Origin of the sequence: Herbiconiux sp. 11R-BC, from assembly GCF_049472555.1 — a bacterium.
In the GTDB taxonomy this organism is placed as follows: Bacteria; Actinomycetota; Actinomycetes; order Actinomycetales; family Microbacteriaceae; genus Herbiconiux.
Genome location: NZ_JBCEBO010000007.1, coordinates 1 through 113214, shown reverse-complemented (window position 1 = coordinate 113214; position 113214 = coordinate 1). Strand labels below are relative to the sequence as shown.

Annotated in this window: 110 protein-coding genes and 4 tRNA genes (1 of these 114 only partly in view); 84 read left to right on the top strand and 30 right to left on the bottom strand. The window is 69.6% G+C overall.

Going from position 1 to position 113214, the window contains the following annotated elements:
• The 4 genes in view from VD659_RS15920 to VD659_RS15905 are tightly spaced (at most 35 nt apart) and all read left to right on the top strand, a layout consistent with a single transcriptional unit that may run on beyond the window.
• Positions 1 to 355: the 3' portion of an ECF transporter S component gene (locus VD659_RS15920; RefSeq protein WP_423262028.1), read on the top strand. 278 nt of this gene lie to the left of the window's left edge; 355 of the gene's 633 nt are visible here — the last part of the coding sequence; its start codon lies off the left edge, out of view; the stop codon is at positions 353 to 355.
• 35 nt (positions 356 to 390) lie between these two features.
• Entirely contained in the window at positions 391 to 2067 is a 1677-nt protein-coding gene (locus tag VD659_RS15915; RefSeq protein ID WP_423262134.1) for an ABC transporter ATP-binding protein, read from the top strand.
• Entirely contained in the window at positions 2064 to 2864 is an 801-nt protein-coding gene (locus tag VD659_RS15910) for an energy-coupling factor transporter transmembrane component T family protein (RefSeq protein WP_423262027.1), read from the top strand. Before VD659_RS15915 ends, VD659_RS15910 begins: the two co-directional genes overlap by 4 nt.
• Before the next feature lie 14 nt (positions 2865 to 2878).
• Positions 2879 to 3367 carry an ATP-binding protein gene (locus tag VD659_RS15905; protein WP_423262026.1) on the top strand — a complete coding sequence of 163 codons (489 nt, stop codon included), beginning with the start codon at positions 2879 to 2881 and terminating at the stop codon, positions 3365 to 3367.
• A gap of 95 nt (positions 3368 to 3462) precedes the next feature.
• On the opposite strand, the gene VD659_RS15900 is transcribed toward VD659_RS15905, so the two are convergent.
• The 4 genes from VD659_RS15900 to orn form a co-directional block, all read right to left on the bottom strand.
• Positions 3463 to 4710 carry a D-alanyl-D-alanine carboxypeptidase family protein gene (locus VD659_RS15900; RefSeq protein WP_423262025.1) on the bottom strand — a complete coding sequence of 416 codons (1248 nt, stop codon included), beginning with the start codon at positions 4708 to 4710 and terminating at the stop codon, positions 3463 to 3465.
• 109 nt (positions 4711 to 4819) lie between these two features.
• Positions 4820 to 5170, bottom strand: a complete 351-nt coding sequence (locus tag VD659_RS15895) for a metallopeptidase family protein (protein ID WP_137836194.1) — start codon at positions 5168 to 5170, stop codon at positions 4820 to 4822.
• A gap of 69 nt (positions 5171 to 5239) precedes the next feature.
• Positions 5240 to 5315: transfer RNA gene (locus VD659_RS15890), tRNA-His, on the bottom strand.
• 49 nt (positions 5316 to 5364) lie between these two features.
• Positions 5365 to 5985 carry an oligoribonuclease gene (gene orn / locus VD659_RS15885; protein ID WP_423262024.1) on the bottom strand — a complete coding sequence of 207 codons (621 nt, stop codon included), beginning with the start codon at positions 5983 to 5985 and terminating at the stop codon, positions 5365 to 5367.
• A gap of 103 nt (positions 5986 to 6088) precedes the next feature.
• Between orn and VD659_RS15880 the strand changes: the two genes are divergently transcribed.
• Positions 6089 to 6307 (top strand): SCO4848 family membrane protein, encoded by a 219-nt coding sequence (locus VD659_RS15880; RefSeq protein ID WP_423262023.1) that lies wholly within the window; start codon positions 6089 to 6091, stop codon positions 6305 to 6307.
• Positions 6308 to 6330: 23 nt separating this feature from the next.
• Here VD659_RS15880 and VD659_RS15875 read toward each other — a convergent pair.
• The 3 genes from VD659_RS15875 to VD659_RS15865 all read right to left on the bottom strand — a co-directional run bounded on the left by VD659_RS15875 (position 6331) and on the right by VD659_RS15865 (position 7646).
• Positions 6331 to 6403: transfer RNA gene (locus VD659_RS15875), tRNA-Arg, on the bottom strand.
• A gap of 58 nt (positions 6404 to 6461) precedes the next feature.
• Positions 6462 to 7301, bottom strand: a complete 840-nt coding sequence (locus VD659_RS15870) for a hypothetical protein (protein WP_423262022.1) — start codon at positions 7299 to 7301, stop codon at positions 6462 to 6464.
• A 96-nt stretch (positions 7302 to 7397) separates the two neighbouring features.
• The gene (locus VD659_RS15865; RefSeq protein WP_423262021.1) at positions 7398 to 7646 is read right to left on the bottom strand and encodes a hypothetical protein; all 249 of its coding nucleotides are present in this window, start codon (positions 7644 to 7646) and stop codon (positions 7398 to 7400) included.
• 59 nt (positions 7647 to 7705) lie between these two features.
• Here VD659_RS15865 and msrA point away from each other — a divergent pair, with 59 nt between their 5' ends.
• The 5 genes from msrA (at position 7706) to VD659_RS15840 (ending at position 11669) form a co-directional block, all read left to right on the top strand.
• On the top strand, positions 7706 to 8233 hold the full coding sequence (msrA, locus tag VD659_RS15860; RefSeq protein ID WP_423262020.1) for a peptide-methionine (S)-S-oxide reductase MsrA: 528 nt from the start codon (positions 7706 to 7708) through the stop codon (positions 8231 to 8233).
• Between the two features lie 127 nt (positions 8234 to 8360).
• Positions 8361 to 8855, top strand: a complete 495-nt coding sequence (locus VD659_RS15855) for a single-stranded DNA-binding protein (protein WP_423262019.1) — start codon at positions 8361 to 8363, stop codon at positions 8853 to 8855.
• A gap of 104 nt (positions 8856 to 8959) precedes the next feature.
• A complete protein-coding gene (locus VD659_RS15850) occupies positions 8960 to 9484 on the top strand; it encodes a DUF6993 domain-containing protein (RefSeq protein WP_423262018.1) in 525 nt (174 codons plus the stop codon).
• Positions 9485 to 9486: 2 nt separating this feature from the next.
• Positions 9487 to 11169, top strand: coding sequence for an energy-dependent translational throttle protein EttA (ettA, locus tag VD659_RS15845; RefSeq protein ID WP_137836186.1), 1683 nt, complete (start codon positions 9487 to 9489; stop codon positions 11167 to 11169).
• Positions 11170 to 11186: 17 nt separating this feature from the next.
• On the top strand, positions 11187 to 11669 hold the full coding sequence (locus VD659_RS15840; RefSeq protein ID WP_423262017.1) for an acyl-CoA thioesterase: 483 nt from the start codon (positions 11187 to 11189) through the stop codon (positions 11667 to 11669).
• Positions 11670 to 11777: 108 nt separating this feature from the next.
• Here the strand turns inward: VD659_RS15840 and VD659_RS15835 are convergent, their stop codons facing one another.
• Positions 11778 to 12650 carry an acyl-CoA thioesterase gene (locus VD659_RS15835; RefSeq protein WP_423262016.1) on the bottom strand — a complete coding sequence of 291 codons (873 nt, stop codon included), beginning with the start codon at positions 12648 to 12650 and terminating at the stop codon, positions 11778 to 11780.
• Positions 12651 to 12733: 83 nt separating this feature from the next.
• On the opposite strand from VD659_RS15835, the gene VD659_RS15830 reads away from it, so the two are divergent.
• Entirely contained in the window at positions 12734 to 13402 is a 669-nt protein-coding gene (locus VD659_RS15830) for a hypothetical protein (RefSeq protein WP_423262015.1), read from the top strand.
• Positions 13403 to 13477: 75 nt separating this feature from the next.
• Here VD659_RS15830 and VD659_RS15825 read toward each other — a convergent pair whose 3' ends face one another.
• The 4 genes from VD659_RS15825 to pepN all read right to left on the bottom strand — a co-directional run bounded on the left by VD659_RS15825 (position 13478) and on the right by pepN (position 19320).
• Positions 13478 to 15142 (bottom strand): FAD-binding dehydrogenase, encoded by a 1665-nt coding sequence (locus VD659_RS15825; RefSeq protein ID WP_423262014.1) that lies wholly within the window; start codon positions 15140 to 15142, stop codon positions 13478 to 13480.
• Between the two features lie 49 nt (positions 15143 to 15191).
• Positions 15192 to 15593: a globin gene (locus tag VD659_RS15820; protein ID WP_423262013.1), complete on the bottom strand. Its 402-nt coding sequence runs from the start codon at positions 15591 to 15593 to the stop codon at positions 15192 to 15194.
• A complete protein-coding gene (locus tag VD659_RS15815) occupies positions 15594 to 16577 on the bottom strand; it encodes a mechanosensitive ion channel family protein (RefSeq protein WP_423262012.1) in 984 nt (327 codons plus the stop codon).
• A gap of 190 nt (positions 16578 to 16767) precedes the next feature.
• Positions 16768 to 19320 (bottom strand): aminopeptidase N, encoded by a 2553-nt coding sequence (pepN, locus tag VD659_RS15810; protein ID WP_423262011.1) that lies wholly within the window; start codon positions 19318 to 19320, stop codon positions 16768 to 16770.
• Positions 19321 to 19390: 70 nt separating this feature from the next.
• Here pepN and VD659_RS15805 point away from each other — a divergent pair, with 70 nt between their 5' ends.
• The 5 genes from VD659_RS15805 to VD659_RS15785 are packed head-to-tail and all read left to right on the top strand — an operon-like array spanning position 19391 to position 23974.
• Positions 19391 to 20005, top strand: a complete 615-nt coding sequence (locus tag VD659_RS15805; RefSeq protein ID WP_423262010.1) for a DsbA family protein — start codon at positions 19391 to 19393, stop codon at positions 20003 to 20005.
• 26 nt (positions 20006 to 20031) lie between these two features.
• Positions 20032 to 20520 carry a ribose-5-phosphate isomerase gene (locus tag VD659_RS15800; protein WP_423262009.1) on the top strand — a complete coding sequence of 163 codons (489 nt, stop codon included), beginning with the start codon at positions 20032 to 20034 and terminating at the stop codon, positions 20518 to 20520.
• A gap of 18 nt (positions 20521 to 20538) precedes the next feature.
• A complete protein-coding gene (locus tag VD659_RS15795; protein WP_423262008.1) occupies positions 20539 to 21600 on the top strand; it encodes an Fpg/Nei family DNA glycosylase in 1062 nt (353 codons plus the stop codon).
• Between the two features lie 12 nt (positions 21601 to 21612).
• Positions 21613 to 22260 carry an FMN-binding negative transcriptional regulator gene (locus tag VD659_RS15790; RefSeq protein ID WP_423262007.1) on the top strand — a complete coding sequence of 216 codons (648 nt, stop codon included), beginning with the start codon at positions 21613 to 21615 and terminating at the stop codon, positions 22258 to 22260.
• Position 22261: 1 nt separating this feature from the next.
• Positions 22262 to 23974 (top strand): amidohydrolase, encoded by a 1713-nt coding sequence (locus VD659_RS15785; protein ID WP_423262006.1) that lies wholly within the window; start codon positions 22262 to 22264, stop codon positions 23972 to 23974.
• 95 nt (positions 23975 to 24069) lie between these two features.
• Here the strand turns inward: VD659_RS15785 and VD659_RS15780 are convergent, their stop codons facing one another.
• The 3 genes from VD659_RS15780 to VD659_RS15770 form a co-directional block, all read right to left on the bottom strand.
• Positions 24070 to 24555, bottom strand: a complete 486-nt coding sequence (locus VD659_RS15780; protein WP_137836173.1) for a Dps family protein — start codon at positions 24553 to 24555, stop codon at positions 24070 to 24072.
• Between the two features lie 94 nt (positions 24556 to 24649).
• Positions 24650 to 25468, bottom strand: a complete 819-nt coding sequence (locus VD659_RS15775; RefSeq protein ID WP_423262005.1) for a nitroreductase family protein — start codon at positions 25466 to 25468, stop codon at positions 24650 to 24652.
• Between the two features lie 2 nt (positions 25469 to 25470).
• Positions 25471 to 25812 (bottom strand): hypothetical protein, encoded by a 342-nt coding sequence (locus VD659_RS15770; RefSeq protein ID WP_423262004.1) that lies wholly within the window; start codon positions 25810 to 25812, stop codon positions 25471 to 25473.
• 125 nt (positions 25813 to 25937) lie between these two features.
• On the opposite strand from VD659_RS15770, the gene VD659_RS15765 reads away from it, so the two are divergent.
• Positions 25938 to 27338 (top strand): hypothetical protein, encoded by a 1401-nt coding sequence (locus VD659_RS15765; protein WP_423262003.1) that lies wholly within the window; start codon positions 25938 to 25940, stop codon positions 27336 to 27338.
• On the opposite strand, the gene VD659_RS15760 is transcribed toward VD659_RS15765, so the two are convergent.
• The 3 genes from VD659_RS15760 to VD659_RS15750 form a co-directional block, all read right to left on the bottom strand.
• Positions 27335 to 28213: an LLM class F420-dependent oxidoreductase gene (locus VD659_RS15760; RefSeq protein WP_423262002.1), complete on the bottom strand. Its 879-nt coding sequence runs from the start codon at positions 28211 to 28213 to the stop codon at positions 27335 to 27337. The two genes, VD659_RS15765 and VD659_RS15760, sit on opposite strands and share 4 nt — an antisense overlap.
• A 57-nt stretch (positions 28214 to 28270) precedes the next feature.
• Entirely contained in the window at positions 28271 to 28600 is a 330-nt protein-coding gene (locus VD659_RS15755) for a hypothetical protein (protein WP_423262001.1), read from the bottom strand.
• A gap of 34 nt (positions 28601 to 28634) precedes the next feature.
• Positions 28635 to 28705 (bottom strand) — tRNA-Gly (locus VD659_RS15750).
• Between the two features lie 106 nt (positions 28706 to 28811).
• Between VD659_RS15750 and VD659_RS15745 the strand changes: the two genes are divergently transcribed.
• The 7 genes from VD659_RS15745 (at position 28812) to VD659_RS15715 (ending at position 35099) form a co-directional block, all read left to right on the top strand.
• Positions 28812 to 28886 (top strand) — tRNA-Pro (locus VD659_RS15745).
• A gap of 57 nt (positions 28887 to 28943) precedes the next feature.
• On the top strand, positions 28944 to 30302 hold the full coding sequence (tig, locus tag VD659_RS15740; RefSeq protein WP_423262000.1) for a trigger factor: 1359 nt from the start codon (positions 28944 to 28946) through the stop codon (positions 30300 to 30302).
• Between the two features lie 160 nt (positions 30303 to 30462).
• Positions 30463 to 31056: an ATP-dependent Clp protease proteolytic subunit gene (locus VD659_RS15735; RefSeq protein ID WP_137836167.1), complete on the top strand. Its 594-nt coding sequence runs from the start codon at positions 30463 to 30465 to the stop codon at positions 31054 to 31056.
• A gap of 33 nt (positions 31057 to 31089) precedes the next feature.
• A complete protein-coding gene (locus tag VD659_RS15730) occupies positions 31090 to 31755 on the top strand; it encodes an ATP-dependent Clp protease proteolytic subunit (RefSeq protein WP_423261999.1) in 666 nt (221 codons plus the stop codon).
• Between the two features lie 30 nt (positions 31756 to 31785).
• The gene (locus tag VD659_RS15725; RefSeq protein ID WP_423261998.1) at positions 31786 to 32520 is read left to right on the top strand and encodes an AAA family ATPase; all 735 of its coding nucleotides are present in this window, start codon (positions 31786 to 31788) and stop codon (positions 32518 to 32520) included.
• Positions 32521 to 32610: 90 nt separating this feature from the next.
• Positions 32611 to 33888, top strand: a complete 1278-nt coding sequence (gene clpX / locus VD659_RS15720; RefSeq protein WP_137836164.1) for an ATP-dependent Clp protease ATP-binding subunit ClpX — start codon at positions 32611 to 32613, stop codon at positions 33886 to 33888.
• Complete coding sequence (locus tag VD659_RS15715) at positions 33885 to 35099, top strand: benzoate/H(+) symporter BenE family transporter (protein WP_423262133.1); 1215 nt, start codon at positions 33885 to 33887, stop codon at positions 35097 to 35099. The genes clpX and VD659_RS15715 overlap by 4 nt, the downstream gene beginning before the upstream one ends.
• A 152-nt stretch (positions 35100 to 35251) precedes the next feature.
• Here the strand turns inward: VD659_RS15715 and VD659_RS15710 are convergent, their stop codons facing one another.
• The 4 genes from VD659_RS15710 to VD659_RS15695 form a co-directional block, all read right to left on the bottom strand.
• Positions 35252 to 35494: a hypothetical protein gene (locus VD659_RS15710; protein WP_423261997.1), complete on the bottom strand. Its 243-nt coding sequence runs from the start codon at positions 35492 to 35494 to the stop codon at positions 35252 to 35254.
• On the bottom strand, positions 35494 to 35940 hold the full coding sequence (locus VD659_RS15705; RefSeq protein ID WP_423261996.1) for a GNAT family N-acetyltransferase: 447 nt from the start codon (positions 35938 to 35940) through the stop codon (positions 35494 to 35496). Before VD659_RS15705 ends, VD659_RS15710 begins: the two co-directional genes overlap by 1 nt.
• Before the next feature lie 23 nt (positions 35941 to 35963).
• Complete coding sequence (valS, locus tag VD659_RS15700; RefSeq protein WP_423262132.1) at positions 35964 to 38567, bottom strand: valine--tRNA ligase; 2604 nt, start codon at positions 38565 to 38567, stop codon at positions 35964 to 35966.
• 154 nt (positions 38568 to 38721) lie between these two features.
• The gene (locus tag VD659_RS15695; RefSeq protein WP_423261995.1) at positions 38722 to 40557 is read right to left on the bottom strand and encodes a phosphoenolpyruvate carboxykinase (GTP); all 1836 of its coding nucleotides are present in this window, start codon (positions 40555 to 40557) and stop codon (positions 38722 to 38724) included.
• 164 nt (positions 40558 to 40721) lie between these two features.
• On the opposite strand from VD659_RS15695, the gene VD659_RS15690 reads away from it, so the two are divergent.
• Complete coding sequence (locus VD659_RS15690) at positions 40722 to 42164, top strand: helix-turn-helix transcriptional regulator (protein ID WP_137836160.1); 1443 nt, start codon at positions 40722 to 40724, stop codon at positions 42162 to 42164.
• Here the strand turns inward: VD659_RS15690 and VD659_RS15685 are convergent.
• Positions 42161 to 43201: an App1 family protein gene (locus VD659_RS15685; RefSeq protein ID WP_423261994.1), complete on the bottom strand. Its 1041-nt coding sequence runs from the start codon at positions 43199 to 43201 to the stop codon at positions 42161 to 42163. The two genes, VD659_RS15690 and VD659_RS15685, sit on opposite strands and share 4 nt — an antisense overlap.
• 154 nt (positions 43202 to 43355) lie before the next feature.
• Between VD659_RS15685 and VD659_RS15680 the strand changes: the two genes are divergently transcribed.
• From VD659_RS15680 to cydC, 9 genes are all read left to right on the top strand, one after another.
• Complete coding sequence (locus VD659_RS15680; RefSeq protein WP_423261993.1) at positions 43356 to 43958, top strand: TetR/AcrR family transcriptional regulator; 603 nt, start codon at positions 43356 to 43358, stop codon at positions 43956 to 43958.
• A 145-nt stretch (positions 43959 to 44103) separates the two neighbouring features.
• Positions 44104 to 44916 (top strand): ABC transporter ATP-binding protein, encoded by an 813-nt coding sequence (locus VD659_RS15675; protein ID WP_423261992.1) that lies wholly within the window; start codon positions 44104 to 44106, stop codon positions 44914 to 44916.
• Positions 44913 to 45608 (top strand): ABC transporter permease, encoded by a 696-nt coding sequence (locus tag VD659_RS15670; protein WP_423261991.1) that lies wholly within the window; start codon positions 44913 to 44915, stop codon positions 45606 to 45608. Before VD659_RS15675 ends, VD659_RS15670 begins: the two co-directional genes overlap by 4 nt.
• Complete coding sequence (locus tag VD659_RS15665) at positions 45608 to 46345, top strand: ABC transporter permease (RefSeq protein WP_423261990.1); 738 nt, start codon at positions 45608 to 45610, stop codon at positions 46343 to 46345. The genes VD659_RS15670 and VD659_RS15665 overlap by 1 nt, the downstream gene beginning before the upstream one ends.
• Positions 46346 to 46349: 4 nt before the next feature.
• Positions 46350 to 47285, top strand: coding sequence for an ABC transporter substrate-binding protein (locus VD659_RS15660; RefSeq protein ID WP_423261989.1), 936 nt, complete (start codon positions 46350 to 46352; stop codon positions 47283 to 47285).
• Between the two features lie 219 nt (positions 47286 to 47504).
• A complete protein-coding gene (locus tag VD659_RS15655) occupies positions 47505 to 48917 on the top strand; it encodes a cytochrome ubiquinol oxidase subunit I (protein ID WP_423262131.1) in 1413 nt (470 codons plus the stop codon).
• Between the two features lie 9 nt (positions 48918 to 48926).
• A complete protein-coding gene (gene cydB, locus VD659_RS15650; RefSeq protein ID WP_423262130.1) occupies positions 48927 to 49934 on the top strand; it encodes a cytochrome d ubiquinol oxidase subunit II in 1008 nt (335 codons plus the stop codon).
• A 4-nt stretch (positions 49935 to 49938) separates the two neighbouring features.
• Positions 49939 to 51684, top strand: a complete 1746-nt coding sequence (cydD, locus tag VD659_RS15645) for a thiol reductant ABC exporter subunit CydD (protein ID WP_423261988.1) — start codon at positions 49939 to 49941, stop codon at positions 51682 to 51684.
• Positions 51681 to 53324 (top strand): thiol reductant ABC exporter subunit CydC, encoded by a 1644-nt coding sequence (gene cydC / locus VD659_RS15640; protein WP_423261987.1) that lies wholly within the window; start codon positions 51681 to 51683, stop codon positions 53322 to 53324. The genes cydD and cydC overlap by 4 nt, the downstream gene beginning before the upstream one ends.
• Positions 53325 to 53438: 114 nt before the next feature.
• On the opposite strand, the gene VD659_RS15635 is transcribed toward cydC, so the two are convergent.
• Complete coding sequence (locus tag VD659_RS15635; protein WP_423261986.1) at positions 53439 to 54233, bottom strand: aminotransferase class IV; 795 nt, start codon at positions 54231 to 54233, stop codon at positions 53439 to 53441.
• 59 nt (positions 54234 to 54292) lie between these two features.
• On the opposite strand from VD659_RS15635, the gene leuS reads away from it, so the two are divergent.
• The 4 genes from leuS to holA all read left to right on the top strand — a co-directional run bounded on the left by leuS (position 54293) and on the right by holA (position 61911).
• The gene (gene leuS, locus VD659_RS15630; RefSeq protein ID WP_423262129.1) at positions 54293 to 57043 is read left to right on the top strand and encodes a leucine--tRNA ligase; all 2751 of its coding nucleotides are present in this window, start codon (positions 54293 to 54295) and stop codon (positions 57041 to 57043) included.
• Positions 57044 to 57106: 63 nt separating this feature from the next.
• The gene (locus VD659_RS15625) at positions 57107 to 57901 is read left to right on the top strand and encodes a helix-hairpin-helix domain-containing protein (RefSeq protein ID WP_423261985.1); all 795 of its coding nucleotides are present in this window, start codon (positions 57107 to 57109) and stop codon (positions 57899 to 57901) included.
• A gap of 392 nt (positions 57902 to 58293) precedes the next feature.
• The gene (locus VD659_RS15620; protein WP_423261984.1) at positions 58294 to 60768 is read left to right on the top strand and encodes a ComEC/Rec2 family competence protein; all 2475 of its coding nucleotides are present in this window, start codon (positions 58294 to 58296) and stop codon (positions 60766 to 60768) included.
• A 117-nt stretch (positions 60769 to 60885) separates the two neighbouring features.
• Positions 60886 to 61911, top strand: coding sequence for a DNA polymerase III subunit delta (gene holA, locus VD659_RS15615; protein ID WP_423262128.1), 1026 nt, complete (start codon positions 60886 to 60888; stop codon positions 61909 to 61911).
• Positions 61912 to 62026: 115 nt separating this feature from the next.
• Here the strand turns inward: holA and rpsT are convergent, their stop codons facing one another.
• Positions 62027 to 62287, bottom strand: coding sequence for a 30S ribosomal protein S20 (rpsT, locus tag VD659_RS15610; RefSeq protein ID WP_137836149.1), 261 nt, complete (start codon positions 62285 to 62287; stop codon positions 62027 to 62029).
• A 200-nt stretch (positions 62288 to 62487) separates the two neighbouring features.
• Here rpsT and VD659_RS15605 point away from each other — a divergent pair, with 200 nt between their 5' ends.
• On the top strand, positions 62488 to 64350 hold the full coding sequence (locus VD659_RS15605; RefSeq protein WP_423261983.1) for an aminotransferase class I/II-fold pyridoxal phosphate-dependent enzyme: 1863 nt from the start codon (positions 62488 to 62490) through the stop codon (positions 64348 to 64350).
• Positions 64347 to 65345 carry a ketopantoate reductase family protein gene (locus VD659_RS15600; protein ID WP_423261982.1) on the top strand — a complete coding sequence of 333 codons (999 nt, stop codon included), beginning with the start codon at positions 64347 to 64349 and terminating at the stop codon, positions 65343 to 65345. Before VD659_RS15605 ends, VD659_RS15600 begins: the two co-directional genes overlap by 4 nt.
• Before the next feature lie 87 nt (positions 65346 to 65432).
• Here the strand turns inward: VD659_RS15600 and VD659_RS15595 are convergent, their stop codons facing one another.
• A complete protein-coding gene (locus VD659_RS15595) occupies positions 65433 to 66320 on the bottom strand; it encodes an NAD-dependent epimerase/dehydratase family protein (protein WP_423261981.1) in 888 nt (295 codons plus the stop codon).
• Positions 66321 to 66448: 128 nt separating this feature from the next.
• On the opposite strand from VD659_RS15595, the gene lepA reads away from it, so the two are divergent.
• The 3 genes from lepA to hemW are packed head-to-tail and all read left to right on the top strand — an operon-like array spanning position 66449 to position 70257.
• Positions 66449 to 68299 carry a translation elongation factor 4 gene (lepA, locus tag VD659_RS15590; RefSeq protein WP_137836145.1) on the top strand — a complete coding sequence of 617 codons (1851 nt, stop codon included), beginning with the start codon at positions 66449 to 66451 and terminating at the stop codon, positions 68297 to 68299.
• On the top strand, positions 68299 to 69015 hold the full coding sequence (locus VD659_RS15585) for a DUF1990 family protein (RefSeq protein ID WP_423261980.1): 717 nt from the start codon (positions 68299 to 68301) through the stop codon (positions 69013 to 69015). Before lepA ends, VD659_RS15585 begins: the two co-directional genes overlap by 1 nt.
• Positions 69016 to 69033: 18 nt before the next feature.
• Positions 69034 to 70257 (top strand): radical SAM family heme chaperone HemW, encoded by a 1224-nt coding sequence (hemW, locus tag VD659_RS15580; protein WP_423261979.1) that lies wholly within the window; start codon positions 69034 to 69036, stop codon positions 70255 to 70257.
• A 58-nt stretch (positions 70258 to 70315) separates the two neighbouring features.
• Here the strand turns inward: hemW and VD659_RS15575 are convergent, their stop codons facing one another.
• Positions 70316 to 70813, bottom strand: coding sequence for a DUF4870 domain-containing protein (locus VD659_RS15575; protein WP_423261978.1), 498 nt, complete (start codon positions 70811 to 70813; stop codon positions 70316 to 70318).
• A gap of 202 nt (positions 70814 to 71015) precedes the next feature.
• On the opposite strand from VD659_RS15575, the gene hrcA reads away from it, so the two are divergent.
• The 20 genes from hrcA to dapF all read left to right on the top strand — a co-directional run bounded on the left by hrcA (position 71016) and on the right by dapF (position 91232).
• Complete coding sequence (hrcA, locus tag VD659_RS15570; protein WP_423261977.1) at positions 71016 to 72050, top strand: heat-inducible transcriptional repressor HrcA; 1035 nt, start codon at positions 71016 to 71018, stop codon at positions 72048 to 72050.
• Between the two features lie 71 nt (positions 72051 to 72121).
• On the top strand, positions 72122 to 73228 hold the full coding sequence (gene dnaJ / locus VD659_RS15565) for a molecular chaperone DnaJ (RefSeq protein WP_423261976.1): 1107 nt from the start codon (positions 72122 to 72124) through the stop codon (positions 73226 to 73228).
• An 11-nt stretch (positions 73229 to 73239) separates the two neighbouring features.
• Positions 73240 to 73983: a 16S rRNA (uracil(1498)-N(3))-methyltransferase gene (locus VD659_RS15560; protein ID WP_423261975.1), complete on the top strand. Its 744-nt coding sequence runs from the start codon at positions 73240 to 73242 to the stop codon at positions 73981 to 73983.
• Positions 73984 to 74125: 142 nt separating this feature from the next.
• A complete protein-coding gene (locus VD659_RS15555; protein ID WP_423261974.1) occupies positions 74126 to 74488 on the top strand; it encodes an HIT domain-containing protein in 363 nt (120 codons plus the stop codon).
• Between the two features lie 64 nt (positions 74489 to 74552).
• The gene (locus VD659_RS15550; RefSeq protein ID WP_423262127.1) at positions 74553 to 75530 is read left to right on the top strand and encodes a PhoH family protein; all 978 of its coding nucleotides are present in this window, start codon (positions 74553 to 74555) and stop codon (positions 75528 to 75530) included.
• 3 nt (positions 75531 to 75533) lie between these two features.
• On the top strand, positions 75534 to 76001 hold the full coding sequence (gene ybeY, locus VD659_RS15545) for an rRNA maturation RNase YbeY (RefSeq protein WP_137836137.1): 468 nt from the start codon (positions 75534 to 75536) through the stop codon (positions 75999 to 76001).
• Positions 75998 to 77305, top strand: coding sequence for a hemolysin family protein (locus VD659_RS15540; protein ID WP_137836136.1), 1308 nt, complete (start codon positions 75998 to 76000; stop codon positions 77303 to 77305). Before ybeY ends, VD659_RS15540 begins: the two co-directional genes overlap by 4 nt.
• Complete coding sequence (gene era, locus VD659_RS15535; protein WP_137836135.1) at positions 77302 to 78216, top strand: GTPase Era; 915 nt, start codon at positions 77302 to 77304, stop codon at positions 78214 to 78216. The genes VD659_RS15540 and era overlap by 4 nt, the downstream gene beginning before the upstream one ends.
• 45 nt (positions 78217 to 78261) lie before the next feature.
• Positions 78262 to 79242, top strand: coding sequence for a 4-hydroxy-tetrahydrodipicolinate synthase (gene dapA / locus VD659_RS15530; RefSeq protein WP_137836134.1), 981 nt, complete (start codon positions 78262 to 78264; stop codon positions 79240 to 79242).
• Between the two features lie 70 nt (positions 79243 to 79312).
• On the top strand, positions 79313 to 80989 hold the full coding sequence (locus VD659_RS15525) for a ribonuclease J (protein ID WP_423261973.1): 1677 nt from the start codon (positions 79313 to 79315) through the stop codon (positions 80987 to 80989).
• Between the two features lie 59 nt (positions 80990 to 81048).
• On the top strand, positions 81049 to 83841 hold the full coding sequence (locus tag VD659_RS15520) for a DNA translocase FtsK 4TM domain-containing protein (protein WP_423261972.1): 2793 nt from the start codon (positions 81049 to 81051) through the stop codon (positions 83839 to 83841).
• Positions 83842 to 83844: 3 nt separating this feature from the next.
• Entirely contained in the window at positions 83845 to 84450 is a 606-nt protein-coding gene (gene pgsA / locus VD659_RS15515) for a CDP-diacylglycerol--glycerol-3-phosphate 3-phosphatidyltransferase (RefSeq protein WP_423261971.1), read from the top strand.
• Positions 84447 to 84959 carry a CinA family protein gene (locus VD659_RS15510; RefSeq protein WP_423261970.1) on the top strand — a complete coding sequence of 171 codons (513 nt, stop codon included), beginning with the start codon at positions 84447 to 84449 and terminating at the stop codon, positions 84957 to 84959. Before pgsA ends, VD659_RS15510 begins: the two co-directional genes overlap by 4 nt.
• Before the next feature lie 160 nt (positions 84960 to 85119).
• Complete coding sequence (locus VD659_RS15505) at positions 85120 to 85428, top strand: helix-turn-helix domain-containing protein (protein WP_137836129.1); 309 nt, start codon at positions 85120 to 85122, stop codon at positions 85426 to 85428.
• Positions 85428 to 85655: a DUF3046 domain-containing protein gene (locus VD659_RS15500; protein WP_137836128.1), complete on the top strand. Its 228-nt coding sequence runs from the start codon at positions 85428 to 85430 to the stop codon at positions 85653 to 85655. Before VD659_RS15505 ends, VD659_RS15500 begins: the two co-directional genes overlap by 1 nt.
• Positions 85656 to 85959: 304 nt before the next feature.
• Complete coding sequence (gene recA, locus VD659_RS15495) at positions 85960 to 87042, top strand: recombinase RecA (RefSeq protein WP_423261969.1); 1083 nt, start codon at positions 85960 to 85962, stop codon at positions 87040 to 87042.
• A 5-nt stretch (positions 87043 to 87047) separates the two neighbouring features.
• Complete coding sequence (locus VD659_RS15490; protein WP_423261968.1) at positions 87048 to 87695, top strand: regulatory protein RecX; 648 nt, start codon at positions 87048 to 87050, stop codon at positions 87693 to 87695.
• A 26-nt stretch (positions 87696 to 87721) separates the two neighbouring features.
• Positions 87722 to 89350, top strand: a complete 1629-nt coding sequence (gene miaB / locus VD659_RS15485; RefSeq protein ID WP_423261967.1) for a tRNA (N6-isopentenyl adenosine(37)-C2)-methylthiotransferase MiaB — start codon at positions 87722 to 87724, stop codon at positions 89348 to 89350.
• A gap of 87 nt (positions 89351 to 89437) precedes the next feature.
• The gene (gene miaA, locus VD659_RS15480; protein WP_423262126.1) at positions 89438 to 90346 is read left to right on the top strand and encodes a tRNA (adenosine(37)-N6)-dimethylallyltransferase MiaA; all 909 of its coding nucleotides are present in this window, start codon (positions 89438 to 89440) and stop codon (positions 90344 to 90346) included.
• Between the two features lie 4 nt (positions 90347 to 90350).
• Positions 90351 to 91232 carry a diaminopimelate epimerase gene (gene dapF / locus VD659_RS15475; RefSeq protein ID WP_423261966.1) on the top strand — a complete coding sequence of 294 codons (882 nt, stop codon included), beginning with the start codon at positions 90351 to 90353 and terminating at the stop codon, positions 91230 to 91232.
• 6 nt (positions 91233 to 91238) lie between these two features.
• On the opposite strand, the gene VD659_RS15470 is transcribed toward dapF, so the two are convergent.
• Positions 91239 to 91847 (bottom strand): class I SAM-dependent methyltransferase, encoded by a 609-nt coding sequence (locus tag VD659_RS15470; protein WP_423261965.1) that lies wholly within the window; start codon positions 91845 to 91847, stop codon positions 91239 to 91241.
• Positions 91848 to 91887: 40 nt separating this feature from the next.
• On the opposite strand from VD659_RS15470, the gene hflX reads away from it, so the two are divergent.
• Complete coding sequence (gene hflX / locus VD659_RS15465) at positions 91888 to 93423, top strand: GTPase HflX (RefSeq protein ID WP_423261964.1); 1536 nt, start codon at positions 91888 to 91890, stop codon at positions 93421 to 93423.
• A 95-nt stretch (positions 93424 to 93518) separates the two neighbouring features.
• On the opposite strand, the gene lexA is transcribed toward hflX, so the two are convergent.
• The gene (gene lexA, locus VD659_RS15460) at positions 93519 to 94193 is read right to left on the bottom strand and encodes a transcriptional repressor LexA (RefSeq protein ID WP_423261963.1); all 675 of its coding nucleotides are present in this window, start codon (positions 94191 to 94193) and stop codon (positions 93519 to 93521) included.
• Between the two features lie 235 nt (positions 94194 to 94428).
• On the opposite strand from lexA, the gene VD659_RS15455 reads away from it, so the two are divergent.
• From VD659_RS15455 to VD659_RS15430, 6 genes are all read left to right on the top strand, one after another.
• Positions 94429 to 94797, top strand: coding sequence for a LysM peptidoglycan-binding domain-containing protein (locus tag VD659_RS15455; protein WP_423261962.1), 369 nt, complete (start codon positions 94429 to 94431; stop codon positions 94795 to 94797).
• 62 nt (positions 94798 to 94859) lie between these two features.
• Complete coding sequence (locus VD659_RS15450; RefSeq protein ID WP_423261961.1) at positions 94860 to 95951, top strand: histidinol-phosphate transaminase; 1092 nt, start codon at positions 94860 to 94862, stop codon at positions 95949 to 95951.
• Positions 95948 to 96553 (top strand): imidazoleglycerol-phosphate dehydratase HisB, encoded by a 606-nt coding sequence (hisB, locus tag VD659_RS15445; protein ID WP_423261960.1) that lies wholly within the window; start codon positions 95948 to 95950, stop codon positions 96551 to 96553. The genes VD659_RS15450 and hisB overlap by 4 nt, the downstream gene beginning before the upstream one ends.
• A gap of 13 nt (positions 96554 to 96566) precedes the next feature.
• On the top strand, positions 96567 to 97202 hold the full coding sequence (gene hisH, locus VD659_RS15440) for an imidazole glycerol phosphate synthase subunit HisH (RefSeq protein ID WP_423261959.1): 636 nt from the start codon (positions 96567 to 96569) through the stop codon (positions 97200 to 97202).
• Positions 97203 to 97299: 97 nt separating this feature from the next.
• The gene (gene priA / locus VD659_RS15435; RefSeq protein WP_423261958.1) at positions 97300 to 98046 is read left to right on the top strand and encodes a bifunctional 1-(5-phosphoribosyl)-5-((5-phosphoribosylamino)methylideneamino)imidazole-4-carboxamide isomerase/phosphoribosylanthranilate isomerase PriA; all 747 of its coding nucleotides are present in this window, start codon (positions 97300 to 97302) and stop codon (positions 98044 to 98046) included.
• A complete protein-coding gene (locus VD659_RS15430; protein ID WP_423262125.1) occupies positions 98039 to 98806 on the top strand; it encodes an SseB family protein in 768 nt (255 codons plus the stop codon). Before priA ends, VD659_RS15430 begins: the two co-directional genes overlap by 8 nt.
• 6 nt (positions 98807 to 98812) lie before the next feature.
• Here VD659_RS15430 and VD659_RS15425 read toward each other — a convergent pair whose 3' ends face one another.
• Positions 98813 to 99151: a DUF1844 domain-containing protein gene (locus VD659_RS15425; RefSeq protein ID WP_423261957.1), complete on the bottom strand. Its 339-nt coding sequence runs from the start codon at positions 99149 to 99151 to the stop codon at positions 98813 to 98815.
• Positions 99152 to 99480: 329 nt separating this feature from the next.
• On the opposite strand from VD659_RS15425, the gene infC reads away from it, so the two are divergent.
• From infC to VD659_RS15355, 14 genes are all read left to right on the top strand, one after another.
• Positions 99481 to 100065 (top strand): translation initiation factor IF-3, encoded by a 585-nt coding sequence (gene infC / locus VD659_RS15420; RefSeq protein WP_423261956.1) that lies wholly within the window; start codon positions 99481 to 99483, stop codon positions 100063 to 100065.
• Positions 100066 to 100121: 56 nt separating this feature from the next.
• On the top strand, positions 100122 to 100316 hold the full coding sequence (gene rpmI / locus VD659_RS15415) for a 50S ribosomal protein L35 (RefSeq protein WP_137836112.1): 195 nt from the start codon (positions 100122 to 100124) through the stop codon (positions 100314 to 100316).
• Positions 100317 to 100361: 45 nt separating this feature from the next.
• Positions 100362 to 100748 carry a 50S ribosomal protein L20 gene (gene rplT, locus VD659_RS15410; protein ID WP_137836111.1) on the top strand — a complete coding sequence of 129 codons (387 nt, stop codon included), beginning with the start codon at positions 100362 to 100364 and terminating at the stop codon, positions 100746 to 100748.
• 30 nt (positions 100749 to 100778) lie between these two features.
• Positions 100779 to 101579, top strand: a complete 801-nt coding sequence (locus VD659_RS15405; protein ID WP_137836110.1) for a TrmH family RNA methyltransferase — start codon at positions 100779 to 100781, stop codon at positions 101577 to 101579.
• 18 nt (positions 101580 to 101597) lie between these two features.
• Entirely contained in the window at positions 101598 to 102638 is a 1041-nt protein-coding gene (gene pheS / locus VD659_RS15400) for a phenylalanine--tRNA ligase subunit alpha (protein ID WP_423261955.1), read from the top strand.
• A gap of 2 nt (positions 102639 to 102640) precedes the next feature.
• Positions 102641 to 105172: a phenylalanine--tRNA ligase subunit beta gene (gene pheT / locus VD659_RS15395; RefSeq protein WP_423261954.1), complete on the top strand. Its 2532-nt coding sequence runs from the start codon at positions 102641 to 102643 to the stop codon at positions 105170 to 105172.
• Between the two features lie 98 nt (positions 105173 to 105270).
• A complete protein-coding gene (gene argC / locus VD659_RS15390) occupies positions 105271 to 106317 on the top strand; it encodes an N-acetyl-gamma-glutamyl-phosphate reductase (protein ID WP_423261953.1) in 1047 nt (348 codons plus the stop codon).
• On the top strand, positions 106314 to 107474 hold the full coding sequence (argJ, locus tag VD659_RS15385) for a bifunctional glutamate N-acetyltransferase/amino-acid acetyltransferase ArgJ (protein ID WP_423261952.1): 1161 nt from the start codon (positions 106314 to 106316) through the stop codon (positions 107472 to 107474). The genes argC and argJ overlap by 4 nt, the downstream gene beginning before the upstream one ends.
• Complete coding sequence (argB, locus tag VD659_RS15380; RefSeq protein WP_423261951.1) at positions 107474 to 108424, top strand: acetylglutamate kinase; 951 nt, start codon at positions 107474 to 107476, stop codon at positions 108422 to 108424. Before argJ ends, argB begins: the two co-directional genes overlap by 1 nt.
• The gene (locus VD659_RS15375) at positions 108421 to 109617 is read left to right on the top strand and encodes an acetylornithine transaminase (RefSeq protein ID WP_423261950.1); all 1197 of its coding nucleotides are present in this window, start codon (positions 108421 to 108423) and stop codon (positions 109615 to 109617) included. The genes argB and VD659_RS15375 overlap by 4 nt, the downstream gene beginning before the upstream one ends.
• Positions 109618 to 109658: 41 nt before the next feature.
• A complete protein-coding gene (gene argF, locus VD659_RS15370; RefSeq protein ID WP_423261949.1) occupies positions 109659 to 110615 on the top strand; it encodes an ornithine carbamoyltransferase in 957 nt (318 codons plus the stop codon).
• Positions 110615 to 112066 carry an argininosuccinate lyase gene (argH, locus tag VD659_RS15365; protein WP_423261948.1) on the top strand — a complete coding sequence of 484 codons (1452 nt, stop codon included), beginning with the start codon at positions 110615 to 110617 and terminating at the stop codon, positions 112064 to 112066. Before argF ends, argH begins: the two co-directional genes overlap by 1 nt.
• On the top strand, positions 112063 to 112230 hold the full coding sequence (locus tag VD659_RS15360) for a hypothetical protein (RefSeq protein WP_171010674.1): 168 nt from the start codon (positions 112063 to 112065) through the stop codon (positions 112228 to 112230). The genes argH and VD659_RS15360 overlap by 4 nt, the downstream gene beginning before the upstream one ends.
• A gap of 16 nt (positions 112231 to 112246) precedes the next feature.
• Positions 112247 to 112846, top strand: a complete 600-nt coding sequence (locus VD659_RS15355; protein WP_423261947.1) for a DNA-3-methyladenine glycosylase — start codon at positions 112247 to 112249, stop codon at positions 112844 to 112846.
• The last annotated feature ends 368 nt before the right edge of the window (positions 112847 to 113214 follow it).

Genomic DNA, 113214 nt, shown 5'->3' with positions numbered 1-113214 from the left:
GGCGATCGTCTCCGCCCTTGTCGGCACGCAGTGGGGTGGTGCGCTCACCATCCTCTCCGGCCTCGCACAGGGCCTCGGCGCCGAGATCGTGTTCGCTCTCTTCCTCTACGGCAACTACCGGGTCTACGTGGCCGTTCTGGCCGGCGCCGGCGCGGGCATCGGCATGGCGGTCAACGACCTGATCACCTGGTACCCGGCGATGGACTTCGGCTTCAAAGCGGTCTACTTCGTGTCGGCGATCGTGGGAGGCGCGGTGGTCGCCGGCGTGCTGTCGTGGTTGCTCGTGAGGGCGCTCGCGCGAACGGGAGCGTTGAGCCGATTCGCCGCGGGTCGCGAGGCCACGGCGAAGGCCTGAGCGTGACCCGAGTGCCCGGCGAGCCCGGAGAAGGCATGGCATCGGCCGGGGGACCTCGACCCCGGGCCGGCGCCGGCCTCCGCGCCGAGGGCTGGGGCTGGCGCCACGCCGGGCGCGAGGCCTGGGCGGTGCGCGGGCTCGACCTCGTGATCGAGCCGGGCGAGCGCGTGCTGCTGCTCGGCGCATCCGGTGCGGGCAAGTCCACGCTCATGCAGGCCTTCGCCGGTGTGCTCGGGGGCGTCGACGAGGGCGACGAGGAAGGCTCGTTGCTCGTCGACGGCCAGCCGCCCGAGGCCGTGCGCGGGCGCGTGGGGCTGCTGATGCAGGACTTCGATTCGCAGGTGGTGCTCGCCCGGGTGGGCGACGACGTGGCGTTCGGATGCGAGAACCTCGGCGTTCCGCGCGACGAGATCTGGCGCCGGGTCGGCCTGGGCCTCGCGGCCGTCGGCCTCGACCTGCCGCTGGAGCACCCCACCTCGGCGCTCTCGGGCGGGCAGAAGCAGCGCGTGGCACTCGCCGGCGTGCTCGCGATGCGGCCGGGCGTCATCCTCCTCGACGAGCCGACCGCCAACCTCGACCCGGCGGGTGTGACGGAGGTGCGGGATGCCGTGGCCGCAGTCGTGCGCGACTCCGACGCGACCTTCGTGGTGATCGAGCACCGGGTCGACATCTGGCTCGACGTCGTGGACCGTGTGGTGGTGCTCGCCCCCGGCGGGGGAGTGCTCGCCGACGGCGACCCCGCCACCGTGCTGCGTGAGCGCGGCGCGGAACTCGCGCGCGACGGCGTGTGGGTGCCCGGGATCGACCCTCTCGGCGGTCGTCCCGTGCGCTCGGACGCGGCGACTCCGAGCACCGAGCCGGGGAGCAGCGCGACCGCCGTGCCCGCGCGCCGAGGGGAGCTCCTGCTCTCCGGACGCGGACTGGCGGTTGCCCGCGTGCCCGGCCGGGTCGTGGCCGACGGCATCGGGCTCGAGCTGCGGGCCGGCGAGGCCACGGCCATCACCGGGCCGAACGGAGCCGGCAAGACCACGCTCGCGCTCACCCTCGCCGGGCTGCTCCCGGCGTCCGGCGGTGACGTCATCGCCGCGCCGGTGCTCGTCCGAGGCGTGAGCGGCAGCCCGCGCGCTCGTCGCGCGGCCCGGCGGCGGGATGCGCGACCCCGGCCGACGATGAGCGCGACGGATGGGCCGGCACCCGCCCCGCGCATCCGCTCGTCTTCCGAGCTGCTCGCCGACCCGATCGTGTGGCGTTCGCGCGAGCTGCTCACCCGTGTCGGCACCGTCTTCCAAGATCCGGAGCACCAGTTCGTCACGGGCACGGTGCGCGGTGAGCTCGAGGTGTCGCTGCTGGCGCTGAAGCTGCCCGCCGAGGAGATCTCGGCGCGCGTCGACGAGGTCGCCGGCCGGTTGAGGCTCGACGCCCTGCTGCGCGCGAACCCCTACACGCTCTCCGGGGGTGAGAAGCGGCGGCTCTCGGTGGCCTCGGCGCTCGTGACGCGCCCGCGCATCCTGCTGCTCGACGAGCCCACCTTCGGGCAGGATTCGCGCACCTGGGCCGAACTCGTGCGACTGCTCGCCGAGCAGCTCGACCGCGGCACCGCAATCGTGGCGGTGACCCACGACCGGGCCTTCATCGACGCCCTCGCCGATCAGGAGATCGTGGTGACGGAGGGTGCGGGCACCCTCGCGCCGGCGAAGGGGGCTCTCGCATGAGCGCGACGGCCGCCACTGACGCGCTGACGCCTCCGCGCGGGGCGCAGGCCATCTACCGCGTGAACCCGGTCGCCAAGCTCGCCGCCGCCCTGGCGCTCAGCCTGCTGCTGCTCGTGACGATCGACGCCGTCTCGGCGGCCGTGGCTCTCGTGCTGGAGAGCGTCCTCTTCTTCTGGGCGGGCCTCGGCCTTCGCGCCTTCTTCCGCCGCACGGCGGCGATCTGGGTCGCCGCACCGCTCGCCGGCGTCACGACCCTGCTCTACGGCGTGTCCGCGGGCCAGAGCTACCTGCAGTTCGGTCTGCTGCACGTGAGCGACGGGTCGATCGCGCTCGCGCTCGCCACCGTTCTGCGCATCCTCGCCATCGGCCTGCCCGCGGTGGTGCTCTTCGCGACGATCGACCCCACCGACCTCGCCGACGGGCTCGCGCAGGTGTGGCGCCTGCCGAGCCGGTTCGTGCTCGGGGCGCTTGCGGGAATGCGCCTGCTCGGGCTCTTCTTCGACGACTGGAGGCAGCTCGAACTCGCTCGCCGGGCGCGCGGCCTCGGCGACACCGGACGACTGCGCCGATTCGCGAACCAGGCCTTCGCGCTGCTCGTGCTGTCGATCCGCCGCGGCAGCAAGCTCGCCACGGCCATGGAGGCGCGCGGTTTCGGCGGCGACACCGTGCGCACCTGGGCCCGTCCCTCGCCGTTCGGGGCGAAGGAGTGGCTGCTCATCGCCCTCGGGGTCGTCATCGGCGTGGCGGCGCTCGCCGCGGCCGTCGTGACCGGCTCGTTCAACTTCGTGATCGGCTGAGGGGAGGGGGCGATATGACGGTGATCCTCCTCGACGGTCCGAGCGGCTCCGGCAAGACCGAGCTGGCGCTCCGGATGCGCGACGGCTGGGTGGGAGCCGACCTCCCGACGGTCGTGCACCTCGACAGCATCTATCCCGGTTGGGACGGGCTCGAGGAGGCCTCGGCGCACCTCGCCGAGCACCTGCTCGAGCCGCTCCGCGACGGGCGTCCGGCGCGCTGGCGGCGCTACGACTGGGAGCGTGCCGAACCGGCCGAGTGGCACCTGGTCGACCCGGCGCATCCGCTGATCGTGGAGGGCTGCGGGGCGCTCAGCCGGCGCAACGCGGCCCTCGCCGACTTCGCCGTCTGGGTGGAGACCGACGATGCCGCGCGCAAGCAGCGCGCCCTCGAGCGCGACGGAGAGCTCTACGCCCGCGAGTGGGACCGCTGGGAGGCGCAGTGGCGCGCCTTCGTGCGGCGCGAGAACCCGCGCACGCTAGCGACCATGATCGTTCCCACCTGAGCGACCGGTTCTTGCAGAAATAGCCGAGAGCGTCGCGCTATTCGGCGAGCTCTCGGCTATTTCCACGGAATCCGGTCACGGTACCTGTCCGTGTATCACTTGCGCGAGTCGATGAACGCCGAGATCACGGGCACGGGGTTCGAGAGCCGCCAGAACGGACCCGGATCGCCGATGCGCTGGTCGAGCTGCAGCAGCACCTTCACGTCGCCGTCGGGCGTGGTGACCGTGACGCTGCCGACCTGTTCGCCCTTGGCCCCGGTGGACAGGGTCTTGGCGTCGACCGTGTAGCTCAGCGGGGAGGTGACCCAGAGCATCCGGTTCTCCGTGGACATGGCCACGCCGTGCGCCACCTCGCCCCACGGCGTCGTGTAGGTCACGAAGCTCTGCCCCTCGGTCACGATGTCGGTGGGCTTCAGCGTGGCCGTCGCCGAGGTGACGAGCGCCGTGAGGTCGTCGTCGAGGGTGGTCCAGTCGGGCTCACGGAGGAAGGCGCCGTAAAGGGTCACGGTGTTGCCGCTCACCGTGACCGCGAGCGAGAAGAGGAAGCAGACCCCGGCCTGGTCGGTGTAGCTGCGCGAGAGCCCGGTGTAGCTCTCCTCCGCGTGGTAGGCGGCGAGGTTGTCGACGCTGCGGTTGCCGGTGAGCCGGGCATTCGGCTGCGCCATGATCTCGGCGACGGCGGGGTCGGCGAAGGCGAGGGCGGAGATCTTGGCCAGGTCGGTGGCGGTGCCGACGTCGCCCTCGCTCAGGCCGGTGGCGTCGACGAGCGTGGTGCCGGTGAGGCCGTGGCCGCTCAGCCAGGTGGTGGCCGCGGCGAGGTAGGCGTCGGTGGAGCCGAAGGCCCAGCGGGCGAGCGCATCGGCGTGGTTGTTGCTCGAGCCGAGCAGCATGGCCTGCAGCATCTCGCGCTGCGTCCAGGTCTCGCCGGTGATGAACGACACCGCCCGGGCGCTCTCGGAGATGTAGGTGACGTAGCCGGCGTAGTCCTCGGCGGTCACGGTGATGGTGGCGCCCTGCTCGCCCGCCTTCATGGGCTTGGCGTCGAGAACGACGAGGGCGGTGATGATCTTCGCGGCACCGCCGATCGGCACGGGGTCGGTGATGCCGCCCGAGGCGAGAACCGAGCTGCTGCCGTCGGCGACGACGGCGCTCGCTCCGGTGGCCGGCACCGTGGGGGCGCCGGTGACCGCTGCCTCGGCAGGCGCGTCGGCGACGGATGCGGTGGCCGGCGGGAGCGGGCCGACGAGGGTCGCGGGGCCGTACAGCCCGAGCCCCAGGATGACGAAGACGCCCACGATGATGACCACCGCGCGTAGCGCCTTGCGCCCTGCCGAACCTGCCATGGCTCCAGGCTACGGGGCACGGGATGCCGTTGCGGGCATCGACGCACGGAAGCCGGAATCGGGCGGAAGGGGCGGCTCAGGAGCCGATCAGGAGCCGATCAGGGGCTGCTCAGGCCCAGCCGAGCTCGTGCAGGCGCTCGTCGTCGATGCCGTAGAAGTGCGCGATCTCGTGCACCAGGGTCACATGCACCTCGTCGCGCAGCTCCTCGACGTCGGCGCAGATCGCCAGCAGCGGCTCGCGGTACAGGATGATGCGGTCGGGCATCTCGCCGAAGCCGTACTGGCCGCGCTCGGTGATGGCGACACCGTCGTAGAGGCCGAGCAGATCGAGCGAGCCGTCGGCCGGCCGGTCTTCCACCACGAACACGACGTTGTCGAGCCCGTCGAGCATGTCGTCGGGAAGGAGGTCGAGCTCGTCGGAGACCAGTTCGTCGAAGGCATCCGGTGCCATCTCGATCATGCTGCCTCGATCACCCGGTTGCGACCGCATCCGGCGATCGGGAGGTCGTGGGCGGCCTTAAGCCGCCCGTGGGGTGAATAACGGGACTCGAACCCGCGACATCCGGCACCACAAGCCAGCGCTCTACCAACTGAGCTATATCCACCATGGTCACCGCCGCAATCAGGATTGCAGGGCAACGAGGAAACATTCTATTACAAACGCGAGCCGAATTCGCGCACCACGTCGGAAGAGATGGTTTTGAGCTCTGCCGAGGTGGGTCCGGGCTCCCCGATGAAGACCGCTTTGCGGTAGTACTCGAGCTCTCGGATCGACTCGAGGATGTCGGCGAGGGCACGGTGGCCGCCCGCCTTCTCGGGTGCGTTGAAGTACACCCGGGGGAACCAGCGGCGCGAGAGCTCCTTGATCGAGGAGACGTCGATCGAGCGGTAGTGCAGGTGCCCGTCGACACGCGGCATGTACTTCGCCAGGAACGCACGATCGGTGCCGATGGTGTTGCCCGCGAGAGGCGCCTGCTGTGCGGCCGGCACGTGCTTCAGGATGTACTCGAGCACCTGGTATTCGGCGTCGGCGAGGCTCACGCCGTTCGGGATCTCCTCGGAGAGCCCGCTGGTCTCATGCATCTTCGTGACGAAGTCGTTCATGTTCGCGAGTGCGGAGTCGTCGGGCTTGATCACGATGCTGAACCCCGGATCGACGAGCGCGAGATCGAAGTCGGTGACGACCACCGCGACCTCCACCAGCTCGTCGATCTCGAGGTCGAGCCCCGTCATCTCGCAGTCGATCCACACGAGACGGTCGGAGGAAGAACTCATGCTGCGAGTCTAGCGTCGGCCTCGGACACGGGCTTCCGGAGGCACCGGGCCGGGCCGGGTGCCCGTCGGGATGCCCGGCATCCGGCTCGTAGACTGGCTCGCGATGATCACGACACTCGCCATCCTGCTCTTCGTCAACGCCGCCTGGAATGCCATCGTGTGGCCCCAGTTCTTCAAGCGGGTCAACCGCGACGAGCGGGCGCGGGATGCGGCGGGCAAGCCGACGCCGTTCCTGATCGTGCACGCCGTGCTGATCGGCGTCTCGCTGCTGATCGCCGTCGTGTCGCTCGTCGTGGGGATCGTGGCGCTCGTCGGGGCTTGAGTCGCACATCGCACGGCACGGAGTGCCCCTGGCTGGATTCGAACCAGCGACAAACGGATTAGAAGGCCGGTGCTCTATCCACTGAGCTACAGGGGCGACGCGAGAAGCGTACTACCTCGGGGCTGATGACCCGAGGTGGATCGGGGCCGGAGGGCTACTCGGTGCCGGAGCTGCGCGGCGGGAAGGCGTTGACCGGCGGGGGCATCTCGCCGGCGGCGCGCGCCTCGCCGGGGTCGGTGGTGTATTCGAGCTCGCCGATCGGGGAGGCGCCCGGCGCGACCCCGCGGGTGCCGGTGCCCGAAGCCACCTGCTGCACCGTCGGCCGCGGCTCGTGCGTGGGGGGCAGGGGAGCGGCCGGGGTGAGAACCGCGGTGGAGGCGTAGGCCGGCGCCGGCTGCTGCTCGGGCACGGGAGGGGTGGCGGGGGCGGCGTACTGGGCGTGGTGCTGCTGCGCGACCCAGGCATCCTGCTGCGCGAGCAGTTCGCGCTCGGAGGAGGCGTCCTCGGCCGACCAGCGCGCGAGGTCGGCCTCGAAGACGCGCTTGGCGCGCCCGGGGCGCTGCTGCCACTCGATCAGGCGGTCGCGGAACTCGAACACGGCCGGCTCGACCTGGTAGCCGAAGGTGGCGGAGTTGCGCTTCATCTCGGCGAGGGCATGCGCGGCCCAGTTGGCTGCGACATCCGCTCCCTTGATGGGGAGCAGCCGCACCTGGATGTCGGACTGCCCCGTGGCGCGGTCGGAGAGGATCTGCTCCTGGGGGGTCAGCGAGTTCCAGACCGAGGCCTGCTCGGCCGCGTCGATGAGCGAGGCGATCGCCGCGATCTTGAGCTCGCGGTCGTGCTTGGCGAGGAGGCGTTTGATGGAGCCGGAGGCGATCCAGGCGGCCACCAGGCCCGCCACGATGATCGCGACCAGCGGCACCACGATGCCCGACACGACGAAGCGGCCGTCGGTCGAGGAGAGCCAGCTGACGAAAGAGTTCCACCATTCCATGAGCGGCACACTACCCCCGCTCGAGGCGGAGCCCGGGGCGACGAGCCGGTGCGCCACGAACTGCCAGCAACACCCGCGGGCGGCCCCGCCGCGGGGTCACCGCAGGCATTCGGCGGCCTCTTCCCGGCTGGCGAACTCGCCGATGTCGGAGATGCGCGCGGCGGTGGCGAAGGAGGCGGCGGCGTGCAGGCGCCTGGCCCGGTAGCGGGGCGCACCGCTCTGCTCGGCCTCGAGCTGCTCGACGTAGCCGAGCACGAGACCGGATGCCGCGGTGACGCGCCAATACCCGTCGCGCACCCGGCGCAGCTCCGGGTGGCGGAGGCCTGTCTGAGTCGTCGTTTCCATGCCTGAACGGTAGAGCCGACCACCGACATCCGTTCTCCGGGGCGTCGTAGAATCCGAGCATGGAAACTTTCGTGCTCGCCGGAGGCTGCTTCTGGTGCCTGGATGCCGTCTACCGCACACTCGAGGGGGTGCAGGACGTCGTGTCGGGCTACGCCGGCGGAACCGTGCCGGACCCCAGCTACGAACAGGTCTGCACGGGCACCACGGGTCACGCGGAGGTCGTCGCGGTCACCTTCGACCCGGCCGTGATCCCGGCCGACATCATCCTCGACGTCTTCTTCACCCTGCACGACCCGCGCCAGCTGAACCGGCAGGGCAACGACATCGGCACGCAGTACCGCTCGGCCATGTTCTACGACGGCGACGAGCAGAAGGCCCTCTTCGAGGCCGCGCTCGTGCGCGCCGGAGAGCTCTGGGACGGCGGGGTCGTCACGACCCTCGAGCCGCTCGGCGCGTTCTACCGCGCGGAGGAGTACCACCAGGACTTCTTCGCCAAGAACCCCGGCCAGGGCTACTGCATGGCGGTCGCCGTGCCGAAGGTCACGAAGGTGCGCAAGGCCTACGCGAGCTACATCAAGGCCGCCTGAGCCACTCCTCCTCCACAACCACGGGCGACCGGGGATCCATCCACAGATGTGCTCCCCGGTCGTTCTGCTCTCCGCCTGGCTCGCAGAATCGATCCGTCAACACGCATCGACCCAGAAGGAGCACCCCATGCCCGACCTCATGACCCTCACCGGTGTCGTCGCCACGGCGCCGCGCCACATCACCACGAACTCCGGCCTCGACATCACGAGCTTCCGACTGGCCTCGGGCCAGCGCAAGTTCGACAAGGCGAACAACAAGTGGGTCGACGCCGAGACCAACTGGTACACCGTGACCGCGTTCCGGCAACTCGCCCTCAACCTCGTCACCTCGGTCGAACGCGGGCAGCATGTGCTGGTGTCCGGGCGGCTGCGCATCCGCTCCTGGGAGAGCGGCGAGAAGTCGGGCATCACCATCGACCTTGAAGCGGATGCGGTGGGTCACGACCTCACCTTCGGCACCTCGGTGCACACCCGGGTGCTGAACACCCCGCCCGGCGGGGGAGCCCCGGCAGGGGCCGAACCCGAGTGGCCGAGCTCTCCGGTGCCTTCGGGCGAGGGAGCCGGAGACGACGAATCCGCGGAGAGCGGTGTCGCTGCGGGCGCCACCCTGGTTCCGTTCTGATGAGGCGGTCTCCCAGGCGAATCCGGTGAGCACCGCATAAACTCAGGGAGGCCTCACCCGGCCGCAGCCCCAGTGGCACCGCAAACGAGAGGACACCGCAAGCGATGCAGACGAGAGCTGGCGAGTCGGAGACCCGAGACCGGTCGAGGATGCGCTGGGCGCTGGGCGTGCTCGTGCCGGTGGCGTTGACCGTGGTGCTGGCCGGATGCACGCCGTCGGCGAACCCGGCCCCCAGCTCCGCGGCTCCGAGCCCGAGCGCCTCGTCGTCAGCCACCCCCACTGCGGCTCCCACAGCGACAGCGGGTGCGCTCGACCCGGCGGGCAGCGCGGCCGACAACAAGGCCTTCTTCGACTCCGTGAACCAGGCGCTCATCGCGAGCAACCCGGGCGCCGGCGGGCAGGACTTCACGAGCAACCTGCGCACCAACGGCTTCGACATCGCGGCGATGCAGGTCACCCCCGACACCACCACCGTGGGGGTGGCCGCCGACTCCATCCAGTTCTCCGTCCGCTGGGGCGACGACTGCCTGATCGGGCAGTACGGCCAGGGCCACTACGAGAGCCTCGTGGCGCCGGCCCTCGGCACGGGCGCGTGCCTGGTCGGCCAGACCCGCGCCATAGACTGGTAGGCATGGCCGAATACATTTACTCGATGGTGCGCGCCCGCAAAGCGGTGGGCGACAAGCTGATCCTCGACGACGTCACGATGGCGTTCATCCCGGGCGCGAAAATCGGTGTGGTCGGCCCGAACGGTGCCGGTAAGTCGACGATCCTCAAGATCATGGCCGGCCTGGACACCCCCTCCAACGGCGAGGCCAAGCTCACCCCGGGCTTCACCGTCGGCATCCTGATGCAGGAGCCCGAGCTCGACGAGTCGAAGACCGTCCTCGAGAACGTGCAGGAGGGTGTCGGCGAGATCAAGGGCAAGATCGACCGCTTCAACGAGATCAGCGCACTCATGGCCGAGCCCGACGCCGACTTCGACGCACTCCTGGAGGAGATGGGCACGCTGCAGGAGGCCATCGACGCGGCGGACGCCTGGGACCTCGACTCCCAGCTCGAGCAGGCGATGGATGCACTGCGCACGCCGCCGGGCGACGCCGAGGTGGCGAACCTCTCCGGTGGTGAGAAGCGCCGCGTCGCGCTCTGCAAGCTGCTGCTGCAGAAGCCCGACCTGCTGCTGCTCGACGAGCCCACCAACCACCTCGACGCTGAGAGCGTGCTCTGGCTCGAGCAGCACCTCTCGCAGTACCACGGCGCCGTGCTCGCTGTCACCCACGACCGGTACTTCCTCGACCACGTGGCCGAGTGGATCGCCGAGGTCGATCGCGGTCGCCTCTACCCCTACGAGGGCAACTACTCCACCTACCTCGAGAAGAAGCGCGAGCGCCTCGAGGTGCAGGGCAAGAAGGACGCCAAGCTCTCCAAGCGCCTCTCCGAGGAACTCGACTGGGTGCGCAGCAACGCGAAAGGCCGTCAGGCGAAGTCGAAGGCCCGCCTGGCGCGCTACGAGGAGATGGTCACCGAGGCCGAGCGCACCAAGAAGCTCGACTTCGAAGAGATCGTGATCCCCGTGGGCCCGCGCCTCGGCGCTCAGGTCATCGAGGCGAAGAAGCTGCGCAAGGGCTTCGGCGAGCGTGTGCTGATCGACAACCTCTCCTTCACCCTTCCGCGCAACGGCATCGTCGGCGTCATCGGCCCGAACGGTGTCGGCAAGTCGACGCTGTTCAAGACCGTCGTCGGTCTCGAGCCCCTCGACGGCGGCGAGCTGAAGGTCGGCGAGACGGTCGACATCTCGTACGTCGACCAGACCCGCGGCGGCATCGACCCGAACAAGACCCTGTTCGAGGTGGTCTCCGACGGCCAGGACTACATCCAGGTGGGCAAGACCGAGATCCCGGCGCGCGCCTACGTCTCGACCTTCGGGTTCAAGGGCCCCGACCAGCAGAAGAAGGCCGGGGTGCTCTCCGGTGGTGAGCGCAACCGTCTGAACCTGGCCCTCACCCTCAAGCAGGGCGGCAACCTGCTGCTGCTCGACGAGCCCACCAACGACCTCGACGTCGAGACCCTCGGCTCGCTCGAGAACGCGCTCCTCGAATTCCCCGGCTGCGCCGTGGTCATCACCCACGACCGGTGGTTCCTCGACCGCATCGCCACGCACATCCTGGCTTACGAGGGCACCGAGGAAGACCCGGCCCACTGGTACTGGTTCGAGGGCAACTTCGAGGCCTACGAGGAGAACAAGATCGAGCGTCTCGGCCCGGATGCGGCGAAGCCGCACCGTTCGGCGTACCGCAAGCTGACGCGCGACTGAGCAGAAGCGCGGGTTCCATGCGACTGCACGTTCCGATCCAGCTCCGGTGGAGCGACCTCGACGCCTACGGGCACGTCAACAACGCCTCGATGCTCAAGATCCTCGAAGAGGCGCGCGTCTTCGCCTTCTGGGTCGACGGCGACCTCGCCGACCCCACCCAGGCGGAGTGGACGACCGCGGTGATCGGCGCCGGTCCCGACGCCGACACCAAGAGCGTGATCTCCCGGCAGGAGATCGAGTACGTGCGGTCGATGCCCTACATCCGGCAGCCGATCGACGTCGAACTCTGGATCGGGCACCTCGGCGGCGCGAGCCTCGACGTGTACTACGAGATCAAGACCCCCCTCGGCATCGAGCCGCGGGTCACCTTCGTGAAGGCCTCCACCACGCTCGTGCTCGTCGACGCCGAGACCGAGCGGCCCCGGCGCATCCTGCCGCACGAGCGTGACGCGTGGGAGCCCTACCTCGACGAGCCGCTGAGCTTCCGTCGCCGCGCCTGACGGCTGATCCCGTCGAGCCGCCGGTTCGGGCCCCGTTCGGGCACGGCGGCGGCAGGGATCGACGGATCGATGGATCGACGCCGCGGCGAAGGCGCGGGAGTGCGCAGGCTAGGAGCCCGCGCCCACGCGCAGCATGCCCTCCTGCGCCACCGTGGCGACGAGGCGGCCCTCGGTGTCGAACATGCTGCCGGTGGCGAGCGCCCGCCCGCCGCTCGCGCTCGGCGAGGCCTGGGTGTACAGGATCCACTCATCGGCTCGCGCAGACCGATGCCACCACATCGCGTGGTCGAGGCTTGCCATCTTGAGGTCGGGCCGGGCCCAGGCGACGCCGTGCCGGCGCATCGCCGGCTCCAGGATGGCGTAGTCGCTCGCGTAGGCGAGGGCGGCGCGGTGGATGTTGGGGTCGTCGGGTAGCCGCCCGAGCGCCCGGATCCACACGGCCTGGTGTGCGCGCCGCTCGCCGTCGACCGTGAAGTAGATGGGCGAGGGCACGTGCCGCATGTCGAAGGCGCGCTCGCGCGCCCAGGTCGCGGCGACGGGGTGGTCGATGGTCGACAGCACCTCCACCGCGCTCGGCAGTTCTTCAGGGCCGGGGAGATCGGTGGGCATCTCCGCCTGGTGTTCGAGTCCGGCATCCTCGGTCTGGAACGACAGGATGGCCGAGAGGATCGGCACCCCGTTCTGGTAGGCCTGCGTGCGGCGGGTGGAGAACGAGCGCCCGTCGTGGATGCGGTCGACCGCGAAGGTGATGGGCTGCGCGGCGTCGCCCGGTCGCAGGAAGTACCCGTGCAGCGAGTGCGGCGCCCGGTCGGGCGTGACGGTGCGCACGGCCGCCACGAGTGACTGCGCCAGCACCTGGCCGCCGAAGACGCGCCCGTTCGGCATCCACTGCGAGGGCCCCGTGAAGATGTCTTCGAGCGTGCGCGCACCCGTGTCGACGAGGTCGAGGGTGGCGAGGAATCCGGAGAGGGGGTCGGACATGGTTTCCTCCGGCGAATCGAGATGAGGGGAGCGGCGTGGGCACGAGCCACGTCGGTTCCTGTGAAGTAGTTTAGACAGCAGAGATGGTCCAGTCCTTCAGCCTCATCGATGCCGCGTCGCTCGGCGACCTCAAGGTGTACCTCGGGCGCGCGGCGCGGGTCGACAACGGCTCCGTGCGGCTGATCGGCGGTCTCGGCGTTCTCGCCGCCTACACGGCCGTGCTCACGCCGAAGGGCCTGCTCGACCGCACGCCCACGGTGTTGGGGCTGCGCACCTTCGCGCTCGCGGGCTCGGACGCCTTCGACATGATCGTGTCGATCCGGGCCCTGCTCGACCGTCTCGCCCAGCTCTCGGTGCTCCACAACTCCGTCGCGGGGCCGCTGGAAGTGCCTCTTCCGCCGGCCGAGACCGGCGTCGCCTGGGCGGGCATCAGCCCGCCGCGCGGCGGCTGGCTTCCGGTCGGCTCCTTCGACGCCCGGGTGCTCGAGAACGCGGCGCGCGCCGGCATCGCCGAGGTCGCGGCGGCCGTCGGCGCCGAGACCGGGGAGCAGCTGGTTCACCGCGTGCGCTCCGAGGTCTGGGGGCGGCAGCTGCCGGGTCTCGAGGACTTCGGCACGCGCATCCCGGCCGGCGCCGCCTTCTGCGCCGAGAGCCTCGGCTTCGTGAAGCGCGACGACGAGGTGTCGGTCTACGAGGCGGGGCAATGGGTGCGTCTCACCACCCGCCGCGGCCACGTGCTCGCCCGCCGCTGACGCCGCCGAGACAGCCGAGAGGCCGACACAGACCCGTCGCACCGGCGCCCATGACCCGACCCGGCGCATCCGCTCTCAGACGGAGGCTGCCGCCGAGCGCCCTGCCTGCCGCCCCGAGAACAGGCATCCGCCGAGGAACGTGCCTTCGAGCGCCCGGTAGCCGTGCACCCCGCCGCCCCCGAAGCCGCTCGCCTCGCCCGCCGCGAACAGGCCGGGCACCGGCCCGCCGGAGGGCCCGAGCGCCCGCGCGGCCAGATCGGTCTGGATGCCGCCGAGGCTCTTCCGGGTGAGGATGTGCAGCTTCACCGCGATCAGCGGCCCCGCCTTCGGGTCGAGCAGGCGGTGCGGCTTCGCCACCCGGATGAGCTTGTCGCCGAGGTACCGGCGGGCGCCCCGCAGCGCGGTGATCTGCGCATCCTTCGTGAAGGTGTTCGCGATCTCCCGGTCGCGCGCGAACACCTCACGGGTCACCGTCGCCGCATCGAGCGGCCCGTCGGGCTCGAGGGCCGCCATGCCGTGCAGGAGTTCCGGCAGGGTGTCGGCCACCACGAAATCGACGCCGCGCTCCTTGAACGCCTCGACCGGGCCGGGGGCGCCGGGCCGGATGCGCTGGGCCAGCAGGCGCAGATCCTTGCCCGTGAGATCGGGGTTCTGCTCGCTGCCCGAGAGCGCGAACTCCTTCTCGATGATGGCCTGCGTGAGCACGAACCAGCTGTAGTCGTAGCCGGTCGAGAGGATGTGCTCGAGCGTTCCGAGGGTGTCGAAGCCCGGGAACAACGGCACGGGCAGTCTCGCGCCGGTGGCGTCGAGCCAGAGCGACGACGGCCCCGGCAGGATGCGGATGCCGTGCAGCGGCCACACCGGGTCGTAGTTCGTGATGCCCTCGGTGTAGTGCCACATGCGGTCGGTGTTCACGAGACGGGCGCCGGCCTTCTCGGTGATGCCGAGCATCCGGCCGTCGACGTGCGCGGGCACGCCCGAGAGCATCGTCGCGGGCGGCGCGCCCAGCGAGGCGGGCCACATCTGCCGCACGAGCTCGTGGTTGCCGCCGATGCCGCCGCTGGACACCACGACGGCGCCGGCGGAGAGCTCGAAGGAGCCTTCGACCGTGCGCGAGCTCGACTCGCCGCGGGCCGCCGTGCTCGGCGCGAGCAGGCTGCCGCGAACGCCGGTCACGCGCCCTCCGGCGCCGGTCACCAGCTCGTCGACCCGGTGGCGGTGCAGGATGCGCGCCCGCCCCGCCTTCATCCCCTCCTGCACGCGGGCGACGAACGGCGCGAGAACGCCGGGCCCGGTGCCCCAGGTGATGTGGAAGCGCGGAACCGAGTTGCCGTGCCCGTTCGCGGTGTAGCCGCCGCGTTCGGCCCAGCCGACCACGGGAAAGAAGCGCACTCCGCGCTCGTGCAGCCAGGCCCGCTTCTCGCCGGCGGCGAACTGCAGGTAGGCCTCGGCCCAGGCGCGACCCCACTCGTCTTCGGGGCGGTCGAAGCCCGCGCTGCCGAACCAGTCCTGCCGGGCGAGTTCCAGGGAGTCCTTCACGCGCATCCGGCGCTGCTCGGGGCTGTCGACGAGGAAGATTCCGCCGAACGACCAGAACGCCTGACCGCCGAGGGAGGCGGCGGGCTCCTGCTCGACGATGGTCACCTGCTTGCCGGCGTCGAGCACCTCGCAGGCGGCCACGAGCCCGGCGAGCCCGGCCCCCACGACGATCACATCGGTGGTCTCACCAGCAGCGGGCATCCGGAAACTCCTTCGTCACGGGATGGGCGGGCGGCGCCGGGCGGGCGCCTCACTCCTCGAAAGTATTCACCATCGCATGGGCGGCGCGCTCGAGGTAGTCCCAGAGCACTTCTCTGTCGAGGGGCGACAAGTCGATCGAGTCGACGGCCACCTGCATGTGTGCGAGCCAGCGGTCCCGCGCATCCGGGTTCACCTTGAAGGGGTTGTGGCGCATCCGGAGCCGCGGGTGGCCACGCTGCTCGCTGTAGGTGCCGGGGCCGCCCCAGTACTGCTCGAGGAACATCGTCAGGCGCTCGATGGCGCCGTCCATGTCGTCGGCCGGGTACATCGGCTTCAGCACCGGGTCGGTCTCGACGCCGCGGTAGAACTCGCGCACGAGCTTCACGAAGGTCTCGTGGCCACCGATCTGCTCGTAGAACGGGTTCTCGGGGACCTTGGGCGTGAGCTCCATCTACTTCTCCGGTTTCGGCGCGTGCGGGGTGGTGGCGATCGGCTTGGTGCGCGGCGGGCGAGCGCCCTTCACGCTCGCGGCGCCCTCGAATCCCGAGAGCACGACGGTGTTGAGCGAGGGGAGGGTGACGTCCATCTCGTCGAGGGCGCGCTTCAGGCGGATGCGCAGTTCGCGTGCCACGTCGTCTTTCGCCGAGGTGCGGGTCTTCACCACGAGGCGGATGACGAGGGCCTCGGCCGAGATCGACTCCAGGCCCCAGATCTCGGGCTTCTCGATGATGCGCGAGCGCCACTTGGGCTCCTCGGCCATCGAGACGGCCGTGGCCAGCATCCGGTCCTGCACCTCGTCGATGTCGGCGTCGTAGGGGATGGCGAGGTCGATGATCACGCGCGCCCAGCCCTGTGACATGTTGCCCACGCGCAGGATCTCGCCGTTGCGCACGAACCACAGGGTGCCGTTGACGTCGCGCACCTGCGTGACCCGGATGCCCACGGCCTCCACCACGCCCGTCGCGGGCCCGAGGTCGACGACGTCGCCCACGCCCAGCTGGTCCTCGAACACCATGAACAGGCCGTTCAGCACGTCTTTCACGATGTTCTGCGCGCCGAAACCGAGGCCGGCGCCGAGGGCCGCGGTGAGCAGCGCGAGGGAGCCGAGGATGGAGGGGTCGATCGTGTTCACCACGAGCACGACGCCCACCACGACGATGGTGACGTTGATCACGTTGGTGAGCACGGTGCCGAGGGTGCGGGTGCGCTGCACGATGCGCACGGCGGCGAGCGGCGAGGCCGCCAGGGCCTGCGTGTCGGTGACGTTCTGTTTCTTCTTGACGCCGGAGACCACCTGGTCGACGAGGCGTTTGACGGTGAAGAGCAGGATGCCGCGCAGCACGAAGGCACCGATGACGATGATCAGGATGCCGATGGGCACCCGGTAGTCGTGGAGGAACGAACCGAAGTTCGCCCACATCTCGTTCCAGTCCATATCCGACCAGCCTAGGGCTCGCCTCTGGGCAGAGCCTCAGTGCGTCCCGCCCCTCGACCAGCTCCTCCGAACTCCCGGCCGCCGCCGCCCCCAAAAGCAAGGACTTTCCGTCCGCCACGCCGGGCGGGGCCAGTTCGGCCCCGGCGCGTCGGACGGAAAGTCCTTGTTTTTCGGAGGTGGTGGGGGTGGGTCAGGATGCGTCGCGTGCCTGGGCCGCGAGCGCGCGGTCGACGCCGGCGAGGTTCTCGATGATGAGGCGGCGCAGCGCCGGCACGTCCTGGTTCTCCGGGGCGTCGAGCCACGCCTGGGTGGCGTCGCGCAGCGACTGGTTCGCGAGCGACGACGGGTAGAGCCCGTTGATCACCGAGGCCGCGATCGCGTAGCTGCGGGTGTCCCACAGGGTGCGCAGCGCCGCGAAGTACTTCGGCACCAGCGGCTCGAAGAGCGCCGGGTCGCTGCCGCGCTGGAAGCCGAGGCCGGTGGCGCGCACGATGGCGTTCGGCGCGGCGTCGGTCTCGACGAGCGAGGCGAAGGCGGCCGCCTTGCCCTCGGGCGTCGGGATGGCCGCGGTCGCGTGGGCGGCGGACTGCTGACCGGATGCGGTGTTGTCGCTCGCGAGAGCGGCGTCGATCTCCGCCTGGCCGGCTTTGCCCCCGGCCACGAGCGCGATCAGCAGCTCCCAGCCGAGATCGGTGTCGATGTCGAGGCCGTCGAGCACCACGGTTCCGTCGAGCAGGTGCGCGACGTTCTCGAGCTGCTCCTCGGTGCTCGCGAGGGCGGCGAAGAACTTCACGAACTGGAACTGCTCGTCGGAGGCCGGTGCGGCGTCGAGGGCGAGCCGCCAGAGCGCGGTCGCGGCCGTCTCGACGGTCTCGGTGCGCGCATCCGGAGCGACGTAGGCGCTCGCCGTGAGCACCAGCTGCCCGAGCACGGTGCGGATGGTGGTCGACTCGGTCTCGGTGGCGATGTTGCCCAGCACCAGCCGCACGAAGTCGCGACCGCGGGTCTCGGCGTCGCGGGTGGCGTCCCAGGCGGAGCCCCAGACCAGGGAGCGCGCGAGCGGGCTCTCGATCGAGGCCAGGCGGTCGATGGCCGTGTCGAGCGAGAAACCGTCGAGGCGGATCTTCGCGTAGGCGAGGTCGTCGTCGTTCAGCAGCACGAGCGCCGGACGGGCACGGCCCTTGAGCTCGGGCACCTCGGTGCGGTTGCCGTCGACGTCGAGCTCCACACGGTAGTCGCGCACGAGCTTGCCGTCCTCCACCCCGTAGAAGCCGATCGCGAGGCGGTGCGGGCGGATGGTGGGCCACTCGAGCGGGGCCTCCTGCAGCACGGCGAAGGAGGTGATCTCGTCGTTCTCGTCGTACACGATCTCGGGGCGCAGCGTGTTGACGCCGGCGGTCTCGAGCCAGAGCGAGGTCCACTCGCCGAGATCGCGGCCGCTCGTCTTCTCGAGTTCCACGAGCAGGTCGTTCAGCTCGGTGTTGGCGAACTGGTGCTTGTTCACGTAGGCCGCGACGCCCGCCATGAACTCCTTCTGGCCCACCCAGGCCACCAGCTGCTTGAGCACCGAGGCGCCCTTGGCGTAGGTGATGCCGTCGAAGTTCACCTGCACGTCTTCGAGGTCGTTGATGGTGGCGACGATCGGGTGCGTCGAGGGCAGCTGGTCCTGGCGGTAGGCCCAGCTCTTCTCCATGGCGGCGAAGGTGGTCCAGGCTTCGGTCCACTCGGTGGCCTCCGCGGCGGCGAGCGTCGACATGTACTCGGCGAACGACTCGTTCAGCCACAGGTCGTTCCACCAGCGCATGGTCACGAGGTCGCCGAACCACATGTGGGCGAGCTCGTGCAGGATCGTGATGACCCGGCGCTCACGCACCGCCTCGGTGACTTTCGAGCGGAACACGTAGGTCTCGGTGAACGTCACCGCACCGGCGTTCTCCATGGCTCCGGCGTTGAACTCGGGCACGAAGAGCTGGTCGTACTTCTCGAAGGGGTAGGGGAAGTCGTAGTGCTTCTCGTAGAACTCGAAACCCTGACGGGTCTTCTCGAAGATGTAGTCGGCATCCATGTACTGCGCGAGGGAGGCGCGGCTGAAGACGCCGAGCGGGATGACCCGGCCGTCGGCGCTCGTGAGCTCCGAGCGCTCGACGATGTAGGGCCCGGCCACGAGCGCGGTGATGTAGCTCGAGATGCGCGGGGTGGGCGAGAAGCTCCAGGTGGCGCTCTGCCCGGCGACAGCGGTGACGGGCTCGGGCGTGGGGGAGTTCGACACGACCTCCCAGTAGTCGGGCGCCGTGACGGTGAACGTGAAGGTGGCCTTGAGGTCGGGCTGCTCGAACACGGCGAACATGCGACGCGAGTCGGGCACCTCGAACTGGCTGTAGAGGTAGACCTCGTCGTCGACGGGGTCGACGAAGCGGTGCAGACCCTCGCCCGTGTTGGTGTAGATCATGTCGGCGTCGACGACCAGGGTGTTCTCGGTCTTCAGCCCCGGCAGCTGGATGCGCACGCCGTCGGCCACCTCGGCCGGGTCGAGCGACTCGCCGTTCAGAGTCACCGCGTGCACGGTGCGGGTGATCGCGTCGATGAACGTCGACGCCCCCTCCGTGGCGGTGAACTGCACCGTCGTGGTGCTGCGGAACGTCTCGGGACCCGTGGTGAGGTCGAGCACGACGTCGTAGCTCGTGGTGTTCACGAGTGCGGCGCGCTCCTGGGCTTCGGCGCGGGTGAGGTTTTCTCCTGGCACGGTTTGCTCCTTTTCGATTGCCCGACCAGCCTATGACCACGGCCCTCGCGGCGGGTGCGAGGATGGGGAGATGACCTCAGAGCAGACCCGCGTAGATTTCTGGTTCGACCCCTCCTGCCCCTGGGCCTGGATGACCTCCCGCTGGGTCGACGAGGTGTCGCAGCATCGCGACCTCGACGTGACCTGGCACATCATGAGCCTGGCCGTGCTGAACGAGGACCGCGACGACCTCCCCGAGGCCTACAAGGCGTTCTTCCCGCGCGCGCTCCGCTACACGCGCCTCGTCGCCGCGGCCTCCGAGCTGCACGGCGCCGCCATCGTGAAGCCGCTCTACGACGCGCTCGGCACGCGCATCCACCCGGGCGGAAGCACCGACTCCGACGCCGTGATCGCCGGCGCGCTCGACGAGGTGGGCCTCCCCGCGGAGTTCGCCGCATACGCCGACTCGGACGAGTACGACCCCCAGATGCGCGCCTCGCACTTCGACGGCATCCAGCGCGTGGGCCAGGATGTCGGCACCCCCGTCATCGCGGTCAACGGCGTGGCCTTCTTCGGCCCGGTCATCAGCCCGGCGCCGAAGGGCGAGATGGCGCTGACCCTGTGGGACGGCGTCGTGGCGGCCGCCTCCTACGACGGCTTCTTCGAGCTCAAGCGCTCGCGCACGCGCGACCCGCAGTTCGACTGAGCACCCGGCGCAATAAGCTGGGAGCCATGCGCATCCACCTCGGCACCGACCACGCCGGACTCGATTTCAGTCGCCACATCACCGAGCACCTCACCGCCGCCGGGCACGAGGTGATCGACCACGGGCCCACGAGCTACGACCCCATCGACGACTACCCCTCGTTCTGCATCAACGCCGCCAAGGGCGTCGTGCGCGACCAGGAGGCGGGCGTCGAGGCGCTCGCCGTGGTGTTCGGGGGCTCCGGCAACGGCGAGCAGATCGCCGCGAACAAGGTGCGCGGCGTGCGCGCGGCCCTGGCCTGGAACGAGGCCACCGCCAAGCTCGCTCGCGAGCACAACGACGCCAACGTCGTGGCCATCGGCGCCCGTCAGCACACCGTCGAGGAGGCCGTGCAGCTGATCGACTGGTTCATCGCCGAGCCCTTCTCCTTCGAGGAGCGGCACGTGCGCCGCATCGCTCAGCTCGCCGAGTTCGAGGCCACCGGCGCGATCGCCGGACACCAGGTCGACGACTAGGCCCGGGCCGAGCATCCGATGCCCGAGGGTCATTCCGTCCACCGCATCGCGCGGCAGTTCGCGCACAACTTCGTGGGGCATCCGGTCGCCGTGAGCTCGCCGCAGGGCCGCTTCGCCGAGGGCGCTTCGCTGCTCGACGGCCGAACCATGACGGCGTCCCGGGCGGTCGGCAAGCAGATGTTCCTGGAGTTCGACAGCGAGCTCTGGCTGCGGGTGCACCTCGGCATCTACGGCGCCTGGGACTTCGCGGGCGACATCACGACCGACGCCACCATCCGTTCGGCGGGCGGCCGCATGGGGCAGACGAACCAGCGCGGCACCGAGCTGGGCGAGCAGGCCGAGGGCACGATCGACGAGCTCGCGCTCGCGGCGGCTGCGGATGCTGCGGTGACGGATGCACGCACGCCGGCTCTCGACGACGCCGACGGCGAGGACTCCATCCGCTCCATCGGCGCGCCCCGGCGTGCGCGCCTGCGCATGGCCGAGCAGGAGAAGGCAGGAGAGGTCGACGTCTTCCCGCCCGAGCCCGTGGGCGCCGTGCGCGTTCGACTGCTCACCGAGACGGCCGTCGCCGACCTCCGCGGCCCGACGGCCTGCCAGGTGCTCGACCCGGCCGAGGTCGCAGCGGTGATCGCGAAGCTGGGGCCCGATCCGCTGCTCGACGACAGCGCGGCGGCCGAGCAGCGCTTCGTCGACGCGGTCGCGAAGAAGTCCACCCCGATCGGTCTGCTGCTGATGGACCAATCGGTCGTGAGCGGCATCGGCAACGTCTACCGCGCCGAGATGCTCTTCCGGGCCCGGTTGAACCCGCACACCCCGGGCAAGCTCGTGCCTGAAGACACCGCCCGGGCGCTCTGGCGCGACTGGGCCTACCTGCTCGACCTCGGTGTGCGCACCGGCCAGATGCTCACCATGGACGGCCTCGACGACGAGACCTACGCGGCCGCGATGGCCAACCGCGCCGATCGCCACTGGGTCTACAAGCGTGAGGGTCTGCCCTGCCGCATCTGCGGAACGAACATCGTGCTCGAGGAATTCGGCGGCCGCAAGCTCTACTGGTGCCCGAAAGACCAGGCCTGAGGAGGCGGACGGATGCGTCACACACCGAGCTTCGAGCTGACCGATCCCGAGGAGGTCGCGCGGCTCATCCGTGAGAATCCCTGGGCCACGATCGTCTCCTCCACCTCGAACGGGCTCGTCGCCTCGCACTATCCCGTGCTGATCGACGATTCGGCGCCCGAGGGCACCCTCGCGATCGTCAGTCACGTCGGCCGGCCCGACGAGAAGCTGCACGAGTGGGGTGAGCACGAGGTGCTGGTGGTCATCCAGGGCCCCCACGGCTACATCTCACCCGGCTGGTACGACCCCTCGCCGGCCGTGCCCACCTGGAACTTCGTCACCGCGCACCTCTACGGCGTGCCCGAGCTGCTGGGCCCCGAGGAGAACCTGCGCGTGCTCGAGCAGCTCGTCGACCACTTCGAAGACCGGATGCCCGAGCCCCGGCGCATGCGAGGCACCCTCGAGAACTCGGAGTACGCCGACCGCATCAGCGCCGGGACGGTCGGCTTCCGGCTGCCGGTGACGCGCTTCGTGGCGAAGCTCAAGATGAGTCAGAACCGGCCCGATGAGACGGTCGCGCGCATCGTGTCCGAGCTGGAAGGCGAGGGGCCGTACGCAAGTGCCGACCTCGCCCGCGAGGTGCGGCGGGCGAACCAGGGCGTCTTCGACGGCGAGGTCTGAGGTGGGCGGAGAAGTCGTCGGCGCCGGGCCGGGCGCGCTGCTGCTGCGCAACGCGCGCGTGCTGCGCGAGGGCATCTTCAGCGAGCCGGTCGACGTCGAGATCCGCGACGGCGTCGTGACAGCCATCGGTGCCCACGCGACCGGTGGCTCGGAGGACGCCTCCGGCCTCGAGGAGATCGATCTCGAGGCACGCTGGCTGGTGCCGGGCCTCTGGGACAACCACGTGCACTTCAGCCAGTGGGCAGCCGTCGCGCGCCGGCTCGATGTCTCGACGGCGACCTCGGCCGCTGAGGCGGCGGCCGCGGTGCGGCGAGCTCTCGTCGCCGAAGCGGGCGGCGTTGCCGGCTCGGATGCTGCATCCGGCACGAACGGGGTCGCCGGCATCGGCGCACCGGAGGACGCAGCGGTTTCGGGCTCCGGGGAGGACGACGAGTCGGCGTCGGCGTCGGCGTCGGCCTCGGACGCCGGCGTGCTCGTGGGCTTCGGGTTCCGCGACGGACTCTGGCCCGACGAACCCACCGCCGCGCTCCTCGACGCCGTCGCGGGTCCCCGTGCGGTGGTGCTCGTGAGCGGCGACCTGCACTGCTGCTGGCTCGACTCGGCCGCGCTCGCGCTGTTCGGCCTGGCTGGGCATCCCACCGGGGTGCTCCGCGAGGAGGAGGCGTTCGCGGTGCAGCGCGCGCTCGACGACGTGCCCGCCGCCACCGTCGATCAGTGGGCGCTCGAAGCCGCCCGAGCTGCGGCCGCCCGGGGAGTGGTCGGCATCGTCGACCTCGAGATGTCCTGGAACGCGGAGGTCTGGGCGCGGCGCACGGCCGCCGGCCACGACCTGCTCCGGGTGGAGTTCGGCGTCTACCCCCAGCACCTCGATCGCGCCGTCGCCGAGGGCCTGCGCACGGGCATGCCGCTCGCCCCGGCGGAGCCCCCGACTGCGACGGATGCGCCCGCCGCGACGGATGATCCGCCCGGCCGGAGTCCCGCATCCGGTGCCCTCGTGCACGTGGGGCCGTTCAAGGTGATCACCGACGGATCGCTCAACACCCGCACCGCCTACTGCTTCGACGAATACCCGGGCCTCGAGGGGCAGCCGGGATCGCGCGGCCTGCTCACCGTGCCGCCCGAGGAGCTCTCGGAGCTACTCGTGCGCGCCACCGAGGCGGGCTTCGTTCCCGCCGTGCACGCGATCGGCGACCACGCCAACCGCCTGGTGCTCGACGCCTTCGAGAGTCTCGGCTGCGGCGGCTCCCTCGAACACGCACAGCTGCTCGCCGAGACCGACGTTCCCCGCTTCGCGGCGCTCGGCGTCACGGCGAGCGTGCAGCCCGAGCACGCGATGGACGACCGCGACGTGGCCGAGCGCTACTGGGCGGGCCGCACGGGGCGCTCCTTCGCGCTCGGCTCGTTGCTGGCGGCCGGTGCCACGCTCGCGCTGGGCTCGGATGCGCCGGTCGCGCCGCTGGATCCGTGGATCACGATGGCTGCCGCGGTCGGCCGCGAACGCGACGGTCGGGAGCCCTGGCACCCCGAGCAGCGCATCCCGGCCACGGCCGCGCTCGCCGCGTCGGCGCGAGGCCGTACGGGCATCCGGGTGGGAGACCTCGCCGACCTCGCCGTGACCGACGCCGACCCGCTCACCGCGACCCCGGCCGCCCTCCGCACCCTGCCGGTCGCCCTCACCCTCCTCGCGGGCCGCCCCACCCACCGCGCCCTCTAGCCCCTCGGCCCCACCTCGCCGAGCCGACAAAAAACGCCCAAACCCGAAGGATTGGACGTTCTTCTGACGGCTCGACGCCCGCGGGGGGCGCGACCTTACGCGGCGATGTGCGCGAAGAGGAACCAGCGGTCCTTGTCGAGGCCGCGGGCGATCTCGATCGCGACGTCCTGCGAGGTGGGGTCGATGTCGCCGAGCTCCTTGACCGCCTTGTTCACGACGGCGAGGGCCACGTCGATCTGCTCGATGATGGTGGCGATGACGGCATCCGACTTCTGGAAGCCGGCCGGCATCTTCTCGGCCTTCGTCTTCTCGGCCACGGTCTGGATGCGGGCGTCGATCGGCAGGCCCAGCGCAACGACGCGCTCGGCGGCGGTGTCGGCGTAGTCCTGCGCGTGGTCGACCACCGAGTCGAGCAGCTCGTGCACGCCGATGAAGTTCGCGCCGCGCACGTGCCAGTGGGCCTGCTTGCCGTTCACGGCGAGGGCCTGGAGTTCGATGACCACGGGGCCGAGGAACTGCGCGGCGGCGGCCGCGACATCCGGGCTGGTGGTGCTGGTGGGGGTGGTGATGACCTCAGTCATGGCGGTGTCCTTCCGATTCCCTATGCCTCAACGCTACTCAGCCTGGTTTGTTCCGCAAGCAAGCTGAGGCTGGGCTAAAGCAGGTGAGGCTCGGCTAAACGCCCGGTCGAGGCCGGTTCTCGTCGGCGTCCCAGCCGAGCTCGGGGGTGTCGCAGCTGTCGCGGAACACATACTGCGAGGGCCGTTTGCGCTCGTGGCTCGACCAGTCGATGGCGGGGCGCTGGGCGTCGGCAGGCAGATAGCCGAGGCGGTACACCGCCATGAGCTCGAGGTCGTCGGGCACGCGCAGCAGCTCCTCGATCAGCGCCCACTTGCCGGGCACCTCCATCGGGAACGACACGAACTGGATGCCCATGCCGAGCTCCGCCGTGGTGAGCCAGACGTTCTCCATCGCGGCACCCATGCTGAAGACCGAATAGAACGACGACAGCTCGCCCGGCCGGTACTCCGCACGGTCGAGCATCACGCCGAGCAGCAGGGGAGACCCGGCCACGAGCCTGCGGTTCTCCTCGCCGAGGGTCTGCGGCACCCGGAAGGCGTTCATGAGCTTCTGCCCGCGCTTGGTGAACACCTGACCCGTGAACGGGCGCAGGGCGGCAGGGAGCTTGTCGAAGAGCATCCCGCTCCTCTTCTCCTGCATCTCGGCCGCGCTGAACCGGAAATACGGCTTGTAGCGCTCGAAGAAGCTGCCGTTCGACATGGCCTCGGTCATGCTCTCGCCGCTGATCCGGGCGATGCGCTCGATGGAGTCGCGGTTCTCCACGATCACGAAGCGCCACGGCTGGCTGTTCAGCTGCGAGGGCGCGCGGCCGGCCACCTCCATCAGCAGACGCTGGTGCTCGCGGCTCACCGGGTCGGGGCGGAACGGGCCGTTCGTGGTCTTGCGGCGGCGCACCACGTCGAGGAACTCCATGCCTACCTCCGGGAGAGAACGAGCGCGGCGGCGAAGAACGGCGCCGCCGTGAGGGCGACGAGCGGATGCGCGCGCGTGCGGGCGCTCACCCGCGGCACCAGGGTGAGCGGCACCGCGGCGGGCAGCAGGGCGAGGGCGGCCCGGATGCGGGCGTCGCGCCCCGCGCCGGGCAGCAGAGCGGAGGCGGCCGCGGTCGCCGCGAGCGCACAGGTGGCGATGTAGAGGGCGTGATGCACCCAGCGGATGCGCCGGGTGTCGACGAGCCCGAGGGCGACCGATGCACCGAGGGCGCAGTTCGCCGCGTAGCTCGCCGACGCAGCGACGAACAGGGGCTGCGGTGACATGGCGTCAGACTACGCGAACGGCACGTGCGGGCAAGCGGGGGTGCGCATCCGGGCGTGGCGCCCGTCCTCTGCGTGCCGTGGCGGCGCGCATGCGGGGGTCCAGGCAGGGTGCCACACTGGGAGCGATGACGAACCCTCCCGAGCCCGGTCGGCCGCGCTCCCCGCGCCAGGAATCGCCGAAGGCGGCCGTGCCGCCGCTGCCGCCCCTGCCGGGTGAGCCTCCGGCGTCGGCCCGTCCGGATCTGCCGGCAATGCCGCCGATTCCGGCGGCTCCTCACCCGGGCGCTGTAGGTGCGGCCGAGGTTCCCGCGGAGGGGAACGCTCCCGATCTGCCGGCCACGCCGCCCGGGATCGATCCGGCCGCGCCCGGTGTGCCCGGGGTAGCGCCGAGTACTCCGCCGACGGGTCCGGATGCACCGAGCGTCCCTGTCGGGACGAACCCTTCGGATGCGCTGACGGCGCCGACGGGGATCGATCCGGCCGCGCCTGGTGCGCCCGAGGTACCGCCGAGTACCCCGCCGACGGGTCCGGATGCACCGAGCATCCCTGTCGGGCCGAACGCTCCGGATGCGCCGACGGCGCCGACGGGGATCGATTCGGCCGCGCCCGGCGCCCAGCCCAAGGTTCCCGGGGCCGAGAGCACCCCGGGCCCGCCCGCGCCCGCCCTCGCCGATCAGCGCGCCGCGACGCCTTTCGGTGCCGGGCATCCCGACGACGCCATACCGTCCGTTCCGGCCGCGACGGCCGCGTCGACGCCCCTCTCTTCGCCGCCGGCCGCGACCCTGGGTCACCGTGGCGCGGCGCCCGCCCGCCCGCGAGCCGTCGACGCCCTCGCCCTCGCGGCCGTCGTGATCGGCGGTCTCGCTTTCGTCGGCGCGTTCGTGCCCTTCGTCAACTACGGCTCGTGGCTCCTCGCGCTGATCGGCCTGATCCTCGGCATCGTCGCGCTGGTGCGCCGGGGCCGCGGCAGAGGCCTCGCGCTCTCCGGAACCATCCTCTCGGGCGTCGCGCTCATCCTCTCGGTCGTGCTCGCCCTCGTCTACACCGTCGGCTTCGTCACGAGCGCGGTGCAGTCGGCGGGGTCGAACCTCTCCGCGGCGGAGCCGGGCGCCGGCCAGACCGCTCCCGACGGCGCGGCGGTCGACGTGATCCCCGCGACGTTCGGTCAGGTCGTGACCTACGACGACGGGATGCGCATCTCGGTCAGCGAGCCGGCCCCCTTCACCCCCTCCGCGTCAGGAGTGGGCGCCGATCAGGCCTCGGAGCTCGCGTTCACGGTCGAGATCTACAACGGAACCGGAGCCGACTACCAGCCGCTGCCCACGTCTGGCGTCACCTCGAAGGGCGTCACGGGTTCCCCGATCGTCGACCCCGCAAACGGGATGTCCGGCATGCCGCCGGTCGCCGTCATCCCGGCGGGGCAGACCGTGACCTACGTGGAGGGCTACTCGGTGGCCGACCCGAACGACGTCAGCTACGACGTGGCTCCCGGCTTCGAGTACACGACGGCGCGCTTCAGGTTCTAACCGGCAACGGCTTCCTGGAGACCCGACGCCTCCTCGACCACCGAGCCCACGAGCTCCACCATGCGCAGCGGGTCGGGGCCGCCGGGCATCAGATACACCACGGTGAAGCCGAGTGCCGCCGCGTCGCGGAGCGTGCCGAGCAGGTCGTCACGGCTGGTCCCGGGCGGGATGCCGGCGATCGCGGTCTTCTCCACGGTGGCGTAGTCGCGGCCGAGGTCGTCGCAGTGCCGCTGCAGCACCTCGAGCTTGTGGGCGGTGACGGGCGCGATGCCGAGGTTGCAGGCATCCGCGTACTGGGCGACGAGCCGAAGGGTCTTTCGTTCGCCACCGCCGCCGATCATGAGGTAGGGGCGCGGGCGGGTGAGGTTCTGGGGTGAGTTGAGCGTGCGGGCCAGCGTGTAGTGCTCGCCGTCGAAGGGCCCCTCGTCGTCGCTCCACATCTGCAGGCAGATCCGCAGGGTCTCCTCGAGGCGCTCGAAGCGTTCCTTCGTGGGCGGGAAGTCGAGGCCGAGGCCGAGCGACTCCTCCTCGTTCCAGGCGGCGCCGATGCCGAGTCCGGCGCGGCCGCCGCTCAGCACGTCGAGCGTGGAGATCTGCTTGGCGAGGAGTCCGGGCGCGCGGTAGGTGACCCCGGTGACGAGGGTGTGCAGCAGCACCTTCTCGGTGTGGGCGGCGAGGAAGCCGAGGGTCGTGTAGGCCTCGAGCATGTCGTTCTCGACCGGCCCGACGCCCCCGATCTGCCAGAGGTGGTCCATCACGGTGAGCCGGGCGACGCCCACCGCCTCCGATTCGCGGGCGACGCGGGCCAGAGTGGGGGCGAGCTGTTGCGGGCCGCCGTCGTAGGTGAAGTTCGCGAGATGAATGCCGAGTTCCATGCTCCGGATGCTACGCCCCGCGCCGGGGAGCAGTGCGCGTTCCGACAGGCAGCGGTGTCACCCCATCGTCGTGATGTTGATGACGAGCAGCACGATGTACCCGATCGCCCCCAGCGTCGACAGCACCAGCGCTGCGATCGACATTCCGAACCCGGGCTTGACGCCTTCCGGGGTTCGGCGCAGAAGCGCATGGCGCACGCCGATGCCGCCGGAGATCCATCCGATGACCGACGCAATCAGGAACAGGTTCAAGAAGAGCGAGACGACCCCCGCCACCAAGCCGGCGACCGCGAACGGATACGAGAAGTTCGGCCCGACGTCGCTCACGGGATCTGATCCCGGCCGATTCACGACCTTCTTCGGTCGCGGGGGTTCTTCGGCAGTCATGCAAGAACTCTATGGCGAAGCTGAGCGCCGGCGGAGGGGATGACGGGAATCGAACCCGCGTGATCAGTTTGGAAGACTGAGGCTCTACCATTGAGCTACATCCCCGCGCAGGGCACGAAGGCCCAGGCACCCGAACATCGTAGTACAGCTTCACAGGTGCTGTGTGCCGGGCCTGCCAGGTGCGGTAGAGTTGCCGAGGCCATTTCGCCGCCGGGGCGTAGCTCAGCTTGGCTAGAGCGCCCGCTTTGGGAGCGGGAGGTCGCAGGTTCGAATCCTGTCGCCCCGACACGACGCCGAACCTCAACATTTCAATCAGCCAGATGGCATCAGGAGATACCTCAACGTGAAGACCACGGTCGAAAAGCTCAGCCCCACGCGTGTGAAGATCGCGATCTTCGTCACCCCCGACGAGCTGAAGCCCAGCATCGATCACGCCTACAGCCACATCGCCGAATCCATCAACATCCCCGGATTCCGCAAGGGCAAGGTGCCGCCGCCCATCATCAACCAGCGCGTCGGCAAAGAGGCCGTGCTCGAGCACGCCGTCAACGACGGCCTCGACGGCTTCTACCGTGCCGCGGTCACCGAGAACGAGCTGCGCCCGCTCGGCCGCCCGCAGGCCGACATCGTCGAGTGGCCCAAGGCCGCCGACTTCTCCGGCGACCTCGAGCTCGCCATCGAGGTCGACGTGCGCCCCGAGATCGAGCTTCCCGACTACGAGGGCTTCGAGGTCACCGTGGAGCCCGCCGTCGTCGACGACGCCGCGGTCGAGGAAGAGCTCGAGCGCCTGCGCAGCCGCTTCGGCACGCTCGTGACGGTCGACCGCCCGGCCAAGACCGGCGACTTCGCCCAGCTCGACCTGGTCGCGACCGTCGACGACATCGAGGTCGACACCGCCTCGGGCATCTCCTACGAGATCGGCTCCGGCGAGCTGCTCGAGGGCATCGACGAGGCACTCGACACGCTCACCGCCGGTGAGACCACCACCTTCGAGGCGCCGCTGCTCGGCGGCGAGTACGCCGGCCGCGACGCCATCGTCACCGTCACGCTCAACTCCGTCAAGGAGCGCGAGCTGCCGGATGCCGACGACGACTTCGCGCAGATCGCCAGCGAGTTCGACACCCTGGCCGAGCTGAAGGCCGACCTCGCCACCCAGGTCGAGAAGCAGAAGGCCTTCGGGCAGGCCTCCGAGGCCCGCACCAAGATCGTCGAGTCGCTCCTGGCCAAGGTCGAGATCCCCGTTCCCCCGGCGCTCATCGAAGACGAGGTGCACCGCCACCTCGAGGGCGAGAACCGCCTCGAGGACGACGAGCACCGCGCCGAGGTCACCGAGTCGTCGACCAACACCTTCAAGACCCAGATCCTGCTCGACGCGGTCGTCGACAAGGAAGAGGTCAAGGTCTCGCAGGACGAGCTCACCCAGTACCTCGTGCAGTCCTCCGCCCAGTACGGCATGGACCCGAACGAGTTCGTGAAGATCCTCTCCGAGTCGAACCAGATCCCGGCGATGGTGGCCGAGGTCGCCCGCAACAAGGCGCTCGCCATCGTCCTGTCGAAGGCCAAGGTCGTCGACACCGACGGCAAGGCCGTCGACATCTCGGAGTTCACCACGCTGGCCGCCGACGGTGAGGGCGACAACCTGCTCGACGCCGACGACCACGCGGGCCACGACCACGGCGACCACGAGGGCCACTCGCACTAGTCGCCCCGGCTGCGGCCGACCCGAAGTCCCGAAGAGGGCCTGCATCCACCCGGATGCGGGCCCTCTTCGCGTCTTGCGGTCTGCCGACGGCGAACACGGGCCTCTGCGCGCGTTCCACCCAGTAGATTCAAACCACTGCAAGTGAATTGGAGCGACACACATGGCCGAAACGGCTCTCCCATCCAGCGTCTTCGACCGACTGCTGAAGGATCGCATCATCTGGCTCGGGTCCGAGGTTCGCGACGACAACGCGAACGAGATCTGCGCGAAGATCCTGCTCCTCGCGGCGGAAGACCCCGAGCGCGACATCTACCTCTACATCAACTCGCCCGGCGGCTCGATCACAGCCGGCATGGCGATCTACGACACCATGAAGTTCGTTCCGAACGACATCGTGACCGTGGGCATCGGAATGGCCGCCTCGATGGGGCAGTTCCTGCTCACCTCAGGCACCAAGGGCAAGCGCTACATCACGCCCAACGCCCGTGTTCTGCTGCACCAGCCGCACGGCGGGTTCGGTGGAACCTCCTCCGACATCCAGACCCAGGCGCAGCTCATCCTGAGCATGAAGCACACGCTGGCGAAGATCACCGCCGACCAGACGGGCAAGACCGTCGAGCAGGTCAACGAAGACGGTGACCGCGACCGCTGGTTCAGCGCGCAGGAGGCCCTCGAGTACGGCTTCGTCGACCACGTGCGCGAGTTCGCGACCGACGTCGTCGGCGGCGGCGGCACCATCGAAGAGAACAACTAGCAGCGGATCTCGAGAGAACAGGTAAACACACTCATGGAAACGCCCACTTTCGGTGCGAGCGCCTACCGCAACGGCACGGCGCCGAGCGACCGCTACATCCTCCCCAGCTTCGAGGAGCGCACGGCCTACGGCTTCAAGCGCCAGGATCCTTACGCGAAGCTCTTCGAAGACCGCATCATCTTCCTCGGCGTGCAGATCGACGACGCCTCGGCCGACGACGTGATGGCCCAGCTGCTCGTGCTCGAGTCGCAGGACCCGGATCGCGACATCGAGATGTACATCAACTCGCCCGGTGGCTCGTTCACCGCGATGACGGCCATCTACGACACGATGCAGTACGTGCGCCCCCAGATCCAGACCGTCTGCCTCGGCCAGGCGGCCTCCGCCGCGGCCGTGCTGCTCGCGGCCGGCACGCCGGGCAAGCGCCTCGCCCTGCCGAACGCGCGCATCCTGATCCACCAGCCGGCCACCGGCTCGGGCGGCGGCCAGGCCTCCGACATCGAGATTCAGGCCCGCGAGATCCTGCGGATGCGCGAGTGGCTCGAGTCGACCCTGTCGCACCACTCGAACCGCACGCTCGAGCAGGTCAACAAGGACATCGACCGCGACAAGATCCTCTCGGCCGAGGAGGCGCTGGAGTACGGCCTCATCGACCAGGTGCTCACCTCGCGCAAGAACGTGCCGGCGCTCGTCGGCTAGTTCAGCTCCCGCATCCGACGCGCTCCGACCATGCCCGATCAGGACTGGTTGACCGACAGCCGGGCCATCCGCACGATCTCCTTCTTCGCGGATGCCCCGGCTGTCGCCGGTTCGTGGCCCATGACGGTGCCCGCGGTGGCCCAGCTGAAGGGCGGTCTGGAGCTGGACCCGGGCGTCACGTTCCTGGTGGGCGAGAACGGCAGCGGCAAGTCGACGGTGCTCGAGGGCATCGCGATGGCCTTCGGCTTTCCCGCTGAGGGCGGGAGCCGCAACGGGGGAGCCGCCACGCGTTCGAGCGAGTCGCCGCTCGGCGAGTGGCTGAAGCTCGAACGCGGGCTCGTCGCACCGCGGTGGGGATTCTTCCTGCGCGCCGAGACGATGCACGGCTACTACAGCTACCTCGAATCGCTGCCGGGATCGCCGGACGCCGACCTGCACGAGATGAGCCACGGCGAGTCGTTCCTCGCCCTGCTCGACCGCAAGATCGACTCGCCCGGCTTCTTCTGCCTCGACGAACCCGAGGCGGCGCTCTCGTTCGGCTCGACGCTGCGGTTCCTCGCCGACCTGGATGCGCTCGCCAAGGCGGGCGCGCAGATCGTGTGCGCCACGCACTCGCCGGTGTTGGCCTCGCTGCCGGGCGCGAGCATCCTCGAGTTCGGCGAGTGGGGCATCCGGCGGGCCGAGTGGGAGGAGCTCGAGGTGGTGCAGCACTGGCGCAGCTTCCTCGATTCGCCGCCCCGCTACCTGCGGCACCTTCTCGGGTGACGACCGGCCGCACCGAAAGTGGCGTGGTTGTCGTGGTGTGTCGGGGGTTCGGGTTAGGCTCGTGAGAACACAGCGATTAGGAGGCTGGGGATGGCACGCATAGGTGAGAGCGCCGACCTGCTCAAGTGTTCCTTCTGTGGCAAGAGCCAGAAGCAGGTGCAGCAACTCATCGCCGGTCCCGGCGTGTACATCTGCGACGAGTGCGTCGAGCTGTGCAACGAGATCATCGAAGAGCGTCTCTCGGAGGCCAGCGAAGAAGCGGCCGGCGAGTTCGAACTCCCGAAGCCGAAGGAGATCTACTCCTTCCTGGAGGAGTACGTCATCGGCCAAGACGCGGCGAAGCGCGCGCTGAGCGTGGCCGTCTACAACCACTACAAGCGCACGCGGGCCCGCACGGCCATCGTCTCGGCCGAGGCCCAGGCCTCCGAGGTCGAGATCGCGAAGAGCAACATCCTGCTGATCGGGCCCACCGGCTGCGGCAAGACCTATCTCGCGCAGACTCTGGCCAAACGCCTCAACGTGCCCTTCGCCGTAGCGGATGCGACGGCCCTCACCGAGGCGGGCTACGTCGGTGAAGACGTCGAGAACATCTTGCTCAAGCTCATCCAGGCCGCCGACTACGACGTCAAGCGCGCCGAGACCGGCATCATCTACATCGACGAGGTCGACAAGATCGCCCGCAAGGCCGAGAACCCGTCGATCACGCGCGACGTGTCGGGCGAGGGCGTGCAGCAGGCGCTGCTCAAGATCCTCGAGGGCACCGTGGCCTCGGTGCCGCCGCAGGGCGGCCGCAAGCATCCGCACCAGGAGTTCATCCAGATCGACACCACGAACGTGCTGTTCATCGTGGCGGGCGCCTTCGCGGGGCTCGAGGAGATCATCTCGCAGCGCGCCGGCAAGCGCGGCATCGGCTTCAACTCGCCGCTCTACAGCAAGAAGGCCGACGCCAACCTCTTCGGAGAGGTGCTCCCGGAAGACCTGCACAAGTTCGGTCTGATCCCCGAGTTCATCGGGCGCCTCCCCGTGGTCACCACGGTGACCCCGCTCGACCAGAGCGCTCTGATGCAGATCCTCACCGAGCCGCGCAACGCGCTCGTGCGGCAGTACCAGCGCATGTTCGAGCTCGACGGCGTCGAACTCGAGTTCGAGACCGACGCCCTCGAAGCGATCGCCGACCTCGCCGTGCTGCGGCAGACCGGTGCTCGCGGCCTCCGCGCCATCATGGAGGAGGTGCTCGGGCCCATCATGTTCGAAGTGCCTTCGACCGACGAGGTCGCCACCGTCATCGTCACCCGCGAGGCCGTGCTCGAGAACGCTGCTCCCACGATCGTGCCGCGCAAGGCCCGGCGAGAAGAGAAGTCCGCCTGAGCGAGGGTGGTCCCGGCGCCGTCGCGCCGGGCGCCTCGATCGCGCAGCCCATCTCGGCGGGCATCGTCTCGGCGATCACCGGTTTCGCGAGTTCCTTCGTTCTCGTGATCGCCGGCCTCCGAGCGGTCGGGGCATCGGATGCTCAGGCTGCGAGCGGGCTGCTGGCCGTCTGCGTGCTCAGCGGCATCTGCTGCATCGTGCTCGCCAGCTCGTTCCGCATGCCCATCTCCTTCGCCTGGTCCACCCCCGGGGCGGCCCTGCTGGTGGCGGCCGGCGCCACCACCGACGACTTCTCGGCGGCCACCGGCGCCTTCCTCGTCTGCGGCGTGCTCATCCTGCTCTGCGGCTTGTGGCCCCTGCTCGGTCGTGCGATCACGAGCATCCCGCGGCCGCTCGCGAGCGCGATGCTCGCGGGCATCCTGTTCCCGATCTGCCTGGCGCCCATCACGGCGGCCGTGCAGATCCCCTGGCTCGCCCTCCCGGTGATCGTGACCTGGCTGATCTGCTTCCGTTTCGCCCCGCGCTGGGCGGTGCCGGCGGCGATGCTGGTGGCGGCGATCGGCATCGGCATCACGGCCGGCACCGGCTGGCTCGGCAACGCCGGCGTGCTGCCGGAAGTGACCTTCGTGCTGCCGCACTTCGACCCGCTCGTGATCGTGAGTCTCGGGCTGCCGCTGTTCATCGTGACGATGGCCGGCCAGAACGTGCCCGGTTTCGCCGTGATGTCGACCTTCGGCTACGCGGTGCCGCCCCGGCCCCCGCTTCTCGCCTCCGGACTCGGCACGATCGTCGGCTCGTTCTTCGGCGGGCACGCCGTCAACCTCGCGGCGATCACCGCCGCTCTCATGGCCGGCCCCGACTCGCATCCCGACCGCTCGAAGCGCTGGGTCGCCACGGTCACGAGCGGCATCGGCTTCATCGTGTTCGGGCTCGCCGCCGGAGTCGCCACGGCGCTCATCTCGGCCGCGCCGCCGATACTCATCACCGCGGTCGCCGGCCTCGCGCTGCTCGGGGCCCTGGTGGCGGCGATCGCGACCGCCATCGAGAACCCGGCGCACCGCATCCCGGCCGCGGCCACCTTCTTGGTGACCGCATCCGGGGTCACGATCGTGAGCATCGGCTCGGCGTTCTGGGGCTTGCTGGTGGGCGGCGTCATCATGCTCTGGAGCGCCTTCCCCGGGCGTCGGAGACGGTCGGCAGACCAAGCCTGAGATGCGCGCCTGTCACGCGGGAGAAGCCCACGCGGAGCTTGCACGACGGGGCGCGACCTTCGGTTCACGGATGCAGATATAACGAGGATCGACCCTGTATCCGGCGTCGGTGCGCGATACTCGCGCATCCGCTAACCGACTGCGCGGTGCGGTTACGAGCCGGGCGTGACCACCGCGGTGTCGTCGTCGGCGTCGTACTCGATGACGGTCTCGTCGTCGAGTTCCACCACGGGCTTGCCCTCGAGCCAGGTCAGGGTCCAGCTCCAGTCGGATGCGGCCACACCGGCCTCGGCGAGGTCACCCTCCACCTCGAAGATGGCGTCGATCACGGCCTGGGGGAGCCGCGACGGCGGCTCGTCGCCGACGAGCCAGCGGGTTCCGAGCTGAATCATCATCACAGCACCTTGTCGTAGGTGACCCACTGGGTCTTCTCGGCCACGGTCTTGTAGAGCGAGCGGGCGGTCTCGTTGTCCTTGGCCGTGATCCAGCGAACGATGCTCGCGCCGCGCGATCGGCCGACCTCCGCCACGCCCTCGATCAGCGCGCTCGCGATGCCCTGCTTGCGGTGGTCGGGCAGAACGAAGAGGTCGTCGAGGTAGATGCCGCGGCTGCCGGCGAGGGGCCGGGCGAACTCGCGGAAGTGGGCGAGGCCCACGACCTCGCCGGACTCGTCGACCGCCACCAGGCACTCGAGCTCGTTGGTCTCGTCGGTGATCCAGCTCCACACCAGCACGGCCTTCTCGTCGTGCAGCGGGGTCTCGTAGAACTCGCCGTAGCCGGAATAGACCGCGTACCACGGAAAGAACTCGTTCGGCTCGACGGGGCGGATCTGAACAGGCATCGTCGCCTCCTGGTTCGCGGTACTCACAGTGCGCCCTCCGGCTTCTCTTCGGGCGCTAGAACTATATCGCTCACCGCGAGCTCGGCCGCGTCGGCGAACCGCAGCTCGGCGATGCGGCCCACGGCCTCGAGGTCGGCGGCCGCGAGCCGGAGCAGCGCGATCTCTTCGGCGGGCCCGGCGATGACGGCCGAGGCCACCGGTGTCTTCTGCGAGGCCTTCGCGTCGGTCTTCGCGCGGCGGATGCCCACGAGGGCCTGGCCGGCGAGGCTCAGGATGCGCGGTTCGGGCGTGCCGGTGACGGCGACGCCGGCGGGCCACGCGCTGGTGGGCCAGGATGCGCGGTGCACCGAGTCGTCGTGCGTCCACGACCACACCTCTTCGGTGGCGAAGGGCAGGTAGGGGGCGAGCAGGCGCAGCATCACGTCGATCGCGGAGCGGAGAGCGAGAACGGCGGAGGCCTTCTCGGCGGGCTCGGCCTCGTCGCGGTAGGCCCGCTCCTTCACGAGTTCGAGGTAGTCGTCGCAGAACGTCCAGAAGAAGCGCTCGATGTTCTCCAGGGCCCGGGCGTGGTCATAGTTCGCAAGGTCGGCACCGGCTGCGGCGACCACCGCATCCAGTTCGGCGAGCATGCTCGCGTCGAGCGGGTTGACGATTCCGGCGGCCGCCGAGCCTGCGGGCAGCTCGAAGCCGTAGACGAACTTCGCCGCGTTCAGGATCTTGATGGCGAGGCGCCGCCCGATCTTGATCTGGGTGGGGTTCTTCTCGTCGAACGCCGCGTCGGTGCCGAGGCGCGAGGAGGCCGCCCAGTAGCGCACCGCATCCGAGCCGTGGGCCGCGAGGATATCGGCGGGCGTGACCACGTTGCCCTTCGACTTCGACATCTTCTTGCGGTCGGGATCGACGATGAAGCCCGAGAGGGCAGCGTGCTTCCACGGCTTCTCGTTCGTCTCCAGCGTCGAGCGGAGCATGGTGGAGAACAGCCAGGTGCGGATGATGTCCTGCCCCTGCGGCCGCAGGTCGAAGGGGAACACCATCCCGTAGAGCTCCTCGTCGCGCATCCAGCCGCCGGCCAGCTGCGGGGTGAGCGAGGAGGTGGCCCAGGTGTCCATCACGTCGACCTCGCCCTGGAAGCCGCCGGGCACGCCCCGCTGCTCCTCGGAGTAGCCGGGAGCCGCCTCCGAGGAGGGGTCGACCGGCAGGATGTCGGCGGTGGCGACGATCGGCTGGTCGAACACGGGGTTGCCGTCGCCGTCGAGCGGGTACCAGACCGGCAGCGGCACCCCGAAGAAGCGCTGGCGCGAGATGAGCCAGTCTCCGGTGAGACCGCCCACCCAGTTCTCGTAACGCACCTTCATGAACTCGGGGTGCCAGTCGAGCTCGTTGCCGAGCTCGATCAGGCGGGCGCGCAGCGTCTCGTCGCGTGCGCCGTTCTTGACGTACCACTGACGGGTCGACACGATCTCGAGCGGCCGGTCGCCCTTCTCGAAGAACTTCACGGGGTGGGTGATGGGCTTGGGCTCGCCGATCAGCTCGCCCGATTCGCGCAGCAGCTCCACCACGGCCTGCTTGGCCGAGAACACGGTCTTGCCGGCGAGCTGCGCATAGGCCTCACGGCCGGCCTCGGACGCGATGGCCAGGGGCGCCTCGCTCACGATGCGCCCGTCGAAGCCGATGATCGCGCGGTTGGGCAGGTCGAGGTCGCGCCACCAGATCACGTCGGTCAGGTCGCCGAAGGTGCAGATCATGGCGATGCCCGAGCCTTTGTCGGCCTGGGCGAGGTGGTGGGCCAGCACGGGCACCTCCACGCCGAACACGGGGGTGGTGACGGTGGTGCCGAAGAGTGCCTGGTAGCGCTCGTCATCCGGATGCGCCACGAGAGCCACACAGGCCGGGAGCAGTTCGGGGCGGGTCGTCTCGATGAAGACGTCTGAGCCGTCGGGCTTGTGGAAGGCGAGGCGGTGATAGGCGCCCGGCTGCTCCTTGTCCTCGAGCTCGGCCTGGGCCACCGCGGTGCGGAAGGTCACGTCCCACAGCGTCGGCGCCATGGCCTGGTAGGCCTCGCCGCGCTCGACGTTGCGCAGGAACGCGAGCTGGGATGCCGCCTGCGACTCGCGCGAGATGGTGCGGTAGGTCTGGGTCCAGTCGACCGAGAGGCCGAGGTCGCGCCAGAGAGACTCGAACTGCTTCTCGTCTTCGACCGTGAGGATCTCGCACAGCTCGATGAAGTTGCGGCGCGAGATGGGGATCTGGTCGGCCGCCTTCGACGACTTGTTGTCGCCGCCCTCGAAGGGAGGCGTGAAGTCGGGGTCGTAGGGGAGCGTGGGGTCGCAGCGCACGCCGTAGTAGTTCTGCACGCGGCGTTCGGTGGGCAGACCGTTGTCGTCCCAGCCGATGGGATAGAACACGTGCTTGCCGAGCATCCGCTGGAACCGCGCGATGACGTCGGTGTGCGTGTAGGAGAAGACGTGCCCGATGTGCAGCGACCCGGAGGCGGTCGGCGGCGGGGTGTCGATCGAGTAGACCGAATCGCGGGAGGCGCCCTCGCGGGGGAACAGGTAGGTTCCTTGCTCCTTCCAGCGTGCATCCCACTTCGCCTCGAGGCCTTCGAGAGCGGGCTTGTCGGGCATGCTGTTGGACACACTGGCCTCCTGGCGATATAGGCGGCACCGTGTCAGGTGAAGAGGTGCCTCACTGTAAGTCAGGCCAGTTTACGGGGGATTTCGCCGTTCCGGGGCGCCCAGGGGTGTCCGGAGCCCCGGAACGGCGGTCTGTGGCGCCCGCTCAGCGCAGGTGCGCCCGCAGCGACGCGAGTTCGTGCCGCAGCGGCGCCGGGATGCGCTGGCCGCCGAGCTCGTCGAAGTACGACGCGATCTCCTCGGCCTCCACGAGCCACGCCGAACGGTCGACGGCGAGCAGCGCCTGGAGCTGCTCGTAGCCGAGGTCGAGGCCGGCCACATCGATGTCGCGCACGAGCGGGAGCTTGCCGATCGGCGTCGAGATCGCGTCGAGCGACCCGTCGAGCCGGCCGACGATCCACTCGATCACGCGGGCGTTCTCGGAGAAGCCGGGCCAGAGGAAACGGCCGTTCTCGTCTTTGCGGAACCAGTTCACCTGGAACACGGGAGGCGCATCCGCCCCCAGCGTCTCGCCGATCTCGAGCCAGTGCGCGAAGTAATCGGCCATGTCGTAGCCGCAGAAGGGGAGCATCGCGAAGGGGTCGTGGCGCAGGCGGCCCACCGTGCCCTCGGCGGCGGCGGTGGTCTCCGAGGCCATGGTGGCGCCCATGAACACGCCGTGCGTCCAGTCGCGCGCCTGGGAGACGAGCGGCACCGTGCTCGGGCGGCGGCCGCCGAACACGATGGCGTCGATCACCACGCCCTCGGGCGAGTCCCAGTCGGAGGCGATCGAGGGGCACTGGTCGGCCGTCACGGTGAAACGGGAGTTCGGATGCGCGGCCGGGGTCGCGGCATCCGGTGTCCAGTCGTTGCCCTGCCAGTCGAGGAGGTGAGCGGGCGCCTGGGGGGTGAGGCCCTCCCACCACACGTCACCGTCGTCGCGCAGGGCCACGTTCGTGAAGATGGTGTTGCCCCACACGGTGTCGACCGCGGTGGGGTTGGTGGTGATGCCCGTGCCCGGGGCCACACCGAAGAAGCCGCGCTCGGGGTTGATGGCGCGCAGCTTGCCGTCGGGGCCGGGGCGCATCCAGGCGATGTCGTCGCCGATGGTCTCGACCTTCCAGCCCGGGATCGAGGGGTTCAGCATCGCGAGGTTCGTCTTGCCGCAGGCGGAGGGGAACGCCGCGGCGATGTGCCGCACGGTTCCGGCCGGTGGGGTGACCTTGATGATGAGCATGTGCTCGGCGAGCCAGCCTTCGTCGCGCGCCATCACGCTCGCGATCCGCAGGGCGAAGCACTTCTTGCCGAGCAGCGCGTTGCCGCCGTAGCCGGAGCCGAACGACCAGATCTCGCGGGTCTCCGGGAAGTGGCTGATGTACTTCGTGGGGTTGTGCGGCCAGGCCACGTCGGCGTGCCGCACGCCGGCGTCGTCGACGAGGGGGGCTCCCACCGAGTGGAGCGCGGGCACCCAGGGGGTCTCCGGGCCGATCAGGTCGAGGGCGCCGACCCCCATGCGCGTCATGAGCTGCATGCTCACGACCACGTAGGGGGAGTCGGTGAGCTGCACGCCGAGCTGCGAGATGGGGCCGCCGAGAGGCCCCATCGAGAACGGGACGACGTACATCGTGCGGCCGCGCATGCTGCCGGCGAACAGCTCGGTGAGCTCTTCGCGCATGACGAAGGGGTCTCGCCAGTTGTTCGTGGGGCCCGCGTCGGACTCGCGCTCGGAGCAGATGAAGGTGCGGTCCTCGACGCGCGCCACGTCGGCCGGGTCGCTGCGGGCGAGGAAGCTGTTGGGCCGCCACTCGGGGTTCAGTCGGATGAGCGTGCCCTGCGCCACCATCGACTTCGTGAGGGCGTCCCACTCCTGGGTGGAACCGTCGCACCAGACGATGCGGTCGGGCTTGGTGAGGGCGGCGACGTCGGCGACCCACTCGTTGACGGCCGGGTTGCGGCTCGGTCCTTCGACATCGGTCATGGGGGGCGTTTCGAGGAGGCTCATCGGCGAATCCTTCGTCTCGGTGGTGATCGGTTTCGGTGGTGATCGGTCTCGATGGTGATCGTGATTTCGGCAATCTGTGCTCTGTTCTTCCACTTTGACGAGTGGATGAGGTAAATTCCTGGAATTCCCACGGAAAGATTCAACGTTCTTTACACGGAGTGAATATGACGCAAGGAAGCGATCTCATCACGCTCGGCCGCCGCATCCGGCACCACCGGCGCGCCCGCGAACTCACGCTCGACCAGCTCGGAGCCCGAGTGGGCGTGGTCGGCAGCCAGCTCTCGCTGATCGAGAACGGGCGGCGCGAGCCGAAGCTCTCGTTGCTGCAGGCGCTCGCCGCCGAGCTCGGCGTGCCGCTCTCCGATCTGCTGAGCGACGAGGCCCCGGATGCGCGCACCGCCCTCGAGATCGAGCTCGCGAAGGCGCAGCAGGGCCAGCTCTACGCCTCCCTGGGTCTTCCCGTGGTGCCCGCCAGCCGCACCCTGCCGCTCGAGACGCTCGAGTCGCTCGTCGGGCTGCACCGCGAACTGCTGCGCCGGGCGACGCAGTCGATCGCGACCCCGGAGGAGGCTCGGCGAGCCAACACCGAGAACCGCCTCGGCATGCGCGCGAAAAACAACTACCTGCCGGCCCTCGAGCAGCTCGCCGAGGAGACCCTGGCGACCGTGGGGCACACCGGCGGAGCTCTCACCCATCGCAGCGTGTCACTCCTGGCGGAGAACCTCGGTTTCACGCTCATCTACGTCGACAACCTGCCGCACTCGGCGCGTTCGGTGACCGACCTCGAGAACGGGCGCATCTACCTGCCGCCCGCCTCGATCCCGGGCGGGCACGGTCTGCGGTCGATGGCGCTGCAGGCGATGGCCCACCGGCTGCTCGGGCACACGCCGCCGCAGAGCTACGCCGAGTTCCTGCAGCAGCGGCTCGAGATCAACTACTTCGCCGCCGCCTGCCTGATGCCGCAGACCCCCTCGGTGGCGTTCCTGCAGGCGGCGAAGCAGCGCAAGGACCTCTCGGTGGAGGACTTCCGAGACGCCTTCGGCGTCACGCACGAGGCCGCCGCGCTGCGCATGACGAACCTCGCCACCTCGCACCTCGACATGGAGGTGCACTTCCTGCGGGTGGGGGAGGACGGCGCCATCTACAAGGCCTACGAGAACGACGGCCTGCCGCTGCCCTCGGATGTGACGGGGGCGGTGGAGGGGCAGCTCGTGTGCCGCAAGTGGGCGGCGCGCGGCGCTCTGGGCCGCACGAACCGCACCACCGAGTTCTACCAGTACACCGACACCCCGGCGGGCACCTTCTGGTGCGCCACCCAGACCGGCAAGACCGAGGCGGGGGAGTTCTCCATCACCTTCGGGGTGCCGTTCACGGAGGCCAAGTGGTTCCGCGGGCGCGACACGCAGGGGCGCGTGCAGTCGACCTGCCCCGACGAGTCCTGCTGCCGCCGCCCGGCCTCGGAACTCGCCGAGAAGTGGTCGTCGAGCGCGTGGCCGAGCGCGAAGCTGCACGCGCACATCCTGTCGCCGCTGCCCTCCGGCAAGTTCCCGGGCGTCGACGAGAACGAGGTCTACCAGTTCCTCGAGGCTCACGCCGGCACGCTCTAGTCGAGTGCGCGCTTGAGCTTCTCGGAGAGGCCCGCGCCGTCAGGGGCGTAGACCCAGGGGACGGCGTTCTCGGCCGTGAGGTCGGTGCGGGAGCGTCCGCCGGCGAGCACGGCCTCGCTGGTGGAGAGCTGGCGGATGGCGATGGCCGCCACGTTCTGCGGGTGTTCGAGCGCGAACTCGCCGTAGATCTCCTCGTCGTGCTGGCCGTCGTCGCCGATGAGAACCCACCGGATGTCGGGGAACTCGCCCGCGAGCCGGCGCAGGTTCGTGGTCTTGTGCTCGCGTCCGTTGCGGAAGAAGCGATCGTGCGTCGGCCCCCAGTCGGTCAGGAGCAAGGGTCCGGTTGGGTAGAGGTTGCGGGAGAGGAACCGGCTGAGCGTCGGAGCCACGTTCCACGCTCCGGTGGAGAGGTAGATGACGGGGGCGCCCGGATGCTCCTTCGTCAGCCTCTCGAGGAACACCGCCATGCCCGGTGTCGGGGTGCGGGCGTGCACGTCGAGCACGAAGGTGTTCCAGAACGCGAGGAACGGGCGCGGCAGCGCGGTGACCATCACGGTGTCGTCGATGTCGCAGACGATGCCGAAGTCGGTGCCGGGCGCGACGATGCAGATCGGGGCCTGAACGGGCTCTGAGCCGGGGGTCACCATGGTGATGGTGTGCCAGCCGGGCTCGAGCTCGACGTCGACCGAGGCGTCCACGACACCCCCACGATCGGCCAGCACCGTGCGCACGATGCCCTCGACCTCGATGGTCACCTCCACGGCGCCGACGGGAACGCTCACGAAGCTCCGCCAGCCGCGCACCCGCTCCTCGCGGCGCTGGGCCTTGCGGGCCTGGCGCGATCCGGGTTTCGGCTGCTTGGTCAGCAGCACGCGCCCGAGCACGCGGATCCTGGATGTGGTGCCGTAGCCGGTGTACGGGATGACGGTCGGCACGCGGCCGGCCCGCCGGGCCCAGCCTTCACGGAACTCGTGGATCGCATCGTCGATGCGAGCCGCACGGTGCAGCCGGATTGCCGAGGCTGTCTCATCTGGCACGGCACCAGTCTGTCACGCCCCGCGGCGTGCCGAGGTAAGCCTGCATGCGACTGCCAGGGAGACGGAACTACACTTGGGTGTCGGGTTTCGGGAAGGGACGGGCGGAGTGGCATTCAACGACCTCATAAGCGGTGCTCTCACATCCACCGGGCAGGTGCGCAACGAACCGGTGCAGGCGCGGAGCAGTGAGCGCATCGGTGCGCTCCTCGACGCCGCATCGGCCGTCGTCGCCGAAGTCGGAATCGAACGACTCACCACCGCGATGGTCGCCGAGCGGGCGAACGCCTCGATCGGAACCGTCTACCGCTACTTCCCCGACCGCATCGCCGTGCTCAGCGCCATGAGCCTGCGCGGCTTCGAGCGCTTCCTCCGTCTGAGCGTCGAGAAGCTCGACGCCTCCCAGCCCACCTCGATGGAGGCGGCCTTCGACTCCCTGGTCGACGCCGCCGTCGAGATGCATCGCAGCGAGCCGGGCTACACCTCCATCCGTCTGAGCGACCAGATCGCCCTGCCCGAGGTCGACGGCGGTTCGGCCGCCTCGGCGCGCATCGCCGCACCGCTCGCGAAGATCTTCGTCGAGGAGCTCGGCGTCACCGACGAGCCCGGCCTCGTCGACCGGATCGACATCGCCCTCACCGTGGTCGATTCTCTGCTCGTTCGCGCCTTCATCATCGACAGCCGCGGCGACGCGGCCGCCATCGAGGCGTGTCGCCGCCTCGTCGGCACCATCCTCGCCGGGTCGACGGTCGCCGCCTGATCCCTCCTCGCCACCCATCCGGATGCGATGTCGGTGGCGAAGAGGATTATGACAATCTCTGACGGCGGGCTTTGCGTTTCGCCGCAGTGATGTTTGGGTTGATGGACGGCCGCATTCCGTGGCCCCCCGATGATTGGGTCGCGCGATGATCGAGTTCCGTTCGGTGACGAAGCAGTTCCCCGACGGGACGGTCGCGGTCGAAGGCTTCGACCTGGTGATCCCACCGCGCAAGACCACGGTGCTCGTGGGCTCCTCCGGCTGCGGCAAGACCACGCTGCTGCGCATGATCAACCGGATGATCGACCCCACCTCGGGCAGCATCCTGATCGACGGCGAGGACACGGCCTCGCTCGCCCCGGTGAAGCTGCGGCGGCGCATCGGCTACGTGATGCAGAACTCCGGCCTGCTGCCGCACCGCAAGGTGATCGACAACGTCGCCACCGTGCCGGTGCTGAACGGGGTTCCGAAGACGGAGGCCCGCGCGCACGCGCTCGAGCTGCTCGACACGGTGGGGCTCGACCGCTCCCTGGCCGGCAAGTACCCGCGACAGCTCTCCGGTGGCCAGCAGCAGCGCGTGGGAGTGGCTCGCGGTCTCGCGGCCGACCCGAACATCCTGCTGATGGACGAGCCGTTCGGCGCCGTCGACCCGATCGTGCGCGCCGAGCTGCAGCAGGAGACCATCCGGCTGCAGGCGGGACTCGGCAAGACCGTGGTGTTCGTGACGCATGACATCGACGAGGCCTTCCTGCTGGGGCACCAGGTCGTCATCCTGCAGAAGGGCGGCCACATCGCGCAGGTGGGGACGCCGGCCGAGATCCTCGCGCGCCCGGCCGACGACTTCGTGGCCAGCTTCGTCGGAGCCGACAAGGGCAAGCGCAAGCTGCGCATCGAGAGGGTCGACGGCGCCGACGTCGTGGTCGACGAGAACGGCACGCCGACGGGAGTGCTGCAGCCGTGAAGTGGCTCTCCTCGAACTGGGACCTCGTGTGGCAGCTCGTGTTCGCGCACGTGGCGCTCAGCGTGCCGCCCATCATCATCGGTTTCGTCATCGCGATCCCGCTCGGCTGGGTGGCGAACCGCTATCAGGTGTCGCGCGGCGCGATCCTGCTGATCCTCGGCCTGCTCTACACGATCCCCTCGCTGCCGCTGTTCATCTTCATGCCGCTCGTGCTCGGCACACCGCAGCTCTCCTCTCTGAACGTTCTCGTCGGACTCACCATCTACGCCGTCGCGCTCATGGTGCGTTCCTCGGCCGACGGCCTGGCCTCGGTCGACTCGGATGTGCTCCAGGCGGCGTCGGCCATGGGCTACTCGGGATGGCAGCGATTCTGGCGCGTGGAGCTCCCTCTCGCCGGACCGGTTCTGCTCGCGGGTCTGCGCGTGGTCTCGGCCAGCACCGTCAGCCTGGCGACGATCGGCTCGGTGATCGGCGTGTCGAGCCTCGGCTACCTCTTCATCAACGGATTCCAGCGCAACATCCCGGGTGAGGTCATCACGGGAATCGTGGCGACCCTCGTGATCGCCGTGGTGTTCGACCTCGTGCTCGTGCTCGTGGGCCGCCTGCTGCTGCCGTGGAGCCGCCGCGACCCGCGGGTGCGCGCGCGGGACGTCGCCCGCAGCCGCACGGCCGTGCTGACGGGGGCCGGCTGATGAACCTGTTCTTCGACGGCATCGCCTGGATCCTCGACCCCGCGAACCAGAGCGGGCCCAGCGGATGGATCGCCCGCCTCGGCGAGCAGCTCGCGTACACCTTCGGTGCCGTCGCCATCGCGGCGGTGATCGCCGTGCCGCTCGGCTACCTCGTGGGGCACACCGGGCGCGGGCGTGACATCGCCGTGTCGCTCTCGGGCGGCTTCCGCGCGCTGCCGAGCCTCGGCCTGCTCATCCTGCTCGGCCTCGGTCTCGGCATCGGGTTCCGGGCTCCGCTCCTCACGTTCGTGATCCTCGCCATCCCGCCCATCCTCGCCGGCGCGTACGCCGGCTTCGAGGCGATCGACCGCAAGACCATCGACGCGGCGCGGGCGCTGGGGATGACCGAGCTCCAGATCGTGGGCCGTGTCGAGGTTCCGCTCGGGCTTCCGTTGCTCCTCGGCGGCATCCGCTCCGGCGTGCTGCAAGTGGTGGCCACAGCCACCCTCGCCGCCTACGTCAGCGGGGGCGCCCTCGGGGTGTTCATCTTCGAGGGGTTCTCCACCCGGAACTACGCCGAAGCGCTGGGCGCCTCGATCCTCGTCACGGCACTCGCGCTCGTGCTCGAGGGAATCTTCGCCCTCATCCAGAGGTTGGTCGTTCCACGCGGTGTCGCCGCGAAGGAACCCACAGAGATCCGCACCCGGTCATCCCGTCCGGTCGCGGTGGCGGGCATCCCCGCCCAAGAAGGGAAATGATCACATGTTCACAGCAATCAAGAAAGGCCGGCTCGTCGCAGGGCTAGTCGTGGTCAGTGCGGCAGTGGCACTGGCAGGGTGTTCGTCGAGCAACCCGCTCGACACGGCGTCGACGTCGTCGGCGAGCGGAGCCGCATCCGGCCCGATCGTCATCGGCTCGCAGGCGTACTACTCGAACGAGATCATCGCCGAGATCTACGCGCAGGCGCTCGAGGCGAACGGCATCGAGGTGACCCGTCAGTTCAACATCGGGCAGCGCGACGCCTACCTGCCGGCGCTCGAGAGCGGCGAGGTGCAGCTCTTCCCCGAGTACACCGGCAACCTGCTGCAGTACTACGACCCCTCCACCACCGCCAAGACCAGCGACGACGTCTTCGCCGCGCTGCAGACCGCCCTGCCGCAGGGCCTCGAGGTGCTCGACCAGTCGCCCGCGACCGACCAGGACTCCTACAACGTCACCAAGGCGTTCTCGGAGGCGAACGGCGTGACGAGCCTGGCCGACCTCTCGAAGGTCACCACGCCCATCACCCTCGGCGGCAACTCTGAGCTGCAGACGCGCCCCTACGGGCCCGACGGCCTGAAGAGCACCTACGGCGTGACCGTGGGCTTCACCCCGATCGAGGACTCGGGCGGACCGCTGACCATCAAGGCGCTGAACGACAACACCGTGCAGATGGTGAACATCTACTCCGCCGACCCGAACATCAAGACCTCGGGTCTGGTCACGCTGGCCGACCCGAAAGGCTTGTTCCTCGCGTCGAACGTCGTGCCGCTGATCAACTCCAACTCGGCGACGCCCGAGGTCGTGAGCATCATCAACAAGGTGAGCGCGGCGCTGACCGCCGCCGACCTGGTCGACCTCAACTCGCAGAGCGTGAACGACCAGCAGTCGGCCGACACCATCGCGAAGAACTGGCTCGCCAAGGTGAACCTCTTCTAGGCCTTCCGGCCGCGATCACCCGGCCCCGTCGTCATCCGTTCTCCGGATGCCGGCGGGGCCTTTTCGTGCAGGAGCGACAGAACAGGGTCACGTTCACTGATGTATTCCACAGCGGATGCGCCCATCCTCCTGCCGACTCCGCAGTGATGCCGCGAACAGCCCGGGGGCTTGTATACAAGCATCTAAACTGAATTCACGCCTAAGGAGTTCCGCGTGAACCTGAACGATCTGCTCGACCCCCTCATCCTGTCGCGCTGGCAATTCGGCCTGACGACGATCTACCATTTCCTCTTCGTGCCGCTCACCATCGGCATGGCCACCACGGTGGCCATCTTCCAGACGGCCTGGGTGCGTACCGGTAAGGCGAAATACCTGCAGCTCACGCGCTTCTTCGGCAAGATCTTCCTGATCAACTTCGCCATGGGCGTCGTGACCGGCATCGTGCAGGAATTCCAGTTCGGCATGAACTGGAGCGACTACTCGCGCTTCGTCGGCGACGTCTTCGGCGCTCCGCTGGCCCTCGAAGGCCTGCTCGCCTTCTTCCTCGAGGCGACCTTCATCGGGCTGTGGATCTTCGGCTGGGACAAGCTGCCGAAGAAGCTCCACCTCGTGACGATCTGGGCCACCGCGGTGGGCACCATCCTGTCGGCCTACTTCATCATCGCGGCGAACGCGTTCATGCAGAACCCGGTGGGGTACGAGATCAACGCCGCCAAGGGGCGGGCGGAGCTCACCGACATCTGGGCCCTGCTGACCAACAAGGTCGCACTCGCCGCCTTCCCGCACACGATCTTCGCGTGCTTCATGGTGGCCGCTGGCCTGATCATCGCCACGGCGGCGTGGCACCTCTACCGCAACCAGCACCTCGAGACCATGCGCCCGGCGATGAAGTTCGGCCTCTGGATGATGGTGATCGCCGGAGCGCTGACCGTGCTGAGCGGCGACCAGCTGGGCCTCGCGATGGTGGAGACGCAGCCGATGAAGATGGCGGCGGCCGAGGCGCTGTACCACACCTCGACCGGCGCGGACGCGTCGTTCTCGATCTTCACGCTGGGCACGCCCGACGGGGTGCATGAACTGTTCTCGATCCGCATCCCGTACCTGTTGTCGTTCCTCTCGACGCACACCTTCGACGGCACGGTCGAGGGCATCAACGACCTGCAGGCGCAGTACGTGCAGCTCTACGGTCCCGGCGACTACTCGCCGGTGATCTGGGTCACCTACTGGGCGTTCCGCTGGATGATCGGCCTCGGAATGCTGCACGTGCTGATCGCGGTCGTGGGCCTCTGGATCACCCGCAAGGGACGCCAGCCGCGGTGGCGGTGGCTGTGGCGGGTGGCGGTGTGGGCCTTCCCGCTCTCGCTCGGCGCCATGATCATGGGCTGGGTGTTCACCGAGATGGGTCGGCAGCCCTGGATCGTGTTCAGCCTGCTGAAGACCCAGGATGCGGTCTCGCCCGGTGTCACGGGGCTCGACGTGCTCATCTCGCTCGTGGCCTTCACGCTCATCTACGGCGCCCTCGCGGTGGTGGAGTTCAAGCTCATCAAGAAGGCCATCCAGAAGGGGCCCGACGACGCCCCGGAGCCCGATCCCGAATCCGGGGAGCTCCGCCACGAGGCGACGGTCTACTAGGGAGACATGATGGACCTGACAATCCTGTGGTTCTGCATCGTCGGCTTCATGTTCGTCGGCTACTTCGTGCTCGACGGCTTCGACTTCGGCGTGGGCATGTCGTTGCCGTTCCTCGGCCGAGACGACACCGACCGCCGCGTGCTCATCAACACCATCGGCCCGGTCTGGGACTTGAACGAGACCTGGGTGATCGTGGCCGGGGCCTCGCTCTTCGCCGCCTTCCCCGAGTGGTATGCGACGCTGTTCAGCGGCTTCTACCTCCCGCTGCTGCTCATCCTGCTCGCCCTCATCCTGCGCGGTGTCTCGTTCGAGTACCGGCACCAGCGACCGGAGTCGGCGTGGAAGAAGCGCTTCGACCGCATGATCGTGATCGGATCCGCGGTTCCCGCCTTCCTGTGGGGCGTGGCCTTCGCGAACATCGTGCGGGGCGTGCCGCTGGACGCCGGGCACAACTACACCGGCACCTTCTTCGACCTGCTGAACCCGTATGCCCTGCTCGGCGGCCTCACCACGTTGCTGCTCTTCTTCACGCACGGCGTCGTGTTCGTCTCTCTCAAGACCGAGGGCGACATCCGGGAGCGCGCGCGCCGTCTCGCCACCCGCGCGGGCGTGCTCACCATCGTGGTGGCCGCGGCGTTCCTGCTCTGGACGACCCTCGCCCACGGCACCCTCGCATCCGCCCTGCTCTCGGCGGCCGCCGCCGTGGCGCTGATCGGGGCGGTGCTCGCGAACACCCGCGGTCGCGAGGGCCTCTCGTTCGGCCTGATGGCGGCGACGATCGCGCTCGCGGTGCTGAGCCTGTTCTTCGCTCTCTTCCCTGATGTGATGCCGGCTTCGAACGACCCGGCGAACAGCCTCACCATCGAGAACGCCTCCTCGTCGGCCTACACCCTGCAGATCATGAGCTGGGTGGCGCTGGTGTTCCTGCCGCTCATCCTGGCCTACCAGGGGTTCACCTACTGGATCTTCCGCAAGCGCGTGAGCCGCGCACAGATCCCGGTCGAGGGCGCACACTAGAGTCGTGCGCCCCGTCGACCCCCGGCTCCTCCGATATGCGGCCGCAGCCCGCGCGTTCTTCGCCGCCGGCGGCGTGCTCGCCCTGCTGCAGACCGCGGCCGTGATCGGCTTCTCCTACCTCGTCACCCAGGTGATCGTGCGGGCCATCGCGGGGGAGTCGCTCGAGAACCTGGTGCTGCCGCTCGTGCTGCTGGCCGGTGTCGTGCTGGTGCGCTTCGCGGCGGCCTGGCTCGCCGAGCTGAACTCGGCGCGGGGCGCTGCCGTGGTCAAGAGCGAGCTGCGGCGGCGGGTGCTGGATGCGGTGACGAAGCTGGGCCCCGGATGGCTCGGCTCGCGCAATTCCACCGCCGTCGGCGTGACCGCGGGGCCGGGCCTGGATGCGCTCGACACCTACTTCTCGAAATATCTGCCCCAGCTCATCCTGACCGCGGTGGCGACGCCGATCATCCTCGTGGTCATCTGGTGGCAGGACTGGCTGAGCGGGCTGACCGTCACCGTGACGCTGCCGCTCATCCCGCTGTTCATGATCCTCATCGGCTGGGCCACGCAGTCGGTGCAGCAGAAGCAGTGGGAGAAGCTCGGGCGTCTCTCCACCGCGTTCCTCGACGTGGTGGGCGGGCTGTCGACGCTCACGATCTACGGTCGGCAGCACCGGCAGGCGGCACGCATCCGTGCCGTCACCGACGACTACCGCGCGCAGACCATGAAGGTGCTGCGCATCTCGTTCCTCTCGGGCTTCGCGCTCGAGCTGGCGGCGAGCCTCTCGGTGGCGCTCGTGGCCGTGTCGATCGGCGTGCGGCTGATCGAGGGGAGCCTCGGCCTCGAGGTGGGCCTGTTCGTGCTGCTGCTCGCGCCCGAGGCCTTCCTGCCGCTGCGGAACGTCGGCGCCCAGTTCCACGCGGCGGCCGACGGGGTGGCGGCCTCCTCCGACGTCTTCGACATCCTCGACGCCGCCGCCCCAGACCGCCCCCCTACCCAAAAACAAGGACCAGTCCAAAAACAAGGAGTGTCTGCCGGACACGCCGCCGAATCGTGGGCTGCCGCCGGCGTGTCGCCGGCAATCTCCTTGTTTTTGGGAGAGGAGGAAGCGGGCGGGGAGGAACGGGGCGCAGGGCTCGAAGTGCGGGGGCTGGGGGTGAGGTACGGCGAGAACGTGGCCTTCGAGGGTCTGGAGGCGCGGTTCGAGCGCGGCGCGGTCACGGTGGTGACCGGGCCGAGCGGCGCCGGCAAGTCCTCGCTCGTGGCGGCGCTGCTGGGTTTCGTTCCGGCGGCCGGCAGCATCCTCGTCGACGGCCGTGACGCGAGCGGCGACCCCGTGCCCCGGCCCTGGCTGGCGTGGGCCGGCCAGCATCCGTCTCTCCTGGCCGGAACGGTCCAGAGCAACATCTGCCTGGGCGACGAGACCCCGGATGCGGTGGCCGCCCGGGCGAGCCTCGACCTCGTCGGCGGGGCCGATCTCGACCTCGGCGCGCTCGTCGACCCCCGCGGCGGCGGCCTCTCCGGCGGCCAGGCGCAGCGCGTCGGGGCGGCGCGAGCCGTCTACCGCGCCCGCCGCACCGACGGAGCCGTCGTGGTGTTCGACGAGCCGACTTCGGCACTCGACGACGAGACCGAGGCCGCCTTCATCCGGGGTCTGCACGTTCTCGCCGGCGAAGGCCGCGCCGTCGTGGTGGTGAGCCACCGCCGCGCGGTGATCGCCGGCGCCGACGCGGTCGTGGCGCTCGGCGTGCTCGAGGCGGTGCTCCCGTGAACCGCTCCGACGTCATCCGGCTCGCGCAGCCGCGCCTGCGCCGCTTCGCTCCGGGCGCCCTGCTCGGGCTCGTCAGCGCGCTCTGCGCGGTGGGCCTGCTCGCCACGAGCGCCTATCTCATCACGAAGGCCGCCGAGCAGCCGCCCATCCTGTACCTCTCCGCGGCGATGGTCGCGGTGCGGGCCTTCGCCCTCGGGCGGGCCGCCTTCCGCTACGTCGAGCGGCTCGCGAGCCACGACGCCGCGTTCGCCACCATGCCCGAGCTGCGGGTGGGCGTCTACGAGCGGCTCGTGCCCGTCTCGCCCGACGGGCTCGGCTCGAGCCGCCGCGGCGACCTGCTGACCAGGCTGGTGGCCGACGTCGACGAGCAGCAGAACTTCCCGCTGCGGGTCGTGCAGCCGCTCGTCGTCTCGGGGCTGACCGCCGTGGCCGCCGTGGTCACGGTCTGGGTCCTGCTGCCCGCGGCCGGTGTCGTGCTGCTCGCCGGGCTCGTGCTCGCCGCCGCCCTGGGCACGGCCGCGAACTCCTGGGTCTCGGCGCGCGCCGAGCGCGAGCTCGCGGGGCTCCGCGGCGGCTACCAGGCCGAGCTGGCCGACTACCTCGCGAACCTCGACACCCTCGTGGCCTACGGGGCGGCATCCGGTGCCCGTGCCTCGCTCGCCGAAGCGGATGCCGGGCTCACCCGCGCGCTCGTCCGCCGCTCGGCCGGGGCGGGCCTCACCGCGGCGCTCGTGACGCTCATCGCGGGGGCCGTGACCGTGCTCATCCTCCTCGTCGGCGTCCCGCAGCTGGGCGTCGGTGGCTTCGAGGGCCCCACGCTCGCGCTCGTGGCGCTGGTTCCGCTCGCGGTGTTCGAGGTGTTCGGCATGGTTCCGCTCGCCTGGGGCGCCTGGCGGCAGGTCGCCGCGAGCGCCGACCGCATCGCCTCGGTGGTGCCCGACAGCGTGCCCGACGGCATCCCGGTCGACCGGCCCGATGCGGCGAGCGAGCTGCCCGGCGGCCCGGTCTCGCTGCGGCTGCGCGAGGTCTCGGCGCGCTGGCCCGGAGAGCCACGGGATGCGCTGAGCGGCGTCGACCTCGATGTGCGGCCCGGCGACCGCATTCTCGTGCGCGGCGCGAGCGGAGCGGGCAAGACCACGCTCGCCCACGTGCTCGTGCGCTTTCTCGAGCACGGCGGCAGCTACAGGGTGAACGGCGTCGAGGTGCGGGACCTCCAGCAGGACGCCGTGCGCACCGTGGTGGGGCTCTGCGAGCAGAGCCCGCACCTCTTCGACGACGACATCCGCCAGAACCTGCTCTTCGCTCGCGAGACGGCGAGCGACGACGAGCTCCTCGCGGTGCTCGACCGCGTGGGCCTCGGCGAGTGGGTGCGCGAACGCGGCGGCCTTTCGGCGCGGGTAGGGGAGCACGGCTCGCTCGTCTCGGGCGGGCAGGCGCAGCGCATCGCCCTTGCGCGGGCACTCCTCGCCGGCTTCCCGGTGCTGGTGCTGGACGAGCCGACGGCCAACGTCGACGCCGACCGGGCGGATGCGCTCGTCGCCGATCTGCTCGCCGCCGCCTCCGGTGAGGAGCGGGCGGTCGTCGTGATCTCGCACACGCCCGTCCCGCCGGAGCTGGTCACGCACACACTGCGGCTCTGAGCGGCAGTGGCCGCGGCCGCTCGAGGTCGCGCGCAATGCTCGAATGCGGGCTGCCCGCCGCTCTTGGCGCGACCTGGCGGGAACCAAGCCGGGCACGCGCATCCGATGCCCGGTCTAGAGCGGCCGGCTCAGCGCATCCAGTCGCCGTCGCCAGGTGGAGGCGCGGCTCGGGCGCGCCTCGAGGGGCGGGCCGTCGATCCAGGCCTCGACCACGCTGATGCCGTGCAGGGCGCTCACCAGCCACACCTCGCAGCCGGCGAGCTCGGCCGGGCGGGCGCGCTCCTCGACGACGCGGGTGCCGGTGGCGGTGGCGATGAGACGGATGCTGCGGGCCGTGACACTCGAGACGCGCGCCAGGTCGCTCGCCGGTGCCACGAGGGTCTCGCCCCGCCACCAGAGCAGAGCCGAGTTCGAGGCGTCGACGAGGTGGCCGCCGGGTCCGCCGTCGAGCAGTGCCACCTCGTCGGCGCCGTTCTCCTGAGCGGCGGCGCGGAGTGCGATCAGGGTGTCGAGATCGGGGCCCTTGATGCGCGGGACCGTGCGCGGGTCGGGGCCGTCGTGCGTGCTCAGCACCGCCGTCTCGCGCCGGCGTGGCGCCACGCGCACGCGCAGGCGCAGCTCCGGCTCGCCCTCGACGAGAGCGAGCTCGACGCGGGGGAAGAGGGCGCCGGTGCGGTAGGCGCGGAGCCGGCCGACGGCCGCGCCCCAGAAGGCCTCGGTGTCCGGGGCCGGCGCCGGGGCCGTGGCGGCGGCCGCGAGGAAGCGCTCGCGGTGGGCATCGATCGCGCGCGCCCGGCCCGAGGGCGAGACGAACCACGAATCGGCCGCCACGAGGGCGTCGTGCGGCCGGAGTTCGCGCTCGACGAGCGCATCCCCGGTCCAGACGAAGGTCGCGGGAGCCTCGGCCATCTTCGGTCTTCCTCCTGTGGTCACGATCTACGCTAGTGCAGCGCCGGCGCGGCCCCGCGATGGGCTGCTCGACGGGAACACGGCAAGGTTTAGTACTGTTGACTCCTGGTGCGCCGTGCGCGCCATCCCGAGCGGCTCACGCTTCTGGCAGTTCTGCCGAAACCCCTGAATCGCCTGCGCAAGCAACGAATGAGAGTCACGTGGTCACCGAGAACACCCCCGTCAGTGCCGACTCCGCCCCGGGCGGGTCGTGGAACGACGACGCCGAGCGCTACGACTTCCAGGCCATCCAAGACAAATGGATGCCCATCTGGGAGGAGTCGAAGCCCTTCCGCACCGACCTCGAAGGCGACAAGCGCCCGCGCAAATACGTGCTCGACATGTTCCCCTACCCCTCCGGCGACCTGCACATGGGTCACGCGGAGGCGTATGCGCTGGGCGACGTGATCGCGCGCTACTGGCGCCAGCAGGGCTTCAACGTGCTGCACCCGATCGGCTGGGACTCGTTCGGCCTGCCCGCCGAGAACGCCGCCATCAAGCGCGGCCTCGACCCGCGCCAGTGGACCTACGACAACATCGACCAGCAGCGCACCAGCATGAAGCGCTACGCGACCTCCTTCGACTGGGACCGCGTGCTGCACACCTCCGACCCCGAGTACTACAAGTGGAACCAGTGGCTGTTCCTCAAGATGTACGAGAAGGGCCTGGCCTACCGCAAGGCGTCGTGGGTCAACTGGGACCCGGTGGACCAGACGGTGCTCGCCAACGAGCAGGTGCTGCCCGACGGCACCTCCGAGCGCTCCGGCGCCCTCGTGGTGAAGAAGAAGCTGACGCAGTGGTACTTCCGTATCACCGACTACGCCGACCGCCTGCTCGACGACCTCAAGCAGCTCGAGGGCACCTGGCCGTCGAAGGTCATCGCGATGCAGCGCAACTGGATCGGACGCTCGATCGGCGCCGACGTCGACTTCGCCATCGAGGGCCGCGACGAGCCCGTGACGGTGTTCACCACCCGGCCCGACACGCTCTACGGGGCGACCTTCATGGTGGTGGCGCCCGACTCCGACCTCGCTCAAGACCTGGTGGCCGGCTCGGACTCGGCCGAGGTGAAGGAGCGTTTCGCGAAGTACCTCGCCGAGGTGCAGAAGTCGTCGGAGACCGAGCGCCAGGCCACCGACCGGCCGAAGACCGGCATCTTCCTCGAGCGCTACGCGATCAACCCGGTGAACGGCGCCCGTCTGCCCATCTGGGCGGCCGACTACGTGCTCGCCGACTACGGCCACGGAGCGGTCATGGCGGTGCCCGCGCACGACCAGCGCGACCTCGACTTCGCGCGCGCCTTCGACCTGCCGATCAAGACGGTCGTCGACACCCTCGCGCCCGTCACCGGCGCCATCCCGGTGCTGCACGGCGACGAGCTGCCCGAAGACCTGCTCGAGCTCGACGACCTCAACCCCGCGAAGACCGGCATCGCGCTGGCCGGCGAGGGGCGTCTGGTCAATTCGGGGCCGCTGGACGGGCTGTCGAAGTCGAACGCCATCCGCAAGATCATCGAGATCCTCGAGGCGGCGGGCACCGGCCGGCCGGCCAAGAACTACCGCCTGCGCGACTGGCTCATCTCGCGACAGCGCTACTGGGGAACGCCGATCCCGATCATCCACGGTGAAGACGGCCAGGAGTACGCGGTTCCCGAAGACCAGCTGCCGGTGGTGCTGCCGCCGACCGAGGGCCTCAACCTCACGCCGAAGGGCACCTCGCCGCTCGGTGCCGCCGAGGACTGGGTGAACGTGCCGAACCCGGTCGACGGCAGCCCTGCGCGCCGCGACCCCGACACGATGGACACCTTCGTCGACAGCTCGTGGTACTTCCTGCGTTTCCTCTCCCCGAACGACGAGACGCAGGCCTTCGACCCGCGCGAGGTCGACAAGTGGGCGCCGGTCGACCAGTACGTCGGCGGCGTGACGCACGCCATCCTGCACCTGCTCTACGCCCGCTTCATCACGAAGGTGCTCTTCGACCTCGGCTACGTCTCGTTCACCGAGCCCTTCAGTGCGCTGTTGAACCAGGGCATGGTGCTGATGGACGGCTCCGCCATGTCGAAGTCGAAGGGCAACCTCGTGCGCCTCTCCGACCAGCTCGACGAGCACGGAGTCGACGCGGTACGCCTGACGATGGCGTTCGCGGGCCCGCCCGAAGACGACATCGACTGGGCGGATGTCTCGCCCGCCGGCTCGGCGAAGTTCCTCGCCCGGGCCTGGCGCCTCGTCGGCGACGTGACCTCGCCCCCCGAGGTGAACTGGCGCGACGGCGATCGTGCGCTGCGCCGGGTGACGCACAAGTTCCTCGCGGAGGCCCCGGGCCTCATCGAGGCGTTCAAGTTCAACGTGGTGGTGGCGCGCTTGATGGAGCTCGTCAACGCGGCGCGCAAGGCCATCGACTCCGGCCCCGGTGGCGGCGACCCGGCCGTGCGCGAAGCGGTGGAGACCGTCGCGCTCGGCCTGTCGCTGTTCGCGCCGTACACCGCCGAGGACATGTGGGCCCGGCTCGGCTACGAGCCGTCGATCGCCAACTACGGCTGGCGGGGCGCGGATGCGTCCCTGCTCACCGAGGAGACGGTCACGGCGGTCGTGCAGGTCGACGGCAAGGTGCGCGACCGTATCGAGGTGTCGCCCAAGATCTCCGGCCCGGAGCTCGAGGCGGCGGCGCGTGCGCTGCCGTCGGTGGGGCGCTCGATCGGCGACCGCGAGGTGGTGACGGTCGTGGCGCGCGCGCCACGGCTGATCAACTTCGTCACAAAGCCCGCTTCGTAGAAGTTCTCCACAGATCGCGGTGACCGGCCGCGACCGGCGCTTCGCCGTTCCTACTCTGACGCCATGTCAGAAACGGAATCCACACAGTCGGAGCTGCAGCCCGGTCCCTCGGCGCGGGTGCGCATCGGGATCGGCGCTGCAGTCGTGCTCGTGGTGGCGGCGCTCGTCTGCTCGGTGCTCGTCACAGCGCTCTCACCGGTCGGTGCGACCACCCTGCTCGCACCGGCGGCCGGGGGCTCCTCGCCGGGATCGGTCGCCGCCGCGGCTCCGGATGCACGGGGCGGGCCGACGGATACCGCGGGCGCCTCCTCGGGCGCGCCCGTGGGGTCGCCGTCGGGGTCCGGATCACCGGCTGACCCCGGCGCAGGCCCCGCACCAGGAGCGGCCGCTGCGACCGCCGCCGCCGTGCTCGTGCACGTGCTGGGCGCGGTGCGGGCTCCGGGTGTGTACCGTCTCGCCGAGGGCTCGAGGGTGTTCGACGCGCTGGGTCTCGCCGGTGGTTTCGCCGACGGAGCGGATCAGTCGTCGGTGAATCTGGCGCGGCCGTTGACCGATGGTGAGCAGCTGAGGGTGCTGGCCCTGGGGGAGGCCCCGGCGGTCGCGGTGGCGGCCGGGCCTCCGGCTGCGGGCTCAGGTGCAGGGTCCGGCGCAGCGACGCCGGCGGGCGCGAAGGTGAACCTCAACGCAGCGACCGCTCTCGACCTCGATGCGCTGCCGAGGATCGGCCCGGCCATGGCCGCGCGGATCGTAGGCTGGCGCGAGACCAACGGGCCCTTCTCCTCCGTCGACGACCTGCTCCAGGTCACCGGCATCGGCGACAAGACCCTCGAGGGCCTGAGAGACCTGGTGACCGTGTGAGGCGCGAGGCCGCCGACCGCGAGCCGGCCGATCCCGAGGGCGTCGACCTCGGTCTTGCGCGCCCCGCCGGCGGCACCGGTGATCATGTCGACCGCGAGAGGGTCGGTCGAGGCCCTGCGGGCTCTGCCGCTGCCGTCGGTGATCGTGCCGACACCTGGCTTGTCGATCGGCGTCCTGTGGGCTCCGGCAGCGCTTCGGATGCTCACGCCGATCCCGCGAGCACCGATCGAGACCGTACGGACTCCGACGGCGGCGCCGGTGATGGAACTGGACGCGACGTCGCGGCGCCGCTTCGCGCCCTCGGTCCTCGCGAGCCTTTCCGACGCACGGACTCGCGTGAGGGTGGGGCCCACTCCGGGCCCGCGACCCCGCGCGCCACCGATCTGCGGCTCGTGCCCGCCGCCGTCGCCACCTGGGCCGCGGCGGGCGTGCTCACCGGAACCCGGGGGAATGCCGCCTGGGCGTGCGCCGGCGCGTGGTCTGTCGCCGCCGTGGTCACAGTGCTGCTCCTCGTGGCGCGGCGCGGCGAGCGTGGAGGTGCGTCAGAGCGTCGTGGCACCGCCGCACGGCGGGTGCGGGAACGTCGGGGAGGGAGGTGCCGGCAGCGCCTGGCGCGAGCCGGCCGCGGCGCGCTCCCCGCCGTGGGGCTCGTGGCTGCAGCGGTGGCGCTCGTGTGCACCTCGCTGTTCGCCCTCGGTCAGCTCCGCCACCCGGGCGCACTGGAGGCGCCCGGCCCGCGCGGCGGCCAAGGGGAGTTCGTGGTCACCGGCACGCCCAAGCGGGCACCGACCTCGTCGTTCGGGTTCGCGGCCGATTCGGGCGAGCAGGCGCCGGCGGCGCCCGGCACCCTCTCAGGATCGGCTGCGATCGGAGCGGCTGCGCCCCGGACTCCCCCCGAGATCAGGGTGATGATCGAAGCGGAACTCGTCACCTTCGACACCGCGGGTCGCAGAAGCTCGGCCCGCGCACCGACGCTCGTGTTCGCGACGGTCGAGGATGCGGACTCGCTCGGCATCGGGTCGCGGTTCCGGGCGCAGGGCTCGCTCACGAGTCTCGCGCCCGGTGATTCCCGGGAGTTCCTGTTCTTCGCGCGGGGCTCTCCCGACCCGATTGCGGAACCCCCGTGGTATCTCGGCTGGGCCGACGGGCTGCGGTCGTCCTTCCGGCAGTCGGCCGCGGGGCTTCCCGGCGACGGGGCACAGCTCCTGGCCGGCCTCGCCATCGGCGACGACAGCGGGGTCTCGGCCTCGCTGCGCGACGCCATGACCGTGAGCGGTCTCACCCACCTCACGGCGGTCTCGGGAGCGAACTGCGCCATCGTGGTGATGGGCGTCATGCAGCTCGGTGGCGTGGTGGGGCTCGGGCGCCGTTCGCGCATCCTGGTGTCCCTCGGGGTGCTGGTGCTCTTCGTGGTGCTCGTCACACCGGAGCCGAGCGTGCTGCGGGCGGCCAACATGGCCGCCATCGTGCTGGTTGCCAGCGCCCTCGGCCGGCCGGCGAGCGGCATCGGACCGCTGTGCCTCTCCGTGATCGTGCTGCTGGCGCTCGACCCCTGGCTCGCCCGGAGTGCCGGGTTCGCGCTCTCGGTGCTGGCGACGGGAGGACTGCTCCTGCTGACGCGGCCCCTCGCGGCGCTCGGCGCGCGGATACTCCCTCCCGCGCTCGCGACGGCGCTCGCCGTCCCCGTCGCCGCGCAACTGGCCTGCCAGCCGGTTCTCTTCCTGCTCGCTCCCCAGATCACGCCGTACACCCTGCCTGCCAACGTGCTCGCCGAGCCGGCTGCGGCGCTCGTGAGCGTGTTCGGACTGTTGGTGTGCCTCATCGCCGCAGCCGCCCCGGGGCTCGCCTCCGTGGCGGCCTGGTTGCCCTGGGTTCCCTCCGCGTGGATCGGAGCGGTCGCACGCTTCTTCGCCGGTGCGCCCTTCGCCGCCGTCGACGTTCCCGACGGGGTGGTCGCTGCCGCGATCGCCGTGCTGCTGGTGCTGCTGATCGCGGTCGCCTTGGCCACGGCCCGTGCGCATCCGCGGCTCGCCCTGACCGCTGGGGGAGCCAGTGCGCTCGGACTGCTGGTGACCGCCGGTCTGCTCGCGGGCGGGTCGATCGCGCGCGGAGGAGCGATCCCGCCGGACTGGCAGGTCGCCGCCTGCGACATCGGTCAGGGAGATGCGGTGCTGGTGCACAGCCGCGGTGAGGTGGCGCTGGTCGACGTCGGGCCGCAACCGGAGCCGCTCTCTGCGTGTCTCACCCGGCTGCGGATCGAGCGCATCGACTTGCTCGTGCTGACGCACTACGACCGCGATCACGTGGGCGGGCTCGACGCGGTACTCGGCCGCGTCGACCGGGCCCTCGTCGGGCCGCCCGACGGGGCCGCCGACCGCAGGCTGGTCGAGCGCTTGCGCAGTGCCGGCGCTCTCGTCGCCGACGGCCGTCGCGGCCTGTCGGGCACGCTCGGCGACTACCGGTGGGACGTGCTGTGGCCACGCACCGGCGCCACGCTCACGGGGAATCCCGCGAGCGTCACCGTGCTCTTCAGTGGGGCGATGCGGCTGCTCTTCCTCGGCGATCTGGGGGAGCAGGCGCAGGATGCGGTGCTCGCTGCGAACACCATCGGTCAGGTCGACGTGGTGAAAGTCGCACACCACGGCTCGGCAGACCAGAGCGAGCGCCTGTACCAGCGGATCCGGGCGGTGATCGGGCTGATCTCGGTCGGCGCCGACAACCGCTACGGTCATCCCACGGAACGCCTGCTCGGCATGCTCGGCCGTGCCGGCACCCGCGCCTTCCGCACCGACCAGGAGGGCCTCATCGTTCTCTCGGGCGCCGCTCTGGCGATGTCCGTGTGGACCGAGCGCGCGAAGCCTCCTTAGGGTGTCGGAGGCGACGCCGGAGGGTCGAAGGATCGGTGGCGGCGGCTAGGCTGATTCCGCGGCCGCACGTCGGTGCGGGTCGCGAAGGAGCAGTCGATCGAGGAGGTGCCCGTGGCCGTGGCCCGCAGCAAGGCGCCCGCGAAGGCGAGCGCCAAGGTCGCCATCCCACAGCTCGAGTGGAACCAGGTGCGCCCGTCGCCGGTGGTGCTCGTCACCGGCCCCGAGACCTTCCTCGCCGAGCGTGCGATCCGCCAACTGCGGGATCTCCTGAAGGCCGAAGACCCGAGCCTCGAGGTCACCGACGTCGATGCCGCCTCCTACGTGCCCGGAGAGCTCCTCTCGCTCGCGAGTCCCTCGCTGTTCGGTGAGCCCCGGCTGATCCGGGTGTCCGCCGTCGAGAAGTGCACCGACGCGTTCCTCGACGACACCATCGCCTACCTGGGTTACCCGGCCGACGACACCTATCTCGTTCTCCGGCACGGCGGCGGGGTGCGCGGCAAGAAGCTGCTCGAGGCGGTGCGGGCGGCATCCGGTGTCGCCGTCGAGATCGTGTGCGCCGAGCTCAAGCGCGACTCCGACAAGTACGAGTTCGCCTCCGCCGAATTCCGCGCCGCCGGCAAACGAGCCACTCCGGGAGCCATTCGCGCCCTGGTCTCGGCCTTCTCCGACGACCTGGCCGAGCTCTCGGCCGCCTGCGCCCAGCTCGTCTCCGACGCGAGCGAGGAGATCACCGAAGTCACCGTCGAGCGCTACTACGCGGGGCGCGTCGAGACCAACGCCTTCGCGGTGGCCGATTCGGCCATCGCCGGCAACTACGGCGACGCGCTGGCGTTGCTGCGCCACGCGCTCGCCTCGGGCGCAGATCCGGTGCCGATCGTCGCCGCCTTCGCCATGAAGCTCCGCACGATGGCGAAGGTGCTCGGCACGCGCGGGGCCTCCGGCCAGCTGGCCGGGCAGCTCGGCATGGCGCCGTGGCAGGTCGATCGGGCGCGCCGCGATCTCTCCGGCTGGTCGAGCGAGGGTCTCGGCCGGAGCATCCAGGTGCTCGCCGAAACCGACGAGAGCGTCAAGGGAGCCGGGCGTGATCCTGTGTTCGCCCTCGAACGCATGATCAGCGTCATCGCGGCCCGCGGAACCATTTAGCCCAGCCGCGGGCAGGCTGCACCTGACGCGCGAGACGCACGAAAAAGGCCCCGCCGAAGCGGGGCCTTTCACGAATGTCTGCGACTCAGAGCCGGTCGGCTCAGAACAGCTCAGCTCAGAGAGCGTTGACCTGCTTGGCGATGGCCGACTTGCGGTTCGCCGCCTGGTTCTTGTGGATGACGCCCTTCGACGCCGCCTTGTCGAGCTTCTTGCCGGCGACGAGCAGAGCGGCCGAGGCCTTCTCCTTGTCGCCCGCCACGACGGCGGTGCGGGTCGCGCGGATCGCGGTCTTGAGCTCGCTCTTGACCGCCTTGTTGCGCTCCTGGGCCTTCTTGTTGGTGCCGATGCGCTTGATCTGCGACTTGATGTTTGCCACGGAATTAACCTCTGTATCTGATTCGGATGAATGCGGTGCGATGGTCCGCTGCGGCCGAGCCGCGGAAGGAGCCACTCGCTGTTCGCACCCAACAGAACGCTGTGGATGCGTAAGCCAACAGGCAACATTACCAGTTCTTTCCCTCGGGAACAATCCGCCGGATGACAGCGCGAACAGGGCACGAGGTACCGTAGAAGCCTATGCCACGACTCGCCTCCCACACCGACTCGGTTCCGCCCTCGGGCATCCGCCGCATCTTCGAGCTGGCGCACTCGGTCGACGACGTCATCTACCTCGCCGTCGGCGAGCCCGACGTGCCGGTCGCCGGTGCCATCCTCGACGCCGCGGCCGCCGCCTGGGAGGCCGACGACACCGACTACACGCCGAACGGCGGCATCCCGGAGCTGCGCCAGGCGATCGTGCGCACGGTCGCCGAGCGCAACGGCATCCGCACCGACACCGAGCGGGTCTGGGTGACCACCGGCGCGACCCAGGCTCTGTACCTCGCGATGAGCCTCGTGCTCGATCCGGGCGACGAAGTGCTGCTGCCCGACCCCGGCTACACCACCTTCACGATGAACGCGCACCTGCTCTCCGCGACCCCGGTGCCGTATCCGCTGCATCCCGAACGCGACTTCACCCCCGACCTCGCCGAGCTCGAGCGTCTCGTCACCGCCCGCACGAGGGCGATCATCGTGAACTCCCCGTCGAATCCGCTCGGCGCGGTGTTCGACCGGGACACGCTGGCGGCCCTGCTCGCGTTCGCCGAGGCCCACGATCTCTGGGTGATCAGCGACGAGGTCTACGAGCGCTTCACCTACGACACCGTCCACACGAGCCTGGCGAGCCTCGGCGGCGACGACCGTGTGCTCACGGTGTTCTCGGCGTCGAAGACCTACGCCCTCACCGGCGCCCGCGTGGGCTGGCTGCTCACGCCTCCCGGCCTCGCGCCTCTGCTGCGCTCGGCCCAGGAGGCCATGATCAGCTGCGTCAACACGCCGGCCCAGCGTGCGGTGGTGACGGCCCTGACCGGCCCGCAAGAGCACGTCTCCGCCGCCGCCGAGCACTACCGCGACAACCTCGAACGCGCCGCCGCCGCCCTCGACGAGCGCGGCATCCGCTACCTCGATCCGGCCGGCGCCTTCTACCTCTGGGTCGACGTGTCGCACGCCACCGGGGGCGACGTGGCCTCCTGGGCCGAGCGCTTCCTGCTCGAGCAGCACGTCGCCGTGGCGCCGGGCAGCGCGTTCGGCCGCATGGGTGAGGGCTGGATCCGCCTGTGCGCCGCGGCCTCGACCGCCGACCTGCTCGAGGGCATCCGGCGCCTGCCCGCGCCCGCGAGTGCGGAGGCGGCTCCCGGTGCGCCGACCGGCCCGACTGCGGCCGCTGCGAGCCCGGACTCCGCCGCCGAGGTGGCCGACGCCGCCGATTCGGTCGACGCCCCCGCCTCCACGATCGGCACACGTCCGCTGTCCACAGGGCCCATGTCCTCGTCGGACGGATCCCCGGCCGATTCGCCGGCGGCGCCCGCAGCCGGCTCGGCGGTGGCCACCGCACAGCCCGATTCCTCCCCGTCGCCTTCGGGCATCGTCGTCCGCCGCATCCGTGCCGACGAGATCGCCTTCGCCTCCGAGCAGCGCTTCGCCGCCTACAGTGCCGATCTCGAGATCTCCGGCGACTACGCCGACGAGGTTCGCGACGTCGCCCGCCACGTCGAGACCGCCGAGGTCTGGGTGGCCGTCGAGGAGGAGACCGGTCGTGTGCTCGCCTCGGTCACGCTCCCACGCCCGGGGGAGACGCTCCACCTCGGCCGCCCGGGAGAGCTCGAGTTCCGCCTGCTGGCCGTCGACCCGGATGCGCGCCGCCGCGGTCTCGGCCGCCTGCTCACGCAGTTCGTCATCGACACCGCCCGCGAGCGCGGCGCGACCCGCGTCGTCATGAACAGCGGCACCGGGATGACCTCGGCGCACCGCCTCTACGAGTCGATGGGCTTCGCGCGCATGCCCGAGCGCGAGAACCCGCCCGGCATCGAACCCTCCCGCGCGTACGGTCTCGAGCTGTGAAGATCGCCGTCATCGGCGCCGGGGCGGTGGGCGGCGTGATCGCCGCGCTCGCCGATCGCGCCGGCCACGAGGTGGAGGTGACCGCCCGCGGAGCCCAGCTCACCGCCGTCGCCGAGCGCGGCATCCATCTCACCGGCCACTGGGGCGAGCACACCGCCCGACCCCGGGCCTCCGAAACCCTCACCGTCACCCCCGAGCTCGCTGTGCTCTGCGTGAAGGCCCAGGATGCGCACGCCGCCCTGGCCGCGAACGCGCCGCACCTCGAGGGTGTACCGCTGGTCGTGGTGCAGAACGGCCTCGGCGGCTCGGAGGCCGCGGCCGCGCAGCTGCCGGGCACGCCCGTGATCGGCGGCCTCGCCCTCTTCGCGGCGTCGTACCTCTCGCCCGGCGAGGTGGCCATCACCACTCCCGCCGAGACCTACCTCGGCGCCCTGCCGTCGACGCCGCAGAGCGCGTTCCGCTTCGCCGTCGACACGCTGGGCGCGTTCCTCCCCGTGGCCGAGACGCCCAACTTCGCGGGCGCGCAGTGGACCAAGCTCATCGTCAATCAGATCAACGCCCTGCCGGCCATCACCGGGCTCTCGGTGCAGCAGACGGTGGCGGATGCGCGTCTGCGCCGGGTGCTCACCGCGAGCATGCGCGAGGCCGTGGGCGTCGCCCGGGCGCACGGGGTGCGCTTCGAGCCGCTGCTCGGGCTGAGCGATCCGGTGCTGCGCCTGTTCTCCGCGGCACCGGCCGGCCTCGCGCAACTGCTGCCGCGGCTGATGGCGCGGCGCATGGGGGCGACGCCGAATCCCGGGTCGACGCTGCAGAGCATCCGTCGCGGGCAGCTCACCGAGATCGATCACCTGAACGGGGCCGTGGTGCAGCAGGCGCAGGATGCGTCGCGCGAGGCGCCGCTGAACGCCGCCCTGGTCGCGCTCGTGCACCACGTCGAACGCGAGCACGCGTTCCTCACCCCCGCCGAGGTCGCTGCCGCCATCCCCCTGCCGTAACTCCCCACGCAGACTCGTCACTTTCGGCGCGAAAGCGCGAGGGCTTCGAGCCGAAAGTGACGAGTCCGAGAGGGAGGAGCAGAGGGCTCAGTGGGCGTAGGAGCCCGAGCGCAGCTCCTCGAGCAGGGTGGGGCCGTTGGGCTCCCAGCCGAGGTCGATGCGCGCCGCGCTGCCGCGGGCCTGCTGGTCGAGCAGCAGCGCGTCGGCGAAGGGCCCGCCGAGCCGAGCGCGCGTCGCCTCCACCGACGCCGCCTCGACCCGCCCGTCGAGCCCGGCGGCGGTCGCCGCGGCCTCACCGAGTTCGCGCACGGTCGGGTTCTGCCCGCTCGCGCCGATGTAGTACGAGCCGGCGTCCGCGAGGTCGAGCGCCAGGATGTACAGCTCAGCGAGGTCGTCGACGAACACGGTGGTCCAGTGCTGCGAGCCGTCGCCGACGAGCTGCAGGGCGGGCGCCGTGCCCGAGCCGCGCGGCGCATCCGAGATCACCGTCGGGATTCCCTGGCCGTAGCCGAACACGACGCCGGGCGCGATGATCGTCGTCTTCACGCCGACGGCCGCGCGCACCCGAGCCTCCACCGGCACCCGCCAGGCGGTGAGCGCGGGCGGGTCGAGCGGTGTCGACTCGGTGAGGTCGGCTCCCGAGCCGAACACCCAGATGCCGCCCGTGTGCACGTAGGGCTTGTCGCTGCCCTCGAGCCCGGCGAGCACCGCCGTCACGAAGGCGTCGTCGGTGGCCGCGCTCGACGCGTCGCCGGGCGAGGCGAGGTGGATGACGCCGTCGCTCTCGAGCGCGAGCCGCGACACGAGCTCGCCGTCGGTGAGGGTGCCGAGAACCGCGGTGGCTCCCGCCGCCCGCACCTCCTCGGCCTTCTCCTCGGTGCGCACGAGGGCGATGACGTCGCGGCCTTGGCCGCGGAGCTGACGGAGGACTGCGGAACCGATGAAACCGGTCGCGCCGGTGAGGAAGATAGCCATACGACGATTCAACCCGCGAACGGCCGCCGCATTCCACCACATTTCGTCGTGAGTCCGGCGGGGCGGGGCATGGCAGAATAGGTCGACCGATCTTTCGGCACGATCTCCCCGATCCACCAGAGGAATGCGTGAGCCCCAAAGCCCTGAAGGCACTAGAACCTGCCTCCACCGACCCCGCATTCATCCGCAACTTCTGCATCATCGCGCACATCGACCACGGCAAGTCGACCCTGGCCGACCGGATGCTCGGCATCACCGGCGTCGTCAGCGACCGTGACATGCGCGCCCAGTACCTCGACCGGATGGACATCGAGCGCGAGCGCGGCATCACCATCAAGAGCCAGGCCGTGCGCATGCCCTGGTCGCTCGACGGCAGCACCTACGCGCTCAACATGATCGACACCCCTGGGCACGTCGACTTCACCTACGAGGTCTCCCGTTCCCTCGCCGCGTGCGAGGGCGCCATCCTGCTCGTCGACGCGGCCCAGGGCATCGAGGCCCAGACCCTCGCGAACCTCTACCTGGCCCTCGAGAACGACCTCACGATCATCCCGGTGCTCAACAAGATCGACCTCCCGGCCGCCGATCCCGAGAAGTACGCCAAGGAGCTCGCGAGCCTCATCGGCGGCAGCCCCGACGACGTGCTGCGCGTCTCGGGCAAGACCGGAGCGGGCGTCGAAGAGCTGCTCGACCGCGTCACCCAGCTCATCCCCGCTCCCGTCGGAGATCCGGATGCCGCGGCTCGCGCCATGATCTTCGACTCCGTCTACGACGCCTACCGTGGCGTCGTCACCTACGTGCGCATGATCGACGGCCACCTGAACCCGCGCGAGCGCATCCAGATGATGTCGACGCGGGCGACCCACGAGATCCTCGAGATCGGGGTCTCCAGCCCCGAGCCCACGCCCTCGAAGGGCCTCGGCGTCGGCGAGGTCGGCTACCTCATCACGGGCGTGAAAGACGTGCGCCAGTCCAAGGTCGGCGACACCGTCACCACCGCGGCGAAGCCCGCCACCCAGGCGCTGCCCGGCTACACCGAGCCCTTGCCGATGGTGTTCTCGGGCCTGTATCCGATCGACGGAACCGACTACCCGGTGCTCCGCGAGGCGCTCGACAAGCTCAAGCTCAGCGACGCGGCGCTCGTCTACGAGCCCGAGACCTCCGTCGCCCTCGGATTCGGGTTCCGCTGCGGCTTCCTGGGCCTCCTGCACCTCGAGATCATCACCGAGCGGCTCGAGCGCGAGTTCAACCTCGACCTCATCGCCACCGCTCCGAGCGTGATCTACCACGTCACCACCGAGGACAAGAAGACGGTCACGGTCACGAACCCGAGCGAGTTCCCGGGAGGCAAGATCGCGAGCGTCACCGAGCCGATCGTGAACGCCGCCATCCTGGCGCCGAAAGACTACGTGGGCACCATCATGGAGCTCTGCCAGAGCCGCCGTGGCGCGCTGCAGGGCATGGAGTTCCTCGGCGAGGACCGCGTCGAGATCAAGTACACGATGCCGCTCGGCGAGATCGTGTTCGACTTCTTCGACAACCTCAAGTCCAAGACGGCGGGCTACGCCTCGCTCGACTACGAGCCCGCGGGCGAGCAGGAGGCCGACCTGGTGAAGGTCGACATCCTGCTCCAGGGCGAGCAGGTGGATGCCTTCAGCGCCATCGTGCACCGCGACAAGGCCTACGCCTACGGGGTCCTGATGACGGGCCGCCTGCGCGAGCTCATCCCGCGCCAGCAGTTCGAGGTGCCCATCCAGGCCGCGATCGGCGCCCGCATCATCGCGCGCGAGTCGATCCGCGCCATGCGCAAAGACGTTCTGGCCAAGTGCTACGGCGGTGACATCACCCGCAAGCGCAAGCTCCTCGAGAAGCAGAAAGAGGGCAAGAAGCGCATGAAGATGGTGGGTCGCGTCGAGGTGCCGCAGGAGGCCTTCATCGCCGCCCTCTCGGGCGACGTGGAGAAGAAGGACAAGAAGTGATGCCGAGCGCCACCTCGTCCTCGCGCGCCGTGGGGCCGGTGCGCTCGACCCGGGTCGCGGTGCTCCAGGACGACGACCCGCGCGCCGGAGTCGCCCTCAGCTACGGAGCGGTCGGCGCCACGCAGGCCGAAGACCTGCTCTACTTCCCGCCGAAGGGCTACCGCCCGGCTGAGCGCCGTGCGCGCCTCGGCAGCGGCACCGCCCGCTTCGACGCCGCCTCGGCGAAACTCCTGGCCTGGGGCGCCCAGCGCGGCGCCGGGATCGGCGTCGGCGACGTGCGCCCTCCCGCCCCGACCGACACCGACTACGCGGGGCTGGTCTACGACGAGGTCGGGGTTCCGCTCGGGGCCCGCGCCGCGCATCCGGAGCAGGCGTACGGCGAAGACGGCACACCGCTCGTGTCCGCCGGCACCACGGCCGTGCTCGCGATGACGGTGCTCGGGATGCGGTTCCGCGCGCCCGTGCGCGTGGTCTACCTCGTCAACGAGCCCGGCCGGGTCGGCTTCGCCTACGGAACCCTGCCCGGGCATCCCGCCGCCGGTGAGGAGAGCTTCGTGGTGGAGCACCTCTCCGACGACTCGGTCTGGATCGTGGTGCGCGCCTTCTCGCGCCCCGCGGGCTGGCTGTCGTGGCTCGGCTACCCCGTGGTGCGTACCGTGCAGGCCCGCACCATGAAGCGCTACCTGCGCGCCCTGATGCCCAGCAAGGGCGTCTAGGGCAGCGCCCGCCAGCCCATGCCCTCCACCCTCCCGCTCGGAGACCCGGCCCCCGCCGACGGTCTGCTCCCGCTCACGAGCGCCGCCGCATCGGCCGAGCGTGACCTCGGCCTCTACGTGCACGTGCCGTTCTGCCGCGTGCGCTGCGGCTACTGCGACTTCAACACCTACACGGCCACCGAGCTGCGGGGCGTCAAGCAGTCCGACTACGCGTCTCAGGCCGTCGCCGAGATGGAGTTCGCCTCCGGCGTGCTCGGCGCATCCGGAGTCGCGGAACGCCCTCTCTCCACCGTCTTCTTCGGCGGCGGAACGCCCACCCTGCTGCCCGCGGTGCAGCTGGCGGCCATGCTCGGCGCGGCGCGGGACATCTGGGGCTTCGCCGCGGATGCCGAGGTCACCACGGAGGCCAACCCCGATTCGGTCGATTCCACCTACCTGCAGACGCTCGCCGATGCTGGTTTCACCCGGGTGAGCTTCGGCATGCAGTCGGCCGTGCCGAGCGTGCTGGCCACCCTCGAGCGCACCCACGACCCGGAGCGCATCCCCGACGTGGTGCGCTGGGCGAAGGAGGCCGGACTCCAGGTCAGTCTCGACCTCATCTACGGCACGCCGGGCGAGACCCTCGACGACTGGTCGCGCTCGCTCGACTCCGTGCTCGCCAACGAGCCCGACCACATCTCGGCCTACGCCCTGATCGTGGAGCAGGGAACGAAGCTCGCGCGGCAGATCCGCTCGGGCGAGGTGGCCGAGCCCTCCGACGATCTGCAGGCCGACATGTACGAGCTCGCGGATGCGCGGCTCGGCGCCGCCGGCTACGACTGGTACGAGGTGAGCAACTGGTCGCGCGACGGCGTGCGCACCCGTTCGCGGCACAACCTCAGCTATTGGCTCGGCCACGACTGGTGGGGCATCGGGCCGGGATCGCACAGCTACGTCGGCGACACCCGGTGGTGGAACGTCAAGCACCCGGCGGCCTACGCCGGGCGCATCGCGGCGGGGGAGTCGCCCGCCGCCGGCCGCGAATCGATCGACGACGACACCCGTGAGCTCGAGCGCGTGCTGCTGCTCAGCCGCGTGCGCGGCGTGCTGCGCGTCGATTCGCTGGCTCCGGATGCGCGGCGCGAGATCGCGGGCCTGATCGCCGACGGCCTCATCGACGGCCGTGCCGCCCTCGCGGGAACGGTCGACCTCACTCTGAAGGGCCGTCTGCTGGCCGACGCGGTGGTGCGCCGCCTCACCTGATCGCGCCCGTTAAACGACGAGAGGGCCTGCCCTCGGGCAGACCCTCTCGCGACTTCTGCTACTTGATGAAGCGGAAGTTGAAGAAGTAGCGGTAGGTGCCGCCCTGGTTCACCTTGACGCCCGCGATGATCGCGAAGATCACACCGACGATCTGCACGACCCACGCCAGCGGAAGCAGGAGGAGCCCGATGAAGATGAACGAGGTGATGGTGCCGAGGATGTAGAGGCCCACCACGAAGATCGCGACGGTGATCTGGAAGTTCAGCGACTCCTTCGCTTCCTGGTTCGTCAGCGGACCGCGGTCTTTGAAGACGAGCCAGATGATCAGCGGCGGGATGAAGCCGAGGATGCCGCCCAGCTGGCCGAGCATCGCCCACTGCTTGTCGTCGGCCGGCGAGAGCGGCGCCGCGGCGACGGGCGCTCCGTAGCCGGGCTGGGGCTGCTGGTAGCCGGGAGGAGGCGCCTGGTACCCGGGAGGCGGCGTCGGCTGTCCGGGCGGGGGAGTGGGCTGGCCGGCGGCCGGGTCGTGCGGCGGTTGTGCGTTGGGGTCAGTCATGTCTCGCGCCTCTCAGACGTTGGGCATTTTCTTCGTGCAGTCGTTGCACAGAGACAAGATAGCGCCGGGCGTGCCCCGCGGCAATGATTTTCACTCAGGATGACCGGATGTTCCGCCCGTCGATCGGGGATATAATTGGCACTCCGGTAGCGTGAGTGCCAACGTGCACCGCCGGCGGCAGGCGCGAGAGGAGGGTGTTCCGATGGTTTCCGAACGCAGTCTCGAAGTGCTCCGCGTGATCGTGCAGGACTACGTGGCCTCCCGCGAGCCCGTCGGCTCCAAGAGCATCGCCGAGCGCCACGCCTTCGGGGTCTCGGCCGCCACGATCCGCAACGACATGGCGCTCCTCGAGGAGGAGGAGCTCATCACCGCTCCGCACACCTCCTCCGGCCGCGTTCCCACCGACAAGGGCTACCGGCTCTTCGTCGACCACCTCTCCGACCTGCGCCCGCTCAGCCAGGCCCAGCGGCACGCCATCGAGACCTTCCTCGACTCCTCGGTCGACGTCGACGACGTGCTCGCGCGCACCGTGCGTCTGCTCTCGCAGCTCACCCACCAGGTGGCGCTCGTGCAGTATCCCTCGCGCTCGCAGGCGCGCGTGCGGCACATCGAGCTCGTGGCGCTCGCGCCCCGCCGCCTGATGACCGTCATCATCACCGACTCCGGCCACGTCGAGCAGCGCATCGTCGAGGTACCGGGCGACATCGACGACGAGCTGATCGCCGAACTGCGCACCCGGTTCAACGAGTCCGTCGGGGGCCTGGGGCTCCTCGAGGCCGCCGCTGCCCTCACAGGGGTCCCGGCTCGCTTCGCTCCCGCCCTGCAGCCCACCGCATCCGTCGTCGCCGCCACCCTGCTCGAGCAGGTCTCGGCCAACCGGCAGGAGAAGCTGCTGATCGCCGGTGCGGCGAACCTGGTGCGCACCGAAGACGACTTCCACGGCAGCATCCTCCCCGTGCTCGAGGCGGTGGAGGAGCAGGTGGTGCTGCTGCGCCTGTTCAGCGAGATGGAGGCCGACCAGCGCGGCATCACCGTGTCGATCGGTCGCGAGAACGAGTCCTTCGGGCTCGGTGAGACCTCGATCCTCGCCTCGGGCTACAGCAGCATCGGCGGTTCTGTGTCGCGCCTCGGCGTGCTCGGGCCCACGCGCATGGACTACTCGAGCAACATCTCGGCGGTCCGCGCCGTCGCACGTTACCTCTCGCGCACCCTCGGAGACGCCGGCAGCGTCGGCTGACCGGGCCCGCATCCGCTCCCCGTCCCCCAGAACTCATCGAACGACCTCATCGAACGAAGGAGAAGCCCCGAGTGGCTGACCATTACGACGTGCTCGGCGTCTCGCGTGAAGCGACGCCCGAGGAGATCAAGAAGGCCTACCGCCGGCTCGCGCGCGAGCTGCACCCCGACGTGAATCCGAGCCCGGATGCGCAGGAGAAGTTCAAGCAGGTCACGCACGCCTATGACGTGCTGAGCGACCCGGGCCAGCGCCGCGACTACGACCGCGGCCCCCAGCCCACCTTCGGCGGCGCCGGAGGCGGCTTCGGCGGTTTCGGCGACATCTTCGAGAACTTCTTCGGCGGCCAGAGCCAGCAGCGCGGCCCCCGGTCGCGCGCCGAGCGGGGCCAGGATGCGCTGCTGCGTGTCGAGGTCGACCTCAGCGAGGTCGTGTTCGGCACCCACCGCGATCTCGAGGTCGACACGGCCGTGCTCTGCGAGACCTGCAACGGCTCCTGCTGTCTGCCCGGCACTTCGCCCGTCACCTGCGACATCTGCCACGGCGCCGGCTCGATCCAGCGCACCGTGCGCTCGCTGCTCGGCAACGTCGTGACGAGTGCGCCCTGCGGCACCTGCCGGGGCTACGGCACCGTCATCCCGAACCCCTGCACCACCTGCCAGGGCCAGGGCCGCGTGCGCGCCCGCCGCACCATCCCGGTCGACATCCCGGCCGGCGTCGACACGGGTCTCCGCCTGCAGCTGCCCGGTCAGGGCGAGGTCGGCCCCGCCGGCGGTCCGCAGGGCGACGTCTACCTCGAGATCAAGGTCAAGCACCACGAGGTGTTCTCCCGCAACGACGACGACCTGCTCTGCACCCTCGAGGTGCAGATGTGGGACGCGGTGCTCGGCACCACGGCCACCGTCGCCGCCCTCGACGGCGACATCGAGCTCGAGATCAAGCCCGGCACACAGAGCGCCGAGGTGCTCACGGTCAAGGGTCGCGGCGTCTCCCACCTGCGCGGCAACGGGCGCGGCGACCTGCGCGTGGGCATCCAGGTGGTGACGCCCACGAAGCTCGACCACAAGCAGAAGGAGCTGATGAAGCAGCTCGCCGCGGCGCACAAGTACCCGGCACCGGCACTCGGCCACTTCCAGCAGGGGCTGTTCGCGAAGCTGCGCGACCGCTTCCTCAACGTCTGAGCGGCACAGGCATGAGCTCCCTCTATCTGCGGGCCGACCTCGCCCTGGTGCCGCACGAGGTCGGCGACGTCGTCGTGCTCTCCGGTGACGAGGCGCGGCACGCGACCACGGTGAACCGGATGCGCGTGGGCGAGCACACGGCGATCGGCGACGGCAACGGCCTCGTGGTGCGCGGTGTGGTCACGCGGGCCGAGGCGCGCGAGCTGGAGCTGGCCGTGGAGTCGGCGTCGGTCCACCCCGAGCCCTCGCCGCGCACGGTGCTCGTGCAGGCGCTCGCGAAGGGCGACCGCGACGAGATGGCTGTGCAGACGGCCACCGAGCTGGGCGTCTCGGCGGTCATCCCCTGGCAGGCCGAACGATCGGTGTCGCGCTGGGTCGGGCCGAAGATCGCCAAGGGCGTCGAGCGCTGGACCACGATCGTGCGCGAGGCGGCGAAGCAGTCGATCCGGCCGTTCGTGCCGCCCGTGGGCGACCTCGCCGAGCTGCGCGAACTCGTGCGGCTCGCGGGGGAGACCCGGATGCTCGTGCTCGAGCCGGGCGCCGAGCTGCGACTCACCGGGCTGGTGCTCGACGCAGCCGACGAGCGCCCCTTGGTGCTCGTGGTGGGGCCGGAGGGCGGTGCCTCCGAGCGCGAGCTCGAGCAGCTGAGCGCGGCCGGAGCGAAGCCCGTGCGGCTGGGCGACGAGGTGCTGCGCACCTCGAGCGCCGGGCCGGCGGCGCTCGCCGTGCTGAACGTCGCACTCGGGCGGTGGTGAGGTCGCGGCTGCGCTCGCTGCCGGGCCCGCCTCCGGGCTGAGCCGGAGCAACCTCTCCTCCACAGAACGCCCGTAGCGAACCGGGGCGGCCGAGTTGTCCACAGGCCGCCGATCCGGTGGGCGTCAAAACTACAATGGAGCCATGTCCACCGAAACCGGCTCGCCGTCGATATTCAGCCGCATCGTCTCCCGGGAGATCCCGGCGACGATCCTCGCCGAGACCGAGCGCGTCATCGCGTTCCCCGACATCGCGCCCAAGGCGCCCGTGCACGTCCTCGTCGTTCCGAAGACGGAGCAGTACCGCGACGTGGTCGAACTGGCCGTCGGCGACCCCGGCCTCCTCGCCGAGCTCGTGGCCGTCGCGAATTCCCTCGCCACCGAGCTCACGGGCGGCGACTTCAGACTCATCTTCAACACCGGCGCCGGCGCCGGACAGACGGTCTTCCACGTGCACGCCCACGTGCTCGGGGGCGGCCTCGAGGAAGGATCCCTTGGACAGGGCTGACGCACGACCTACTCCGACCCCGGCCCCCGTGGCCGAGGCGCGGCTGCACATCGACGGTATCGAGATGGTGCGGCTTCTCGGGCCGCAAGACCGGCTGCTCAGCACGATCGAGCGTCAATATCCCCTCGTCGCCGTGCACGTGCGCGGCAACGACATCACGATCTCCGGTGACGCCGGTCAGGTCGAGGGCGCCCGCCGCCTCGTCGAGGAGCTGCTGCTGATGGTGCGCAACGGGCAAGACGTCACCCCGGCCGAGGTGTCGACCTCGGCGCGCATCCTCGAGAAAGACCGCTCCACGAGCCCGGCCGAGCTGCTGAGCCAGGCCATCCTCACGGCACGCGGCAAGAGCGTGCGGCCGAAGACCCTGGGTCAGAAGAGCTACGTCGACGCGATCGACGAGAACACCATCGTGTTCGGCATCGGGCCGGCGGGAACGGGCAAGACCTACCTGGCCATGGCGAAGGCCGTGCAGTCGCTGCAGCGCAAAGAGGTCGAGCGCATCATCCTCACGCGCCCGGCGGTCGAGGCGGGCGAGCGGCTGGGCTACCTTCCCGGCACGCTCACCGACAAGATCGACCCCTATCTGCGGCCGCTCTACGACGCGCTCAACGAGATGATGGACCCGGAGATCGTGCCGAAGCTGCTCGCCGCCGGCACCATCGAGGTCGCGCCGCTCGCCTACATGCGCGGGCGCACGCTCAACAACTCCTTCATCGTGCTCGACGAGGCGCAGAACACCACGCCCGAGCAGATGAAGATGTTCCTCACGCGCCTCGGTTTCGGCTCGAAGATGGTGGTCACCGGCGACATCACGCAGGTCGACCTGCCCACCGGCACGAGCGGTCTGCAGGTGGTCACGCGCATCCTGGAGCGCATCGACGACATCCACTTCGCCACGCTCACGAGCGCCGACGTGGTGCGGCACACCCTCGTGGGCCAGATCGTCGACGCCTACACGAAATACGACCAGGTGAAGATGGCCGAGAACAACACCCCCGGATTCACGAGCGATCGCGATCGCCGTTACAACAGGAAGCGATAGCCCTTGTCGATCGAAGTGAACAACGAGTCGTCCATCCCGGTCGACGAGACGGCCCTGCTGCGGCTGGCCAGCTACGCCCTCGACCAGATGCACGTGCACCCCGACGCGGAGCTCGCCATCGTGCTGGTCGACGAGGCCGCGATGGAGCAGCTGCATGTGCAGTGGATGGACGAACCGGGTCCCACCGACGTGCTGAGCTTCCCGATGGACGAACTGCGCCCGGGCACCGAAGAACAGCCCACCCCGGCCGGCCTGCTCGGCGACGTGGTGCTCTGCCCGCAGGTGGCGGAGTCGCAGGCGGAGACCGCCGGCCACTCGACGCTCGAGGAGCTGCTGCTGCTCACCACCCATGGCATCCTGCACCTGCTCGGCTTCGACCACGCCGAGCCCGATGAGGAGAAGGAGATGTTCGGCATCCAGCGCGACATCCTCGTCGGCTTCGCGATGAGCGAGCGCCGCCGCCGGCCATGACCGTCGTCCTGTTCCTCCTCGCCGCCTTCGTGCTGGTGGCGTTCGGCGGACTCTTCGCGGCGGTCGACTCGGCCGTGCTCTCGCTCACGCGCTCCGACGTGCTGGAGCTCGCCGAGCGCTACCGTCCCAAGCGCTCGCTGCGGGCGATCGCCGACGACCCGGGCGCCCACATCAACGCGGTCAACTTCGCGCGCGTGGTGTTCGAGACCACGGCGGCGGTGCTCGTCACCATCGCCCTCGCCTTCTCGATCGACGTGCTCTGGCTCGCGCTGGTGCTCTCCGCCCTCATCATGACCGCGGTGTCGTTCGTGCTCGTGGGTTCGAGCCCGCGCAGCGTCGGCCGCGTGCACTCGCGGCTCGTGCTGCGCTACGGCGCCGTGCCGGTGCACCTCACCCGCGTGGTGCTCGGCCCGATCGCCAATGCGCTCGTCGCCATCGGCAACCGCGTCACGCCGGGCCGGCCGCGCTCAGGCACCTTCTCCTCCGAGGAGCAGCTGCTCAGCATGGTCGACGAGGCCACCGAACTGGAGGTGCTCGAAGAAGACGATCGCGAGCTCATCCACTCGATCATCGAGTTCAACGACACCGTGGTGCGAGAGGTCATGATCCCGCGCACCGACATGGTGACGATCGAAGACGACGCGACCGTCGGGCACGGGCTCGGGCTCTTCCTCAGCAAGGGCGTGTCGCGCATCCCGATCGTGGTCGACGACGACGTCGACGAGATCTCGGGTGTGCTCTACCTGCGCGACGCGGCCCGCCTCAGCTACGAACGGCCCGAGAAGGTCGACACCATGAAGGTGAGCAAACTCGGCCGGCCGGCCCTGTTCATCCCGGAGTCGAAGAAGGTCGACGACACCCTGCGCCAGATGCAGCTGGAGTCGAACCACCTGGCGATGGTGGTCGACGAGTACGGCGGCATCGCCGGTCTCGTGACCCTCGAAGATCTCATCGAGGAGCTCGTCGGTGACATCTCCGACGAATACGACCGCGACGTGGTCGAGGTCGAGGAGCTCGGCGACGGCCGCTACCGGGTGAACGCCCGGCTGCCCGTCGACGAGCTGGGCGAGCTGTTCGATCTCGAGCTCGACGACGATGACGTCGACTCCGTGGGAGGCCTCCTCTCGAAGGCGCTCGGACGCCTGCCCGAGGCGGGCTCCGTGGCGCGGGTGTCCGGGCTGGTGCTCACGGCCGACCGAGCCGACGGACGACGCAAGCGCATCTCGACCGTTATCGTGGCACGCGACCCCGAATCGGCCACCGGCCCCGGATCGGTCACCCAGACAGAGAGCGAGACGGCATGAGCGACGCAGCAGGCGCAACGGACGACGACTTCCGCGCGGGGTTCGTGACCTTTGTCGGGCGCCCCAACGTGGGCAAGTCGACGCTCACCAACGCCCTCGTGGGCGAGAAGGTGGCCATCACGAGTTCCAAGCCGCAGACCACCCGGCAGACCATCCGCGGAATCGTGCACGAGCCCGGAGGGCAGGTCATCGTGGTCGACACGCCGGGCATGCACCGCCCGCGCACGCTGCTCGGCGAGCGCCTGAACTCGCTCGTGCAGTCGACCCTCGGCGACGTCGACGTGATCGGCTTCTGCCTGCCGGCCGACGAGAAGCTCGGCCCGGGCGACCGCTACATCAACGACCAGCTCGACCAGTACCCGGGCGCCAAGAAGATCGCCATCGTCACGAAGATCGACTCGGCGTCGAAGCAGCAGGTCGGCGAGCAGCTCCTCGCGGTGTCCGAGCTTCGCGACTGGGAGACCGTCATCCCGGTGTCGGCCACGAGCCGCATCCAGCTCGACGTGCTGATCCACGAGCTCATCCGCATGCTCCCGGTGTCGGAGCGCCTCTACCCCGACGACCAGTTCACCGACGAGGGCCTCGAGTCCCGCATCTCGGAGCTGATCCGCGAGGCCGCACTCGAGGGCGTGCGCGACGAGCTGCCTCACTCCATCGCCGTCACCATCGACGACATGCGCGAGCGCGACGACAAAGACCTCGTCGAGATCTATGCCAACCTCTTCGTGGAACGCGACAGCCAGAAGGGCATCATCATCGGCCCGAAGGGCGCTCGCCTCGGCGAGGTCGGCGCCCGGGCCCGGGCGCAGATCGAGCCGCTGCTCGGCCAGCAGGTCTACCTCAACATCCGCGTCAAGGTGGCGAAGGACTGGCAGCGCGACCCGAAACTGCTGGGCCGCCTCGGCTTCTGACCGGCAGCTGGGTGGAGACCGTGCGCGAGACGATAGCCTGTAGTCGTGTCTAACGCTACGAACCCATTCGGCCAGGTCCTGGTCGCCATGGTCACCCCTTTCACGGCCGACGGCGAAGTCGATTGGCCCGGGGTGGAGAAGCTCATCGACGACCTGATCACGGGCGGAGCCGACGGCATCGTCGTCTCCGGCACCACCGGTGAGACGTCGACCCTCACCGACCCGGAGAAGATCCGTCTGGTCCAGGTGGGCAAAGACGTCGCCGCGGGCCGCGCGAAGATCATCACCGGTGGCGGCTCCAACGAGACGGCGCACGCCATGCAGCTCGCCCGCCAGAGCGAGAAGGCGGGCGCCGACGGCAACCTCGTCGTCACGCCCTATTACAACAAGCCCACGCAGGCGGGCATCCTCACGCACTTCCGCATGATCGCGGATGCCACCGACCTGCCCGTCATCCTCTACGACATCCCGGGCCGCACCGGCGTGCCGATCAAGTACGAGACGATCCTGCGTCTCTCGAAGCACCCGAACATCCTCGCCGTCAAAGACGCCAAGGGCGACTTCAGCGAGGTCAGCCGCGTGCTCAACCAGACCGACCTGCTCTACTTCTCGGGCGACGACGCCAACGTACTGCCGCACATGGCCATCGGAGCGGCCGGCCTCATCGGCGTCACCGCCAACGTCGCCCCCGCGCCCTACCGTGTGATCGTCGACGCCGTGAACGCCGGCGATCTCGCCACCGCCACCGCGGCCCACCGCTCGCTCGAGCCGCTCGTGCGCGCCATCATGACGCACGTTCCCGGCACGGTCGCCGCGAAGTACATCCTGCACGGCCTCGGCCGCATCAGCAGCCCGCGCGTGCGCCTGCCCCTCGTGGGCCCCGAGGAGTGGGAGGCCGAGATGATCGAGAACGAGATCGACCTCGTGCGCGACATCCCGGGTCTCACCTTCACCAAGAACTTCCGCCCCGACCGCAACGCCGCCGCCGGTGGCGCCTTGCCGAAGGTCGCGGGCACCACCCGCTGACCGGCGGGACCACGACGACCGGATGCGCCGCGCATCCGCAGCAGCTATCAGCCAACAGCGAGGAGGGCCCATGCAAAGCCCGATTTCAGATCCGCCCATTCTCGAAGCGGGAACGCTCCGCATCACCCCCGTCGGGGGTCTCGGAGAGATCGGCCGCAACATGACCGTGTTCGAATACGAGGGCAAGCTCCTCGTGGTCGACTGCGGCGTGCTCTTCCCCGAGGAGAACCAGCCGGGGGTCGACCTCATCCTCCCCGACTTCAGCGTGGTTCGCGACCGCCTCGAGGACGTGGTGGGCATCGTGCTGACGCACGGCCACGAAGACCACATCGGGGCGGTTCCCTACCTCCTGAAGCTGCGGCAGGACATCCCGCTGATCGGCTCGGCGCTCACGCTCGCCCTCGTCGAGGCGAAGCTCAAGGAGCACCGCATCACGCCCTACACCTTCGACGTGCGCGAGGGCCAGGTCGAGAACCTCGGCCCGTTCGAGTGCGAGTTCGTGGCCGTGAACCACTCGATCCCGGATGCGCTGGCCGTGGCCATCAAGACGCCCGCGGGCGTGGTGCTGCACACCGGCGACTTCAAGATGGACCAGCTGCCGCTGGACAACCGTCTCACCGACCTCCGTGCCTTCGCCCGCCTGGGCGAGGCCGGCGTCGACCTGTTCCTGGTCGACTCGACCAACGCCGACGTGCCGGGCTTCACGCCCACCGAGCGCGAGATCGGCCCCGTGCTGGAATCGGTCATCGCCCGCGCTCCGCGCCGCGTCGTGGTGGCGAGCTTCTCGAGCCACGTGCACCGCGTTCAGCAGGTGCTCGACGCCGCGCATGCCAACGGCCGCCGCGTGGCGCTGCTGGGCCGCTCGATGGTGCGCAACATGGGCATCGCCGCCGATCTCGGCTACCTGCACGTGCCCGAGGGCGTGCTGGTCGACTTCAAGAAGGCCGGGGACATCCCCGACAACAAGATCGTCTACATGTCCACGGGCTCGCAGGGTGAGCCGATGGCGGTGCTCTCGCGCATGGTCAACCTCGAGCACCAGGTGGAGGTGGGCCCGGGCGACACCGTCATCCTGGCGTCCAGCCTCATCCCGGGCAACGAGAACGCGGTCTACCGCATCATCAACGGGCTCACCAAGCTCGGAGCCAACGTGGTGCACAAGGCCAACGCGAAGGTGCACGTCTCCGGCCACGCGGCCGCGGGCGAGCTGCTCTACTGCTACAACATCCTGAAGCCGAAGAACGTGCTCCCGGTGCACGGCGAGTACCGCCACCTCGTGGCCAACCAGAAGCTCGCGATCGCTAGCGGCGTGCCCGAGCAGAACACGATCATCGCCGAGGACGGCACGGTGATCGACCTGCGCGCCGGCGTCGCCAAGGTCGTGGGCCAGTACGACCTCGGCTACGTCTACGTCGACGGCTCGACGGTGGGCGAGATCACGGATGCCGACCTCAAAGACCGCCGCATCCTCGGCGAAGAGGGCTTCATCTCGATCATCGTCGTCGTGGAGGCGCAGACCGGGCGCATCGTCTCGGGCCCCGAGATCCATGCCAAGGGCTTCGCCGAAGACGACAAGGTCTTCGATGCCCTCAAACCGAAGATCAGCGCGGCCCTCGCCGAGGCGGCCCAGAACGGCGTGCGCGAGTCCCACGCCCTTCAGCAGATCGTGCGTCGCACGGTCGGCCGCTGGGTGAACACCTCGTACCGTCGCCGCCCGATGATCGTCCCGGTCGTCATCGAAGCCTGATTCCAGACACCCGCGGCCCATGACGGGGCGAAGTCGGCGGTCGCCGGTAGCGTGACAGGATGGCCACCAGTAGCAAGTCGACGCCCCGTTCCCGTGGGGCGTCATCGGCGCGCGGGCCGGCGGCGAGCAGTCGCAAGCCGGCCCAGCGCACCGCCGCGCAGAAGACCGTCAAGTACCCGGTCGTCGAGGAGCCGGGCGGCACCAACGTGTTCGCCTCCGCCTGGATGGGCCTGGCCCATCTCGTGGGCGGAGCCGCCCGGGCGTTCGGCCCCGAGAAGCTCGCGAAAGAGGAGCGCCGCGACGGGTTGCCCTTCCTGATCTTCCTGCTCGCGGTCGCGGGCGCCGTGGTGGAGTGGTTCCTCGCCACGAACGCGGTCGCGATCTCGCTCAACGCGTGGACCTTCGGGGGCCTGTTCGGCCGGGTCTCCTACGCACTGCCGGTCATCATGCTGCTGCTCGCGCTCTGGCTCTTCCGGCACCCCAGCTCGGTGCACGACAACGGGCGCATCGGCATCGGCCTCGCCGTGATGCTCGTCTCGGTCTCGGGGCTCTGCCACGTCTTCGGCTCGGCGCCCGACCCGGCGACCGGCATGGATGCGCTGGCCGTCGCGGGCGGCATCGTCGGCTGGATCGTGGCCGCACCCCTCATCGCGCTCATTACGCCGATCGGCGCGACGATCGTCATCTCCTTCTTCTTCGTTCTCTCGCTCTTCATCGTCACCAAGACGCCGCCGAACAAGATCGGCCGTCGCTTCCGTGAGCTCTACGCCTACCTCTTCGGCACCCCGGCCCCGGCCGACGACGAGCCGCAGCCGGCCAAGGGGGCGGCGAAGGAGATGACCACGCAAGACGTGCTCGACTTCGGCGCCGCGGGCGACGACGAAGGCGAGTCGCTGCCGTGGTGGCGTCGCAACAAGAGCCAGCGCGAGGTCGACCCCGAGTTCGACACCCCGCTCATCGCTCCGAGGGTCGAAGACCGCACGGTGCGCGAAGAGGAGGTGCCGTTCGCGAGCGCGGCCGACATCGACACGACCGAGGCCTTCGGCAACGGTCTGCTCGACGACATGGAGGCCGCCGAACTCGCGATCAAGCGCGTGACCGGCGAGGTGCTGCCCGGCCGCCCCTCGGCGACGGGCCTGCTCGACGACTCGATGACCGAGGCGCTGCCCGCGTTCTCGGGCACGCCCATCCCCACCGCGCCGGCCGCCGACGAGGCTCCGGATGCGTTCACCCTCGCCGCGGCCCAGGAGCGCGACGCGGCGAACTACCGCCTGCCCGCGGCCTCCAACCTCGTGGCGGGCGGCCCGGCCAAGGCGAGATCGGCCGCGAACGACGAGGTCGTGCGCGCCATCACGGATGTGCTCAAGCAGTTCTCCGTCGACGCCACCGTCACCGGCTTCTCCCGCGGTCCCACCGTCACGCGCTACGAGATCGAGCTCGGCCAGGGTGTCAAGGTCGAGCGCGTCACCGCGCTCAGCAAGAACCTGGCCTACGCGGTGGCCTCGAACGAGGTGCGCATCCTGTCTCCCATCCCGGGGCGCAGCGCCATCGGCATCGAGATCCCGAACACCGATCGCGAGACCGTGGTGCTCGGCGACGTGCTGCGATCGTCGAAGGCCATCAACGACACGCATCCGATGACCATCGGCGTCGGCAAAGACGTCGAGGGCAAGTTCGTGCTCGCCAACCTCGCCAAGATGCCCCACCTCCTGGTGGCCGGTTCCACCGGCTCGGGAAAGTCGAGCTTCGTCAACTCGATGGTCACCTCCATCCTCATGCGCGCGAAGCCCAGTGAGGTGCGCATGGTGCTCATCGACCCCAAGCGCGTGGAGCTCACCGCCTACCAGGGTGTTCCGCACCTCATCACGCCCATCATCACGAACCCGAAGAAGGCCGCCGAAGCCCTCTCCTGGGTCGTGAAGGAGATGGACATGCGCTACGACGACCTCGAGAGCTTCGGCTTCCGGCACATCGATGACTTCAACCGTGCCGTCATCAACGACGAGATCCAGCTGCCGCCGGCCTCGCAGCGCGTGCTCAAGCCGTACCCCTACCTGCTCGTGGTGGTCGACGAGCTCGCCGACCTCATGATGGTGGCCCCTCGGGACGTCGAGGACTCGATCGTGCGCATCACGCAGCTCGCCCGCGCATCCGGAATCCACCTCGTGCTCGCCACGCAGCGGCCCTCGGTCGACGTGGTGACCGGACTCATCAAGGCGAACGTGCCCTCGCGGCTCGCCTTCGCGGTCACGAGCGTCACCGACTCCCGCGTCATCCTCGACCAGCCGGGAGCCGACAAGCTGATCGGCCAGGGCGACGCGCTCTTCCTGCCGATGGGCTCCTCGAAGGCCATCCGCGTGCAGGGCGCGTGGGTGAGCGAGTCGGAGATCGCCAAGGTGGTGGCGCATGTCACGCGCCAGGCGCGTCCCGACTACCGCGACGACGTGGCCGTCACGGCAGAGAAGAAGCAGATCGACTCCGACATCGGAGACGACCTCGAGGTGCTGCTCGCCGCGGCCGAGCTGGTGGTGAACACGCAGTTCGGCTCCACGTCCATGCTGCAGCGCAAGTTGAAGGTCGGGTTCGCGAAGGCCGGCCGGCTGATGGACCTGCTGGAGTCGCGCGAGATCGTGGGCCCGTCGGAGGGCTCGAAGGCTCGCGACGTGCTCGTGACGGCCGATCAGCTGCCCGACATCCTGGCGATGCTGCGAGGCGAGGGCGATGGGCCCGCAGCGGGTGCGGGAGCCTCCGCCGGGCATGCCCCCTCGGTGTCGCCGCAGGGCAACGCCCGATACGCTGAGGACGAGGAATCTTCGAGCGAGGATGCCTGGCAGTTGACCGGCAGGGAGTAGCACGTGACGAAGAGCGACGGAGCAGCAGCGGCGCTTCCGCAGCCGAGCAACTGGAACCTTCCCAACGCGATCACGATCGTGCGCATCCTGCTCGCGCCGGTGTTCTTCGTGATGCTGCTGGCCGACAACGGCGCCGACGGCGGTCTCCGCTGGGCCGCGGCTGTGCTGTTCATCCTCGCCATCGCGACCGACGGCATCGACGGGCACATCGCCCGCAGCCGCAACCTCGTGACCGACCTCGGCAAGCTGCTCGATCCGATCGCCGACAAGGTGCTCACGGGGGCGGCGCTCATCGGTCTGTCGATCCTCGCCGAGCTGCCCTGGTGGGTCACGATCGTGATCCTCGTTCGGGAGGTCGGCATCACGGTGTGGCGCTTCGTGCAGCTCTCCGACCGCGTCATCCCGGCCTCGCGTGGTGGCAAGCTCAAGACCCTCGTGCAGTCGATCGCGATCTCGCTCGCCCTGCTGCCGTTCCCGATGCTGCTCGGAGACTGGGTGAACTGGGTCAACGGCGTCTTCATGACGCTCGCGCTGCTCCTCACCGTGGTGACGGGCATCGACTACCTCGTGCAGGCCTGGCGTCTGAATCGCGCACCGGCGTCGAAATGACCGACGGCGCGGATGCCGCGGCCCGGCCGGATGACGTGGCCACCCGCATCATCGCCGCCCTGACGACGAGCCACAGCTCGATCGCGATCGCGGAATCGCTGACCGGTGGCCTGCTGACGGCTGCCCTCGTGGCCGTGCCCGGTGCATCCGTTGTGCTCCGGGGCGGCGTCGTGGCTTACGACACCGCGATCAAGCACACCGTGCTGGGTGTGGACGCGGAGGTGCTCTCGGCACACGGCCCCGTGCATCCGGATGTCGCGATGCAGATGGCGGTCGGCGTTCGCACCGCCCTGGCCGTCGGGGGCGAGCCCGCGCTCATCGGGCTCTCGACGACGGGCGTCGCCGGCCCGGAATCCCATGACGGACACGAGCCGGGAACAGCCTTCGTGGGGCTCGCGATCGGGGGAGAGGTGCGGAGTTTCCCCCTTCGCATCACCGGTGACCGGAACGCGGTGAGGGTCGGGGTCGTGCAGCACGCGCTGGTGATTCTGGAAGAATCCCTGGGATGAAACCGGCCGGGAATGCGACGCGTTTCGATCTCGTTACATCTGATGTCATTCACAAGATATGTCCAGTCCCCGTCGTCTAGAGTTTCTGCTACGAACCACTGTCGACCAGCGGTTCGGGTGCCACTCGAAATGACCGTGACGGGAACGCAAGGAGGGTCCAATGATTCTAGTTCGTCAGGAAATCGGCGACGTGCTTCGGGACTTCCGCCTGCAGAAGGGGCGCACCCTTCGTCAAGTGGCCAGCAAGGCGAGCGTCGCGCTCGGCTACCTGAGTGAGGTCGAGCGAGGCCAGAAAGAGGCTTCGAGCGAGATCCTCGCGTCGGTGGCCGATGCTCTCGACACGCCCATCTCGGTCATCATGCGCGAAGTCGGAGACCGTCTGGCGATCGTGGAGGGAATCGACCCGATCCCCGACACCGTTCCCGACGAGTTCGTCGCCGACTTCGACGCGGATCTCGTCGCCCGGTAGTGCGGCTGAGCGAGTTCCGGCAGGCGATCACCGACGAGTTCGGTGTGGCCTACGGTCAGGTTGTCACGAGCGATCTCGTGCTCGTCGGCCTCGGAGACCGAACGCCCGAGCAGGCGTTGGCGTCAGGCATCCCCCCGCGAGAGGTGTGGCTCGCGGTGTGCCAGGCAGCGGATGTGCCGCTGACGAGACGACATGGGGCGGGGCTTCCCGCCCAGCCCCGCGGCTGAACACCGAAGCAGTTTCGAAAGGCCCCCGGTACGCCGGGGGCCTTTTTCGTCGCCGACACGCCGCATTTGTCTCGAAGGTATGTTCGGACTTCGGTAGTGTTCTGCACAGCGAGAGAATCGAAACAGTTCTCCACAGATCGATGGATCCCCGACGTGATGTCGGACGGTCTCTCTAGCGTGGATGTTGTTCGAGCAATCCCGTGAACGCCTTGTCGTTGCCGTTCGGAAGATCGAACGCACACGACAGCCTGTGGGCACACCGACGCAGCCGACCCGGCCGCACAACGATCAAAAGGAGACCGAGATGCCGTCAGACGCAAATCGTGAGAAAGCACTCGAAACCGCACTCGCCCAGATCGACCGCCAGTTCGGCAAGGGCTCGGTCATGCGGCTGGGCAGCGACGATCGCGCGCCCGTCGAGGTCGTTCCGACCGGATCGATCGCGCTGGATGTCGCGCTCGGCATCGGGGGTCTGCCCCGTGGTCGCATCGTCGAGATCTACGGCCCGGAGTCGTCGGGTAAGACGACGCTCACCCTGCACGCCATCGCGAACGCGCAGCGCGCCGGAGGCATCGCCGCCTTCATCGACGCGGAACACGCGCTCGACCCCGAATACGCCAAGAAGCTCGGCGTCGACATCGATGCCCTGCTCGTCTCGCAGCCCGACACGGGGGAGCAGGCTCTCGAGATCGCCGACATGCTCGTGCGCTCCGGGTCGATCGATCTGATCGTCATCGACTCGGTGGCGGCACTCGTGCCCCGCGCCGAGATCGAAGGCGAGATGGGCGACTCCCACGTGGGTCTCCAGGCGCGCCTCATGTCTCAGGCGCTCCGTAAGCTCACCGGTGGCCTCAGCCAGACCAACACCACCATGATCTTCATCAACCAGCTCCGCGAGAAGATCGGCGTGTTCTTCGGCAGCCCCGAGACCACCGCCGGTGGAAAGGCGCTGAAGTTCTACGCCTCGGTGCGTCTCGACATCCGCCGTATCGAGACCCTCAAGGAGGGCACCGAGGCGGTCGGCAACCGCACTCGGGTGAAGGTGGTCAAGAACAAGATGGCGCCGCCCTTCAAACAGGCGGAGTTCGACATCCTCTACGGCATCGGCATCTCGCGCGAGGGCAGCCTGATCGACTTCGGCGTCGAGCACGAGATCGTGCGCAAGTCGGGGGCGTGGTACACCTACGACGGCGACCAGCTCGGCCAGGGCAAAGAGAACTCCCGCCGCTTCCTCACTGAGAACCCCGATGTGGCGCTCGAGATCGAGAACAAGATCCTGGCGAAGCTCGGCATCGGCGAGGTCGGGGCCGCGGCTGCCGCGGCGGCGGTCGCTGCCGGCAACGTCGAGCCGATTGCGCCCAAGATCGCCTCGCGGAAGGGCGCCTGATCCGCATGAACGACGTCGTGAGCCTCGATGCCGTGCGGCGGGGCCGTGGCCCGGTGCCGACCGGCTTCGAGGCCCACCCGTCGTCGGGCGGTCGGGAGAAACCCAGATCGACCGTTGAGTTCACCGGTCTCGCGGCGGTGGAGCCGGATGCGGTCTCCGACGAGGAGCGTCTCGAGCGAGTGAGTGACACGGTGGTGCGCGCCCTCGGCCGGCGGCAGCTCTCGGCCGACGAGACGCACGCGCTGCTGATGGCGCAGGGCGCCTCCGATGAAGAGGCCGTGGTGCTCGTGGCGCGCTACCGGGAGCTCGGCTACCTGAACGACGTCGAGCTCGCCGAGGCGCTGGTCGAGCGGCTCAGCGAGCGCAATCACAAGAGCCGGCAGGTCATCTTCCGTGAACTCGTCGCCCGCAAGATTCCGGTGTCGGTGGTGAACGAGGCACTCGAGCAGCTCGACGACGACCACGAGTTCACGCTCGCCCTGGAGGCCGCGGTGAAGCGGATCGGTCAGCTCGCCTCGTACGACGACGCCACGGCCGAGCGCCGGCTGGTCGGGTTCCTCACCCGTCGCGGTTTCGCATCGGGCGTGGTGCGCGAGGTCACGCGCCGGGCGATGGCGACGAGGCGTTCGACCGGGCTCCCGCGATTCCGCTGACCTTGTGCTCGTAGACTTGTCTCACCATGAGCACTGTGAGCGAAGCACCCACGATCATCGAGGCCTCGACCGCCTCGCGTGATGCCACCGGTCGTGCCCGCACCTATGAGGTGCGCACCTTCGGTTGCCAGATGAACGTGCACGACTCGGAGCGGCTGAGCGGGTCGCTCGAAGCGGCCGGGTATGTGAAGGCCGACGGTGTCGAGGCCGACGTCGTGGTGATCAACACCTGCGCGGTGCGGGAGAACGCCGACAACAAGCTCTACGGCAATCTGGGTCACCTCGCCTCGGTGAAGCGCCGGCACGAGGGCATGCAGATCGCGGTGGGCGGGTGCCTCGCTCAGAAGGACAAGAACGTCATCCTCGACAAGGCACCCTGGGTCGACGTGGTGTTCGGCACGCACAACATGGGTTCCCTGCCGAGCCTGCTCGAACGAGCCCGGCACAACGAGGCCGCCCAGATCGAGATCCTCGAGTCGCTCGAGACCTTCCCCTCGACGCTGCCCACCAAGCGCGATTCCACCTACAGCGGCTGGGTGTCCATCTCGGTCGGATGCAACAACACCTGTACCTTCTGCATCGTGCCCTCGCTCCGCGGCAAGGAGAAAGACCGCCGGCCGGGCGAGATCCTCAGCGAGATCCAGTACCTGGTCGACGACGGGGCCGTCGAGGTCACCCTGCTCGGCCAGAACGTCAACTCCTACGGCGTCGAGTTCGGCGACCGCTTCGCCTTCAGCAAGCTCCTGCGGGCCGCGGGTGCCATCGAGGGACTCGAGCGCATCCGCTTCACGAGCCCCCATCCGGCGGCGTTCACCGACGACGTCATCGACGCGATGGCCGAGACGCCGTCGGTCATGCCGCAGCTGCACATGCCGTTGCAGTCGGGGTCCGACCGCATCCTGCGTGCGATGCGCCGCTCCTACCGTTCGGCGAAGTTCCTCGGCATCCTCGAGCGGGTTCGCGAGAAGATCCCGAACGCCGCCATCAGCACCGACATCATCGTGGGCTTCCCCGGCGAGACCGAAGAGGACTTCCTCGAGACCATGCGCGTGGTGGAGGAAGCCCGGTTCGCCTCGGCCTTCACCTTCCAGTACTCGATCCGCCCCGGAACACCGGCTGCCACGCTGCCCGATCAGGTTCCGCATGAGATCGTGCAGGAGCGTTACGAGCGGCTCGTCGCCCTCCAAGACCACATCTCCTTCGAGGAGAACCAGAAGCTCGTCGGCCGGCAGGTCGAGCTGCTGGTGGCGAACGGAGAAGGCCGTAAGGATTCGGCGACGAACCGGATGAGCGGTCGCGCCCAGGACAGCCGGCTGGTGCACTTCGAAGTCCCCGAGGGCTCCCTGCGTCCACGCCCGGGGGACATGGTGTCGGTCACGATCACGCAGGCGGCGCCGTTCCACCTCATCGCCGACTCCGACGGGTCGCCGCTCGAGGTGCGTGCCACTCGCGCCGGCGACGCCTGGGACCGCGCACAAGCGGCATCCTGCGCGGTGCCGGCCCCCGCGGGAGCATCGGGCCCAGGCGGCTCGGTCGCGCGTGTCTCTCTCGGTCTGCCCACCCTGCGGGTCGCACCCAGCGCGCTGCCGGCGGCCGGTGCGCACTCCGTGGCCACGGTGCCCATCTACAGCCCGACCGACGACCTCCGCGACTAGGCGGTGCCTGTCGATCCTGCGTCCGGTTCCGCGGAGAGCGCGCCCAGCACACGGTCCGGGGTCACGCGACAGGCCGGCGCTCCTCGTCTGATCGCCGTCGTCGGCGCCACCGGCACCGGCAAGTCCGAGCTCTCGCTCGACCTCGCCGAGCAGTTGACTGCGCGTGGTCGACGCGCCGAGATCGTGAACGCCGACGCGATGCAGCTCTACCGCGGCATGGACATCGGCACCGCCAAGCTCGCGCCCGCCGAGCGTCGAGGAGTGCCCCACCACCTCTTGGATGTCCTGGCGGTCACCGACGACGCCTCCGTCGCGGCCTATCAGCGTGAGGCGCGCGCCGCCGTCGACGACATCCTCTCCCGTGGAGCCGTGCCGATCCTCGTCGGCGGTTCGGGGCTCTATGTCTCCTCCGTGATCTACGACTTCCGCTTCCCGGCGCGCGACGAGCGTGTGCGAGCCCGCCTCGAAGCCGACGCCGAGACCGGCGGTGCCCGCGCGCTCTACGAGCGGCTGAAGGCCATCGATCCGGTGGCCGCCGCATCCATCGGCCAGTTCAACGCCCGCCGCCTGGTGCGCGCTCTCGAGGTGGTGGAGCTCACTGGCGAACCGCTCAGCGGTACCCTGCCCGACGAGCCCGTTCTCCGGCACCCGGCCACGATCATCCGGCTCGGCATGACCCGAGAGGTGCTCGTGCCCCGCTTGGATGCCCGCGTCGAGCGGATGTGGGCCGCCGGCCTCGTCGACGAGGTCGCCGCTCTGCTCCCTGCGGGTCTGCGCGAGGGCACCACGGCGGCGCGTGCCATCGGCTACGCGCAGGCTCTCGCCGTGTTCGACGGGCGTCAGTCCAGGGCGGAGGCCATCGCCGAGGCGCAGGCTCTCACCCGGCGGTACGCCCGCCGCCAGGTCAGCTGGTTCAAGCGCTACCCGAACGCGATCGATGCCGATCCGCTGCAGGCGGACAGCGTGCAGGCCGCCATCCGCGCGGCTCTAGACTGAATCCATGCCAGCCGAGCTGCACTTCACCAAGGGCCAGGGCACCGGAAACGATTTCGTGCTGTTCACCGATCCCGACGGTGAGATCGACCTCAGCCCCACTCAGATCGCGGCCATCTGCGACCGCCATTTCGGCGTCGGAGCCGACGGTCTGCTGCGTGTGGTGCGCTCGAAGAGCCTCGAGGCGGGCAAAGCGGCCCTGGCCGAAGACCCGGCAGCCGAATGGTTCATGGACTACTACAACGCCGACGGATCGCTCTCCGAGATGTGCGGCAACGGCATCCGCGTCTATACCCGTTATCTCCTCGACAACGATCTGGCCACCCTGGCCCCCGGCGAGACCCTCGTCATCGGCACCCGCGGCGGCGTGCGCGACGTGCAGCGCAACAAGCTCGGCTTCCAGGTCGACCTCGGCCGCTGGCGGCTGGATGGCGGCGAGCCGCTCGTGCGCGCCAAGAACCTTCCGGTCGCGCGGCCCGGTCTGGGCATCAACGTGGGCAACCCCCACGTGGTCGTCGCGCTGGCCGACGACGACGAGCTCGACGCCGCCGACCTCAGCTTCATCCCGCACCTGGAACCGCTGCCTCAGGAAGGCGCGAACGTCGAGTTCGTAGTTCCCGGCGACCCCCTGGTGCGCGATGGCGTCGGACACATCCGGATGCGTGTGCACGAGCGCGGCAGCGGCGAGACGCTCTCCTGCGGTACGGGTGCGGCGGCGGCGGCGCTTGCGACGCGACACTGGGCCGGGGCTGGTGCACCCAACAACTGGAGCGTGGCCGTTCCGGGTGGTGTCGTGGGGGTTCGGATGTTCCCGACCGAGGACGGCGAGCACGTGGCCCTCTCCGGGCCGGCGGAACTCGTCTACGAGGGCGATCTCTCGGTCGCCTGACCCGGCTCAGGCCCGCTTGCGCACCCGCAGCACGCGGTACCCCTTGTTGGTGGTGGTGCGCGCCACCGTGAGCCCCGGGAACTCGGTGTCGAGCCACCGCTGCAGCGAATCGGAGCCGAGGTTCTTCTGCACGACGAGCCAGGCATCCGACCCTGCGTCGAGTCTCGGCAGCCAGTGCTCCAGCATCGCGTGCAGCTCGTTCTTGCCGACCCGGATCGGCGGATTCGACCAGATCGTGGTGAAACCGAGATCAGCGGGAACATCTTCCGGACGGCAGGCGTTGATATTCTCGAGACCCATGATGTGAGCATTCCGACGAACCAGATCCAGAGCGCGCTCGTTGACATCGACCGCCCACACCGTTGCACGCGGTGACTTCAGGGCGAGAGTCAACGAGACAGGCCCCCAACCGCACCCGAGATCGAGCAGATTCCCGCCGGGTGGGGGAGTGGGCGCGTTCGCCAGCAGAACCTGGGTTCCGGCATCGATCCGGTCGGGGCTGAACACGCCCGACGCCGTCGTGAGGCGGTACGGAGAGCCGGCCAGAGTCACGCCGATCTCCCGCAGGGAGAGCTCTCCGGCGGGCTGCGCGGAGAAGTAGTGCTCGCCATCCATAGAGGGAATCTAGCAAACAAGGAGACTAGTCTTGACTGCAATGTCAGACCACACGACCGCGGATCCCGAATCCACCGGTGACGACGTCGTCGCCCGGGTGCTGGCTCGCGCCGAATCCCGTTCGAGCGGCTTCTCGCTCTTCGCCCCCGGCTCGGCCCAGGCGCTCCAGCGCACCGAGACGGCGGATGCGCCGGGTCACGGCTACGACGGCGACCAGTTCGACCGCGAAGACCGCCAGTCGCTCCGCCGGGTGGCGGGGCTCTCGACCGAGCTCGAAGACGTCACCGAGGTCGAGTACCGCCAGCTGAGGCTGGAGAACGTCGTGATCATCGGCGTCTACTCGCAGGGCTCGCTCGACGATGCCGAGAACTCACTGCGCGAGCTCGCAGCTCTCGCCGAGACCGCGGGCGCCGCCGTTCTCGACGGCTTGCTGCAGCGCCGGCCGCATCCCGACCCCAGCACCTACTTCGGCAAAGGCAAGGCCGAGGAGCTGCGAGCCATCGTGGCGAGCCTCGGTGCCGACACCGTGATCGCCGACACCGAACTCGCGCCCAGCCAGCGTCGCGCGCTCGAAGACGTGGTGAAGGTCAAGGTGATCGACCGCACGGCCGTCATCCTCGACATCTTCAGCCAGCACGCCAAGAGTCGCGAGGGCAAGGCGCAGGTGGAGCTCGCGCAGCTCGAGTACCTGCTGCCCAGGCTCCGCGGCTGGGGTGACTCGATGTCCCGGCAGGCCGGCGGCCAGGTGGGTGGCGCAGGAGCCGGAATGGGTTCCCGCGGCCCCGGTGAGACGAAGATCGAACTCGATCGCCGGCGCATCCACACCCGCATGGCGAAGCTGCGCAAGCAGATCGTGGCCATGAAGCCGGCCCGTGAGGCCAAGCGGGCCAACCGCAAGCGCAACGCGGTGCCGAGCGTGGCGATCGTGGGCTACACGAACGCCGGAAAGTCCTCGCTGCTCAACCGCGTGACGAGCGCGGGGGTGCTCGTCGAGAACGCCCTCTTCGCAACCCTCGATGCGACGGTGCGCAAGTCGGCCACGGCCGACGGGCGCCCGTACACGCTCGCCGACACGGTGGGCTTCGTGCGTGCGCTGCCGCACCAGCTGGTCGAGGCCTTCCGATCGACCTTCGAAGAGGTGGCCGAGTCGGATGTGGTGGTGCACGTCGTCGACGGATCGCACCCCGACCCTGCCGGCCAGATCGCCACGGTGCGCGACGTGCTCGGTGAGGCCGGAGCTCGGGACATCCCCGAGATCGTGGTGTTCAACAAGAGCGACCTCGTGACCGACGACGACCGGCTGGTGCTGCGCGGGCTCGAGCCCACGGCGGTGTTCGTGTCGGCGCGATCGGGCGAGGGCATCCCGGAGCTGCTGGCGCGCATCGACGAGATGATCCCGCGGCCGAGCGTCGAGGTGGAGCTGCTCGTGCCGTACGAGCGCGGCGACCTCGTGACGCTGCTGCACGAGAAGAACACCGTGCTGAGCACCGACTACGAGGAATCGGGCACGCACGTGCGTGCCCTCGTGAATCCGGAGTTCGAGGAGCGCCTGGTGGAGTTCGCGGTCTCTCGCTGAGCATCCGCACCCCGCGTGGCGATCATCCCGCCGAGACGACGAAATCCGCCCCAAGACCTCGGTCTTAGGGCGGATTTCGGGGTCTCGCGAGGTGGTCAGACCGCTCTGAGAACGGCCACGACCTTGCCGAGCACGGTCGCGAAGTCGCCGAGGATGGGCTCGAAGTTGGTGTTGCGGGGGAGCAGCCAGGTGTGGCCGTCCCGCTGACGGAACACCTTCACCGTGGCCTCCTCGTCGAGCATGGCGGCCACGATGTCGCCGTTCTCGGCCGTGCTCTGCTGCCGGATGACCACCCAGTCCCCGTCGCAGATGGCCGCGTCGATCATCGATTCGCCGACGACCTTGAGCATGAAGAGCTCGCCGTTGCCGACGAGCTGACGGGGGAGGGGGAAGACCTCGTCGACCTGCTGCTCGGCGGTGATCGGGATGCCCGCGGCGATCCGGCCCACGAGCGGCACGAGCGCGGCGTCGCCCACCGGAGGCGCGGAGTCGGCATCTGGGGAGGGTGCGTCGTCGAGGGTGGGCATGTCGATGAGCACCTCCATCGCGCGCGGCCGGTTGGGGTCGCGCCGAAGGTAGCCACTGAGCTCGAGCTGGTTCAGCTGATGGGTCACGCTGGAGAGCGAGGCGAGACCGACCGCGTCGCCGATCTCGCGCATGCTCGGCGGATAGCCGCGTGCCACGACCGAGCGCTGGATGACATCCAGGATGGCGAGCTGCTTGTCGCTCAGGCTCTTGCGCCGCCGAGTGCGTCCCGAGTCGTTCGCCACGTCTACCTGCTTTCTGGTCTCCGCCACCCCCGATGTCGGTGGCTGGTGATTGAGTTCACCTGTCGATCGAAACTGTATCCGAGAACTGCTCGAATACGCACATGTCTTCGAGTGTGTCGCGGCATTTTCCGCAAAGATCCGGTTGACGAACACATTAATCGAATATATATTCGGAACACAGCTTCGCATCGGTGCTCCCGGCCGAGCACCGATGCGAATTCTTCAGGAGGAAATCATGAGCATTGCAGCACCGTTCGGCACCGCACACGCTCCCGCGACGCGTCTCCAGACCGGGCGCCTTCACATCACGGCCCGCGGCCGCAAGGTGCTCGCGGCCCTGATCGCTCTCCCCGTCGTCGGCGTGCTCGCTTCGCTCGCGCTCTTCGGCGGCGGCTCGGCGGTCGCCACGGGCACGGGCAGCGCCTCTGATTTCCACTACCTGACGGTGCAGGCCGGGCAGAGCCTCTGGGGCATCGCCGAGTCGTTGGCCCCTGCGGCCGACCCGCGTGACGTCATCGCCGAGATCGTGAGCCTGAACCAGCTCACCGACTCGGCGGTGCAGCCCGGCCAGCGCATCGCCATCCCCGCCGACATCGCCCGCTGAGGCGCAGCGCGCGCAGCTTCATCCACGCAGAACCGTCGGGCGGCCTTGGGTAGAATTCTTCAGTGACCTCCCTCGATGACCTGCCCATTCGAGACGACCTGCGCGGTCTGAGCCCGTATGGCGCTCCGCACCTGCACCTTCCGGTCGAACTCAACGTCAACGAGAACACGCATCCGATTCCCGAAGACGTGGCGCGCGACATCATCGAGGCGATAGCCCGTGAGCTCCTCACGGTCAATCGTTACCCCGACCGGGAGTTCACGGCCTTGCGCGACTCCCTCGCCGGGTACCTCGGCGAAGGTCTGAGCCGCGAGAACATCTGGGCGGCCAACGGCTCGAACGAAGTGCTGCAGCAGATCATGCAGGCATTCGGCGGTCCGGGGCGTTCGGTTCTCGGCTTCCCTCCCACCTACTCGATGCACTCGATCATCGCGGCGTCCACCGGCACGGCATGGATCGCGGGTCAGCGCGACGCCGACTACCTCATCTCGCCTGCGACCGCGGTCGAGTGGATCGAGCGCACGAAGCCCGACATCGTGTTCTTCTGTGCCCCCAACAACCCCACCGGCACCGGGCTCGGCCTCGACACCATCGTGGCCGCCTATGACGCCTTCGACGGTGTCGTCGTGGTCGACGAGGCCTATGCCGAGTTCATGCCCAGTGGCCGTCCGAGCGCACTCACGCTGCTCGAGGGCCGTCCGCGCCTGATCGTCTCGCGCACCATGAGCAAGGCCTTCGCCTTCGCAGGGGCACGTCTGGGATATCTGGCGGCTGATCCGGCGGTGACGGATGCGCTCCGCCTGGTTCGCCTGCCCTACCACCTGTCGGCTCTCACGCAGGCCGCCGCCGTCGCCGCGCTCGCGCACGCGCCCGAGATGCTCGCGATGGTCGACGACATCAAGGCCCAGCGCGACCGCATCGTGACGGTTCTCACCGAGCTCGGCTACACGCCGTGGCCCAGCGAGGCGAACTTCGTGCTCTTCGGCGGCGTCGACGACCCGGAGTGGCTGTGGCAGCAGCTCCTCGACCGAGGGATCATCATCCGCAACCTCGGCATCCCGGGGCACCTCCGGGTGAGCGCGGGCACCGCCGCCGAGACCACCGCCTTCCTCGACGCGATGCGCGAACTCACCGTCGATAGGATGGCGTCATGACCGCACCCCGCACCGCGCAGCTCCGGCGGGAGACCAGCGAATCGTCGATCGAGCTGAGTCTCGACCTCGACGGCACCGGCGTCTCCGACATCCAGACCTCGGTGCCGTTCTATGACCACCTGCTCACCGCCTTCGCGAAGCACTCGCTCACCGATCTGACGGTGCGCGCGAAGGGCGACATCGAGATCGACGTGCACCACACGGTCGAGGACATCGGCATCGTGCTCGGGCAGGCCATCCGTCAGGCGCTCGGCGACAAGTCGGGCATCTCGCGGTTCGGCGACGCCCTCGTGCCGCTCGACGAGGCGCTCGTGCAGGCCGTTGTCGACATCTCGGGCCGCCCGTACCTCGTGCACACCGGCGAACCCGCCGGTTTCGAGTTCCACCTCATCGGCGGGCACTTCACGGGTTCCATGGTCCGCCACGTGTTCGAAGCCATCACCTTCAATGCCGGGCTCACCGTGCACGTCACCGTGCTCGGCGGCCGTGACCCGCACCACATCGCCGAGGCGGAGTTCAAGGCCTTCGCGCGGGCGTTCCGCCAGGCCAAGGCGCTCGACCCCCTGGTGAGCGGTGTGCCGTCCACCAAGGGCGCGCTGTGATCGGCGTTCTCCGATGAGCCGCCCGAACGTCGTGCTGTTCGACTACGGCAGCGGCAACATCCACTCGGCCGCGAAAGCGCTCGAGCGCGCGGGTGCCGAGGTCACCGTCACGGCCGACCGCGTGGCCGCGCTCGAGGCCGATGGCCTCGTCGTGCCGGGCGTCGGCGCCTTCGACGCGGTGATCACCCAGCTCAACGCCGTGCGCGGCGGCGAGATCATCGACAAGCGCCTCGCCGGTGGCCGCCCGGTGCTCGGCATCTGCGTGGGAATGCAGGTGCTTTTCGCCGAGGGGATCGAGCGCGGAGTGCAGACCGAGGGGCTCGCCGAGTGGCCCGGCGTCGTCGAGCTGCTCGAAGCCGAGGTCGTTCCCCACATGGGCTGGAACACCGTGGATGCGCCGGCGGACTCCGTGCTCTTCGACGGCATCCGCGACGAGCGCTTCTACTTCGTGCACTCCTACGCCGCTCAGCAATGGGAGCTGACGCCCGACAAGACCCACCGACCGCCGCTGGTCACCTGGGCCGAGCACGGCTCGCGTTTCGTCGCCGCGGTGGAGAACGGTCCGCTCTCGGCCACCCAGTTCCACCCCGAGAAGTCGGGTGAGGCCGGCATCCGGTTGATGTCGAACTGGCTCGGCACTCTGAACTAGGGTCCGCGGCCGTTTCGACGCGAGGCGCACGAATCGCTACGATCGCGTGGGGTCCGCCGCCGGACCGCAGATCAAGCACCGAACAAGGAATCAGGCAATGAGCGAGTTCAACAAAGCACCGGGCCTCGTGCTCCTCCCCGCGGTCGACGTGGCCGACGGCAAGGCGGTGCGCCTGACCCAGGGCGTGGCCGGCACCGAGACCAACCACGGCGATCCGGTCGACGCCGCCGCCGACTGGATCTCGCAGGGCGCGGAGTGGATCCACCTCGTCGACCTCGACGCGGCCTTCGGTCGCGGCAACAACCTCGGCATCATCAAGAAGGTCATCCGCCAGGCCAAGGGGGTCAACGTCGAGGTCTCGGGCGGCATCCGCGACGACGCGAGTCTCGAGACGGCCCTCGAATCCGGTGCGAAGCGCATCAACCTGGGCACCGCCGCCCTCGAGAACCCGGAGTGGGCCGCGAGCGTCATCGCGCAGTACGGCGACGCCATCGCTGTCGGACTCGACGTGCGCGGCACCACCCTCGCCGCCCGTGGCTGGACGGAAGACGGCGGAGACCTCTGGCAGGTCATGGAGCGCCTCGAAGAGGCCGGATGCGCACGGTACGTCGTCACCGACGTCACGAAGGACGGCACGCTCAAGGGCCCGAACATCGAGCTGCTCCGCCAGGTGATGGAGCGCACCTCGCGCCCCGTCATCGCCTCCGGCGGCATCTCGAGCCTCGACGACCTCGCCGAGCTGCGCGCTCTCGTGCCCCTCGGCCTCGAGGGAGCGATCGTGGGCCGCGCGCTCTACGCGGGAGCCTTCACGCTCGCCGAAGCGCTGGACGTGGCCTCTGACTGAGCACGACCCCCGGCTGACCGATTCGGCGGGTCAGCCCTGGAAGGGCAGGCACTTCGAATCCCACGGCAGCGAGACCGACGACGGCAGCGCGCCGGCGGAGCTGACCGCGGCGATCGAGCGCTTCCGGGCCGGCGCCGGCGCACAGGTCGATGTCGTCGACGCTCTGCGCGGCGTCCGCCTGCTGGTGCCGCTCGTCGCCCACGCCGGCGAGGAGGGTGTGACGGACGCCGGTCTTCGCGTCGACAAGACCCAGGAGCTCTCACTGGTGACGGTCGCCGCCCCGGACGGCCGCCGCGTCCTCCCGGCCTTCACCTCTGTCGCCGCCCTCTCCGCATGGAACCCGAAGGCGCGTCCCATTCCCGTCGAGGCCCGCCGCGCGGCCCTCGCAGCGGCGGCCGAGGGGACGGAGCTCGTTGTCCTCGACCCCGCTTCGCCCACCGAGTTCGTCCTGCGGCGCCCGGCCGTGTGGGCGCTCGCGCAAGACCTCCCGTGGACTCCCGCTCCTCTGGACCCCGTGGTGGCCGAGGCTTTCGCCGCCTCGGTGGCCGAAGAGCCCGCCGTGGCCGGCCTCCGGCTCGAGCCGGGCGATCCGGATGCCCTCTTCCGCGGCCCCGAGGTGCAGGTCGTCGTCGCACTCGTCCCGGGACTCGATCAGGCGCAGCTGAACGCCCTCGTCGCGCGCCTGCAGACGAGCTGGGCGGCCGACGCCACCATCGCCGAGCGGGTGGACTCCCTCGGGGTGCGGCTCACCGCATCCTGAACCGGCTCAGCTGACGGGGCCGGTGTACTTCTCGCCGGGGCCTTCGCCGATCGGGTCCTGGATGGGGGAGGCCTCGCGGAACGCGAGCTGCAGCGAACGCAGGCCGTCGCGCAGGCTCCGGGCGTGCTGGTCGCCGAGGAAGGGCGCGGATGCGGTCACGAGCCCCGCGAGCGCCGTGATGAGCTTGCGGGCCTCATCGAGGTCGCTCTGCACCGACGGGTCGTCGGCGAGGCCGCACTTCACGGCGGCGGCGCTCATCAGGTGCACCGCGGTCGTGGTGATGACCTCGATGGCGGGCACCTCGGCGATGTCCCGGATGGCATCGGCTTCGTCGAAATCGCTCATCGCGAGACATCCTTACTGTTTCGGCGAGTCTCTGCTAGACTCTCTGAGGCTCTGGGACCAATGGTCTCAGTACGAAAGTGGAGAATCTCCCACCCGCGCATACCGCTTCATTAGGTTACCGGGTCGAATGCACTCCCTGTGTTGATGGTTCGGCCTCCGGCCGAGACAACGACACAGAGCTTGGGTGTGGTTTGTAGTTGTGTGTGCTGCGGGTGACCGGAGTGCGCACGCGGGATTCCCTTGCTTTCGTGAACACACACGAAACTAAGGAGTAACGCATCAGCGATCCCCGTACCAACGACCGTATCCGTGTCCCCGAGGTCCGCCTCGTGGGTCCGGGCGGCGAGCAGGTCGGCGTCGTCAGCATCGACGTCGCCCTTCGGCTTGCCCAGGAAGCGGATCTCGACCTCGTCGAGGTCGCACCCAATTCCAAGCCCCCGGTCGCGAAGATCATGGACTACGGAAAGTTCAAGTACGAAGCCGCGCAGAAGGCGAAGGAAGCCCGTCGCAACCAGGCGAACACCATCCTCAAAGAGGTGCGTTTCCGTCTGAAGATCGACGTGCACGACTACGAGACCAAGCGCAAGCGCGCCGAGGGCTTCCTGAAGGCCGGCGACAAGGTGAAGGCGATGATCCTCTTCCGCGGTCGCGAGCAGTCGCGCCCCGATCAGGGTGTGCGCCTGCTGCAGCGCTTCGCCGAAGACGTGTCCGAGTTCGGCACCGTCGAGTCCAGCCCCACCATCGACGGCCGCAACATGGTCATGGTCATCGGCCCGCTGAAGAACAAGTCCGAAGCCAAGGCCGAGGCGAACGCCAAGCGCGACGCCTCGAAGGCCCGCTCGCACGACAACGACGCGCCCGCCCCCCAGAACTCCGACCAGGCGCCGGCCACTCCGGCCGCCTCGGCCGAGTAGAAGCCCATCCCGGCCGTTCCGGCCGCGACAAGCCCGAACAACACAAGGAGAACCCCATGCCCAAGATGAAGACGCACTCCGGTGCCAAGAAGCGTTTCAAGGTCACCGGAACCGGCAAGCTGATGAAGCAGCAGGCCGGCATGCGCCACAACCTGGAGGTCAAGGCCCCGGGGCGCAAGGCTCGCCTGAACCAGGACCAGCAGCTGTCCAAGGCTGACAGCAAGGTCGCCAAGAAGCTTCTCGGCCTGTAGTCACCACTGCAGCAGCCGACCGAGACCACGAAGGAATAAAGAACAATGGCAAGAGTCAAAAGGGCGGTCAACGCTCACAAGAAGCGTCGCGTCATCCTCGAGCGCGCCGAGGGCTACCGCGGTCAGCGGTCGCGCCTCTACCGCAAGGCCAAGGAGCAGGTCACTCACTCCCTCGTCTACTCCTACCGTGACCGCCGTGCGCGCAAGGGCGACTTCCGTCGCCTCTGGATCCAGCGCATCAACGCGGCCTCGCGTGCGAACGGCCTGACCTACAACCGCCTCATCCAGGGTCTCGCCCTGGCTGGCATCGAGGTCGACCGCCGCATCCTCGCCGAGCTCGCCGTGAACGAGCCCGCGACCTTCGCGTCGATCGTCGCGAGCGCCAAGGCTGCTCTCCCCGCCGACACCTCGGCGCCGAAGACCGCCGCGTAAACGCCATCAGCACAACTGAAGAGAGCGCCAATGCTTGACAATCCGCGATCACCGCGCGTTCGGGCAGTGGCGAAACTCGCCAAGAAGGGAGCCCGGTCCGAGACCGGGCTCTTTCTCTTGGAGGGCCCGCAGGCCGTCTCCGAGGCCCTGACCTACAGCCCCGAGCTCGTGGTGGAGCTCTTCGCGACTCCGACGGCGCTCGAGCGCTACACGGGCATCGCGCAGAGCGCCTCCGACGCCGGCCTCGACGTGGAGTTCGTCACCGAGCACGTGCTCGACGCGATGGCCGACACGGTGACGCCGCAGGGCTTCGTGGCCGTGTGCCGCCAGTTCCCCACCGCGGTCAAGGACATTTTCGCCGCCGGGCCGCGCCTGATCGCCGTTCTCGAAGAGGTGCGCGACCCCGGCAACGCGGGCACCATCATCCGGGCGGCGGATGCGGCGGGTGCGGACGCGGTCATCCTCACCGGCCGTTCGGTCGACCTCTACAACCCGAAGGTCGTGCGCTCCACCACCGGGTCGCTCTTCCACCTCCCGGTGGCGATGGAGGCGACCCTGGAGGACGTCATCGCCCGTGCCCGTGAAGCCGGTCTGCAGACGCTGGCTGCCGACATCAAGGGCGACGACCTGCTCGACGTGCGCACGGCGGGTCTCCTCGGCAACCCCACGGCGTGGGTGTTCGGCAACGAGGCCCGAGGGCTGCCCGACGAGCTGCTGACGCTCGTCGATCGGGCGGTGTCGCTGCCGATCTACGGGCAAGCCGAGTCGCTCAACCTCGCGACCGCCGCATCCGTGTGCCTCTACGAGAGCGCGTTCGCCCTGCGTTCGTAGTCGGTAAACTTGGGCCTCGTGTCTGAACCAGAAGCAATCACCGAGTCCGCGGTCGCCGACGCCGTCGATGAGGCCCTCGCCGCCCTCGCGGGCGCCACGACCTCGGCCGAACTCCGTACCGTGCGCTCCCAGCACACGGGAGAGGCGTCGACGCTCGCGCGTCTGAACGGCCTCATGAAGACCGTCCCGGCCGAACAGCGCGCGAGCGCCGGCAAGCTCGTGGGCCAGGCGCGGGCGCGGGTCACCCAGGCGATCGCCGCCCGCGAGGCCGAGGTCGTCGCGCTCGAGGAGGCTCAGCGCCTCGCCGAGGAGGCGATCGACGTGACGGCCGTCGCCACCCGCCGCCGCATCGGGGCACGCCATCCGCTCTCCCTGCTCCAAGAGCGCATCGCCGACATCTTCGTGGGCATGGGCTGGGAGGTCGCGGAGGGCCCCGAGGTCGAGAGCGAGTGGTTCAACTTCGACGCCCTGAACTTCGACGCCGACCACCCGGCGCGGGCGATGCAGGACACCTTCTTCGTCGAGCCGGTCGAGTCGCATCTCGTGCTCCGCACCCACACCAGCCCGGTGCAGGTGCGCAGCCTGCTCGAGCGCGCGCTGCCGGTCTATGTCATCGCGCCCGGTCGCGTCTACCGCACCGACGAACTCGACGCCACGCACACCCCGGTCTTCAGCCAGGTCGAGGGCATCGCCATCGACAAGGGCCTCACCATGGCGCACCTGCGCGGCACCCTCGAGCACTTCGCCCGGCAGATGTTCGGCGAGGAGGCCAAGATCCGCCTGCGGCCGAACTACTTCCCGTTCACCGAGCCCAGTGCCGAGATGGACGTCTGGCAGCCGAACGCCAAGGGCGGGGCGCGCTGGGTGGAGTGGGGAGGCTGCGGCATGGTCAACCCCAACGTGCTGCGCTCGGCGGGAATCGATCCCGACGAGTTCTCGGGCTTCGCCTTCGGCATGGGCATCGAACGCACGCTCCAGTTCCGCAACGACCTCAACGACATGCGCGACATGGTCGAGGGCGATGTTCGCTTCTCTCAGCAGTTCGGGATGGTGGTCTAGTCATGCGAGTGCCGATCAGTTGGCTCGCCGAATACGTCGATCTGCCCGTGGGGGCCTCGATCGACGACATCCACGCCGCCCTGGTGAAGGTGGGGCTCGAGGAGGAGGGGTCGCACGACTTCGATCTCCAGGGGCCGATCGTCGTGGGCCAGGTGCTCGAGTTCGTGGAGGAGCCGCAGTCCAACGGCAAGACCATTCGCTGGTGCCAGGTGCGCGTGGCGCCCGAGGGTCAGGCCGCCGCCGACGGGGGAGCAGACGTGCGCGGCATCGTCTGCGGCGCCGGCAACTTCTTCGCCGGTGACAAGGTCGTCGTCACCCTGCCCGGTGCGGTGCTGCCCGGCGGCTTCGCCATCGCGGCCCGCAAGACCTACGGCCACGTCTCCGACGGCATGATCGCCTCGGCCCGCGAGCTCGGTCTGGGCGAGGACCACGACGGCATCCTGCGCCTGAGCACCCTCGGTCTCGACCCCGAGGTGGGCACGGATGCGCTGGCTCTGCTGAACCTCGACGATGCGGCCGTCGAGGTGAACGTCACGCCCGATCGAGGCTACGCGTTCTCGATCCGCGGCATCGCACGCGAGTACTCGCACTCCACCGGCGCGGCCTTCCGTGACCCGGTGGCGCGCGTGACGCCCGTGGCCGGCACCGGCTTCCCGGTGTCGATCCACGACGAGGCGCCCATCCGCGGCCGCGTCGGCGCCACGGTGTTCGTCACGCGCACGGTGCGCGGCATCGACCCGACCGTGAAGTCGCCCGCGTGGCTGGTCTCCCGGCTGAAGCTCGCCGGCATCCGCTCCCTTTCGCTCGTAGTCGACATCACCAACTACGTGATGCTCGAGTTCGGCCAGCCCATCCACGGCTACGACCTGGATGCGCTCCAGGGCGGCATCGTCGTGCGTCGCGCGGCCGAGGGCGAGACCCTCGAGACCCTTGACGGGCAGACGCGCAAGCTCGACCCCGAAGACCTTGTGATCGCCGACGACAGGGGCGCCATCGGCCTGGCCGGGGTCATGGGCGGAGCCTCGACCGAGATCGGCGACCGTACCGTGAACGTGCTGATCGAGGCCGCGAACTTCGACCCGGTGTCGATCGCCCGCACCGCGCGCCGGCACAAGCTGCCGAGTGAGGCCTCGCGCCGCTTCGAGCGCGGAGTCGACCCGGCCGTGGCCCAGCCCGCAGCCGCACGGGTGGTCGAGCTGCTCGAGACGCTCGCAGGGGGCACGGCCGACGGTCTCGGCTCGCTGCACCATGCGCACCCGGAACTCGGCTCGATCATGCTGCCGTTCGGCTACGTGCAGCGCCTGGTGGGCGTCGACTTCACGCCCGACGACATCGCGCACTCGCTCGGCGAGATCGGCGCCGAGGTCGAGGAGACGGCCGCCGGATTCGTCGTGTCACCGCCGTCGTGGCGTCCCGACCTGACCGACAAGGCCTCGCTCGCGGAGGAGGTGGCCCGTATCGTGGGCTACGACCGCATCCCGAGCGTGCTGCCCGTCGCGCCTCCCGGTCGCGGGCTCACCGTCTCGCAGCTCGCGCGCCGTCGCACGGCCGACGTGCTCGCGGCCGGCGGCCTCACCGAGGTGCTCGCCTACCCGTTCCTCACCGCCACGCAGAACACGCTGTTCGGCAGCCCCGGCGAGGGTGAGGTGCCCGCCATCCGGCTGGCCAACCCGCTCGACTCCGAGGCGGCGCTGCTGCGCACCTCGCTCGTTCCCGGACTCCTCGACATCGCGCGCCGCAACCTCTCGCGCGGGCTCACCGATCTCGCCCTGTTCGAGATCGGGCTGGTGTTCCAGCCCGAGGCCGGACAGGCCTACGGGCAGGAGACGCTCCCCGTCGGAGCCGCGCTGCCGAGCGACGGCGAACTGAGCGAGCTGCACGCGGGCATCCCGCCGCAGCCCCGCCATATCGGTGCGCTCGTCCTCGGCAACGCGGTCGACAAGCAGCCGGGGCAGCCCGCTGTCCCTGCCGGCATCGCCGACGTGCTCGACGTGGTGCACCTGCTCGAGTCGGCGCTCGCCGTCGACCTCCGCGTCGAGACGGGTCACCACAAGTCGCTTCACCCCGGGCGCACCGCCGAGCTCTTCGTCGAGACGGAACTCGGCTCCGTGAGCGTCGGCTTCGCCGGAGAGATCCTGCCCGCCCTCACCCACGAGCTCGACCTGCCGCGCGTGGTCGCGGTGGCCGAGCTCGACCTCGACGCCCTCATCGCGGCCGCCGGATCCACCATCGAGGTGGCCCCGATCAGCGGATACCCCGCCGCCACCCAAGACCTCTCGCTCGTCGTGGGCGCCGAGGTGCCGGCGGGCGATGTCGAGCGTGCGGTGGCGGAGGGGGCCGGCGAGCTGCTGGAGAACATCCGTCTCGTCGACGACTATCGCGGATTCGGTCTTCCGGATGCCTCGAAGTCGCTGACCTTCGCGTTGCGTTTCCGCGCGGCCGACCGCACCCTCACGGCAGCGGAGGCCAGCGAGGCCAAGCTCGCGGGCGCCGCCCGCGCCGCCGAGCTGTTCTCGGCGGCCCTCCGGGAGTGATGTTCTCCTCGGGGCGCGCCGAATGGCCCCCAGCGCTCGCGTGGGCGGGCCGTTCGGCGCAATTCAAAGCCGTCTGTTCGAGCGGGTAGGTTGGATTCATGGTGTTTTCAGTTGCGATCGCGGGTGCCAGCGGCTATGCGGGCGGCGAGCTGCTGCGTCTGCTCGCGGCGCATCCCGAGTTCGAGGTGCGCACCGTCACCGCGCACGCGAACGCGGGTGAACTGCTGACCACGGTGCAGCCGCATCTGCGCTCCTACGCCGGGATGGTCTTGCAGCCGACGACGGCCGAGGTGCTGCGCGGGCACGACATCGTCTTCCTCGCGCTCCCGCACGGCAAGTCGGGCGCCATCGCCGACGAACTCGGCGAGGCGAGCCTCGTCGTGGACTGCGGTGCCGACCACCGCCTCACGAGCGCGGATGCCTGGACCCAGTTCTACAAGTCCGAATACCACGGCTCGTGGCCCTACGGCCTTCCCGAACTCGTGCTCTCCGAGGGTGCGAAGCAGCGCGAGAACCTGGTCGGAGTCAACCGGATCGCGGTTCCCGGCTGCAACGTCACCGCAGTCAGCCTCGGCCTCGCGCCCGGGCTGCAGGCCGGCGTCATCCAGCCGGCCGATCTCGTGGCCGTGCTCGCCGTCGGTCCTTCGGGCGCCGGCAAGACGCTCCGCACCGACCTGCTCGCGAGCGAACTGCTCGGCTCGGCGCACGCCTACGGCGTCGGGGGCGTGCATCGGCACGTGCCCGAGATCATCCAGAACCTCACCGGCGCCTCGGGGGAGCGTGTCTCCGTCTCGTTCACGCCGGTGCTGGTGCCGATGGCCCGGGGCATCCTCGCCACCTCCACGGCCCGTCTGCAGCCCGGCGTCAGCGCGGCCGACGTGCGTTCGGCCTGGGAGCTGGCCTATGCCGACGAGCCCTTCGTGCAGCTGCTGCCCGAGGGGTCGTTCCCCAAAGTGAGCGACACCATCGGCGCGAACACCGCGCTCATCGGGCTCGCGGTCGACGAGGCCGCCGAGCGCGTCGTGGCGATCACCGCCCTCGACAACCTCGTCAAGGGCACCGCGGGTGCCGCCATCCAGTCCACCAACATCGCCCTCGGCCTGCCCGAGCAGACCGGGCTCACCGTGAACGGAGTCGCCCCGTGAGCGTCACCCGCCCCGCCGGTTTCCGTGCCTCCGGCGTCGTCGCCGGCCTCAAGTCCACCGGCGCGCGCGATCTCGCGCTCGTGGTGAACGAGGGGCCGAACCTCGACGCCGCCGCGGTCTTCACCTCGAACCGCGCCAAGGCGAACCCGGTTCTCTGGTCGGAGCAGGTCGTGAGAGACGGCCGGGTCGCGGCCGTCATCCTCAACTCCGGCGGCGCGAACTGCTTCACCGGGGCCTTCGGCTTCCAGACCACCCATTCCACGGCAGAGGCGGTCGCGGAAGCGCTCGGAGTCTCGGCCGGAGACGTGCTCGTGTGCTCCACCGGACTCATCGGCGTCGGCGACCAGGTGTTCCGCGACAAGATCCTCACCAATGTCCCGGCTGCGACGTTGGCGCTGTCTCCCGAAGGTGGCGCCGAGGCGGCTCTGGCCATCATGACCACCGACTCGCGCCCGAAGGAAGCGGTGGCCGAATCGCCGGCCGGCTGGTCGATCGGCGGCATGGCGAAGGGCGCCGGGATGCTCGCGCCCGGTCTCGCCACCATGCTCGTGGTCATCACGACCGATGCCGCGCTCGACCCGGCCGCCCTCGACCGCGCGCTCCGGACGGCCACGAGGGTCACCTTCGACCGGGTCGATTCCGACGGCTGCATGTCCACCAACGACACCGTGGCCCTTCTCTCCTCCGGCGCGTCCGGCGTGACCGCCGACGAAGCCGAGTTCACGGACGCCCTCACCGGCCTCTGCCACGACCTCGCCCTCCAGCTCCAGGCCGACGCCGAGGGCGCGAGCCACGACATCGCCATCGAGGTGGTCAACGCGGCCAGCGAAGACGACGCCGTCACCGTCGGACGCGCGGTCTCGCGGAGCAACCTGCTGAAGGCCGCCATCTTCGGCAACGACCCCAACTGGGGTCGCGTGCTCGCCGCGCTGGGCACTACCGACGCGGTGTTCGACCCGTACCTCATCGACGTCTCGATGAACGGCGTCATGGTCTGCCGTGCCGGGGAGCCGGGCGACGACCGCGAGCTCGTCGACCTCACGCCGCGCGCCTGCACGATCCTCATCGACCTGAAGTCGGGCGACGCCACGGCCACCATCTACACGAACGACCTCACGCACGACTACGTGCATGAGAACAGCGCGTACGCCAGCTGATGGCCGAGCACTTCGAACGGGCCGAGGGCGTTCCTTCCGTCGACGACGCGGCCCTCGTGCACGTCAAGGCGCAGACCCTGATCGAGTCGCTGCCCTGGCTCAAGCGCTTCCACGGCCAGATCATCGTGGTGAAGTTCGGCGGCAACGCCATGGTCGACCCGGAGTTGCAACGCACCTTCGCGGAGGACATCGTCTACCTGCGTTACGCCGGCATCCGCCCCGTCGTCGTGCACGGCGGTGGCCCTCAGATCACCCGGATGCTCGACCGCCTCGGCATCGAGAGCGAGTTCCGCGGCGGCTACCGGGTCACGAGCCCGGAGGCCATGGACGTCGTGCGGATGGTGCTCACGGGCCAGATCAGCCGCGACATCGTGAGCCACATCAACGAGCACGGCCCACTCGCCGCGGCCATCTCGGGCGAAGACGCCGGCCTCTTCGAGGGCAAGCGGCGCGCGGTCGAGATCGACGGCGAGCTCGTCGACCTCGGGCTCGTCGGCGATGTGGTGGGGGTCAACCCCGAAGCGGTCATCGCGCAGCTCGACGCCGGCCGCATCCCCGTGGTCTCGTCGGTCGCCCCTGACATCGACGAGCCCGGCCAGGTGCTCAACGTGAACGCAGATGCCGCTGCCGCCGCTCTCGCGGTCGCGCTCGGCGCCGCGAAGCTCGTCATCCTCACCGATGTGGCGGGTCTCTACAGCGACTGGCCGAACAGCGACTCGCTCGTCTCGGTGATCGGCGCCGAGGAGCTGCGCACCATGATCCCCGAGCTCGAGTCGGGCATGATCCCGAAGATGTCGGCGTGCCTCGAGGCGGTCGACGGGGGAGTGGCGAAGGCCGCGATCATCGACGGCCGGGAGCCCCACTCCATCCTGCTCGAAGTTTTCACCCAGGGCGGTGTCGGCACAGAGGTCGTGCCCGAACCCGTCCGCGATCCGGAGGCTGTGAATTGACCGGCGTTGACACCGAGACCGAGTGGAGGGGTCGCTTCGACTCCTCCCTGATGCGCACCATGGGAATGCCGCTGCGCCTTCTCGTGCGCGGGCGCGGCGCCTACGTCTGGGACGACGAGGGCACGGAGTACCTCGACTTCCTCGCGGGCATCGCGGTGAACTCGCTCGGCCACGCGCATCCGGTGTTCGTCGACGCGGTCACAGCGCAGGCATCCACCCTCGCGCACGTGTCGAACTACTTCTCGACGCCGCCCCAGCTCGAGCTCGCCGAGCGCTTGAAGCGCATCACGGGAGCCGGAGAAGGCGGCCGCGCCTACTTCTGCAACTCCGGCGCCGAGGCCAACGAGGCGGCGTTCAAGCTCGCGCGCTTGAACTCCACGCCCACCCGCACGAAGATCGTCGCTCTGAACAATGCGTTCCACGGCCGCACCATGGGCGCGCTCGCGCTCACGGGCAAGCCCGCCATGAGGGAGCCGTTCGAGCCGATGCCCTCGGGTGTCGTGCACATCGACACCACGATCGAGGCGCTCGAGGCCACCATCGACGACACCGTGGCGGCGCTCTTCGTCGAGCCCATCAAGGGCGAGGCAGGCGTGCTCGACCTGCCTGAGGGCTTCCTGAGGCGCGCCCGGGAGCTCACCGAAGAGCACGGCGTGCTTCTCATCCTCGACGAGATCCAGACCGGTGTCGGCCGCACGGGCGCCTGGTTCTCCTACATGAACGCGGGCGTGCTGCCGGATGCCGTCACCGTCGCCAAGGGAATGGCCGGCGGATTCCCGATCGGCTCGCTCGTCACCTTCGGCTGGGCCTCCGATCTCTTCACCCGGGGGCAGCACGGAAGCACCTTCGGTGGAAACCCGCTCGCCACGGCCACGGCCAACGCGGTGCTGGGAGAGATCGAGAGCGCCGGACTGATCGAGAACGCCGCCCGCCGCGGGGTCGAGCTGCGGGCCGTCATCGAGGGTCTCGGGTCGCCGCTGGTCACTGAGGTGCGCGGTCAGGGACTGCTCATCGGCGTGGGCCTGTCGGAGCCCGTCGCCGGCGAAATCGCGGATGCCGCCCTGGCGAACGGCCTCATCATCAACGCCCCCAATGATTCGAGTCTGCGCATCGCGCCGCCGCTCATCATCGGCGACGAGGAGGTGCGCGAGTTCGGCGAGCGTCTGGCGCGCGCCTTCGCGGCACTATCCTGAACTTTTCGACATCCCACCGGCGAGATCCCCCTAAGGCAATCATGACGAGGCACTTCCTCCGCGACGACGACATCACTCCCGCCGAGCAGCGGCAGATCCTCGACCTGGCGGTCGAGCTCAAGAAGGACCGCTTCGCCGCGCGCCCGCTCGAGGGCCCGCAGACGGTGGCCGTCATCTTCGACAAGTCGTCCACCCGCACGCGCGTCTCCTTCGCGGTCGGCATCGCCGACCTCGGGGGCAGCCCGCTCATCATCTCGACGGCGTCGAGCCAGCTCGGCGGCAAGGAGACCGCCTCCGACACCGCGCGCGTGCTCGAGCGGCAGGTCGCGGCGATCGTCTGGCGCACCTACGCGCAGGCCGGGCTCGAGCAGATGGCCGCCGGTACCCGGGTTCCCGTGGTGAACGCCCTCTCCGACGACTTCCACCCCTGCCAGCTGCTGGCCGACTTCCTCACCATCCGCGAGCACCGCGGGGAGCTCGCCGGGCTCTCCGTCGCCTTCCTCGGTGACGGAGCGAGCAACATGGCGCAGTCCTATCTGCTCGCGGGTGCGACGGCCGGGATGCACGTCCGGGTCGCGAGCCCGGTGGAGTACTCGCCCGCCGCGTCCGTCGTCGCGGATGCCGAGGCCCGTGCCGCGGAGACCGGTGGCTCCGTCACCGTGCTCACCGACCCGGCCGAGGCGGCGCGGGACGCCGACGTCATCGTCACCGACACCTGGGTGTCGATGGGCAAGGAAGACGAGAAGATCGAGCGCGTCAAGACCTTCGGCGGCTATCAGGTCGATCAAGCGATGATGGCGCGCGCCAAGGGCGACGCCCTGTTCCTGCACTGCCTGCCGGCCGACCGCGGCTACGAGGTCGCGGCCGACGTGATCGACGGCCCGCAGAGCGTCATCTGGGACGAGGCGGAGAACCGCCTCCACGCTCAGAAGGCCCTCCTCGTCTGGCTCTTCGAGCAGAACGAGCAGGCCACCCCGGTGCGCAAGGCGGGATTCTGATGGCCGACGACGTCTCGAACCGGGCCGGAGAGGCCGGCTCCCTCTGGGGAGGCCGCTTCTCGGGCGGGCCTGCTCCCGAACTCGCCGAGCTCAGCCGCTCGACCCACTTCGACTGGCAGCTCGCGCAATACGACATCGCCGGTTCCCGGGCGCACGCCCGGGCGCTAGCCCGGGCGGGCTACCTCAGCGAGGAGGAGCTGGGCGGGATGCTCGCGGCCCTCGACTCGCTCTCAGTCGCCGTCGACAGCGGCGAGTTCACGCCCCTGCCGGGCGACGAAGACGTGCACTCGGCGCTCGAGCGCGGCCTGATCGAGTTCTCCGGCCCCGAGCTGGGCGGAAAGCTCCGCGCGGGTCGCAGCCGCAACGACCAGATCGCCACGCTGGTGCGGATGCTGCTGCGTGACCATGCGGGCACCCTCACCCGGATGCTCGTCGACCTCGTCGACGCCATCGCATCGCAGGCCGATGCCCACTTCGACGCCATCCTGCCTGGACGCACCCATTTGCAGCACGCACAGCCGGTGCTGCTCGCGCATCAGTTGCTCGCGCACTGCTGGCCCCTCGTGCGCGACATCGAGCGCTTCCGGGACTGGGATGCGCGTGCGAACGCCTCGCCCTACGGTTCGGGGGCGCTGGCCGGGAACACGCTCGGGCTCGACGCCGAGCTGGTGGCCCAGGAACTCGGCTTCGCCCACGGTGTCGAGAACTCGATCGACGGAACGGCCTCCCGCGACGTGGTAGCCGAGTTCGCCTACATCACGGCCCAGATCGGCATCGACCTCTCGCGCTTCGCGGAGGAGATCATCATCTGGAACACGAAGGAGTTCGGGTTCGTCACCCTCTCCGACTCGTACTCCACGGGCTCCTCGATCATGCCGCAGAAGAAGAATCCCGACATCGCCGAGCTCGCGCGCGGCAAGTCGGGCCGGCTGATCGGCAACCTCACGGGCCTGCTGGCCACTCTCAAGGGCCTCCCGCTCGCGTACAACCGCGACCTGCAGGAGGACAAGGAGCCGGTCTTCGACTCCATCAAGACCCTCGAGGTGCTGCTGCCCGCCTTCACCGGCATGGTCGCCACGCTCACCTTCCACACCGACCGGATGGCCGAGCTCGCGCCCCAGGGCTTCTCGCTGGCCACCGACGTCGCGGAATGGCTGGTGAAGCAGCGCGTCACCTTCCGTGATGCCCACGAGATCACCGGCAACCTCGTGAAGTTCGCCGAAGACCACGGCCTCGATCTCGACGAGCTGAGCGACGAGCAGTTCGCGTCGCTCTCCGAGCACCTCACGTCCGGGGTGCGCGAGGTGCTCACCATCCAAGGCTCCGTCGCCAGTCGCGACGGCTCAGGCGGGACCGCCGGCGTACGGGTCCGTGAACAACTCGCCGCCTTGACCGAGCGCGTACGCGCGCTCGTGTCCGAGACCGGCGCCGTGACCGGAGGCTCCCGATGACCGATCCCGCGAAGCCGGGCAAGAAGCAGCGCGATCCGGGCGACCCGGGGTTCTGGCGGCGCCCGCTGCCGAGCGCGGCCGTGTGGGCCATCATCGCTGTGGCGGCCGTCATCGTGGTCGTCGCGGTGATCGTGAGCCTCTCGCTCGGCGTGCGCCTGTTCTGATGACACGACGCCCGTGATGATCGACCTCTCCGCGTCGTCGCTCGAGGTGGCTCCGCTCCTGTTGGGCGCCGTCCTGGTGCACGACTCGCCCCAGGGGAGTGTCGCCGTGCGCATCACGGAGGTCGAGGCCTACGTCGGCGACGGCGTCGACCCGGGCTCGCACGCCTTCCGCGGCCGCACCCCGCGCAACGCCTCGATGTACGGTCCGCCCGGTCACCTGTACACCTACTTCACCTACGGGATGCACGTGTGCGCCAATGTCGTCTGCTCGCCGGAGGGTGAGGCGTCGGCCGTGCTGCTCCGTGCGGGGGAGGTGGTCGCGGGCGTCGAGCTCGCGCGCTCCCGGCGCCCGACCTCCCGCGCCGACGTCGACCTGGCCCGCGGTCCGGCGCTTCTCGTGCGCTCCCTCGGCATCGCGCTGGACGAGGACGGAGCGGACCTCTCCGCGCCGCCGTTCGAACTCCGGATGCCGGCCGCCCCGCTTTCTGCGGTCACCCGCACCCTGCGCACGGGAGTGAGCGGGCCCGGCGGTATCGCGCCGTTCGACTGGCGCTTCTCGGTGGCTGGCGACCCCACGGTCTCGCCCTACAAACGGCACCCGAAACTGCCCCGCTGAGAGCGACACGCCCGGGATGCGAACTCGATTTGCGGGGGCGGAAACATGCACGTAATCTTCTAACTCGTCACCCCACAGGTGCGGAAAAAGCGGAAGAGCTTGCCGGCCTCAAGTGGAGACCAAACTCCCTACGAAAACCATCACAAGGGCTGTCGTTCAGACGGGCCGAGAAGGTATGGTAGGGTTGAGAAGTTGCCCGGAGGGCTGCCCAGTTGATGGGTGGGGCTGGTGCATCCGATCCTTGAGAACTCAACAGCGTGCACAATGTCATATGCCAAAAACCCGTCTCCAGGCTTAGGTCTGGTTGGCGGATTCCTTTGGAATAACATTTAAACAAACAAAAGCAAGTCAGTAATGATTTGTTCTTG

Coding starts and splice junctions, on each gene's coding strand:
- ettA (WP_137836186.1), top strand. CDS start 9,487: ATGGCCGAATACATTTACTCGATGGTGCGCGCCCGCAAAGCGGTGGGC.
- cydB (WP_423262130.1), top strand. CDS start 48,927: ATGGACCTGACAATCCTGTGGTTCTGCATCGTCGGCTTCATGTTCGTC.
- orn (WP_423262024.1), bottom strand. CDS start 5,985: ATGAGTTCTTCCTCCGACCGTCTCGTGTGGATCGACTGCGAGATGACG.
- VD659_RS15605 (WP_423261983.1), top strand. CDS start 62,488: ATGCCACGACTCGCCTCCCACACCGACTCGGTTCCGCCCTCGGGCATC.
- VD659_RS15850 (WP_423262018.1), top strand. CDS start 8,960: ATGCAGACGAGAGCTGGCGAGTCGGAGACCCGAGACCGGTCGAGGATG.
- msrA (WP_423262020.1), top strand. CDS start 7,706: ATGGAAACTTTCGTGCTCGCCGGAGGCTGCTTCTGGTGCCTGGATGCC.
- era (WP_137836135.1), top strand. CDS start 77,302: ATGAGCGACGCAGCAGGCGCAACGGACGACGACTTCCGCGCGGGGTTC.
- VD659_RS15895 (WP_137836194.1), bottom strand. CDS start 5,170: ATGATCGAGATGGCACCGGATGCCTTCGACGAACTGGTCTCCGACGAG.
- VD659_RS15830 (WP_423262015.1), top strand. CDS start 12,734: ATGGTCCAGTCCTTCAGCCTCATCGATGCCGCGTCGCTCGGCGACCTC.
- VD659_RS15355 (WP_423261947.1), top strand. CDS start 112,247: ATGATCGACCTCTCCGCGTCGTCGCTCGAGGTGGCTCCGCTCCTGTTG.
- rplT (WP_137836111.1), top strand. CDS start 100,362: ATGGCAAGAGTCAAAAGGGCGGTCAACGCTCACAAGAAGCGTCGCGTC.
- hisB (WP_423261960.1), top strand. CDS start 95,948: ATGACCGCACCCCGCACCGCGCAGCTCCGGCGGGAGACCAGCGAATCG.
- VD659_RS15765 (WP_423262003.1), top strand. CDS start 25,938: ATGACGAACCCTCCCGAGCCCGGTCGGCCGCGCTCCCCGCGCCAGGAA.
- VD659_RS15755 (WP_423262001.1), bottom strand. CDS start 28,600: ATGACTGCCGAAGAACCCCCGCGACCGAAGAAGGTCGTGAATCGGCCG.
- VD659_RS15800 (WP_423262009.1), top strand. CDS start 20,032: ATGCGCATCCACCTCGGCACCGACCACGCCGGACTCGATTTCAGTCGC.
- VD659_RS15490 (WP_423261968.1), top strand. CDS start 87,048: ATGAACGACGTCGTGAGCCTCGATGCCGTGCGGCGGGGCCGTGGCCCG.
- VD659_RS15775 (WP_423262005.1), bottom strand. CDS start 25,468: ATGGAGTTCCTCGACGTGGTGCGCCGCCGCAAGACCACGAACGGCCCG.
- VD659_RS15880 (WP_423262023.1), top strand. CDS start 6,089: ATGATCACGACACTCGCCATCCTGCTCTTCGTCAACGCCGCCTGGAAT.
- VD659_RS15795 (WP_423262008.1), top strand. CDS start 20,539: ATGCCCGAGGGTCATTCCGTCCACCGCATCGCGCGGCAGTTCGCGCAC.
- VD659_RS15735 (WP_137836167.1), top strand. CDS start 30,463: ATGGCCGAAACGGCTCTCCCATCCAGCGTCTTCGACCGACTGCTGAAG.
- VD659_RS15865 (WP_423262021.1), bottom strand. CDS start 7,646: ATGGAAACGACGACTCAGACAGGCCTCCGCCACCCGGAGCTGCGCCGG.
- VD659_RS15635 (WP_423261986.1), bottom strand. CDS start 54,233: ATGGCCGAGGCTCCCGCGACCTTCGTCTGGACCGGGGATGCGCTCGTC.
- VD659_RS15595 (WP_423261981.1), bottom strand. CDS start 66,320: ATGGCTATCTTCCTCACCGGCGCGACCGGTTTCATCGGTTCCGCAGTC.
- recA (WP_423261969.1), top strand. CDS start 85,960: ATGCCGTCAGACGCAAATCGTGAGAAAGCACTCGAAACCGCACTCGCC.
- VD659_RS15690 (WP_137836160.1), top strand. CDS start 40,722: ATGACGCAAGGAAGCGATCTCATCACGCTCGGCCGCCGCATCCGGCAC.
- VD659_RS15820 (WP_423262013.1), bottom strand. CDS start 15,593: ATGGAGCTCACGCCCAAGGTCCCCGAGAACCCGTTCTACGAGCAGATC.
- leuS (WP_423262129.1), top strand. CDS start 54,293: ATGGGCTGCTCGACGGGAACACGGCAAGGTTTAGTACTGTTGACTCCT.
- rpmI (WP_137836112.1), top strand. CDS start 100,122: ATGCCCAAGATGAAGACGCACTCCGGTGCCAAGAAGCGTTTCAAGGTC.
- hrcA (WP_423261977.1), top strand. CDS start 71,016: ATGGTTTCCGAACGCAGTCTCGAAGTGCTCCGCGTGATCGTGCAGGAC.
- argH (WP_423261948.1), top strand. CDS start 110,615: ATGGCCGACGACGTCTCGAACCGGGCCGGAGAGGCCGGCTCCCTCTGG.
- argC (WP_423261953.1), top strand. CDS start 105,271: ATGGTGTTTTCAGTTGCGATCGCGGGTGCCAGCGGCTATGCGGGCGGC.
- VD659_RS15425 (WP_423261957.1), bottom strand. CDS start 99,151: ATGAGCGATTTCGACGAAGCCGATGCCATCCGGGACATCGCCGAGGTG.
- hisH (WP_423261959.1), top strand. CDS start 96,567: ATGAGCCGCCCGAACGTCGTGCTGTTCGACTACGGCAGCGGCAACATC.
- priA (WP_423261958.1), top strand. CDS start 97,300: ATGAGCGAGTTCAACAAAGCACCGGGCCTCGTGCTCCTCCCCGCGGTC.
- VD659_RS15695 (WP_423261995.1), bottom strand. CDS start 40,557: ATGAGCCTCCTCGAAACGCCCCCCATGACCGATGTCGAAGGACCGAGC.
- VD659_RS15770 (WP_423262004.1), bottom strand. CDS start 25,812: ATGTCACCGCAGCCCCTGTTCGTCGCTGCGTCGGCGAGCTACGCGGCG.
- VD659_RS15505 (WP_137836129.1), top strand. CDS start 85,120: ATGATTCTAGTTCGTCAGGAAATCGGCGACGTGCTTCGGGACTTCCGC.
- VD659_RS15815 (WP_423262012.1), bottom strand. CDS start 16,577: ATGGACTGGAACGAGATGTGGGCGAACTTCGGTTCGTTCCTCCACGAC.
- VD659_RS15660 (WP_423261989.1), top strand. CDS start 46,350: ATGTTCACAGCAATCAAGAAAGGCCGGCTCGTCGCAGGGCTAGTCGTG.
- VD659_RS15710 (WP_423261997.1), bottom strand. CDS start 35,494: ATGATGATTCAGCTCGGAACCCGCTGGCTCGTCGGCGACGAGCCGCCG.
- hflX (WP_423261964.1), top strand. CDS start 91,888: ATGTCAGACCACACGACCGCGGATCCCGAATCCACCGGTGACGACGTC.
- VD659_RS15790 (WP_423262007.1), top strand. CDS start 21,613: ATGCGTCACACACCGAGCTTCGAGCTGACCGATCCCGAGGAGGTCGCG.
- VD659_RS15915 (WP_423262134.1), top strand. CDS start 391: ATGGCATCGGCCGGGGGACCTCGACCCCGGGCCGGCGCCGGCCTCCGC.
- VD659_RS15675 (WP_423261992.1), top strand. CDS start 44,104: ATGATCGAGTTCCGTTCGGTGACGAAGCAGTTCCCCGACGGGACGGTC.
- VD659_RS15625 (WP_423261985.1), top strand. CDS start 57,107: ATGTCAGAAACGGAATCCACACAGTCGGAGCTGCAGCCCGGTCCCTCG.
- miaB (WP_423261967.1), top strand. CDS start 87,722: ATGAGCACTGTGAGCGAAGCACCCACGATCATCGAGGCCTCGACCGCC.
- VD659_RS15665 (WP_423261990.1), top strand. CDS start 45,608: ATGAACCTGTTCTTCGACGGCATCGCCTGGATCCTCGACCCCGCGAAC.
- VD659_RS15780 (WP_137836173.1), bottom strand. CDS start 24,555: ATGACTGAGGTCATCACCACCCCCACCAGCACCACCAGCCCGGATGTC.
- dapF (WP_423261966.1), top strand. CDS start 90,351: ATGCCAGCCGAGCTGCACTTCACCAAGGGCCAGGGCACCGGAAACGAT.
- VD659_RS15585 (WP_423261980.1), top strand. CDS start 68,299: ATGCCGAGCGCCACCTCGTCCTCGCGCGCCGTGGGGCCGGTGCGCTCG.
- VD659_RS15455 (WP_423261962.1), top strand. CDS start 94,429: ATGAGCATTGCAGCACCGTTCGGCACCGCACACGCTCCCGCGACGCGT.
- VD659_RS15905 (WP_423262026.1), top strand. CDS start 2,879: ATGACGGTGATCCTCCTCGACGGTCCGAGCGGCTCCGGCAAGACCGAG.
- VD659_RS15360 (WP_171010674.1), top strand. CDS start 112,063: ATGACCGATCCCGCGAAGCCGGGCAAGAAGCAGCGCGATCCGGGCGAC.
- VD659_RS15705 (WP_423261996.1), bottom strand. CDS start 35,940: ATGCCTGTTCAGATCCGCCCCGTCGAGCCGAACGAGTTCTTTCCGTGG.
- pheT (WP_423261954.1), top strand. CDS start 102,641: ATGCGAGTGCCGATCAGTTGGCTCGCCGAATACGTCGATCTGCCCGTG.
- VD659_RS15835 (WP_423262016.1), bottom strand. CDS start 12,650: ATGTCCGACCCCCTCTCCGGATTCCTCGCCACCCTCGACCTCGTCGAC.
- VD659_RS15405 (WP_137836110.1), top strand. CDS start 100,779: ATGCTTGACAATCCGCGATCACCGCGCGTTCGGGCAGTGGCGAAACTC.
- VD659_RS15525 (WP_423261973.1), top strand. CDS start 79,313: ATGCAAAGCCCGATTTCAGATCCGCCCATTCTCGAAGCGGGAACGCTC.
- valS (WP_423262132.1), bottom strand. CDS start 38,567: ATGCCCGACAAGCCCGCTCTCGAAGGCCTCGAGGCGAAGTGGGATGCA.
- VD659_RS15725 (WP_423261998.1), top strand. CDS start 31,786: ATGCCCGATCAGGACTGGTTGACCGACAGCCGGGCCATCCGCACGATC.
- VD659_RS15760 (WP_423262002.1), bottom strand. CDS start 28,213: ATGGAACTCGGCATTCATCTCGCGAACTTCACCTACGACGGCGGCCCG.
- VD659_RS15540 (WP_137836136.1), top strand. CDS start 75,998: ATGACCGTCGTCCTGTTCCTCCTCGCCGCCTTCGTGCTGGTGGCGTTC.
- VD659_RS15470 (WP_423261965.1), bottom strand. CDS start 91,847: ATGGATGGCGAGCACTACTTCTCCGCGCAGCCCGCCGGAGAGCTCTCC.
- VD659_RS15560 (WP_423261975.1), top strand. CDS start 73,240: ATGAGCTCCCTCTATCTGCGGGCCGACCTCGCCCTGGTGCCGCACGAG.
- argB (WP_423261951.1), top strand. CDS start 107,474: ATGGCCGAGCACTTCGAACGGGCCGAGGGCGTTCCTTCCGTCGACGAC.
- VD659_RS15520 (WP_423261972.1), top strand. CDS start 81,049: ATGGCCACCAGTAGCAAGTCGACGCCCCGTTCCCGTGGGGCGTCATCG.
- VD659_RS15550 (WP_423262127.1), top strand. CDS start 74,553: ATGGTGCGGCTTCTCGGGCCGCAAGACCGGCTGCTCAGCACGATCGAG.
- VD659_RS15840 (WP_423262017.1), top strand. CDS start 11,187: ATGCGACTGCACGTTCCGATCCAGCTCCGGTGGAGCGACCTCGACGCC.
- VD659_RS15825 (WP_423262014.1), bottom strand. CDS start 15,142: ATGCCCGCTGCTGGTGAGACCACCGATGTGATCGTCGTGGGGGCCGGG.
- VD659_RS15900 (WP_423262025.1), bottom strand. CDS start 4,710: ATGGCAGGTTCGGCAGGGCGCAAGGCGCTACGCGCGGTGGTCATCATC.
- VD659_RS15510 (WP_423261970.1), top strand. CDS start 84,447: ATGACCGACGGCGCGGATGCCGCGGCCCGGCCGGATGACGTGGCCACC.
- VD659_RS15870 (WP_423262022.1), bottom strand. CDS start 7,301: ATGGAATGGTGGAACTCTTTCGTCAGCTGGCTCTCCTCGACCGACGGC.
- VD659_RS15555 (WP_423261974.1), top strand. CDS start 74,126: ATGTCCACCGAAACCGGCTCGCCGTCGATATTCAGCCGCATCGTCTCC.
- VD659_RS15855 (WP_423262019.1), top strand. CDS start 8,361: ATGCCCGACCTCATGACCCTCACCGGTGTCGTCGCCACGGCGCCGCGC.
- hemW (WP_423261979.1), top strand. CDS start 69,034: ATGCCCTCCACCCTCCCGCTCGGAGACCCGGCCCCCGCCGACGGTCTG.
- argF (WP_423261949.1), top strand. CDS start 109,659: ATGACGAGGCACTTCCTCCGCGACGACGACATCACTCCCGCCGAGCAG.
- VD659_RS15575 (WP_423261978.1), bottom strand. CDS start 70,813: ATGACTGACCCCAACGCACAACCGCCGCACGACCCGGCCGCCGGCCAG.
- VD659_RS15730 (WP_423261999.1), top strand. CDS start 31,090: ATGGAAACGCCCACTTTCGGTGCGAGCGCCTACCGCAACGGCACGGCG.
- VD659_RS15805 (WP_423262010.1), top strand. CDS start 19,391: ATGACCTCAGAGCAGACCCGCGTAGATTTCTGGTTCGACCCCTCCTGC.
- clpX (WP_137836164.1), top strand. CDS start 32,611: ATGGCACGCATAGGTGAGAGCGCCGACCTGCTCAAGTGTTCCTTCTGT.
- VD659_RS15910 (WP_423262027.1), top strand. CDS start 2,064: ATGAGCGCGACGGCCGCCACTGACGCGCTGACGCCTCCGCGCGGGGCG.